At 71.0% G+C, this 95,688-nt stretch carries 95 protein-coding genes, 1 rRNA gene, 2 pseudogenes and 1 riboswitch (1 of these 99 running past the window's edge); of the genes and pseudogenes, 56 read left to right on the top strand and 42 right to left on the bottom strand.

The features are described from left to right. The first annotated feature begins 6 nt into the window (after positions 1-6). The 11 genes and pseudogenes from rrf (at position 7) to ABKA17_RS39435 (ending at position 10,413) form a co-directional block, all read left to right on the top strand. A 5S ribosomal RNA gene (gene rrf, locus ABKA17_RS39485) occupies positions 7-123 on the top strand. A 108-nt stretch (positions 124-231) separates the two neighbouring features. Next, a complete protein-coding gene (gene clsA, locus ABKA17_RS39480; protein ID WP_353697211.1) occupies positions 232-840 on the top strand; it encodes a cardiolipin synthase ClsA in 609 nt (202 codons plus the stop codon). 116 nt (positions 841-956) lie between these two features. Further along, entirely contained in the window at positions 957-3,452 is a 2,496-nt protein-coding gene (locus ABKA17_RS39475) for a sugar phosphate nucleotidyltransferase (RefSeq protein WP_353697210.1), read from the top strand. A 98-nt stretch (positions 3,453-3,550) separates the two neighbouring features. Next, the gene (locus tag ABKA17_RS39470) at positions 3,551-4,456 is read left to right on the top strand and encodes a DUF881 domain-containing protein (RefSeq protein WP_353697209.1); all 906 of its coding nucleotides are present in this window, start codon (positions 3,551-3,553) and stop codon (positions 4,454-4,456) included. Beyond that, positions 4,453-4,785: a small basic family protein gene (locus ABKA17_RS39465; RefSeq protein WP_003988855.1), complete on the top strand. Its 333-nt coding sequence runs from the start codon at positions 4,453-4,455 to the stop codon at positions 4,783-4,785. The genes ABKA17_RS39470 and ABKA17_RS39465 overlap by 4 nt, the downstream gene beginning before the upstream one ends. A gap of 5 nt (positions 4,786-4,790) precedes the next feature. Beyond that, positions 4,791-5,624 carry a DUF881 domain-containing protein gene (locus ABKA17_RS39460; RefSeq protein WP_353697208.1) on the top strand — a complete coding sequence of 278 codons (834 nt, stop codon included), beginning with the start codon at positions 4,791-4,793 and terminating at the stop codon, positions 5,622-5,624. A 61-nt stretch (positions 5,625-5,685) separates the two neighbouring features. Continuing rightward, positions 5,686-6,579 carry a zinc-ribbon and FHA domain-containing protein gene (locus ABKA17_RS39455; protein ID WP_353697207.1) on the top strand — a complete coding sequence of 298 codons (894 nt, stop codon included), beginning with the start codon at positions 5,686-5,688 and terminating at the stop codon, positions 6,577-6,579. Positions 6,580-6,624: 45 nt separating this feature from the next. Further along, the gene (gene ftsR, locus ABKA17_RS39450) at positions 6,625-7,362 is read left to right on the top strand and encodes a transcriptional regulator FtsR (RefSeq protein WP_353697206.1); all 738 of its coding nucleotides are present in this window, start codon (positions 6,625-6,627) and stop codon (positions 7,360-7,362) included. Between the two features lie 77 nt (positions 7,363-7,439). After that, the gene (locus ABKA17_RS39445) at positions 7,440-7,913 is read left to right on the top strand and encodes a bifunctional nuclease family protein (protein WP_004002801.1); all 474 of its coding nucleotides are present in this window, start codon (positions 7,440-7,442) and stop codon (positions 7,911-7,913) included. A gap of 259 nt (positions 7,914-8,172) precedes the next feature. Then, positions 8,173-8,817 (top strand): MerR family transcriptional regulator, encoded by a 645-nt coding sequence (locus tag ABKA17_RS39440; RefSeq protein ID WP_353697205.1) that lies wholly within the window; start codon positions 8,173-8,175, stop codon positions 8,815-8,817. A 58-nt stretch (positions 8,818-8,875) separates the two neighbouring features. Beyond that, a pseudogene (locus ABKA17_RS39435) lies at positions 8,876-10,413 on the top strand (DNA polymerase IV). Here ABKA17_RS39435 and ABKA17_RS39430 read toward each other — a convergent pair. Further along, a complete protein-coding gene (locus ABKA17_RS39430; RefSeq protein WP_353697204.1) occupies positions 10,335-10,706 on the bottom strand; it encodes a PRC-barrel domain-containing protein in 372 nt (123 codons plus the stop codon). The pseudogene ABKA17_RS39435 and the gene ABKA17_RS39430 sit on opposite strands and share 79 nt — an antisense overlap. A 131-nt stretch (positions 10,707-10,837) precedes the next feature. Beyond that, a riboswitch (glycine riboswitch) is annotated at positions 10,838-10,934 on the top strand. A gap of 174 nt (positions 10,935-11,108) precedes the next feature. Between ABKA17_RS39430 and gcvP the strand changes: the two genes are divergently transcribed. After that, positions 11,109-13,994, top strand: a complete 2,886-nt coding sequence (gene gcvP / locus ABKA17_RS39425) for an aminomethyl-transferring glycine dehydrogenase (protein ID WP_353697203.1) — start codon at positions 11,109-11,111, stop codon at positions 13,992-13,994. A 71-nt stretch (positions 13,995-14,065) separates the two neighbouring features. Here gcvP and ABKA17_RS39420 read toward each other — a convergent pair whose 3' ends face one another. From ABKA17_RS39420 to ABKA17_RS39390, 7 genes are all read right to left on the bottom strand, one after another. Beyond that, complete coding sequence (locus ABKA17_RS39420; RefSeq protein WP_353697202.1) at positions 14,066-14,485, bottom strand: TOBE domain-containing protein; 420 nt, start codon at positions 14,483-14,485, stop codon at positions 14,066-14,068. A 26-nt stretch (positions 14,486-14,511) separates the two neighbouring features. Then, a complete protein-coding gene (locus ABKA17_RS39415; RefSeq protein ID WP_353697201.1) occupies positions 14,512-15,756 on the bottom strand; it encodes an ABC transporter ATP-binding protein in 1,245 nt (414 codons plus the stop codon). Beyond that, entirely contained in the window at positions 15,753-16,607 is an 855-nt protein-coding gene (locus tag ABKA17_RS39410) for an ABC transporter permease (RefSeq protein ID WP_353697200.1), read from the bottom strand. The genes ABKA17_RS39415 and ABKA17_RS39410 overlap by 4 nt, the downstream gene beginning before the upstream one ends. Next, positions 16,604-17,431, bottom strand: coding sequence for a molybdate ABC transporter substrate-binding protein (modA, locus tag ABKA17_RS39405; RefSeq protein ID WP_353697199.1), 828 nt, complete (start codon positions 17,429-17,431; stop codon positions 16,604-16,606). Before modA ends, ABKA17_RS39410 begins: the two co-directional genes overlap by 4 nt. Before the next feature lie 191 nt (positions 17,432-17,622). Further along, positions 17,623-18,018 carry a TOBE domain-containing protein gene (locus tag ABKA17_RS39400; protein WP_353697198.1) on the bottom strand — a complete coding sequence of 132 codons (396 nt, stop codon included), beginning with the start codon at positions 18,016-18,018 and terminating at the stop codon, positions 17,623-17,625. A gap of 69 nt (positions 18,019-18,087) precedes the next feature. Continuing rightward, positions 18,088-18,615 carry a hypothetical protein gene (locus tag ABKA17_RS39395; RefSeq protein ID WP_353697197.1) on the bottom strand — a complete coding sequence of 176 codons (528 nt, stop codon included), beginning with the start codon at positions 18,613-18,615 and terminating at the stop codon, positions 18,088-18,090. A gap of 248 nt (positions 18,616-18,863) precedes the next feature. After that, complete coding sequence (locus ABKA17_RS39390) at positions 18,864-20,831, bottom strand: APC family permease (RefSeq protein WP_353697196.1); 1,968 nt, start codon at positions 20,829-20,831, stop codon at positions 18,864-18,866. Between the two features lie 412 nt (positions 20,832-21,243). On the opposite strand from ABKA17_RS39390, the gene ABKA17_RS39385 reads away from it, so the two are divergent. From ABKA17_RS39385 to ABKA17_RS39365, 5 genes are all read left to right on the top strand, one after another. Beyond that, positions 21,244-22,737, top strand: coding sequence for a glycoside hydrolase family 43 protein (locus ABKA17_RS39385; protein WP_353697195.1), 1,494 nt, complete (start codon positions 21,244-21,246; stop codon positions 22,735-22,737). 217 nt (positions 22,738-22,954) lie between these two features. After that, the gene (locus tag ABKA17_RS39380) at positions 22,955-24,250 is read left to right on the top strand and encodes an extracellular solute-binding protein (RefSeq protein WP_353697194.1); all 1,296 of its coding nucleotides are present in this window, start codon (positions 22,955-22,957) and stop codon (positions 24,248-24,250) included. A 6-nt stretch (positions 24,251-24,256) separates the two neighbouring features. Further along, positions 24,257-25,255 (top strand): carbohydrate ABC transporter permease, encoded by a 999-nt coding sequence (locus ABKA17_RS39375; protein WP_353697193.1) that lies wholly within the window; start codon positions 24,257-24,259, stop codon positions 25,253-25,255. A gap of 59 nt (positions 25,256-25,314) precedes the next feature. Further along, complete coding sequence (locus ABKA17_RS39370; protein WP_353697221.1) at positions 25,315-26,079, top strand: carbohydrate ABC transporter permease; 765 nt, start codon at positions 25,315-25,317, stop codon at positions 26,077-26,079. Between the two features lie 56 nt (positions 26,080-26,135). Next, positions 26,136-27,200: an endo-1,4-beta-xylanase gene (locus ABKA17_RS39365; RefSeq protein WP_353697192.1), complete on the top strand. Its 1,065-nt coding sequence runs from the start codon at positions 26,136-26,138 to the stop codon at positions 27,198-27,200. A 99-nt stretch (positions 27,201-27,299) separates the two neighbouring features. On the opposite strand, the gene ABKA17_RS39360 is transcribed toward ABKA17_RS39365, so the two are convergent. The 3 genes from ABKA17_RS39360 to ABKA17_RS39350 all read right to left on the bottom strand — a co-directional run bounded on the left by ABKA17_RS39360 (position 27,300) and on the right by ABKA17_RS39350 (position 29,623). Further along, the gene (locus tag ABKA17_RS39360; protein ID WP_353697191.1) at positions 27,300-28,346 is read right to left on the bottom strand and encodes a LacI family DNA-binding transcriptional regulator; all 1,047 of its coding nucleotides are present in this window, start codon (positions 28,344-28,346) and stop codon (positions 27,300-27,302) included. A gap of 208 nt (positions 28,347-28,554) precedes the next feature. After that, positions 28,555-28,761 carry a DUF5999 family protein gene (locus ABKA17_RS39355; RefSeq protein WP_353697190.1) on the bottom strand — a complete coding sequence of 69 codons (207 nt, stop codon included), beginning with the start codon at positions 28,759-28,761 and terminating at the stop codon, positions 28,555-28,557. Between the two features lie 277 nt (positions 28,762-29,038). After that, the gene (locus ABKA17_RS39350; RefSeq protein ID WP_353697189.1) at positions 29,039-29,623 is read right to left on the bottom strand and encodes a hypothetical protein; all 585 of its coding nucleotides are present in this window, start codon (positions 29,621-29,623) and stop codon (positions 29,039-29,041) included. A 552-nt stretch (positions 29,624-30,175) separates the two neighbouring features. On the opposite strand from ABKA17_RS39350, the gene ABKA17_RS39345 reads away from it, so the two are divergent. Continuing rightward, positions 30,176-31,693, top strand: coding sequence for a glutamate-cysteine ligase family protein (locus tag ABKA17_RS39345; protein ID WP_353697188.1), 1,518 nt, complete (start codon positions 30,176-30,178; stop codon positions 31,691-31,693). 364 nt (positions 31,694-32,057) lie between these two features. Here the strand turns inward: ABKA17_RS39345 and ABKA17_RS39340 are convergent, their stop codons facing one another. Then, the gene (locus ABKA17_RS39340) at positions 32,058-33,830 is read right to left on the bottom strand and encodes a substrate-binding and VWA domain-containing protein (RefSeq protein ID WP_353697187.1); all 1,773 of its coding nucleotides are present in this window, start codon (positions 33,828-33,830) and stop codon (positions 32,058-32,060) included. A 186-nt stretch (positions 33,831-34,016) separates the two neighbouring features. On the opposite strand from ABKA17_RS39340, the gene ABKA17_RS39335 reads away from it, so the two are divergent. After that, positions 34,017-34,817: a CPBP family intramembrane glutamic endopeptidase gene (locus ABKA17_RS39335; protein ID WP_353697186.1), complete on the top strand. Its 801-nt coding sequence runs from the start codon at positions 34,017-34,019 to the stop codon at positions 34,815-34,817. Between the two features lie 19 nt (positions 34,818-34,836). Here the strand turns inward: ABKA17_RS39335 and ABKA17_RS39330 are convergent, their stop codons facing one another. Next, positions 34,837-35,646, bottom strand: coding sequence for a PhzF family phenazine biosynthesis protein (locus ABKA17_RS39330; protein ID WP_353697185.1), 810 nt, complete (start codon positions 35,644-35,646; stop codon positions 34,837-34,839). A 200-nt stretch (positions 35,647-35,846) separates the two neighbouring features. Between ABKA17_RS39330 and ABKA17_RS39325 the strand changes: the two genes are divergently transcribed. Together ABKA17_RS39325 and ABKA17_RS39320 are read left to right on the top strand one after the other, a co-directional pair. Continuing rightward, positions 35,847-36,632, top strand: coding sequence for a cyclase family protein (locus ABKA17_RS39325; RefSeq protein WP_353697184.1), 786 nt, complete (start codon positions 35,847-35,849; stop codon positions 36,630-36,632). After that, positions 36,629-38,257, top strand: a complete 1,629-nt coding sequence (locus ABKA17_RS39320; RefSeq protein ID WP_353697183.1) for a thiamine pyrophosphate-binding protein — start codon at positions 36,629-36,631, stop codon at positions 38,255-38,257. The genes ABKA17_RS39325 and ABKA17_RS39320 overlap by 4 nt, the downstream gene beginning before the upstream one ends. Positions 38,258-38,275: 18 nt before the next feature. Here ABKA17_RS39320 and ABKA17_RS39315 read toward each other — a convergent pair whose 3' ends face one another. From ABKA17_RS39315 to ABKA17_RS39305, 3 genes are all read right to left on the bottom strand, one after another. Then, positions 38,276-38,908 (bottom strand): response regulator transcription factor, encoded by a 633-nt coding sequence (locus ABKA17_RS39315; RefSeq protein ID WP_353697182.1) that lies wholly within the window; start codon positions 38,906-38,908, stop codon positions 38,276-38,278. Then, positions 38,905-40,128: a sensor histidine kinase gene (locus ABKA17_RS39310; RefSeq protein WP_353697181.1), complete on the bottom strand. Its 1,224-nt coding sequence runs from the start codon at positions 40,126-40,128 to the stop codon at positions 38,905-38,907. The genes ABKA17_RS39315 and ABKA17_RS39310 overlap by 4 nt, the downstream gene beginning before the upstream one ends. 122 nt (positions 40,129-40,250) lie before the next feature. Next, on the bottom strand, positions 40,251-41,378 hold the full coding sequence (locus ABKA17_RS39305; RefSeq protein ID WP_353697180.1) for an ABC transporter substrate-binding protein: 1,128 nt from the start codon (positions 41,376-41,378) through the stop codon (positions 40,251-40,253). 215 nt (positions 41,379-41,593) lie between these two features. Between ABKA17_RS39305 and ABKA17_RS39300 the strand changes: the two genes are divergently transcribed. Then, positions 41,594-42,214 carry a PadR family transcriptional regulator gene (locus ABKA17_RS39300; RefSeq protein WP_353697179.1) on the top strand — a complete coding sequence of 207 codons (621 nt, stop codon included), beginning with the start codon at positions 41,594-41,596 and terminating at the stop codon, positions 42,212-42,214. A gap of 75 nt (positions 42,215-42,289) precedes the next feature. On the opposite strand, the gene ABKA17_RS39295 is transcribed toward ABKA17_RS39300, so the two are convergent. Both ABKA17_RS39295 and ABKA17_RS39290 read right to left on the bottom strand, forming a co-directional pair. Further along, the gene (locus tag ABKA17_RS39295; RefSeq protein WP_353697178.1) at positions 42,290-42,718 is read right to left on the bottom strand and encodes a type II toxin-antitoxin system Rv0910 family toxin; all 429 of its coding nucleotides are present in this window, start codon (positions 42,716-42,718) and stop codon (positions 42,290-42,292) included. 114 nt (positions 42,719-42,832) lie between these two features. Continuing rightward, positions 42,833-43,000 carry a hypothetical protein gene (locus ABKA17_RS39290; protein ID WP_353697177.1) on the bottom strand — a complete coding sequence of 56 codons (168 nt, stop codon included), beginning with the start codon at positions 42,998-43,000 and terminating at the stop codon, positions 42,833-42,835. A 219-nt stretch (positions 43,001-43,219) separates the two neighbouring features. Between ABKA17_RS39290 and ABKA17_RS39285 the strand changes: the two genes are divergently transcribed. From ABKA17_RS39285 to ABKA17_RS39275, 3 genes are all read left to right on the top strand, one after another. Then, on the top strand, positions 43,220-43,750 hold the full coding sequence (locus ABKA17_RS39285) for a Clp protease N-terminal domain-containing protein (RefSeq protein WP_353697176.1): 531 nt from the start codon (positions 43,220-43,222) through the stop codon (positions 43,748-43,750). 203 nt (positions 43,751-43,953) lie between these two features. Continuing rightward, the gene (locus ABKA17_RS39280; RefSeq protein WP_353697175.1) at positions 43,954-44,958 is read left to right on the top strand and encodes an EamA family transporter; all 1,005 of its coding nucleotides are present in this window, start codon (positions 43,954-43,956) and stop codon (positions 44,956-44,958) included. 169 nt (positions 44,959-45,127) lie between these two features. Beyond that, positions 45,128-46,063, top strand: coding sequence for a DMT family transporter (locus ABKA17_RS39275; RefSeq protein WP_353697174.1), 936 nt, complete (start codon positions 45,128-45,130; stop codon positions 46,061-46,063). Positions 46,064-46,071: 8 nt separating this feature from the next. Here the strand turns inward: ABKA17_RS39275 and ABKA17_RS39270 are convergent, their stop codons facing one another. After that, on the bottom strand, positions 46,072-46,704 hold the full coding sequence (locus ABKA17_RS39270) for an FMN-binding negative transcriptional regulator (RefSeq protein ID WP_353697173.1): 633 nt from the start codon (positions 46,702-46,704) through the stop codon (positions 46,072-46,074). Beyond that, positions 46,704-47,387 (bottom strand): pyridoxamine 5'-phosphate oxidase family protein, encoded by a 684-nt coding sequence (locus ABKA17_RS39265; protein WP_353697172.1) that lies wholly within the window; start codon positions 47,385-47,387, stop codon positions 46,704-46,706. Before ABKA17_RS39265 ends, ABKA17_RS39270 begins: the two co-directional genes overlap by 1 nt. Positions 47,388-47,435: 48 nt before the next feature. On the opposite strand from ABKA17_RS39265, the gene ABKA17_RS39260 reads away from it, so the two are divergent. Further along, positions 47,436-48,773 (top strand): aminotransferase class I/II-fold pyridoxal phosphate-dependent enzyme, encoded by a 1,338-nt coding sequence (locus ABKA17_RS39260; RefSeq protein ID WP_353697171.1) that lies wholly within the window; start codon positions 47,436-47,438, stop codon positions 48,771-48,773. A 146-nt stretch (positions 48,774-48,919) separates the two neighbouring features. On the opposite strand, the gene ABKA17_RS39255 is transcribed toward ABKA17_RS39260, so the two are convergent. Beyond that, positions 48,920-49,918 (bottom strand): DMT family transporter, encoded by a 999-nt coding sequence (locus ABKA17_RS39255; RefSeq protein WP_353697170.1) that lies wholly within the window; start codon positions 49,916-49,918, stop codon positions 48,920-48,922. Between the two features lie 74 nt (positions 49,919-49,992). Between ABKA17_RS39255 and ABKA17_RS39250 the strand changes: the two genes are divergently transcribed. Next, a complete protein-coding gene (locus ABKA17_RS39250; RefSeq protein ID WP_353697169.1) occupies positions 49,993-50,895 on the top strand; it encodes a LysR family transcriptional regulator in 903 nt (300 codons plus the stop codon). 21 nt (positions 50,896-50,916) lie between these two features. Here ABKA17_RS39250 and ABKA17_RS39245 read toward each other — a convergent pair whose 3' ends face one another. After that, positions 50,917-51,384, bottom strand: coding sequence for a pyridoxamine 5'-phosphate oxidase family protein (locus tag ABKA17_RS39245; protein ID WP_353697168.1), 468 nt, complete (start codon positions 51,382-51,384; stop codon positions 50,917-50,919). 140 nt (positions 51,385-51,524) lie between these two features. Here ABKA17_RS39245 and ABKA17_RS39240 point away from each other — a divergent pair, with 140 nt between their 5' ends. Next, complete coding sequence (locus tag ABKA17_RS39240; RefSeq protein ID WP_353697167.1) at positions 51,525-52,178, top strand: cysteine hydrolase family protein; 654 nt, start codon at positions 51,525-51,527, stop codon at positions 52,176-52,178. Here the strand turns inward: ABKA17_RS39240 and ABKA17_RS39235 are convergent. Next, positions 52,144-52,563, bottom strand: coding sequence for a Rieske (2Fe-2S) protein (locus tag ABKA17_RS39235; protein ID WP_353697166.1), 420 nt, complete (start codon positions 52,561-52,563; stop codon positions 52,144-52,146). The two genes, ABKA17_RS39240 and ABKA17_RS39235, sit on opposite strands and share 35 nt — an antisense overlap. Positions 52,564-52,656: 93 nt before the next feature. On the opposite strand from ABKA17_RS39235, the gene ABKA17_RS39230 reads away from it, so the two are divergent. The 7 genes from ABKA17_RS39230 to ABKA17_RS39200 all read left to right on the top strand — a co-directional run bounded on the left by ABKA17_RS39230 (position 52,657) and on the right by ABKA17_RS39200 (position 58,737). Next, entirely contained in the window at positions 52,657-53,412 is a 756-nt protein-coding gene (locus ABKA17_RS39230; protein ID WP_353697165.1) for a HipA family kinase, read from the top strand. Continuing rightward, positions 53,409-53,858, top strand: a complete 450-nt coding sequence (locus tag ABKA17_RS39225; protein WP_353697164.1) for a DUF3037 domain-containing protein — start codon at positions 53,409-53,411, stop codon at positions 53,856-53,858. Before ABKA17_RS39230 ends, ABKA17_RS39225 begins: the two co-directional genes overlap by 4 nt. 127 nt (positions 53,859-53,985) lie before the next feature. Further along, complete coding sequence (gene fabG, locus ABKA17_RS39220; protein WP_353697163.1) at positions 53,986-54,747, top strand: 3-oxoacyl-ACP reductase FabG; 762 nt, start codon at positions 53,986-53,988, stop codon at positions 54,745-54,747. Positions 54,748-54,791: 44 nt separating this feature from the next. After that, the gene (locus ABKA17_RS39215; RefSeq protein ID WP_353697162.1) at positions 54,792-55,553 is read left to right on the top strand and encodes an SDR family oxidoreductase; all 762 of its coding nucleotides are present in this window, start codon (positions 54,792-54,794) and stop codon (positions 55,551-55,553) included. A 213-nt stretch (positions 55,554-55,766) separates the two neighbouring features. Beyond that, positions 55,767-57,350 (top strand): ABC transporter substrate-binding protein, encoded by a 1,584-nt coding sequence (locus ABKA17_RS39210; protein WP_353697161.1) that lies wholly within the window; start codon positions 55,767-55,769, stop codon positions 57,348-57,350. Positions 57,351-57,419: 69 nt separating this feature from the next. After that, positions 57,420-58,103, top strand: a complete 684-nt coding sequence (ung, locus tag ABKA17_RS39205) for a uracil-DNA glycosylase (protein ID WP_353697160.1) — start codon at positions 57,420-57,422, stop codon at positions 58,101-58,103. Positions 58,104-58,215: 112 nt separating this feature from the next. Then, positions 58,216-58,737, top strand: coding sequence for a hypothetical protein (locus tag ABKA17_RS39200; RefSeq protein ID WP_353697159.1), 522 nt, complete (start codon positions 58,216-58,218; stop codon positions 58,735-58,737). A 33-nt stretch (positions 58,738-58,770) separates the two neighbouring features. Here the strand turns inward: ABKA17_RS39200 and ABKA17_RS39195 are convergent, their stop codons facing one another. The 3 genes from ABKA17_RS39195 to ABKA17_RS39185 form a co-directional block, all read right to left on the bottom strand. Continuing rightward, complete coding sequence (locus ABKA17_RS39195; protein ID WP_353697158.1) at positions 58,771-59,265, bottom strand: hypothetical protein; 495 nt, start codon at positions 59,263-59,265, stop codon at positions 58,771-58,773. Positions 59,266-59,377: 112 nt separating this feature from the next. Then, on the bottom strand, positions 59,378-59,890 hold the full coding sequence (locus ABKA17_RS39190; protein ID WP_353697157.1) for a DinB family protein: 513 nt from the start codon (positions 59,888-59,890) through the stop codon (positions 59,378-59,380). A gap of 42 nt (positions 59,891-59,932) precedes the next feature. Beyond that, a complete protein-coding gene (locus ABKA17_RS39185) occupies positions 59,933-60,523 on the bottom strand; it encodes a TetR/AcrR family transcriptional regulator (RefSeq protein ID WP_353697156.1) in 591 nt (196 codons plus the stop codon). A gap of 97 nt (positions 60,524-60,620) precedes the next feature. Between ABKA17_RS39185 and ABKA17_RS39180 the strand changes: the two genes are divergently transcribed. Then, positions 60,621-61,802 carry an FAD-dependent monooxygenase gene (locus tag ABKA17_RS39180; protein WP_353697155.1) on the top strand — a complete coding sequence of 394 codons (1,182 nt, stop codon included), beginning with the start codon at positions 60,621-60,623 and terminating at the stop codon, positions 61,800-61,802. A 9-nt stretch (positions 61,803-61,811) separates the two neighbouring features. After that, positions 61,812-62,717, top strand: coding sequence for a Gfo/Idh/MocA family protein (locus tag ABKA17_RS39175; protein ID WP_353697154.1), 906 nt, complete (start codon positions 61,812-61,814; stop codon positions 62,715-62,717). On the opposite strand, the gene lnt is transcribed toward ABKA17_RS39175, so the two are convergent. The 3 genes from lnt to ABKA17_RS39160 form a co-directional block, all read right to left on the bottom strand. Further along, entirely contained in the window at positions 62,641-64,206 is a 1,566-nt protein-coding gene (gene lnt / locus ABKA17_RS39170) for an apolipoprotein N-acyltransferase (RefSeq protein WP_353697153.1), read from the bottom strand. The genes ABKA17_RS39175 and lnt overlap by 77 nt on opposite strands. Positions 64,207-64,286: 80 nt before the next feature. Then, on the bottom strand, positions 64,287-64,760 hold the full coding sequence (locus ABKA17_RS39165; RefSeq protein ID WP_353697152.1) for a nuclear transport factor 2 family protein: 474 nt from the start codon (positions 64,758-64,760) through the stop codon (positions 64,287-64,289). A 64-nt stretch (positions 64,761-64,824) separates the two neighbouring features. Next, positions 64,825-66,003: an FAD-dependent monooxygenase gene (locus ABKA17_RS39160; RefSeq protein ID WP_353697151.1), complete on the bottom strand. Its 1,179-nt coding sequence runs from the start codon at positions 66,001-66,003 to the stop codon at positions 64,825-64,827. A gap of 191 nt (positions 66,004-66,194) precedes the next feature. Here ABKA17_RS39160 and ABKA17_RS39155 point away from each other — a divergent pair, with 191 nt between their 5' ends. Further along, positions 66,195-67,442 (top strand): hypothetical protein, encoded by a 1,248-nt coding sequence (locus ABKA17_RS39155; RefSeq protein ID WP_353697150.1) that lies wholly within the window; start codon positions 66,195-66,197, stop codon positions 67,440-67,442. A 9-nt stretch (positions 67,443-67,451) separates the two neighbouring features. Here ABKA17_RS39155 and ABKA17_RS39150 read toward each other — a convergent pair whose 3' ends face one another. Continuing rightward, positions 67,452-68,021 (bottom strand): chloramphenicol phosphotransferase CPT family protein, encoded by a 570-nt coding sequence (locus tag ABKA17_RS39150; RefSeq protein ID WP_353697149.1) that lies wholly within the window; start codon positions 68,019-68,021, stop codon positions 67,452-67,454. A gap of 43 nt (positions 68,022-68,064) precedes the next feature. Here ABKA17_RS39150 and ABKA17_RS39145 point away from each other — a divergent pair, with 43 nt between their 5' ends. Beyond that, positions 68,065-68,640, top strand: coding sequence for a hypothetical protein (locus tag ABKA17_RS39145; RefSeq protein ID WP_353697148.1), 576 nt, complete (start codon positions 68,065-68,067; stop codon positions 68,638-68,640). Positions 68,641-68,655: 15 nt separating this feature from the next. On the opposite strand, the gene ABKA17_RS39140 is transcribed toward ABKA17_RS39145, so the two are convergent. Next, entirely contained in the window at positions 68,656-68,835 is a 180-nt protein-coding gene (locus ABKA17_RS39140) for a hypothetical protein (protein WP_353697147.1), read from the bottom strand. 137 nt (positions 68,836-68,972) lie between these two features. Then, positions 68,973-69,848, bottom strand: a complete 876-nt coding sequence (locus tag ABKA17_RS39135) for an undecaprenyl-diphosphate phosphatase (protein WP_353697146.1) — start codon at positions 69,846-69,848, stop codon at positions 68,973-68,975. 283 nt (positions 69,849-70,131) lie between these two features. Between ABKA17_RS39135 and ABKA17_RS39130 the strand changes: the two genes are divergently transcribed. The 4 genes from ABKA17_RS39130 to ABKA17_RS39115 are packed head-to-tail and all read left to right on the top strand — an operon-like array spanning position 70,132 to position 73,740. Continuing rightward, positions 70,132-71,277 carry a Gfo/Idh/MocA family protein gene (locus ABKA17_RS39130; RefSeq protein WP_353697145.1) on the top strand — a complete coding sequence of 382 codons (1,146 nt, stop codon included), beginning with the start codon at positions 70,132-70,134 and terminating at the stop codon, positions 71,275-71,277. Beyond that, the gene (locus tag ABKA17_RS39125; RefSeq protein WP_353697144.1) at positions 71,274-72,200 is read left to right on the top strand and encodes a DUF6807 domain-containing protein; all 927 of its coding nucleotides are present in this window, start codon (positions 71,274-71,276) and stop codon (positions 72,198-72,200) included. Before ABKA17_RS39130 ends, ABKA17_RS39125 begins: the two co-directional genes overlap by 4 nt. Continuing rightward, positions 72,194-72,901 carry a cupin domain-containing protein gene (locus ABKA17_RS39120; protein ID WP_353697143.1) on the top strand — a complete coding sequence of 236 codons (708 nt, stop codon included), beginning with the start codon at positions 72,194-72,196 and terminating at the stop codon, positions 72,899-72,901. Before ABKA17_RS39125 ends, ABKA17_RS39120 begins: the two co-directional genes overlap by 7 nt. 50 nt (positions 72,902-72,951) lie before the next feature. Then, positions 72,952-73,740, top strand: coding sequence for an alpha/beta fold hydrolase (locus ABKA17_RS39115; protein WP_353697142.1), 789 nt, complete (start codon positions 72,952-72,954; stop codon positions 73,738-73,740). Between the two features lie 74 nt (positions 73,741-73,814). On the opposite strand, the gene ABKA17_RS39110 is transcribed toward ABKA17_RS39115, so the two are convergent. Further along, positions 73,815-74,285 carry a winged helix-turn-helix transcriptional regulator gene (locus ABKA17_RS39110; RefSeq protein WP_353697141.1) on the bottom strand — a complete coding sequence of 157 codons (471 nt, stop codon included), beginning with the start codon at positions 74,283-74,285 and terminating at the stop codon, positions 73,815-73,817. Between the two features lie 112 nt (positions 74,286-74,397). On the opposite strand from ABKA17_RS39110, the gene ABKA17_RS39105 reads away from it, so the two are divergent. Further along, positions 74,398-75,567: a thiolase family protein gene (locus tag ABKA17_RS39105; protein WP_353697140.1), complete on the top strand. Its 1,170-nt coding sequence runs from the start codon at positions 74,398-74,400 to the stop codon at positions 75,565-75,567. Positions 75,568-75,623: 56 nt separating this feature from the next. Here ABKA17_RS39105 and ABKA17_RS39100 read toward each other — a convergent pair whose 3' ends face one another. Next, a complete protein-coding gene (locus tag ABKA17_RS39100; RefSeq protein ID WP_353697139.1) occupies positions 75,624-76,394 on the bottom strand; it encodes a TVP38/TMEM64 family protein in 771 nt (256 codons plus the stop codon). A 49-nt stretch (positions 76,395-76,443) separates the two neighbouring features. On the opposite strand from ABKA17_RS39100, the gene ABKA17_RS39095 reads away from it, so the two are divergent. The 3 genes from ABKA17_RS39095 to ABKA17_RS39085 all read left to right on the top strand — a co-directional run bounded on the left by ABKA17_RS39095 (position 76,444) and on the right by ABKA17_RS39085 (position 79,564). Then, positions 76,444-77,166, top strand: coding sequence for a DNA alkylation repair protein (locus ABKA17_RS39095; protein ID WP_353697138.1), 723 nt, complete (start codon positions 76,444-76,446; stop codon positions 77,164-77,166). 273 nt (positions 77,167-77,439) lie between these two features. After that, positions 77,440-78,618, top strand: a complete 1,179-nt coding sequence (tuf, locus tag ABKA17_RS39090) for an elongation factor Tu (RefSeq protein WP_353697137.1) — start codon at positions 77,440-77,442, stop codon at positions 78,616-78,618. Between the two features lie 97 nt (positions 78,619-78,715). Next, a complete protein-coding gene (locus tag ABKA17_RS39085; RefSeq protein WP_353697136.1) occupies positions 78,716-79,564 on the top strand; it encodes a spermidine synthase in 849 nt (282 codons plus the stop codon). On the opposite strand, the pseudogene ABKA17_RS39080 reads toward ABKA17_RS39085, so the two are convergent. From ABKA17_RS39080 to ABKA17_RS39070, 3 genes and pseudogenes are all read right to left on the bottom strand, one after another. After that, positions 79,526-80,697, bottom strand: a pseudogene (locus ABKA17_RS39080) (MFS transporter). The gene ABKA17_RS39085 and the pseudogene ABKA17_RS39080 overlap by 39 nt on opposite strands. 174 nt (positions 80,698-80,871) lie before the next feature. After that, the gene (locus ABKA17_RS39075) at positions 80,872-81,897 is read right to left on the bottom strand and encodes a DUF8017 domain-containing protein (protein WP_353697135.1); all 1,026 of its coding nucleotides are present in this window, start codon (positions 81,895-81,897) and stop codon (positions 80,872-80,874) included. Positions 81,898-81,963: 66 nt separating this feature from the next. After that, positions 81,964-82,866 carry a DUF8017 domain-containing protein gene (locus ABKA17_RS39070; RefSeq protein WP_353697134.1) on the bottom strand — a complete coding sequence of 301 codons (903 nt, stop codon included), beginning with the start codon at positions 82,864-82,866 and terminating at the stop codon, positions 81,964-81,966. 85 nt (positions 82,867-82,951) lie between these two features. Here ABKA17_RS39070 and ABKA17_RS39065 point away from each other — a divergent pair, with 85 nt between their 5' ends. Then, entirely contained in the window at positions 82,952-83,389 is a 438-nt protein-coding gene (locus tag ABKA17_RS39065) for a DUF4442 domain-containing protein (RefSeq protein WP_353697220.1), read from the top strand. A gap of 60 nt (positions 83,390-83,449) precedes the next feature. Here ABKA17_RS39065 and galU read toward each other — a convergent pair whose 3' ends face one another. Further along, positions 83,450-84,406, bottom strand: a complete 957-nt coding sequence (gene galU / locus ABKA17_RS39060; protein ID WP_353697133.1) for a UTP--glucose-1-phosphate uridylyltransferase GalU — start codon at positions 84,404-84,406, stop codon at positions 83,450-83,452. A 372-nt stretch (positions 84,407-84,778) separates the two neighbouring features. On the opposite strand from galU, the gene ABKA17_RS39055 reads away from it, so the two are divergent. The 3 genes from ABKA17_RS39055 (at position 84,779) to ABKA17_RS39045 (ending at position 89,084) form a co-directional block, all read left to right on the top strand. Further along, positions 84,779-86,614: an RICIN domain-containing protein gene (locus ABKA17_RS39055; protein WP_502994516.1), complete on the top strand. Its 1,836-nt coding sequence runs from the start codon at positions 84,779-84,781 to the stop codon at positions 86,612-86,614. Between the two features lie 199 nt (positions 86,615-86,813). Then, a complete protein-coding gene (locus ABKA17_RS39050; protein WP_353697131.1) occupies positions 86,814-88,376 on the top strand; it encodes a carboxylesterase/lipase family protein in 1,563 nt (520 codons plus the stop codon). Positions 88,377-88,439: 63 nt separating this feature from the next. Beyond that, a complete protein-coding gene (locus ABKA17_RS39045; RefSeq protein WP_353697130.1) occupies positions 88,440-89,084 on the top strand; it encodes a DedA family protein in 645 nt (214 codons plus the stop codon). An 87-nt stretch (positions 89,085-89,171) separates the two neighbouring features. Here the strand turns inward: ABKA17_RS39045 and ABKA17_RS39040 are convergent, their stop codons facing one another. After that, positions 89,172-89,699, bottom strand: a complete 528-nt coding sequence (locus tag ABKA17_RS39040) for a gamma carbonic anhydrase family protein (RefSeq protein WP_353697219.1) — start codon at positions 89,697-89,699, stop codon at positions 89,172-89,174. 109 nt (positions 89,700-89,808) lie between these two features. Here ABKA17_RS39040 and ABKA17_RS39035 point away from each other — a divergent pair, with 109 nt between their 5' ends. Further along, entirely contained in the window at positions 89,809-90,561 is a 753-nt protein-coding gene (locus ABKA17_RS39035) for an acyltransferase (protein WP_353697129.1), read from the top strand. Position 90,562: 1 nt separating this feature from the next. Here the strand turns inward: ABKA17_RS39035 and ABKA17_RS39030 are convergent, their stop codons facing one another. Continuing rightward, positions 90,563-91,420: a DMT family transporter gene (locus ABKA17_RS39030; protein ID WP_353697128.1), complete on the bottom strand. Its 858-nt coding sequence runs from the start codon at positions 91,418-91,420 to the stop codon at positions 90,563-90,565. A 92-nt stretch (positions 91,421-91,512) separates the two neighbouring features. Here ABKA17_RS39030 and ABKA17_RS39025 point away from each other — a divergent pair, with 92 nt between their 5' ends. Beyond that, positions 91,513-92,085: a helix-turn-helix domain-containing protein gene (locus ABKA17_RS39025; protein WP_353697127.1), complete on the top strand. Its 573-nt coding sequence runs from the start codon at positions 91,513-91,515 to the stop codon at positions 92,083-92,085. Positions 92,086-92,128: 43 nt separating this feature from the next. After that, positions 92,129-92,686 (top strand): YbaK/EbsC family protein, encoded by a 558-nt coding sequence (locus ABKA17_RS39020; RefSeq protein ID WP_353697126.1) that lies wholly within the window; start codon positions 92,129-92,131, stop codon positions 92,684-92,686. 10 nt (positions 92,687-92,696) lie between these two features. Here ABKA17_RS39020 and ABKA17_RS39015 read toward each other — a convergent pair whose 3' ends face one another. Beyond that, positions 92,697-93,782, bottom strand: a complete 1,086-nt coding sequence (locus tag ABKA17_RS39015) for a cation diffusion facilitator family transporter (protein ID WP_353697125.1) — start codon at positions 93,780-93,782, stop codon at positions 92,697-92,699. Positions 93,783-93,843: 61 nt separating this feature from the next. Between ABKA17_RS39015 and ABKA17_RS39010 the strand changes: the two genes are divergently transcribed. Then, positions 93,844-94,203 (top strand): ArsR/SmtB family transcription factor, encoded by a 360-nt coding sequence (locus ABKA17_RS39010; RefSeq protein ID WP_353697124.1) that lies wholly within the window; start codon positions 93,844-93,846, stop codon positions 94,201-94,203. 21 nt (positions 94,204-94,224) lie between these two features. Here the strand turns inward: ABKA17_RS39010 and ABKA17_RS39005 are convergent, their stop codons facing one another. After that, positions 94,225-95,448: a 4-hydroxybenzoate 3-monooxygenase gene (locus ABKA17_RS39005; RefSeq protein ID WP_353697123.1), complete on the bottom strand. Its 1,224-nt coding sequence runs from the start codon at positions 95,446-95,448 to the stop codon at positions 94,225-94,227. A 91-nt stretch (positions 95,449-95,539) separates the two neighbouring features. Between ABKA17_RS39005 and amrS the strand changes: the two genes are divergently transcribed. After that, positions 95,540-95,688 carry the 5' end (the start) of an AmmeMemoRadiSam system radical SAM enzyme gene (gene amrS / locus ABKA17_RS39000; RefSeq protein ID WP_353697122.1) on the top strand. It continues 904 nt past the right edge of the window, so the window shows 149 of its 1,053 coding nt (coding positions 1-149); its start codon is at positions 95,540-95,542; its stop codon lies off the right edge, out of view.

The following is a 95,688-nucleotide window of genomic DNA, read 5'->3' as shown; positions in this document are numbered from 1 at the left end:
TAGTGTTTCGGTGGTCATAGCGTGAGGGAAACGCCCGGTTACATTCCGAACCCGGAAGCTAAGCCTTACAGCGCCGATGGTACTGCAGGGGGGACCCTGTGGGAGAGTAGGACACCGCCGAACTCCTTTTAGAGCTCTGACTCTTGGGCACCTGCCCAAGAGTCAGAGCTTTTTTGCGTTGAGGTAGGGTCAGGGGGCATCGTAGGCACGTTTCCCACAGGAGGCCCCCGGGTGGAGGTCCAGGAGACTCGCGTCCAGACGGATCGAGTCCTCACCATCCCCAACATCCTCAGCATGGCGCGCCTCGTCGGCGTGCCTGTTTTCCTGTGGCTGATCCTCAGGCCCGAGTTCGGAGGCCCTCAGAGTGACGGCTGGGCGCTCTTGGTGCTGGCCTTCAGCGGTATCAGTGACTACTTGGATGGCAAGCTCGCGCGCCGCTGGAACCAGGTCAGTAGCCTCGGCCGGCTCTTGGATCCCGCCGCGGACCGGCTCTACATTCTCTCGACTTTGGTAGGACTGACCTGGCGCGAGATTCTGCCAATCTGGTTGACCGCTGTACTTCTGGCGCGTGAGCTGGTTCTGCTGGTGATGGTGGGCATCCTCAGGCGCCATGGCTATCCGCCGCCGCAGGTGAACTTCCTGGGCAAGGCCGCCACGTTCAACTTGATGTACGCCTTCCCGTTGCTGCTGCTCAGTGACGGACATGGTTGGCTGCCGTCACTCGCTGCTATTTTCGGATGGGCGTTCGCCGGATGGGGTACAACCCTGTACTGGTGGGCAGGAGTCCTCTACGTGGTACAAGTCCGCCGCCTGGTTCGTGCGGACACCATGGCCGATTGAACTCGCCGATAGGCGCGGCCCACAGTGGCTCGATGGCCCGCGGCGAGAAAGTGCGGGACAATCAGGCGGGTGAAGTCGGCTAGACCGTCGTCTCTTTAGAGGAGGACGCTTCCGACATGAAGGCCGTCGTGATGGCCGGAGGTGAAGGCACACGCCTTCGCCCCATGACCTCAAGCATGCCCAAGCCGCTCCTGCCCGTGGCCAACCGCCCGATCATGGAGCACGTTCTTCGGCTGCTCAAAAGGCATGGGCTCAACGAGACCGTCGTAACTGTCCAGTTCTTGGCCTCTCTGGTCAAGAACTACTTCGGTGACGGCGAGGAGCTCGGAATGGAGCTCTCCTATGCCAATGAGGAGAAGCCACTCGGTACCGCCGGAAGCGTCAAGAACGCCGAAGAGGCGTTGAAGGACGATGCTTTCCTCGTCATCTCCGGCGATGCCCTGACCGACTTCGACCTCACCGAGCTGGTCAATTTCCACAAGGAGAAGGGCGCGCTGGTCACCGTCTGTCTGACGCGTGTGCCCAATCCGCTGGAATTCGGTATCACCATCGTCGATGAAGAGGGCAAGGTCGAGCGCTTCCTGGAGAAGCCGACCTGGGGCCAGGTCTTCTCCGACACGGTGAACACCGGAATCTATGTGATGGAGCCCGAGGTCTTCGACTATGTCGAGGCCGATGTGCCCGTCGACTGGTCCGGCGATGTCTTCCCGCAGCTGATGAAGGAAGGCAAGCCGATCTACGGCTATATCGCCGAGGGCTACTGGGAGGACGTCGGTACCCACGAGAGCTATGTGAAGGCGCAGGCCGACGTCCTGGAGGGCAAGGTCGACGTCGAGATCGACGGCTTCGAACTCTCGCCCGGGGTGTGGGTGGCAGAGGGTGCCGAGGTGCATCCCGACGCCGTTCTGCGCGGGCCGCTCTACATCGGGGACTACGCCAAGGTCGAGGCCGGCGCGGAGATCCGGGAACACACCGTCGTGGGTTCCAACGTGGTCGTGAAGAGCGGGGCCTTTCTGCACAAGGCCGTCGTGCACGACAACGTGTACGTCGGGCAGCAGAGCAATCTTCGAGGCTGTGTCGTCGGCAAGAACACCGACGTCATGCGGGCGGCCAGGATCGAGGACGGGGCCGTCATCGGCGACGAGTGCCTGATCGGTGAAGAATCGATCGTTCAGGGCAATGTCCGGGTCTACCCGTTCAAGACCATCGAGGCCGGCGCCTTCGTGAACACCTCGGTGATCTGGGAGTCCCGGGGGCAGGCGCACCTGTTCGGGGCGCGCGGGGTGTCGGGCATCCTGAACGTGGAGATCACTCCCGAGCTCGCGGTGCGTCTCGCCGGTGCCTATGCGACGACGTTGAAGAAGGGCTCCACCGTCACCACCGCTCGCGACCACTCCCGTGGTGCGCGTGCGCTGAAGCGGGCGGTGATCTCCGCGCTCCAGGCCAGCGCCATCGACGTACGGGATCTGGAGAACGTACCGCTGCCCGTGGCCCGGCAGCAGACCGCGCGGGGCAGTGCGGGCGGGATCATGATCCGGACCACTCCGGGGGTGCCGGACTCCGTCGACATCATGTTCTTCGACGGGCGGGGTGCCGACCTGTCGCAGGGCAGTCAGCGGAAGCTGGACCGGGTGTTCGCGCGGCAGGAGTACCGGCGCGCGTTCCCTGGTGAGATCGGGGATCTGCACTTCCCGGCCAGTGTCTTCGACTCGTACACCGGATCGCTGCTGCGGAACGTGGACACGACGGGGATCGCCGAGTCCGGGCTGAAGGTCGTCGTCGATGCGTCGAACGGTAGTGCCGGGCTTGTGCTGCCCAGTCTGCTCGGGAAGCTCGGGGTGGACTCGCTGACCGTCAATCCCGGTCTGGACGAGTCGCGGCCGACGGAGACGGCGGATGTGCGGCGCTCCGGGTTGGTGCGGCTCGGGGAGATCGTGGCGTCTTCGCGGGCCGCGTTCGGTGTGCGGTTCGACCCTGTCGGTGAGCGGCTGTCGTTGGTCGACGAGAAGGGGCGGATCGTCGAGGACGACCGGGCGCTGCTCGTCATGCTCGATCTGGTGGCCGCGGAGCGGCGCAGTGGGCGGGTGGCGCTGCCGGTGACCACTACGAGGATCGCCGAGCAGGTGGCGGCGTACCACGGGACGCAGGTGGAGTGGACGACCACGTCGCCCGACGACCTGACACGCGTCGGGCGGGATGATTCGACCATCTTCGGCGGTGACGGCAAGGGTGCCTTCATCGTGCCGGAGTTCAGCAGTGTGTTCGACGGTACTGCGGCCTTTGTGCGGCTCATCGGGCTGGTGGCGCGGACGCAGCTCACGCTCAGCCAGATCGATGCGCGAATTCCGCGGGCGCACGTGATCAGGCGAGACCTGGCGACTCCCTGGGCGGTCAAGGGCCTTGTGATGCGGCGGGTTGTGGAAGCGGCCGGAGATCGCTTTGTCGACACGACGGACGGTGTTCGGGTCGTGGAGACCGACGGGCGCTGGGTGATGGTGCTGCCGGACCCGGCCGAGGCCGTCACCCATCTGTGGGCGGAAGGGCCGGACGACGCCTCCGCGCAGGCCCTCCTCGACGAGTGGGCTGCGGTCGTGGACAGCGCCGGCCGCTGAGGAACGCTGCACGCGTGCGTGCCGGACAGGTGTCCCCAACGGGGCCTGTCCGGCGCGTCGGTGGGGCCATTCGGAGGTAGTGGTCGCGACGTGCGACGATGTGCGGCATGCCGCAGCAGCCCCCCGTTCGGAGCACCCCCACGCGCCCCTCGCGCCCGGACGCATCCATGTCGCTGCTCACCAACGTCATGGACCACAGCCTCGACGACGGGTACGCGGAAGCGGCCGAGCGTAAGAAGGCCGCGGGCGACGGCGGAATGCCGAAGACCCTCCGGGCGAAGCTGGGGCTCGCCGCGGGACTGGTGCTCGCCGCGCTGGTCGTGACCGTGGGAGCGGCCCAGGCGCGGGTCGCGGCCCCTGTGGTGGCCAAGGAGCGCGAGGAGCTCATCGACCGCATCGATCGGCAGACGGACTCGGCGGACCAGCTCGAGGACAGCGTCGACGAGTTGCGTGACGAGGTGAGCGCGCGGCAGCGCGAGGCGCTCAGGGACAGCGGCGGCAGTGGCCAGGCGGACCTGGTGGGCATTCTGTCGGGTGCCACGGCGGTGCACGGCCCGGGCGTGAAGCTGGTGGTGAACGACGCCAAGGAAGCCACCACCGGCGGCGACGGCGACCCGCGCGAGACCTCCGGGTTCTCCGACACCGGACGGGTACGGGACCGGGACATGCAGCGCGTGGTCAACGGGCTGTGGGAGTCGGGCGCCGAGGCCATCTCGATCAACGGGCAGCGGCTGACGGCGCTGTCGGCGATCAGGGCCGCGGGTGACGCGATACTGGTCGACAACAGGCCGCTGGTGCCGCCGTACACGGTGCTCGCGGTGGGGGACGGGCAGCGGTTGAGCACCAAGTTCCAGAACAGCGCGGACGGGTTGTATCTGCACGCCCTCCAGGAGAACTACGGCATCCGGACGAGCATCTCCGCGGAGGACGACCTCCGGCTGCCCGCAGCACCGAGTGTGATCGTTCGTACAGCACAGCCGAGAACTGAGAAGGGCACATCGTGATCGCCGTACTGGGCCTCGTCGTGGGAGTCGTGGCCGGACTGTTGGTCCGGCCCGAGGTTCCGGCGGTCGTCGAGCCTTATCTGCCGATCGCCGTCGTGGCGGCACTGGACGCCGTGTTCGGCGGTCTGCGGGCCATGCTCGACGGCATCTTCGACGACAAGGTCTTCGTGGTGTCGTTCCTGTCCAACGTGGTGGTCGCCGCGCTGATCGTGTTCCTGGGCGACAAGCTGGGCGTGGGCGCCCAGTTGTCGACGGGTGTCGTGGTCGTCCTCGGTATCCGCATCTTCTCCAACGCCGCGGCGATCCGCCGGCACGTGTTCCGGGCGTGAGACCTATGAGCAACCAGGACGAGACACCGGAGAACAGGCTGCGCAAGGAGCTGCCCGAAGAGCGTCCCTCGACTGCCCCCGAGGCCGTCGAGCCGGCGGCGGAGCGGAAGCCCGGGCTGACCGGTCGTGAGCGGCTGGTGCAGGGGCTGTGGCCGCCGCGGGTGACCCGGGCCCAACTCATCGTCGCCGTGCTGCTGTTCGGCCTCGGGTTCGGGCTGGCCGTGCAGGTCGCCTCGAACAGCGACGGGGACAGCGCCCTGCGCGGTGCGCGTCAGGAAGATCTTGTTCGCATTCTCGATGAACTGGATGACCGTACTCAGCGTCTTGAAGACGAGAAGGCGGGCCTCGAGAAGCAGCGTGACGAGCTGGAGAACAGTTCGGACCAGGCTGAGGAGGCCCGCAAGCAGACGCTGGAGAAGGAGAGGCAGCTCGGCATCCTGGCGGGCACGGTGGCCGCGCAGGGACCGGGCATCACGATGACGATCGACGACACCAAGGGGACGGTCGAGGCGGACATGCTGCTCGACGCGATCCAGGAGCTGCGCGCCGCCGGTGCGGAGGCGATCCAGGTGAACGGGGTGCGTGTCGTCGCGGGCACCTATCTGACCGACTCGGGCAAGAGCGTGAGTGTCGACGGGAACAAGATCAACGCCCCCTATCGTTTCCAGGTCATCGGCAAGCCGCAGGATCTCGAACCGGCGCTGAACATTCCTGGAGGCGTGGTGCAGACTCTCGAGAAGGAGCAGGCCACCGTGACCGTCGAGCGGTCGACCAAGATCGTCGTGGACGCCTTGCGAGCGGCGAAGCAGCCTGACTACGCTCGGTCGTCCTCCCAGTGAACCGCGGGTGCATGGGGGACGTCCGGCCAGGGCATGAGGTTGCGGGGGGTCGACGCACCGATTGGGTGGTGCGTGGTGGAAACTGTCAGGTGGACCCGGACGTTGTGAGGATGTCCGGGTCGGCCGGTGTATGCAATCAGGGTTCGTCCTGCCCCACGGGCGGGTCTGTTTCGGTCAAGGGGAATCGCCCGTGAAGTTGTTTGCGAAGTTGTTCGGCAAGAGCGCGCGAGAGGGCAGCGACAACGCCAACGCGACCGCTCGTCATCGCGCACAGCCAGACGCGGAAGGTCAGCGTCCGCTGTTCCGGGACCAGGTGGGCGGCGACGTTCCCGGAGGTCAGGGCGGTCAGTCTGTTGACCCTGGGCAGCCCGGCGGCATAGGTTTCGGGCAACCGTCAACCTCAAGTACGGGTGGAGAGTTTTCCATGTCGGCCCTGGTGTGTACGAGGTGCGGTAACCGCAACGCGGAGAACAGCCGCTTCTGCTCCAACTGCGGCGCGCCGCTGCGGGGTACGGCCGAGCGGCCGTCCGAGACGACCTCCACGATCTCGATCTCCGGTCTCGAGGCCTACGACGCCGAGGCGACCGGGCAGACGCAGATGCCCATGCTCTCCCCGGAGGCGCAGGCCGCCGTCGACGCGCTGCCGCTGGGCTCCGCGCTCCTGGTCGTACGCCGGGGGCCGAACTCGGGCAGCCGGTTCCTGCTGGACGGCGACCTGACCACCGCCGGACGTCATCCGCAGAGCGACATCTTCCTGGACGACGTGACGGTGTCGCGTCGGCACGTGGAGTTCCGTCGCCAGCAGGACGGCTCGTTCACGGTGGGCGATGTCGGCAGCCTCAACGGCACATACGTGAACCGTGAGCGCATCGACTCCGTGCCGCTGCACAACGGCGACGAGGTGCAGATCGGCAAGTACCGGCTGGTCTTCTACGCGAGCCAGCGGGGCTACTGACCCGCCCCCGGGCTCCGTCCGGGGGGAGACCCCCAGGGAAGGTCCATGCTTCAAACACCGAGCGGCGGTGCCAGGGACGGTGCCGCCGCAGCGGACAGTGGGCTGATGAGCATCGGCACGGTGCTGAACGCGCTGCGTGACGAGTTCCCCGAAGTGACCATCTCCAAGATTCGCTTCCTGGAGTCGGAAGGGCTCATCGAGCCACAGCGGACCCCTTCGGGGTATCGCAAGTTCAGTGCGGAGGACGTCGAGCGCCTCGGCCACGTCCTGCGGATGCAGCGGGACCACTATCTGCCGCTCAAGGTGATCCGCGAGCACCTGGACGCCATGGAGCGGGGCGAGGCCGTAGTGCTGCCCGTGGTGGGGCGGCAGCGGGACGGCGAGGCGGTGCCCGACTCCTTCAACGCGCCCACCGCGGCCCGGATCGGGCGCTCCGAGCTGCTTGCCGCCGCCGAGGTCGGTGAGCTTGAGCTCGAGGAGTGGGAGTCGTACGGGCTCATCGCTCCGCTGCCGGACGGCGCCTACGACGCGGAGGCGGCCACCGTGGCGGCGCTCGTCGCCGAGCTCGGGCGGTTCGGGATCGAGCCCCGGCATCTGCGCGTGATGAAGGCCGCGGCCGATCGTGAGGCAGGGCTCGTGGATCAGGTGGTGGCTCCGCTGAAACGACACCGCAATCCGCAGACCAGGGCGCACGCGGAAGCACGTACGAAGGAACTGGCGGGGCTCACGGTGAAGCTGCACGCTGCACTGGTGCAGACCGCCCTCGGTGTGCGTCTGCCCTGAGGGCCTCCCACGCCGGATCCGCCCCCCGTTTCCTGCCCGACTACCCAAACGTCCCGGGCACGGCCTAGGGTTGCTGTGTGAACGAGCTCGATGTCGTAGGTGTCCGGGTCGAAATGCCCTCCAACCAACCGATCGTGCTCCTGCGTGAAGTGGGAGGCGACCGCTACCTCCCCATCTGGATCGGGCCGGGGGAGGCGACGGCGATCGCCTTCGCCCAGCAGGGCATGGCCCCCGCGCGACCGCTGACCCACGACCTGTTCAAGGACGTGCTGGAGGCCGTCGGCCAGGAGCTCACCGAAGTACGCATCACGGACCTGCGTGAGGGCGTCTTCTACGCGGAGCTGGTCTTCGCCAGCGGTGTCGAGGTGAGCGCCCGCCCCTCCGACGCCATAGCGCTGGCGCTGCGCACGGGGACGCCGATCTACGGCAGCGACGGTGTGCTCGACGACGCGGGTATCGCGATCCCGGACGAGCAGGAGGACGAGGTGGAGAAGTTCCGCGAGTTCCTCGACCAGATCTCGCCCGAGGACTTCGGCACCAGCAGTCAGTGAGGCGCGGCCGGCTCCGAGGGCCCGTGGCCCGTGACGGGCTGGCTGTGTCCGGTGGCCCCTCAAATGCTGGCATTTGCCACCGGCGAGTGAGAGCGTCCTGCGGCCCGTCACGAGCGCATTCGGCTAGCCTTTCCCCGCGGTGGGGTACGGGAAACCACTCCTAGGGTGATTATCACTCGGCGTGCCGAGTGTGGCGATCGTTGACGCACCCCGGGTGACTGCCTACCGTCGAGAAGGCAGGTCAAGGACGGAGGTCGGCGTGAGAAGCAGCGGCGACGGTACGGCTGGGGGAGCTCCGGGGCGCAGTCTCGGGGCCGGTGGCCCGTACCCGCTTCACGGCAGCGCGGCCGATCACGCTCCGCAGCGACCGGCGGCCGTGCCGAGCAGCGGAGGGGCGACGTCCATGGCGTCCGAGGAGATCGGCTACCGCGGTCCGACGGCCTGTGCGGCCGCCGGGATCACCTACCGGCAACTGGACTACTGGGCCCGCACCGGGCTCGTCGAGCCGAGCGTGCGGCCCGCGTACGGGTCGGGGACGCAGCGCCTGTACAGCTTCCGGGACGTCGTCGTCCTGAAGATCGTCAAGCGGTTCCTCGACACCGGTGTGTCCCTGCAGAACATCCGCACCACCGTGCAGCACCTGCGGGAGCGCGGGTTCCGTGATCTGGAGCGCATGACGCTCATGAGCGACGGCGCCACGGTCTACGAGTGCACCTCGCCGGACGAGGTCCACGCGCTGCTCCAGGGCGGCCAGGGGATCTTCGGTATCGCCGTGGGTGTTGTGTGGCGGGACGTGGAGAGCGCGCTGTCGCAGTTGCACGGAGAGCGGATCGACACCGGGGAGACCCTGGTCGGACCCAACCCGGCGGACGAGCTGGCGCGGCGGCGCAACCGGGCGGTCTGAGGGCCGCTCCCACCCTGTGGCGGGGGCATTGTCAGTGGCGTAGGGCAGCATCGGAGATGTGAGAACCGCGCCCACCATCCTGCATCTCGACATGGATGCCTTCTTCGCCTCGGCGGAGCAGGCGTCCAAGCCGAGTCTGCGCGGGAAGGCCGTCGTGGTGGGCGGGCTCGGGCCGCGTGGGGTGGTGGCCACGGCGTCCTACGAAGCCCGGGTCTTCGGTGTGCACTCCGCGATGCCGATGGCTCAGGCGCGGCGCCTCGCGCCGAACGCCGCGTATCTGGTGCCGCGCTTCGGGTTCTACAAGTCGATCAGCGAGCAGGTGATGGGGCTGCTGCGGGCGTTGTCGCCGCTCGTGGAGCCGCTCAGCCTCGACGAGGCGTTCGTGGATCTGGAGGCCGGGGGGACGGCCTGGGACGAGGAGTCGGCGCGGCTTGCCGGGGCGAAGCTACGGGGCGACATACGGGCCGTCACAGGGCTCACGGGGTCGGTGGGGCTCGCCGCGTGCAAGATGCTCGCGAAGATCGCCTCCGAGCAGGCCAAGCCCGACGGGCTGGTGCTCATCGAACCGGGAACCGAGCGGGCCATGCTCGGGCCCATGTCCGTGCGGATCCTGCCGGGGGTGGGGCCGGCGACGGGGGACCATCTGCGGCGAGCCGGGATCCACACGGTCGAGGAGATCGTGGAGGCCGGGGAGGACGAGCTCGTACGGCTGCTGGGGAAGGCCCATGGGCACGGTCTGTACGCGATGGCGATGGCCTACGACGAGCGGCCTGTGGTGGCCGAGCGGGAGACCAAGTCGGTGTCGGTCGAGGACACGTACGACGTGGACATCCATGACCGGGTGCGGGTGGGGACGGAGGTGCAGCGGCTGGCGGACCGGTGTGTGCGGAGGCTGCGGGGGGCCGGGCTGTCGGGGCGGACCATCGTGCTGAAGGTGCGGCGGTACGACTTCTCCACGCTGACCCGGTCCGAGACCTTGCGGGGGCCGACCGATGATCCGGCTGTCGTGCGGGAGGCCGCGGCTCGGTTGCTGGATTCCGTGGACACGACGGGGGGTGTGCGGTTGCTGGGGGTCGGGGTGAGCGGGCTTGCCGACTACACGCAGGAGGATCTGTTCGCGCAGGCCGCGGGGGAGCGGGTGGAGCTTGCGGAGGAGGAGCTGCGGGAGGATGCGGCTGAGGGGGCGTCGTCGGTGCCTGGCGAGCGGCGGTGGCCGTCGGGGCACGATGTGCGGCATGCCGAGTTCGGGCACGGGTGGGTGCAGGGGAGTGGGCTGGGGCGGGTGACCGTGCGGTTCGAGACGCCGGATTCGTTGCCGGGGCGGGTTCGGACGTTTCGGGTTGATGATCCTTTGTTGTCGGTGGCTGAGCCGTTGCCCCTGGTGCCGGTGGTCTGTGGGGCAGCCGGCCTTCGGCCGGATTCGGGTTCCCACCCGCACCACCCGTGACGGTCTCGTTGTCGGGTGCGGGTGGCCCCTGTGGGGGTCAGCCGCCGTCGGCGGCTGCGCGTTCGTGCGCTCAGGTGTCCTCCGTGCCCGCCAGCTTGCCGAAGTCGTGGTCCGGGAACGGGGGTGGAGGAGCTACGTCCAGGCCGTAGTGGTGGTAGAGCTGGAGTTCCTGGTCGGGGGAGAGGTGGCGGCCCACGCCGAAGTCGGGGGCGTCCTTGATCAGGGCTCGTTCGAAGGGGACGCGCAGGGTGCCCTCGATCAGTTCGCTGGGCTCCAGGGGGACGAAGGCGTCCCTGCTGAACAGCCCGGTGCGTATGGCGGCCCACTCCGGCACTCCGGTCGCGTCGTCGAGGTAGATCTCGTCGATCGTGCCGATCTTGGTGCCGTTGCGGTCGAAGGCCTTGCGGCCGATCAGGTTCCGCGGATCGATGTCGGTCTGCACGGGCCCTCCACTAGGTCGTGACTCGCAACTCATCCGTAAGCACTACGAAAGAGCACATCGGGGGCGGCGGCCACTCGAGGGGATCTCCAGAGATCCGCGTTGACCTCGCTGCTAGGCTGACAAGCGGCTGCCGACCCTGTGCGGGAGAGTCCTCCGGACACCGTTCGGAGGCGCCGAAGGAGCAAATCCTCCCCGGAATCTCTCAGGCACACGTACCGCACGGACGAGGCCACTCTGGAAAGCAGGGCGGGTGTACGGCTTCCGCTCTCACCGACGGTGAAAACCGGGGGCCCTCGGGCGTCCGGTGAAGCTCTCAGGTTTGAGATGACAGAGGGGGAGGCCGTCGGGGTACCCGCACCGTGGTGCCCCTCGAAGGTCGCGTAAGACCAGGAGGCCTCCGTAATGACCGCCCATCGCACTCCGCTCACCGAGCTCGAACAGGGGATCCCCTTCGAGCAGCGCCACATCGGGCCCGACCAGGAGGCGCGGGCCAAGATGCTCGCGCAGGTCGGCTACGGCTCGCTGGACGAGCTCACCGCTGCCGCGGTGCCGGATGTGATCAAGAACGCCGACGCTCTCGATCTGCCCGGTGCCCGTACCGAGGCCGAGGTGCTGACCGAGCTTCGTTCGCTCGCCGATCAGAACCAGGTTCTCGGCTCCATGATCGGACTCGGGTACTACGGGACCTTCACGCCGCCCGTGATCCTACGGAACGTGATGGAGAACCCGGCCTGGTACACGGCCTACACGCCGTACCAGCCCGAGATCTCGCAGGGGCGGCTCGAAGCCCTGCTCAACTTCCAGACCATGGTCGCCGAACTGACCGGACTGCCCACCTCCGGTGCCTCCCTGCTCGACGAGGGCACGGCGGCGGCCGAGGCGATGTCCCTGTCCCGGCGCATGGGCAAGAACAAGAAGGGGCTGTTCCTGGTCGACGCGGACGCGCTGCCGCAGACCATCGCCGTGATCGAGACCCGTGCCGAGCCGACCGGTGTGGAGGTCGTGGTCGCAGACCTCGGCGACGGCATCCCGGCCGAGCTCGCCGGGCGGGAGATCAACGGTGTGCTCGTCCAGTACCCCGGCGCCTCCGGTGCCGTACGGGACATCAAGCCCCTGATCGAGCAGGCGCACGAGCGCGGTGCGCTGGTCACCGTGGCCGCGGATCTGCTGGCGCTGACGCTGCTGAAGTCGCCCGGGGAGCTCGGGGCCGACATCGCGGTCGGGACCACGCAGCGCTTCGGTGTGCCGATGGGCTTCGGTGGGCCGCACGCCGGCTATATGGCGGTGCGTGAGAAGTTCGCGCGGAGCCTGCCCGGGCGGCTCGTGGGCGTCTCCGTGGACGCGGACGGGCACAAGGCGTACCGGCTGGCCCTGCAGACCCGTGAGCAGCACATCCGCCGTGAGAAGGCGACCAGCAACATCTGTACGGCGCAGGTGCTGCTTGCCGTGATGGCCGGGATGTACGCCGTCTACCACGGGCCCGACGGCCTGAAGGACATCGCGCGGCGGACCCACCGCTACGCGAGCATCCTGGCCGCGGGGCTCGTCGCCGGTGGCGTCGAGGTCGTGCACGACGCCTACTTCGACACCGTGACCGCCCGGGTGCCGGGCAGGGCCGCCGAGGTCGTCGCCGCCGCGCGCGCGAACGGCGTCAACCTGCACCTCGTGGACGCCGACCTGGTCTCCGCCTCCTGCGACGAGACCACCACGCGGGACCAGCTGAACGCCGTATGGACGGCCTTCGGGGTGGAGGGTGACGTCGAGGCGCTCGACGTCACCGCCGAGGACACCCTGCCGGCCGGGCTGCTGCGCGCCGATGCCTTCCTGACGCACCCCGTCTTCCACCAGCACCGGTCCGAGACGGCGATGCTGCGCTACCTGCGCAGGCTGGCCGACCGGGACTACGCGCTCGACCGCGGCATGATCCCGCTGGGCTCCTGCACCATGAAGCTCAACGCGACCACCGAGATGGAGCCGGTCACCTGGCCGGAGTTCGGGCAGCTGCACCCCTTCGCGCCCGCCGAGCAGGCGCAGGGCTACCTCACGCTCATCCGCGAGCTGGAGGAACGTCTCGCCGAGGTCACCGGGTACGACAAGGTCAGCCTCCAGCCCAACGCCGGGTCGCAGGGTGAGCTGGCCGGGCTGCTCGCCGTACGCGGATACCACCGAGCCAACGGGGACGAGCAGCGGACCGTGTGTCTGATTCCGTCCTCGGCCCATGGGACCAATGCCGCCAGCGCGGTCATGGCCGGGATGAAGGTCGTCGTCGTGAAGACCGCCGAGGACGGCGAGATCGACGTCGAGGACCTGCGGGCGAAGATCGAGCAGCACCGTGACGAGCTGGCGGTGCTGATGATCACGTACCCCTCGACGCACGGGGTGTTCGAGGAGCATGTCGCCGACATCTGCGCGCAGGTGCACGAGGCCGGTGGGCAGGTGTACGTCGACGGCGCCAACCTCAACGCGCTGGTGGGGCTGGCCAAGCCGGGCCACTTCGGTGGTGACGTCTCGCACCTGAACCTGCACAAGACCTTCTGCATCCCGCACGGCGGCGGCGGTCCCGGTGTCGGGCCGGTCGGTGTGCGGGCGCACCTGGCGCCGTATCTGCCGAACCACCCGCTGCAGCCCGCCGCCGGGCCGGAGACGGGTGTCGGGCCGATCTCGGCCGCGCCCTGGGGTTCCGCGGGGATCCTGCCGATCTCGTGGACCTATGTCCGGCTCATGGGCGGCGAGGGGCTCAAGCGCGCCACGCAGGTGGCGGTGCTGAGCGCCAACTACATCGCCAAGCGACTGGAGCCGCACTACCCCGTGCTCTACACCGGCCCCGGTGGGCTGGTCGCGCACGAGTGCATCATCGATCTGCGGCCGCTGACCAAGGCGACCGGAGTGAGCGTGGACGATGTCGCCAAGCGGCTCATCGACTACGGGTTCCACGCGCCGACGATGTCGTTCCCGGTGGCCGGGACGCTGATGATCGAGCCGACCGAGTCCGAGGACCTGATAGAGCTGGATCGGTTCTGCGAGGCGATGATCGCCATTCGCGGGGAGATCGAGAAGGTCGGGGCCGGGGACTGGCCCGCCGAGGACAACCCGCTGCGCAACGCGCCACACACCGCCCGCGCGCTCGGCGGGGAGTGGGAGCACGCGTACACGCGCGAGGAGGCCGTGTTCCCGGCCGGGGTGTCGGTGGCGGACAAGTACTGGCCGCCGGTGCGCCGGATCGACCAGGCCTTCGGCGACAGGAACCTCGTGTGCTCCTGCCCGCCGATGGACGCCTACGAGGACTGAGCCGGTACTGAGCCGGTATTGAGAAGGGCCCCGCTTTCGGCGGGGCCCTTCGTCTTTGTGTCGGGAGTGGCTCAGTCGGTCGCGAGCGAGACTTCTGTCGACTTGATCAGGGCCACGATCGGGGTGCCGGCGGCGAGGGACAGGTCCGCGGCGGCGTCCGTGGTGATGACGGCGGTCAGTTGGGTGCCGTCGACCGCCACCTTGACGGCCGCCATGGCGGGGCCGGTGGTGATGGCGGTGACCGTGCCGGGGAGCTGGTTGCGGATCGAGAGGCCTTTGACGCGGCTTGTGGCGAGCGAGATCTCCGTCGACTTGACCAGGGCGCGGACGGCGGTGCCGGTCTGGAGGCCGAGGTCCTCGGCCGCTTCCTTGGTGATCGCGGCGGTGAGGTTCTGGCCGCCGGACAAGTGGACCTTGACCGTGGCCATCACCTCGCCGGGGGTGACCTCGGTGACGGTGCCGGGGAGTTGGTTGCGGATGCTCAGAGTCATGGCATCAACTTAGGACCGGGCGCAGCTTATGCCGGGTATGCGTGTGTTTGCGTCGCCTTCACCGTTGCCCAGACCTCCGCGCCCGGGTGCAGGTCGAGTTCGGCGGCGGCGACCGTGGTCAGGTCGGCGGCGAGGGGGAGTTCGCCGGTGAGGTCGGCGCGGATCTGGTCGCCGTGCGTCTCCAGTCCGGCGACCTCGCAGCGCCAGAGGTTGCGGGCGCTGGAGCCGGTGGGGCGGTCGCGGTAAAGGGTGACGGCGGACGGGGGGAAGGCGACGAACGCCGGTCCGGCGAGGTCTTCGGTGGTGGTGATGTCCGGGCCGGACTCCAGGCGGACCGTGTGGCCTTCCGCCCGGCCCTTGTAGAGGTTCAGGCCTACGAGTTGGGCGATGTAGTCCGTACGGGGATGGCGGGCGATGTCGGAGGGGGTGCCCTCTTGGACGACCTGTCCGTGCTCGATCACGACCAGGCGGTCGGCGAGGACCATCGCGTCCAGGGGGTCGTGGGTGACCAGGACGGCCACCGCCTCGAAGTCGGCGAGGTGACGGCGGAGTTGGGCGCGGACCTCCAGGCGGGTACGGGCGTCCAGGGCGGCCAGGGGTTCGTCCAGGAGGAGCAGGCGGGGGTGGGTGGCCAGGGCGCGGGCCAGGGCGACGCGTTGGGCCTGGCCGCCGGAGAGGCTACGGGGCTTGGCGGTGGCGTGGTCGGCGAGGCCCATGCGGGTCAGCCACGCGGTGGCCTGCCGGCGGGCCTCTGTCTTGGTGGCGCCCTGGCATCTGGGACCGAACGCGACGTTGTCCAGGGCCGTGAGGTGGGGGAAGAGGAGGTAGTCCTGGAACACGACGCCGACGGGGCGGGACTCGGGGGGTGTGCGGTCGAGTTCCGTGCCGTCCAGGCGGAGGTGGCCGGCGGTGAGGGGGGTGAGGCCGGCGAGGGCGCGCAGTGCGGTGGTCTTGCCGGCGCCGTTGGGGCCGAGGAGGGCCAGTACTTCGCCGGGGGCGGCGGTGAGGGTGATGTCCAGGCGGAAGGTGGGGGCGTGGTCGATGACGAGGTGGGTGTGGAGGCCTTCGGGCGGGTGGGGGTGGCTGTGCGGGTGCGGGTGGGTGGTGGGTGTCCGGCCTTCGGCCGGATTGGGGTTCCCACCCGCACCGCCCGTGCGGCTTTCGTCGTCGGGTGCGGGTGGCCCCTGTGGGGGTTCGGCGGCGTCGGCGGCTGCGGGCTGGGTGTGTGGGGGTTCGGCGGCGTCGGCGGCTGTGGGGTGGGTGTTCGTCATGATGTCGTCATCCATCGGTCTCGCAAGCCGGCCAGTACCGCGATCGACACCGCCAGCAGGACCAGGCTGAGGGCGATCGCCGCTGCCGGGTCGCTCTGGAGGGCCAGGTAGACCGCCAGGGGCATCGTCTGGGTGCGGCCGGGGAAGTTGCCGGCGAAGGTGATCGTGGCGCCGAACTCGCCCAGGGCCCGGGCCCAGGCGAGGACCGCGCCCGCCGCGATGCCGGGGGCGATCAGGGGGAGGGTCACGCGGCGGAACGCTGTGAAACGGGAGGCGCCGAGGGTGGTGGCCGCCTCCTCGTAGCGGGGGTCGGCCGCGCGGAGGGTGCCCTCGACGCTGATGACCAGGAAAGGCATCGCCACGAAGGTCTCCGCGACGATGACGCCCGTCGTCGTGAACGGGAGCGTGATGCCGAACCAGGAGTCCAGCCACTGGCCCACGATGCCGTTGCGGCCGAGGGCCATCAGGAGGGCCACGCCGCCCACCACGGGGGGCAGGACCAGCGGGAGGGTGACCAGGGCCCGGACCAGGCCACGGCCGGGGAACTCGGTGCGGGCCAGCAGCCAGGCCAGGGGGACGCCGATCAGCAGGCTGAGGGCGGTCGCGGCCGTCGCGCAGACCAGGGACAGGCGTAGGGCCTGCCACACCTCGGCGCTCGTCAGCTGTTCCGGCAGCGTGCTCCAGGGGGCCCGGACCAGGAGAGCCACCAGAGGGAGGATCAGGAAGGCCAGGCCCAGGAGCGCGGGGAGCAGGAGGGGGAGCGGGACGCCCCTGACCGGTCGCCGGGCGCGGCGGCGCCGCGGACCGCCCTGGAGGGTGTCCGCGGCACCGGTCTTGTGGAGGGACGTCACGGGGTCAGGAACCCGGCCGCGGTCAGGACCTTCTGGCCCTCGGCGGACCGGACCAGCTCGATGAACGCCTGGGCCGTGGCGGCGTTCGGGGCGTCCTTGAGGAGGGCGATCGGGTAGTCGTTCACGGCATCGGCGGACTCGGGGAACTCCACGCCCGCCACCTTGTCACCCGCGGCCTTCACATCGGTCTTGTAGACCACCGCCGCGTCGGCCTCCTTGAGCTCGACCTTGGTCAGGGCGCTCTTGACGTCCTGCTCGTAGGAGACCGGCGTGAGCTTGAGGCTGCTCGCGTCGAGGGCCTTCTGCGCGGCGGCGCCGCACGGGACCTCCTTGTCGCACAGGACGACCTTCAGGCCGGACTTGGTGAGGTCCTTCAGCGAGGCGATCTTGTCGGGGTTGCCCGGCAGGGTGGCGATCTCCAGTTGGTTGCGGACGAAGGTGGCGGGCGCGCCCGAGGCGTCCCCCGCGGCCGTGACGATCTTCATCGTCTTGGGGCTGGCCGCGGCGAAGACGTCGGCGCCGGCACCGCTGGTGATGCTGGCGGCGAGGGTGTCGCTGCCGCCGAAGTTGAAGGTCACCTTGGTGCCGGGGTGGGCCTTCTCGAACTCCTTGCCCAGGGTCGTGAAGCTCTCCTTGAGGGAGGCGGCGGCGAAGACGTTGACCGTGCCGGACAGCTTCGACGACGAGAGGGCCGAAGCGTCCGAGCCCGCGGCGCCGGAGTCCGAGTCGGAGGAGGAACAGGCGGTCAGGGCCAGCAGCGCGGCGGCTCCCGCACCGGCCAGTCGCAGGGTGCGGGGGGTCCGGCGCGCGGAACGGGGCGTCACGGTCTACTCCTTCACGTTCTTCGAGCGTGGGCCGCTGGGGCCCGGCAGCGGCCTGTCGAAGACCCTGCGGCGATGATACTGCCGCATATGCAAGGCATCAGTCTCCTGTTACATCGCATGATCTAGGGAGATGGTGTGATGGGGTGCGCATGTGCGTTTGTACGAGCGTGTCGTGCGGGTGCGGGTGCGGATCAGGTTCGGTCGATGTGTACGTTTGTCGACTTCACTCGGGCCGTGGCTTCCATGCCTACCTCCAGACCGAGTTCCTCGACGGCCTCGCGGGTCAGCAGGGAGACCAGACGGTGCGGGCCGGCCTGGATCTCGACCTGGGCGGCTACGTCGCCGAGTTTGATCGCGGTGACGATGCCGGGGAAGGCGTTGCGGACCGAGGTGTACGACGGTTCCTCGTCGCCGGCGTCGCCCCTGGCCAGCTCGACCGAGAACGCGGCCAGGTCCCGGCCGTCGATGAGCCGGCGCCCACCCTCGTCGCGGTGGGTGGCCATCCGGCCCGCGTCCGCCCAGCGACGCGCGGTGTCGGGGCTCACGCCCAGGAGTCGGGCCGCCTGGCCGATCGTGTACGACTGCATGCGGATCACGATAGGGCCGGGGGCGTGGGGCTGGGGACGTGGGATCGGGGGCAGGGCTGCGCGTCGGGGTCAGGTCATGCCGGACGCCCTGAGGACCGAGAGGGCCGTCTCGTCGTCGATCTCGTGGCCGAGGTGGCGTAGGGCGTTCGTGCCCTGGCACAGGGTGCCGCGTGCGAGGGAGTGGCGTACGCCGGTGTCCAGCTCGTGCCAGAGGAGGGGGTTGGTGACGAGGGTGCGGGGGTCCAGTTCCAGGCGGTTGCCGTGGGTGTCGCGGAGGATCAGGTGTGCGGAGACGCGGCCGTAGAGGCGTACGGACACCAGGGCGTCCGTGTCGACCCGGTGGCGGACCGCCAGTCCCTGGACCTCCAGCCAGCCCGGGCCCGCGGTGATGCGTTGGGGGAAGAGGACGGCGAAGACCGCGGTGGTCAGGGCGAGCCAGAGGAGGGCGCGGGCGAGGGTCAGGGTGCCCGCGTCGTAGTCGATGAGGAGGGTCAGGGCGCCGAAGGCGAGGGCGTAGCCTGCCGCGAGCCGGACGGTGCCGTGCCAGTGGCGGTCGCCGGTCGGGCCTGAGGGGTCGCTCCGTCCGCTCGGTCTCATGGGGTGACGGTAGGGCGTGTTGCGGGGGGAGGGCGCTGTCGCTGACGGTGCTCTGACGCCGTAGCGCCGAAGATTGACGCGAATCTGACGCGGGCGGCTTGGGTGCCGGGTGCGGGTGCGTGGTGGGCATCCGGCCTTCGGCCGGATCTGGGGTTCTCACCCGCAACCGCCCGTGCGGCTTTCGTTGTCGGGTGCGGGTGGCCCCCGTGGGGCGTCCCGCCGTCGGCGGCCGCGGGTCAGGTATGTCGTCAGCCTGTGTGGACCCGTGGGCGTCGGGCTCGGTCCGGTTCTGCCTCGCGGAGGACCTCTCGGGTGACCGGGGCGACCTCGCCCTGGCCGAAGAGGAAGAAGCGGAGGAAGTTGGCGAAGGGGTTGCCCTCGGTCCACTCGAAGTAGATGTGCGGGGTGCGGCCTGTCGTGTCGCGGACGTGGAGGAGGAGGGCGGCGAGGGCGTTGGGGATGGAGGAGGACTCCAGCGTCAGGACGCGGTAGCGGTCGTGCAGGACCTCGCCGCGTACCGTCAGGCCCGCTTCGAATTCGGAGGGGTCCAGGACCGTGACCTCTACGAAGACGAAGTCCTCCTGGCCGGGTATGTCGTTGTCCTCGCGGATCTGCTCGATCTTCTCGCGGTACTCGGCCTTGTCCCGCTGGTCGGGCTCGTTGGCGATGAACCGCAGCTTGCGGCTGGCCATGTCCCGGATGAAACGTTCCGCCATGGGGTCGAGCGTCACGCTGGTCACGCGGAGCTCGAAGGCTCGGGCCAGGCGGGAGAGGAGCGAGACCGCGATGATGCCGGCGATGAAGCAGGCGCCGATCTTCACGCCGTCCGGGCGTTCGATGACGTTGACGACGGTCGTGTAGAGGAAGACGACCGAGATGATCGCGAAGCCGATGGTCCAGTTGCGCTGCCCGGCCTTGCGGGCGGCGATGGTCACCGCGATCGCCGCCGAGCTGATCAGGACCAGTACGCCGGTGGCGTACGCGCCGCCCTGGGCGTCGACGTCGGCGTCGAAGATCCAGGTGACCAGGAAGGCGATCAGGGTGAAGACGATGACCATCGGTCGGACGGCCCTGGCCCAGTGCGGGGCCATGCCGTAGCGGGGCAGATAGCGCGGCATCAGGTTCAGCAGGCCGGCCATCGCGGAGGCGCCGGCGAACCACAGGATGGCGATGGTCGAGACGTCGTAGACCGTGCCGAAGGCGCCACCGAGGTACTCGTGCGCGAGGAAGGCGAGGGCGCGGCCGTTGGCCTGGCCGCCGGACTCGAACTCCTTCTCAGGGATCAGGAGGGTGGTGATGAAGCTGGTGGCGATCAGGAAGCAGCTCATGATCACGGCGGCGGTGGTGAGCAGCTTCTTGGTGTCGCGGATCCGGCCGACCGGGTTGTCGTCCGTCTCACCCGGGTCGCCCTTCACGTGCGGCATGACGGCGACGCCCGTCTCGAAGCCGGAGAGGCCGAGGGCGAGCTTCGGGAAGACGATCAGGGCCACGCCGATCATCACGAAGACGTTGCCGTGCTCGTTGGTCAGCGCGGTCGACCAGTCGGTGACCACGTGGCCCGCGGTGACGACGTGCCACAGACCGACGATCACCACGACGACGTTCAGGGCGAGATAGAGGCCCACCAGGACGACCGCGACGCCGATCGCCTCCAGGAAGCCCTTGAGGAACACCGCACCGAGCAGGGCCACCAGGACGAGGGTGATCAGCATCTGCTGGTCGTGCAGGGCGCTGTTCAGGTGCGGGTTCTCGACCAGGTGGGTCGAGGCGTCCGCGGCCGACAGCGTGATGGTGATCAGGAAGTCGGTGGCGGCGAAGCCGAGCAGCGTCAGGACGAAGAGCTTGCCCTTCCAGAAGGTGAGCAGGCGCTCCAGCATCGCGATCGAGCCCTGGCCGTGGGGGCTCTCCTCGGCCACGCGGCGGTACACGGGCAGCGCGCCCGCGAGGGTCACGATCACCAGGACGATGGTCGCGATCGGGGAGAGCAGGCCCGCGGCGAGGGCCGCGATGCCGGGTTGGTAGCCGAGGGTCGAGAAGTAGTCGACGCCGGTGAGGCACATGACCCGCCACCAGGCCTGGCCCTCGGGCTGCGACTCGGGCTGGGGCTCGGCCTCCGCCGGTCGGGCCGGCTGTGGGTGGCCCTTGCCCATGTCCGCCAGGCCTTCCAGCATCCATGCGCGCAGACGGCTCGGCTGCGCGTGTTCGGTGGTGGCCATCCGGGGGCTCCTGGTGTGCGGCTCTGGGTGCGGTTCCGGCCATCACTCGGACGGTGGGATCAGCGTAAGCGGAGAGTGATGTCAGGGCCCACGGATGAGCGGGGTGAGCGCGTCAAGCTTCCGTTAAGACTCGCCAGTGGGTGGCTGGGGAGGGTGGATAAGGGGGTGTTGGCGACAACCTGTGGTGGATTGCGCCAGGTGGGGGTGTGTGAGGACCTCGGTCGATGGCGGACACCCAGAGTCATGTCGTACGCCGTCGGGATGCAGGCCGTAGGCCGTCGGGCCGGGTGAGTCCGGGTGAGTCCGGGTGTCTTGTCCGTGGCCCCCTGGCCACCTACAGTGCGACTCCGTAACGTTCGCCAGATCATCCGAAAGTTTCGCCTCGGTGCGACGCTCGAAGGGACTGACGCACATGCGGACGTACGACAACCCCGTGATCGGCGGGTTCCATCCCGACCCGAGCGTGTGTCGGGTGGGCGAGGACTACTACCTGGTGTGTTCCAGCTTCGAGTACTTCCCCGGCGTGCCGCTCTTCCACAGCCGTGACCTGGTGCACTGGCGGCAGATCGGCAACGTCCTCGACCGGCCCGGGCAGTTGGAGCTGCCGGACGAGCTGCCTGCCTCGGCCGGCATCTACGCCCCCACCCTGCGCCGCCACGACGGCCGCTTCCACCTGATCACCACCAATGTCGGGGCGCGCGGCAACTTCATCGTCACCAGCGAACGTCCCGAGGGGCCGTGGTCGGACCCGGTGTGGATCGATGTGGAGGGCATCGACCCCGATCTGGCCTGGGACGAGGACGGTTCCTGCTGGTGTGCCGTTGCGGGCGGGAACGTCGCGCGGATCGACCCGGAGACCGGCAAGGTGCTGGAAGGGCCCCTTCCGGTGTGGTCCGGGACGGGGCTGCGGGACCCCGAGGCGCCGCATCTGTACCGCATCGGCGAGTGGTGGTATCTGATGCTCGCCGAGGGCGGTACGGGTGAGGGGCACGGTGTCTCGATCGCCCGGGCGCGGTCGCCGCGAGGCCCCTATGAACCGGCCCCGGACAACCCGGTGTTGAGCCACCGTGGCGTCGGCCTGCCCATCCAGAGCACCGGTCACGCCGACCTGGTGGAGGCGGCCGACGGCACCTGGTGGATGGTGTTGCTCGGCACCCGTCCGCGAGGGTACTTCCCGTCCTTCCATGTGCTGGGCCGCGAGACGTTCCTGGCCCCGGTGGAGTGGGCCGACGGCTGGCCGCGGGTGGGGCGGGTGGGGGAACGTCACCCGGCGCCCGCCGCTTGGCATCCCGTTCAACTCCCGCCCGCACGGGACGACTTCGACGCCGCAGGCCTGGCGCCGTACTGGATCTCCCCGCGCCGCAGGCCGGACGGTTCCTGGTCGCTGGCGGAGCGGTTCGGATGGCTCACCCTGCACGCGACCGGCGACAGTCTCGACCGGCCGGGCCACACCTTCGTCGGGCGCCGGCAACAGCACCCCGACTGCCGGTTCGCGGCCCGACTGGACCCCGGGACGGGCCGCGCCGGCCTCTCCGTCCGCCTCGACGAGGCCCATCACTACGACATCGAGGTCGCCGGCGGAGAGGCGGCCGTGTTCGCCCGGATCGGCCCGGTGCGGCAGTGCCTGGCGCGGCGGGCGGTGGCGGCGGGGCCGGTCACGCTCACCGTGGAGGTCCGTACCGACGACCTCGTCTCCCCGACCGGTCAGGACGCGCCCGCACTCCGTGCCGGTGGGCCCGATGTCGTCGCACTCGGGATCGACGGGGTGCGACTGGCCGAGCTCGACGGACGCTATCTGTCGACCCAGGTCGCCGGGGGCTTCACCGGGCGGGTGGTCGGGATGTACGTCCTCGAGGGCAGCGCGGCCTTCGACTGGTTCGAGTACCTGCCCGAGCCGCGGCCCTGATTCCGGAAAGCGTCGGAAACTCTCGGTCGGGGCCGATCGGTGCCAACCGGCCCCGACACCGGGGAAGTCGGCCGCAGATTCACCTCGTACAAGGGGTTGCCACCGTTTGGCAGCTGTCTCTAGGGTGCGGCAACAACGAACCTTTCTGGATCAACTCCGAAACTTTCGGTCCAGCGGACGGGCTTGAAGGCGCCGTCCCGTACCCAAGGAGCACACCATGGGCGACCCGGCACTGTCCCGCCGCGGCTTCCTGGCGGCGTCCGCCGCGGCCGGTCTGGGCATGACCGCACTGAGTGGCTGCGGTGACTCGGATGATGGAGGGTCGTCCGACGGGACGACCACGGTCGAGTGGTGGAACATCTCCACCACCGAGCCCACGAAGACGGTGTGGGCGGGCCTGGCCAAGAAGTTCGAGGCCCAGAACCCCAAGGTGAAGATAAAGATCGTCCAGTTGGAGAACGACGCCTACAAATCGAAGATGACGGCGCTGATCGCCTCCGGCAAGCTCCCCGACATCTTCCACACCTGGGGCGGCGGCGTCCTCAAGCAGCAGGTCGACGCGGGGCTGGTGGAGGACCTCACCGACAAGACCAAGCCGTGGGCCGACGGACTGCTGAAGGTCGCCAAGGAGCCGTACCTGATCGACGACAAGCTGTACGGCGTCCCGTTCGACATCGGCATGATCGGCTTCTGGTACAACAAGGCGCTCTTCAAGCAGGCCGGCATCAGCGAACCCCCCACCACCTGGGGCGGGTTCATGGAGGCCGTGAGCAAGCTGAAGTCCAAGAACATCACGCCCATCGCCCTCGCCGGCAAGGAGAAGTGGCCCGGCATGTACTACTGGGCCTACCTCGCGATGCGCACCGCGGGTGCCGAGGCCCTGTCGAAGGCCAACGACGACAAGGACTTCACCGGCGACGACTTCGTCCAGGCCGGACAGCACCTCCAGGACCTCGTCGACCTCCAGCCCTTCCAGAAGGGCTTCCTCGGCGCCGCGTACTCCACCCCCACCGGTCAGGCCGCCGCCGTCGGCAACGGCAAGGCCGCGATGGAGCTCATGGGGCAGTGGGCGCCGGTGGTGGAGGCCGACTCCGGCAAGGGGCTCGGCGACGACCTCGGCTTCTTCCCGTTCCCCGCGGTCGAGGGCGGCAAGGGCGCCATCACCGAGGTGTTCGGCGGGGGCGGTGGACACGCCCTGCGCAAGGGGGCACCGCAGGCGGCCGTCGACTTCCTGAAGTTCTTCGCCTCCGAGGCCACCGACCTCGAACTCGTCAAGAAGACCGGCGTCCTGCCCGTCGTCCCGAGCGCCGAGAGCGCCATCGCCGACCCCAACATCAAGGCCGTACAGGCCCAGTTGAAGAGCGCCACCGGCTTCCAGCTCTATCTCGACCAGGCGTACGCGCCCGCGGTCGGCCAGGAGGTCAACGACAGTGTCGCGGCCCTCATCGCGGGCTCCAAGTCGCCCCAGCAGGTCGCCCAGTCGATCACCAAGGTCGCGAAGGAAGAGCAGTAACAGCCGATGACCTCCACGTTCCTCCCGGACAAGCGGAGCGGCTCCGAAGTCGACCTCCCGCCCCCGGCCGCCGGCGCGGCCGACGGGCGGGGGCGGCGACGCGTGCTCCACTGGCTCACCGCCGTCGGCTTCCAGGTGCCCGCCCTGGTGCTGTTCATCGGGCTCGTGCTGCTGCCGATGCTGTTCGCGCTGTACGCCGCGTTCTTCCGCTGGGGCGGCTTCGGCATGCCCTCCGACTACATCGGCACGGAGAACTTCACCCAGCTCCTCGACAACCCCGTCTTCATCGGCGACCTGTGGCGCTGCCTCGTCCTGGTCGTCCTCTCGCTCGCCATCCAGCTGCCGTTCGCGCTCGCCATGGCCGTGCTCCTGAACCAGCGGCTGCGCGGCCGGGCGGTCTACCGGATGCTGTTCTTCGCGCCGTACGTCCTGTCCGAGGCGATCACCGGTGTTCTCTTCGGCATGATCTTCGCGCCGGACGACGGGCTCGCCGACCACTTCCTCGGCGGCATCGGCCTGGACGGGCTGGGCGGGGAGTGGTTCGCCGACCCTTCCAACGTCATGGCGACCCTGTTCCTGGTCATGACGTGGAAGTACTTCGGCTTCCACATGATGCTCTACCTGGCCGCACTCCAGTCCGTGCCACGGGAGTTGACCGAGGCGGCGCTGATCGACGGCGCCAACGCCTGGCAGCGCTTCCGCAGTGTCACCCTGCCGCTGCTCGCCCCCACCCTGCGCATCAGTGTCTTCCTGTCGGTCATCGGGGCGATCCAGCTCTTCGACCTGGTCTGGGTGACCACCCAGGGCGGCCCGGACCACCACTCCGAGACCATGGCCGTGACGATGTTCCAGTACGGCTTCAAGCGCTACCAGGTCGGCTACGCCAGCGCGATCAGCGTGGTCATGTTCGGCATCTGCCTCGTGTTCGCCCTCGCCTACCAGCGGTTCGTGCTCCGACGTGACCTCGAAGGGGCCACGACGACGATGAGGGGAGGCGGCAAGTGAGCCGCAAGAACACCCGGACGCTGCCCTTCCACGCGATCCTCGTCGCCGTCGGCGCGGTGATGGTCACCCCGCTGCTGTACGCGATCATCTCCGGCTTCAAGTCCACCGACGAGCTCTCCCGCAACCCCTTCGGACTGCCCGAGAAGTGGCTGACCGGCAACTACACCGACATCCTCGGGGCGAGTGAGTTCTGGCGGCTGCTCGGCAGCAGCACGCTGATCGCGGTGGCCACGACCGTGATCGTGGTCGCGGTGTCCGCGCTCGCCGCGTTCTCCTTCGCCCGGTTCGCCTTCCGGGGGCGCGAGGCGCTGTTCACCCTGTTCACGATGGGGCTGATGTTCCCCTTCGCGGTGGCGGCGCTGCCCCTGTTCCTGCTGCTGCGCTACCTCGGCCTGCTGGACAACCCGCTCGGTGTGATCCTTCCGCAGGCGGCCTTCGGGCTGCCGATGACGATCATCATCCTGCGGGCCTTCTTCCGGGAGATCCCCGGCGAGCTGGAGGAGGCGGCCACCCTCGACGGGTGCAGCTCGCTGGGATTCCTGTGGCGGGTCCTGCTGCCGATGGCACGGCCCGCGCTCGGCACGGTCTCCGTGCTCGCCGTCGTCACCAGCTGGAACAACTTCATGCTGCCGCTGCTGGTGTTCACCGACAACACCTGGTGGACCCTGCCCATCGGCGTCCAGCAGTTCCAGGGGCAGTACTCCGCCGAGTACGCCCGTGTCTTCGCCTACCTCGTCCTGGCGATGGTCCCGGCCCTCGCCTTCTACTCGGTCGCCGAGCGCCAGCTCGTCGGCGGCCTCACCGCCGGCGCCACGAAGGGATGACCCGCGCCGGAACCCCGTACGGCTCGCCCACACACCCGCACGTGAGGAGTCGCACCATGCGCAAGAACCGTCTCAGACTCGCCGGCGCCCTCGCCGCCCTCCTGGTCGCCGCAGGCGTGGCCACCGGCCCCGGCGCCCAGGCCCACGAGGGCGCCGAGGCCCACGGCAAGAAGGTCACCCTCGCCGACCTCGCCCAGCGCCACGGCCGCTACTTCGGCAGCGCCACCGACAACCCCGAACTCGTCGACGAGCCCTACAAGGCCATCCTCGGCAGCGAGTTCGACCAGATCACGCCGGGCAACGGCATGAAGTGGTACGCCACCGAACCCCAGCAGGGCGTCTTCGACTTCACCCAGGGCGACGAGATCGTGAACCTCGCCCGGGCCAACCACCAGAAGGTGCGCGGCCACACCCTCGTCTGGCACAGCCAGCTGCCCGGCTGGCTGACGAGCAAGGAGTGGACGGCGCCCGAGCTGCGGGCCGTGCTGAAGAAGCACATCCAGACCGAGGTACGGCACTACCGGGGCAAGGTGTTCGCCTGGGACGTCGTCAACGAGGCGTTCAACGAGGACGGGACGTACCGCGAGACGGTCTTCTACAAGACCCTCGGCCCCGGGTACATCGCCGACGCCCTGCGCTGGGCCCGGCAGGCCGACCCGAAGGTCAAGCTCTACCTCAACGACTACAACATCGAGGCGGTCGGCCCGAAGAGCGACGCCTACTACAACCTGGCCAAGGAGCTGAAGGCACAGGGCGTGCCGCTCGACGGCATCGGTCTCCAGGCCCACCTGGCACTCCAGTACGGCTATCCGACCACGCTGGAGGACAACCTCCGCAGGTTCGCGAAGCTCGGCCTCGACACCTCGCTCACCGAGGTCGACATCCGGATGATCCTGCCCGCGACCGAGGAGAAGCTGGCCCAGCAGGCCGACTGGTACGCCGACCTGACCGACGCCTGTCTCGCGGTGCGGCGCTGTGTCGGCATCACCGTCTGGGACTACACCGACAAGTACAGCTGGATACCGGCGTTCTTCGAGGGCCAGGGCGCGGCGCTGCCGTGGGACGAGCAACTCCAGCCCAAGCCTGCCTACTTCGCCATCAGGGAGGCACTCAAGAAGTAGTGGTGGCTCGCTGAGACGCCCGGCGGCTGGGCACGGAGGGGAGTCCGCCGGGATGCGGCCCGGCCCGGCGGTGTGGCCCACCGCCGGGCCGGAGCCGTGTCAGCGTGCGGGGGGCGCGGTGCTCGCCCTGACGACGAGTTCCGTGCCGAGCTCCACCCGCGGCGAGTCCGGCCGTTCGTCGCGGGCCAGCTTGAGCACCGTACGGACGGCGAGCTTGCCCATGTCGGCCAGGGGCTGGCGGACCGTGGTGAGGGGCGGGGCGGACCAGCGGACTTCCGGAAGGTCGTCGAAACCGACCAGGCTCATGTCCTCCGGCACCCGCAGCCCGCGCCGGCGCAGCGCCTCGATCGCGCCGAGCGCCATCTGGTCGCTGGCCGCGAAGATCGCCGTCGGCGGTTCGGGCAGGTCCAGGAGGGCGTTGCAGCCCTCGAAGCCGGACTCGGGGTGGAAGTCGCCCAGTACGACGAGAGCGTCGTCGACCGTGAGGCCGGCGCCCTCCAGCGCGGCGCGGTAGCCGTCGAAGCGGGCCCGGGAGCACAGCAGCCGGGGCGGGCCCGCGATCAGGCCGATCCTGCGGTGGCCCAGCGACAGCAGATGCTCGGTGGCCGCCATGCCGCCCGACCAGTTCGCGGCGCCGATGGTGGGGGCGTCCAGCGCGGGCGAGCCCGCCGGGTCGACGACGACCAGCGGGACGCCGAGGATGCGCAACTCCTCGTGCAGCACCGGCTCCAGGACCGAGGTGACCAGGATGACGCCGTCGGAGGCGCGGGCCCGCAGGTTGCGCATCCACTCACGCGCGTCCCCGGAACGGCCGTGCAGCGCGGAGACCACGGTGCCGACGCCGACCGAGTGCGCCACCTCCTCGACCCCGCGGATGATCTCCACGGCCCAGGGGCTGTCGAGGTCGTTGAAGACCAGGTCGAGCAGGGCGGCTCCGCTGCCGGAGGAGTGCGGGCGCTTGCGGTAGCCGTGCAGGCGCAGGAGTTCCTCGACGCGGGCCCGGGTCCTGGGCGACACGTCGGTGCGGCCGTTGACGACCCGGGAGACGGTCGGCACGGAGACGCCGGCCTGCCGGGCGATCTCCGTGATCGTGACCCTGCCCCCCGGCTCGGGCACCCCCTCGGTGTCGACCTCGTGCACTGCCAACTCCCCACCTCCGTCGACGGATCGAAACTTCCAGGAGTCTTCCGGAAAACGGGCACCGATGGGAAGGGAGTAACGGAGATGACCGCGTGCCGTCCGATGAACTACACGGAGTGATCGCCCCCGGACATGCGTCGGGGCCGGTGCGCAGCGTGGCTGCGGCCGGCCCCTCGAGTCACCGGGCGGGCGGTCCCCCCGCCCGGCGTTCGCCTCAGGCGGCGGTCATCACCTGTTCGGTGCCCAGCGGGCGGTGCGGGGCGATGATCTTGCCGTCGGGCAGGAGCTCACCGGTGTCCTCGAAGAGCAGAACGCCGTTGCACAGCAGGCTCCATCCCTGCTCCGGGTGGTGCGCCACGAGTCGGGCGCCCTCCCGGTCGGCGGATTCTGCGGTCGGACACGGTGGCTGGTGCTGGCACATTGGTGGGATCTTTCGCTTTGTCGTGGTTTTCATGGCCGCCCCCGTTGTGATAAGTCGGTCGGAACCAGTGTTGCCCCACGGGCGTCAATCCGCAGGCATTTCGCGGCACAGCTACTCACAAGTTCATGACGCATCACCCGCGCGGACGGTTCATCCCAACTGCACTGTCTCTTCGGGTGGTTCGAGATGGTCGGATGGGGCTAGTCCGGGTGGGGTGCGGACATGGAAAAGGCTCGTACGAGCTTTATTCCGCTCGTACGAGCCAAATTCCGGGATGTCAGGCGAGTTGTCCCAGAAGCGGGGCCGGAGTCGCGCGATGGGTCAGCACCGGGAGCAGTTCCGCGACGCGGTGCGGCCGGTGGGCGGCGATACCGGGCGGCGCGGGTGCCAGCGGTACGAGGAGGTCGGTGGCGGCGGGGTGGCCGCCGGCGCCGTCCGCGGTGCAGTCGCCGTGCAGCCAGAGGGTGAGCATGTAGAGGCCCGGAACCGACAGCAGGCGGGGCTGGTAGGGCTGCTGCATGGTCTCCGCCTGGCGCAGCGCGCGCTCGGTGGAGGCGATGTAGGGGCCCTCGAAGAAGTGCGAGAAGGCCCAGCCGTCCGGGGTCAGCCGGGTCTCGGCGGCGGCCACCGCGCGGTCCTGGCAGCGGATCAGGAAACGCCACCCGGCCAGCCGGGTGGCGGACGCGCCCGCGGTGGTGATCTCGTCCAGTACGTGGACCGGCAGGGGGAGTTCGGGTGTCACGGGTCCCTGGGCGGTGCGCAGGGAGGGAGTTCGGGCCTCGCGGACCGCGGTGGGCGAACCGAGCGCAGTGAGGACGGAGCGAAGTGCGGGCGCGGGAGCCGGGGGGACATGCAGCGGCATGGTGGGTCGCCTCTCATTCGACAGGCACAGTGGCGCGAGGGCGTGGGCGGACGGCGCTGTCAGCTCGCGGGGTCAGACAGGCGGGGGCCGGGTCCGGGTGCGTGGGAGGTGCGTGAGGCCTGCCGCACGTCACCTCGACGGCAGGCTCGAACAGACCGTGGGCGCCAACCTTCTGCCTCGTTCGCGGAGTTTATACGACACGTGTTCAGACGGTGTTTCATCTAGCCGTATCCGACGTGAAGAGCAAGGGTCTATTCGGTCGGCGATACGTGGGAATCATCCCGATTTTCGATGACGGCACCGCGATGACCTCGATGAATACCGACGAAGGGGTCGGCCAATTGTCGTCGGCGTTTTTCACGAGGCGGGTGGGGAACTCGAAACTTCACAGTGCCGCATGCCCGGTGAATGTGCCGCAGGTCACCTGTGACAGGTTAGCGGGCGCCGGGCCCGCGTGGGGACGTTATCGATCGTCTCCACTGGGCATCATCCCACGTGACCCGAGACCGGCGGCCGGATCTTCGGCCAGCTCATGCGAGGAGGGACGCTTCCATGGGGGAGAAGGTCGCGGCAGGCCGTTTCGACCTGTCCGATCGGCAGCTGTACCGCGGCAAGCTCCGCAAGTGCCTGACGGGACTGGAGCGCTTGCTGGCGGAGAAGCGGTTCGATCGCCCGAAGAACCTCATGGGGCTGGAGATCGAATTGAATCTCGCCGGCGCCGACGGCATGCCGAAAATGCTGAATGCGCAGGTTCTCGAACGGATCGCGAGCCGAGATTTCCAAACAGAACTCGCCATGTTCAACCTGGAAGTCAACATAGCCCCACACCACTTGGGCGGCCGGGTATTCGACCGGCTCGCGGAGGAAATCCGCACCTCGCTGGCATATGCCCACCGAAAAGCGGGGGAGCTCGACGCGGGAATCGTGATGATCGGCATTCTGCCGACGCTGGACCGGGACGACCTGGTCTCCTCGAACCTCTCCGACGTCGACCGCTACGCGCTGCTCAACGAACAGATCGTGGCGGCCCGGGGTGAGGACTTCGTGCTGGACATCGACGGGGTCGAACATCTCGTCTGCACGTCGAAGTCCATAGCGCCGGAAGCCGCCTGTACGTCCGTGCAGTTGCATCTCCAGGTCACCCCGGGCCGTTTCGCCGACGTGTGGAACGCGGCGCAGGCCGTCACCGCCGCGCAGATCGCCGTAGGGGCCAACTCGCCCTTCCTGTTCGGGCGTGAGCTGTGGCGCGAGTCGCGGCCGCCGTTGTTCACGCAGTCCACCGACACCCGCCCGCCCGAACTCCAGGCGCAGGGCGTCAGGCCGCGGACCTGGTTCGGGGAGCGGTGGATCTCCTCGGCGTACGACCTGTTCGAGGAGAACCTGCGCTACTACCCGGCCCTGCTGCCGATCTGCGACGACGAGGACCCGCTCGAGGTGCTGGACGCGGGCGGCGTCCCGTCCCTCGCCGAACTCGTCCTGCACAACGGCACCGTGTACCGCTGGAACCGCCCGGTCTACGGCATCGCCGACGGAGTCCCGCACCTGCGCGTCGAGAACCGCGTCCTGCCCGCCGGCCCCACCGTCACCGACGTCATCGCCAACGCGGCCTTCTACTACGGCGTCGTCCGCGCCCTCGCCGAGGAGTCCCGGCCGGTGTGGACCCGGATGCCCTTCGAGGCGGCCGCCGCCAACTTCGACGCGGCCTGCGAGCACGGCATCGAGGCCCGCTTCGACTGGCCGAGGCGCGGGCGGTACGGCGGCATGGCACAGGTCGACGCCGTCACCCTCGTACGCGACGAACTGCTGCCGCTCGCCGCGTCCGGCCTCGACGCGTGGGGTGTCGAACCCGCGGACCGGGACTTCTATCTGGGCGTGATCGACGAGCGCTGCCGGCGGCGGGCCAACGGGGCGACCTGGCAGGCAGCGACGTTCCACCGGGCGCTGGAGGCGGGCCTCGACCGGGACGCCGCCCTCGCCGCGACGACCCGGCGGTACGCCGAGCTGATGCACCTCGGAGAGCCGGTGCACACCTGGCCGGTGGGGCTGCCGGAACCGGCACCGCTGGGCTGAGCCGGGAGCGCCGGCTGCCGTGGGCTGGGGCTTGCGTGGGGTGAGGCTTCCGTGGGGTGAAGCTGGCGGAGGCTTCTCTGGGGTGAGGCGCTGAGGGGCGAGGTCGCCGTGGGGCTGGGGCTGGGGCGTGGGCTGCGGCTCGGCTCCACCATTCCCGTGGCTCCGTGGCTCCGTGGCTCTGTGGCTCTGTGGCTCTGTGGCTCTGTGGCTCCGCTCGGCCCGCTGCCGCTGCTGCGACTGGGCCCGCTTGCCTGCCTCGCCGTCCGCCTCAGCTCGGCTCGCTGCCCCTCGCCGTCCGCCTCAGCTCGGCTCGCTGCCCCTCGCCGTCCGCCTCAGCCCAGCCCGCTTCCCCTCGGCCGCCCTCTCAGCCCAGTCCGCTTCCCTCCGCACCCGCCGCCACGATTGCCTCCAGGATCACCTCGTGGATCTGGGCGGGGTCGGTTACCTCCTGGCCGGTGCCGCCCGTGGCTCTTGCGATCTGCTGGGCCTCCTCGCGGTCGGCGTCGGGGCCGACGGCGATCATGATGAGGGGGACCGGGCGGTCGGGGTCGACCAGTTGCTGGAGGCGGCTGATGAGGGTGCCGCGGGAGATGCTGCCGGGGTCCTGGTTGACGCCGTCGGTCAGGACGACCAGGGCGTTGAACTTGCCCTCGGCGTAGGAGGACATCGCCTGCTGGTACGCGGCGAGTGTGGTGTCGTACAGGCCTGTCGCGCCGTTGGGTACCGGCGTCAGGTCGCTGAAGGCCGCCGACAGTCTGTCCCGCTGGGTCGCGCCGTCCGTGCTGTCGCCCAGGCGGCCGGTCGGTACGAGGACGCGGTAGTCCTTGTCGCCGTCCAGCTTCGTGGAGAACTGCCACAGCCCGATCTCGTCCTCGGGCGTGAACGTGGCGAGTGCCTGGAGCAGGGAGGCCTTGGTGACGTCCATACGGGACCGGCCCGTGCCCGGGACCAGCTCGGACATCGAGGACGAGGCGTCGACGACCGTGGTGATCCGCGCGCTCTGCACCGTGATCGTCCAGGTGCCCAGCGCCTCCTGGAGGGCGGCCTCCGAGGCGGGCTTGAGGGCGTACCGCGCGTACGGCTGCGGTTTGCTGCCGCCGGCCCGCGTCACCAGGGACTGCGGTACCTCGTCGGCGGAGGTCCGGAAGCCGTACTTCTCCATGAGCCGGCGCTGCTCGGGCTTGTGCAGATAGTTCATGAACCGCAGCGCCGCCCGGCTCTCGTCGGTGCTGAGCTCCGTCTGGTCGACCAGCAGATACGGGTAGTCGAGGCGGGGCGAGCCGTCCTTGGGGTAGAAGAGGTCGAGGCCGTCGCCGTCCGCGGCGGAGTTGTACGCGAACGCCGCCTGCTCGCTGAGGATCAGCGCCTGGTTCCGCTTGGGGTTGCCGCTCTCGGTGCCCGAGGCGTCGCGCGGCAGGGTGTCGAGGACCTGGGTGTCGCTGTCCGAGGTGCGCTGTGACAGGGCCTTCATCATGGCCGCGGCCTGGGTGTCGCCGCCCTTCACCTTGGCGGCGCCGGTGCTCAGCTGGGTCAGGGCGAGCAGTCCCGTCGCGCTGCGCGAGGGATCGGCCGCGCCCAGCTTGAGGGAGTCGTCCCGCATGGTGGCGCCGACCAGCTCGATCCAGTCGTACGACTTCTTGGGCCACCCCAGCAACTTCGCGGCCTCCGGGACCATGGCCACGCCGACCGGGCTGGAGGCGAGGCTGCCGGCCGGGGTGACCTCCGTGGCCTTGGTGTTCGCCGCGATCCGCTTGACCCACAGGTCCGAGTCCGGCACCCACACCTGGATGTCGGTCCTGCGGCCCGCCAGCAGGGTGTCGGTGAGCTTGTACGAGTCGCGCGCGGTCACCTCGACGTCGACGCACCGGCCGTCGGAGGTGAGGCTGTTGTCGCGGGCCCGCTTCGCGGCGGCGCGCAGGGCGGGGGCCATGTCGGGGGAGGCGGCGAGCTTGAGGTCCACCGCGTCGTCCTGGCAGGAGGAACCGAAGGAGAGCAGTCCGCTCTGGACGGCGGCCGCGGTGCCGCCCGCGGCGGTCAGGACGAGCACCGTCACCATGGCGACCGTACGGCGGCGGGCTCGTGGACGGGGGTCGCTGCCGCCCGCCCCATACTGATCGGGCAAGCTGTGACGTCCCATGACGGTGGTGCCCCTCCCTGTCGTACCTTCTGCCGGTTTCGCGGCCGTATGGCATGCAAAGGGGAGGTCAGCCCCGTACGGTGTCCGTCCCCCAACGGCCTGTCGCGCACGATCTTCGCAACTTCTTTCGAGACCCTAGCGGGGCGGCGATGGGGATGGGACGGGATTACTGAATTGGAGTCAGGTGTGCAGGGAGAGGCGGGCCTCGTGGCCGATTCTTTTCCGGAGAACGGGCCTTCGCGGCGGATCTTCCGTGACGAGACACTGCTCGTTCTGGGGCTTTCGCTCGGTGCGAGCGGTGTGTCCGCCCTGATCAGCTTTGTCGGATCGGTCACGAAACCGGGCGGCCTCAAGGACCAGGCGGCCACCCTCAACGCCTCGGCCGCGCCCGGCCGCCCCTGGCTCGATCTGGCCTGGCAGCTCTTCGGGATCGCCTCGTCCCTCGTACCGGTCCTGCTCGTCGCGCACTTCCTGCTGCGCGAGGGCGGAAGCCTGCGCACGCTCGGCTTCGACCGCACCAAGCCGTGGCCCGACCTCGGTCGCGGGGCGGCGATCGCGGCGGTGATCGGCAGTACCGGAATCGCCTTCTACCTGGCCGCACGCGGCCTGGGCTTCAACCTCACGGTGGTGCCGGAGGCACTGCCCGAGGTGTGGTGGAAGTACCCGGTGCTGATCATGTCCGCGATGCAGAACGCGATCCTCGAAGAGGTCATCGTCGTCGGCTATCTGCTGCGCCGGCTGGGCCAGTTGGGCTGGACGCCGGGGACCGCGCTGGTGGCCAGTTCCGTACTGCGCGGGTCCTACCACCTGTACCAGGGCATCGGCGGCTTCATCGGCAACATGGTGATGGGCGTGGTGTTCGTCTACCTCTACCGCCGATGGGGGCGGGTGGGTCCCCTGGTGGTGGCGCATTCGCTGCTCGACATCGGGGCGTTCGTCGGCTACGCGCTGCTGGCCGGGAAGGTGGGCTGGCTGCCGACGGCGTGAGCCGCCGGCAGCCCTCTGCTCAGACCAGCAGGTCGCCCTCGACGGTGGTGACCGCGCGGCCGGTGAGGAGCGTGCGGTCGCCCGCCAGCCGGGTGCGGACGCGGCCCGAGCGGGGTGAGGCCTGGAGACCGGTCAGGTCGGTGCTGCCCAGGCGCTCGGACCAGAAGGGTGCGAGGGCGGTGTGGGCGCTGCCGGTGACCGGGTCCTCGTCGATCCCGACGTTCGGGAAGAAGCAGCGGGAGACGAAGTCGTAGCCGAGGTCGGGGTTCTCGGCGCGGGCGGTGGCGATGACGCCGCGCTCGGAGTAGGCGCCGAGGGCCTTGTGGTCCGGGGTGAGGGAGTGGACGGTCTTCTCGTCGGCGAGCTCGACGAGCAGGTCGCCCACGTTGGGCCCGGTGTCGAAGGCGGCCAGCGGCTCGGTCCCGAGGGCCGCCTCGACTCCGTCCGGGAGTTCGACCGGGGTGAGCGGGGCGGTCGGGAAGTCCAGGGTGATGGAGCCGTCCTCGCCCGGCGTCGCGATGAGCACACCGCTGCGCGTGGCGAACCGCACCGGCCCCTCGTGGGCACCGGTGGTGTGCAGCACATGGGCCGTGGCCAGCGTCGCGTGCCCGCACATGTTGACCTCGGCCTTCGGGGTGAACCAGCGCAGCGCCCAGTCGGCCTCGCCGCCCTCGGGCAGGCGGTGCGCGAAGGCCGTCTCCGCGTGGTTGACCTCCAGCGCGATGTTCTGCATCCGCCCGTCGTCCGGGAAGGCGTCCAGGAGCAGCACTCCGGCGGGGTTTCCGGCGAAGGGGCGGTCGGTGAAGGCGTCGACGATTCGGATACGCATGCCGACGACGCTAAGGCGTCCGGGAAACCCCGGACCAAGGCCAATTCCGGGTCACTGGACCGATTTGGCGCGTGCGGGAGCCGTAGCGGTGTCTCCACGGTCCTCGCGGCGTCCCTCGTGAACCGACTCTGGACGCGCCCCCACAGGTGGTGCCACCGTCGTCAACGCGTCCCGCGTTCATGACCGTTCAGGAGGCAGCCATGTCCCAGCCGTCCGTTCTCGCCGCGCTGCTGTCGGGGTTGCGGAGTGGGTCCATCGAGGTCGTGGATCTCACGGCGCCGTTGTCGTCCCAGACTCCGGTGATCCGGTTGCCGGAGGGGTTCGGGCAGACGCAGGTGTTCGAGTTGGAGGAGATCAGCCGGTACGACGACCGGGGGCCGGCCTGGTACTGGAACAACTTCCGCACCGGTGAGCACACGGGAACGCACTTCGACGCGCCGAACCACTGGGTCACCGGCAAGGACCTCGCCGACGTGGCCTCCGTGCCGGCGGGGCGGCTCATCGCGCCGGCGGTCAAGCTGGACTTCTCCGCCCAGAGCGCCAAGGACCCCGACTTCCTGGTCGAGGTGGACCACATCAAGGCCTGGGAGGCGGAGAACGGGCCGTTGCCGGAGGGCGGCTGGCTGCTGCTGCGCACCGGCTGGGACGCGCGCTCCGACTCGCAGGAGGAGTTCCTCAACGCCGACGAGAACGGCCCGCACACCCCGGGCCTGTCACCGGAGTGCGCCCGCTGGATCGCCGAGGAGTCCCCGGTCATCGGCCTCGGCACCGAGACCGTGGGCACCGACGCCGGAGCGGCCCACTCCTTCGACCCTGCCTTCCCCTGCCACTCGTACCTGATGGGCAACGACAAGTACGGCCTGACCCAGCTCCAGAACCTGGCCGAGCTGCCCGCCACCGGCGCGGTCGTCATCGCGGGCCCGCTGCCGATCCTGAACGGCTCCGGCTCGCCCGCCCGGGTGCTCGCCCTCGTGGAGCGGTCATGAAGGTCGCCGAAGCCGTCGGCCGTGCCCTGACCGCGGCCGGCGTGGACCTGGTGTTCGGCGTGGTCGGTTCGGGCAACTTCCACCTCACCAACGCCATGGTGGCCGCCGGTTCCCGCTATGTCGCCGCCCGCCACGAGGGCGGAGCCGCCACCATGGCCGACGCCTACGCCCGGACGAGCGGGACCGTCGCCGCGCTGAGCGTGCACCAGGGGCCCGGTCTGACCAACGCCCTGACCGGCATCGCCGAAGCCGCCAAGAGCCGCACCCCGCTCCTCGTCCTCGCGGCCGAGGCCACCCAGCGCACCTCCAACTTCCATGTCGACCAAGAGGCGTTGGCGCAGGCGGTCGGCGCGGTCACCGAGCGCGTGACGTCCCCGCACTCCGCGGTCGAGCAGGCCTGCGGCGCCGTACGACGCGCCCTGCACGAGCGCCGTACCGTGCTGCTGAACCTCCCCCTGGACGTACAGGCCCAGGACGTCCCCGACACCGCCGCGATCGCCGCCGCCCCGCCGCCCGCGCGGGTCGCAGTCGAGCCGTCGGAAGCCGATGTGGCGGCCCTGGTGGCGGCCCTCGAACGATCCGATCGACCCGTGTTCGTGGCCGGCCGCGGCGCCCGCTCGCCCGGCGGGCGGGAGGCACTCGTCGCCCTCGCCGACCGGTACGGCGCTCTGCTCGCCACCTCGGCCGTGTCCCACGGCCTGTTCCACGGCGACCCGTGGTCGCTCGGCGTCTCCGGCGGCTTCGCCGCACCCCGCACGGCCGAACTGATCCAGGGCGCCGACCTGATCGTCGGCTGGGGCTGTGCCCTCAACATGTGGACCATGCGGCACGGCCGGCTCATCGGCCCGGACGCCACCGTCGTACAGGTCGACGACGACGCGTCCGCGCTCGGCGCGCACCGGGCGGTCCACCTCGGCGTCGTCGGCGACGTGGCACTCACCGCCCGGCGCGCACTCGACGCGGGCGGCGAGCGGCGCGAGGGGTACCGCGGCACGGTCCTCGGCGCCCATGTGCGATGGAGGGAGGTGCCGTACGAGGACGAGAGCACCCGGGACCGTATCGACCCGCGGACGCTGAGCATCGCGCTCGACGACATCCTCCCGCCCGAGCGGGTCGTCGGCGTGGACTCCGGGAACTTCATGGGCTACCCGAGCGCCTATCTGTCGGTGCCCGACCAGGACGGGTTCTGCTTCACCCAGGCCTTCCAGTCGATCGGCCTGGGGCTGGCGACCACGATCGGAGCGGCGCTCGCCCGGCCCGACCGGCTGCCGGTCGCCGCGCTCGGCGACGGGGGCGCGCTGATGGGCGCGGCCGAGCTGGACACCGTACGCAGACTGGGGCTGCCGATGGTGGTCGTCGTCTACAACGACGAGGGGTACGGCGCGGAGGTGCACCACTTCGGACCCGACGGCTTCCCGCTCGACACGGTCACCTTCCCGCCCACCGACATCGCCGCGATCGCGCGTGGCTACGGCTTCGAGGCGGTGACCGTCCGCGCCCGGGCCGACCTGAAGGCGGTGGCGGACTGGGTGGCCGGACCACGGTCGACGCCGTTGCTGGTCGACGCCAAAGTGGCGGGGGAGCACGGCTCCTGGTGGCTGGAGGAGGCCTTCCGGGGACACTGAGGGGGCCAGGGCGCCGGCTCAGTCGAGTTGGATGAGCCCCCGGCGAGCGGCCTCCGTCACGGCGGCCGCGCGGTTCTCCACCCGCAGCTTGCGGTAGATGCGCACGAGGTGGGTCTTGACGGTCGCCTCGCTGAGGAACAGGGCCTGGGCGATGGCCCGGTTGCCGAGCCCTTCCGCCGCGAGCCGGACGACCTCGACCTCACGTCCGGTCAGATCCGCGTCCGTGCCGACCACCTGGCCGACGAGCTCCCCGACGACCTCGGGCGCGAGGGCCAGCGCGCCGGCGGCGGCCCCGCGGACGGCCCGGAAGAGCTCCTCGGGCGGTCCGGCCTTCAGTACGTATCCCCGTGCGCCGGCCTCCAGCGCCCGCACGACGTCGGTCCGCCCCGAGAAGCTGGTGAGCATCAGCACGGGCACCGCCGGGGCCGCGACGGACAGCCGGCGCACCGCCTCGACGCCGTCGACGTCGGAACCGGCGAACCGCAGGTCCATCAGCACGACGTCCGGCTTCAGCTCGGCGGCGAGCCGTACGGCCTCGTCGCCGGCGCCCGCCTCCGCGATCACCGTAAGATCCGGCTCTCCCTCCAGCAGGGCCCGCAGTCCGGCCCGTACGACGGCGTGGTCGTCCGCGATCACCAGCCGTACGGTCATCCGGCGGTGGCCCTGGTCAGGTGGGGCGCCGCCGCCGGGAGCACGGCGCGGATCCGGGTGCCGCGGCCGGGTGCGCTGGTGACCCGCAGGTCGCCGCCGCACTCGCGGAGCCGGGCGCGGGCGGCGGGCAGACCGAAGCCACGGCTCGGGCGGACGGCGGCGCCGGCACCGGCCGGGTCGAAGCCCACTCCGTCGTCCTGTACGTCGAGTTCGATCCGGTCCGCCTCGTGGTGGAGGGTGACCAGCACGTTCACCGCGCGCGCGTGCTCGCGCACGTTCGCCAGCGTGCCCTGTGCCACGCGGAACAGTGTGGCGGCGGCCTGCTCGTCCAGGACCGGGCGGGACTCGCCCGCGGACCGGAAGCGCACCTGGGCCGCGGGCCCCGCCTTCTCCGCTTGGGCGCACAGCAGTCGCAGCGAGCCTTCGAGGCCCTCTTCGGCGACGGCGGACGGGGTGAGGTCGTGGATGATCCGGCGGGTCTCGGCGAGATTGCCGTCGAGGCCGTCGGCCACCGCGCGGACCCGGGTGCGGGCCGCCTCCGGCCGCCGCTCCCAGTCCCGCTCGGCGGCCTGGAGCAGCATCAGGGAGCCCGCGAGTTCCTGGGCCAGCGTGTCGTGCAGATCGCGGGCGATCCGGGTGCGCTCGGCGAGCACCCCCGCCCGGCGCTGCTCCTCGGCCAGGATGTCGCGCGTGCTCCGCAACTCGTCGAGGAGGCGCTGGCGTTCGGCGGCGTCCCGCTGCTGGGCGCGGTACAGCGCCACGGTGCCCCACACGGCGGCGACCGGGACCAGGGCCATCTCCAGGTCGAGCCGGCCGGTCGAACCGACCAGTCGCGAGCCCAGCACGACGGAGATCGCGGCCACCGCCACGAGCGCCGCCCGGTGACCGAGAGCGCGCAGGGCCGCGCACGCCAGCGGCACCCCGCACCAGGCGTACGCCCAGGTCAGTGGTACCGGAGCGAGGAAGATCAGGACGCTCCAGAGAGCGACGAGGGCCGTGATCCAGGCGAGCCGCAGGGCCGGACCGAGCCGCTTCCACAGGCCCAGACCGAGCCCGTACACCACGGCCAACATCCCGCTGACGGCGACCATGTGCCAGCACAGCGGGATGTTGAGATCGACGAGCCGTACGGCGGCGGCTCCGACGACCAGGAAGAACACGAGGTGCGGGGCGTGTTCGAGAGCGCGTCTGGAGCCGTGGGCGGGAGCGCGGACGGGCACGGCAGATCCCCTTGGACGGACTGGTCCCTATGGATGGGCTGATCCACTTGGACGGGCGTCCGAGTCTATCCGGGGGCTGTATGACCGATGTGAAGAACTCCGGCCCGGGCTCTCGCCCTTCGCTACGCCCCCGGGTGCAGCCCCGGCCAGCCCGGCGTGGGGTCGCCCTTCACCTCACCGAAGTACAGGGCGAAGGTCTGCTTCCAGCGCTCGACCGCGGCCCGGTCGGCCATGAAGCGGGGGAAGCCGTCGAGGTGCGCGTCGGGGTACTCCCAGACCGGCTTCAGGCCCGCCGGGGGAGTGACGTCGGTCCGTACGGACCAGCCGTTGAAGGAGGACTGCTGGGTGGCGAGGGACAGCTGCCAGTTGAGGTAGAGCTTGGCGGCGGTCGGATGCGCGGCCTGCTTCAGGATCGCCGCGCGCTGGCCCCAGGCCATGAACGGGGCGCCGTCCGGGGCCACCCACTTCACGGGCCCGGTGCCGAGCACGGCGCCCGAGCCGCCGATGCCGATCGCGTGGGTGCCCGCGCGGACCGCTTCGCCGGGGGAGTTGCTGCCCCGCGCGAAGCGCACGTTCTGGGCGGCGAGCTTGGCCACCCACTCCCAGCCGTACTTCTGGGCGTAGAGGGAGTAGAGGTAGAGGACCGCGTCGTCGTCGTGCGGGTAGGAGGAGGCGATCCGGCCCTTCCACTTCGGGTCGACCAGGTCCAGCGGGGTGCGCGGGGCGTCCGAGCCGACCGCGGCGGTGTCGTACATGAAGCTGAAGCCGATCGCGCCGACCGCGACCCAGGCGCCCTGCGGGTCCTTGAACTTGTCGTAGACCTTGGAGAACCCGGCCGGCTTGTAGCGCAGGAGCCTGCCCTGCTCCTTCCAGCGGGTGAAGTCCTGGAGGGTCTGGAGCTGGACGACGTCGGGGACCAGGGTGTCGGTGGCGAGCTGGTTGTCGACGCGGACGTCGTGGTACTTGCTGTAGTCCACCACCACGGTCAGGTCGATGTCCGGGAAGCGCTTGAGGAACGCCGCCTTGGTGAAGTCCTGCTGGGTCGGGGTGTCCCCGCCGGCGTAGATGACGAGCTTCCCGCCCTCGGCGAGAGCGGCCTTGTAGAGCTCGTCGAGGTTCCTGGTCTCCTCGGATCCGGTGCTGCGCGTGCCGGGGGCACCGTGGGCGGAGGTGGCGCCGAGCGCGCCGACACCGATGGCCGCACCGGCGCCGGTGGCGAGGACACGTCGTCTGCTGAGGAAGCTGGACATGCTGCGGAGGCCTCTCTGCTGGGGGGTGACGTACGCATCGTGCTCGGCCTCGGCGGGCCTTCGCGTCCTCCGGGCGGAGCGAGGGACGTGCTGGAGGTGTAAGCGCGGTTCAACCGAACGGTTGACCAGGGCTTTCGGCCGGGGCTTGCTATGCGAAGTATTCCGATATATCGTTGACGCATCGCGACAGATCAACGATGGATGGAGTGATTGCGATGCGTTCCCATGGATTCGAACGTGGACACGGTGGACCCGGCCCCCGCGGCCGTGGCGGTTTCGACGGACGGCGTGGTGCCTTCGGCCCCTTCGGGCCGGGCGGCGGCCCCGGTGGTTTCGGTGGACCGGGCTTCGGTCCGGGCCCCTGGGGGCCACGAGGGCGCGGCGGACCGAGGGGGAGGGCGCGGCGCGGCGACGTACGCGCGTCGATCCTGGCCCTGCTCAGGGACCGGCCCATGCACGGGTACGAGATGATCCAGGAGATCGCCGAACGCAGCGGCGGGGCGTGGAAGCCCAGCCCCGGTTCGGTGTACCCCACCCTCCAGCTGCTGGAGGACGAGGGTCTGATCGCCAGTGAGAGCGAGGGCGGCAAGAAGCTGTTCGCGCTCACCGAGGCGGGCCGCGCCGCGGCCGAGGAGGGTCCCGACGCGCCCTGGGAGGAAGCCTCCCGCGGCGTCGACTTCGAGGCGCTGAACGAGATCCGCCAGGCCGGCTTCGGCCTGATGGAGGCCTTCGGTCAGGTCTGGAAGACCGGCAGCAAGGAGCAGCGCGAGAAGGCCCTCGCCGTCATCACCGAGGCACGCAAGAAGCTGTACCTGATCCTCGCCGACGAGGACTGACGGCGGTGCGGCAGTCGTATGGCTGTGCGAGGCGCCCCGTGGAGTGATCCGCGGGGCGCCTTCGTGTGCCCGGCCTCAGGCCACCAGTCCGGCCAGCTTGCGCAGCGACTCGTTGAGGGCGGCGGTCGCCGAGTCCTTGAGCTTGCCCGCCATCAGCGCCACCGCGGCGCCCGCGAACTCGCCGTCGATGCGCACCACCGTCGCGCCGCCGTCCGGGGTGAGCGTGTAGCGGTTGGCGACGGTCACCGCCATCGGTCCCTTGCCCCGGATGGCCAGCACCCGTGCCGTCTCCAGCTCCTCGATGGTCCACTCGACCTCGGCCGGGAACCCCATCAGCTTCATGTTCTCCTGGAAGGTCCCGCCCACCTCGAGAGCGGCGGGGCCGCCCTGCGGGAAGCCGGTGTGGGTGGCGTTCCACTCCCCGTACGCGGACCAGTCCGTGAGCTGCGCCCACACCTTCTCGGCCGGCGCCTCGATGCGTGCCTCCGCGCTGACTTCGGCCATGCGACCACCCCTTCGACTCGGGCTACGGTGTCGCGGAACGTAGCCGCAGGGCCTGGAACATTCAATGCTGATGAACCGTCAGAAAATGTGGAGGCCGCCGACGAGCGGGCGCGCTCAGCTCACCAGCCGTATCACCGCCGCGTCGAACAGGTCCCAGGCCCGCGGGAAGGCGGACTCGTCGTGGCAGTGCCACGCCTCCCAGAACAGGTCGGCGAGCAGCGCGTCCTCCGGGGCGTACACCCGGTACACGTACTGTCTGCCGTCGACGGCCGGCAGAGCCACCAGCCAGCACCTGCTCTCCATGCCCGTGTTGGACGAACGACGGCACACGGTGGTTGCGTGCCGGGCGCGGGACGAGGCGGCGCGCGCCCACGCGGGGTGACTGGCCTGATCTCATCCGTAAGGAGGAGATTCCGGCCATCGGAGTCCACTCTGTGTGGGACGCGAAGATGGTTCCCTCCGGGGATGACCCCGGTCCGCGTGGCTGATGGGGTGGGGGATGTGCCACCCCGTATCCCCCGGCAGTCCGTGAACGAGCCGGGCAGCAACCGCACTGACATCGATGCCACGCTCGGCGAGGAGCTGGCGGCGGTGGTCTCCGGGGCGCGTCGGCGGGCGGTCCGGGACGGCGACCGGCAGATCGACAGCGCCCATCTGCTGCACTCGCTTCTGGAGTACGACCCCGAGGTGCGCGCCGTCTTCGAGGACGGGCCCCAGCTCGCCCGGCTGCTCGGCTATCTCGTGCAGCGCAGCATCGGCTACGGCCTGCGCTGGCAGGGCAGCGTCGAGGACTCCGGCGCCGTCCCCGTGGTCACCGAGGCGGAGGGCTACTCACCGCTGGCCGCGGGCGCGGTGCGGTACGCCGGTGCGCGCGCCGCCCGCCGCGGCGACGACCGGGCGAACGGGACCGACCTGCTGGCGGCCCTGGTCGTCGACCCGCAGTCCCGCGCCGCCGAGGTGCTCGGGCGGGCGGGGATCGACGCGGGTGCGGTGCTCGGACGGATCGAGGGCCGGGCGGAGAGGGCGTTCTGACGTCGCTCGCGGCCGGTCGGAGGGGCTTTCCGCGTCGCTCGCGGCCGGTCGGAGGGGGCGTTCCGGCGTCACTCGCGGCACGTCGCGGCCGGGCGGCGGGGGTCTTTCGAGGATGATCGCGGATCGGTCGTGACGGGCTGCCCCGTCCAGCCGCTGAGACAGGTGTCATCGGGGGTGACGCTCATGTCATCCCCTGTCATCATGTGTCGGTGCAGACGACTGACAGCAGGAGCGGCCACCCGGGAAAGGGCGTCGGGCTCAGCCTCGCGCTTGTTTCCGCGGTCGCCTTCGGAGGATCCGGTGTCGCGGCCAAACCGCTGATCGAAGCGGGCCTCGACCCGCTCCACGTGGTGTGGCTACGGGTGGCCGGCGCCGCCCTCGTGATGCTGCCGCTCGCCGTCCGCCACCGTGACCTGCTGCGCCGTCGCCCCGCGCTGCTCGCCGGGTTCGGGCTGCTCGGCGTGGCCGGAGTGCAGGCGTTCTACTTCGCCTCGATCTCCCGGATACCCGTCGGGGTCGCGCTGCTCGTCGAGTACCTCGCCCCGGCCCTCGTCCTCGGCTGGGTGCGGTTCGTGCAGCGACGGCCGGTCACGCGCGCCGCCGCGGTCGGTGTGGTCCTCGCGGTCGGCGGCCTCGCCTGTGTCGTCGAGGTCTGGTCGGGGCTCAGCTTCGACGCCGTCGGCCTGCTCCTCGCGCTCGGCGCCGCCTGCTGCCAGGTCGGCTACTTCCTCCTGTCCGACCAGGGCAGCGACTCCGGCGCCGAGGCCCCCGACCCGCTCGGTGTCATCGCCTACGGCCTTCTCGTCGGCGTGGTCGTGCTCACCGCCGTGGCCCGCCCCTGGACGATGGACTGGGCCGTGCTCGGCGGCACCGCGAAGATGGACGGCACCTCGGTCGCCGCCGCCCTGCTGCTGTCCTGGATCGTCCTCGTCGCCACGGTCCTCGCCTACGTCACCGGCGTGGTCTCCGTGCGCCGGCTCTCACCGCAGGTCGCCGGTGTCCTGGCCTGTCTGGAAGCGGTCATCGCGACCGTCCTGGCCTGGGTGTTGCTCGGCGAGCACCTGTCCGCCCCGCAGATCATCGGCGGCGCGGTCGTGCTGGCCGGCGCCTTCATCGCACAGTCCTCGACCCCGGCCAGAAGCACCGGGGAACCGGTGGCGAGCGGCGCCCCGGAAACGAAGTTGTCCGCCCGCTCCGGCGCTGCCTAGGCTGCCGATCATGCATTCCCACCGCGTCATCGCACCGCCCGCCGCCTGAGGCGGGCCCTCCGGAAACGCGCCCGGCCCGCTGCCGGGCGTCACGGTGCTGCCCGCAGACGAAGTCCACGGACCCCGCTGAGCCGGGGCCCTCACTTCTGTCTGTCTGCGGAGACGACAAGTGTCGAATGCTGCTTCCGGCCTGCCCATCGGGCGAGGCCTCATCTGTCTGATCGTCGCCGGTGTCGCCTGGGGCACCGCGGGCGCGGTCGCCGCGCTGGCCTACGGGGTCAGTGACCTGGGACCGGTCGCCCTGTCCTTCTGGCGCTGCGCGTCCGGACTGGTCCTGCTGGCCGCCGTACGCCTGGCGCGTCCCCGGACCCGCACCGCCGTACGGGAGCCACTCGCCCGCAAGGCGTTGCGGGCGGGTGCCACGGGGCTCGGGCTCGCCGTGTTCCAGACCGGCTACTTCGCGGCCGTGGCGGCCACCGGACTAGCCGTGGCCACGGTCGTCACGCTCGGCGCGGGCCCCGTCCTCGTCGCGCTCGGCGCGCGGCTGACCCTCGGGGAACGGCTCGGACGAGCCGGGGCCGTCGCCGTCGGCGGGGCGCTCGCCGGACTCGGGGTCCTCACGCTCGGCGGCGAGGGCACGACCGTACGGCCGTGGGGCGTGCTGCTCGGGCTGGTGTCGGCGGCCGGGGGTTCCGCGATGACCCTGCTCACCCGCCACTGGGGCCGCGACGGCAGGGTCGACGCCGCCGGTACGTCCGTCGGGGTGTTCGCCGTGGCCGGCGTGCTGCTGCTGCCGTTCGCCCTGGCCGAGGGCCTGGTGCCGCACACCGCCCGGCCCGCTCTGCTGCTCTGCCTGCTGGCCTACCTCGCGGCCGTCCCCACGGCCCTCGCCTACGCCCTCTATTTCGCCGGCGCGGCCGCCGTCCGTTCGGCCACCGTGTCCGTGATCATGCTGCTCGAACCGGTCAGCGCGGCGGGCCTCGCCGTCGTGCTGCTCGGTGAACACCTGACGGCACCGACCCTCGCCGGCACCCTGCTGATGCTCGGGTCCGTCACGGGGCTCGCGGTGGCGGAAGCGCGCGGGGCGAGGCGAGCCCTCGGGTAGGAGGGAACTCAGGCTCGGCGGCGCCCCAGCAGATGCTCGCGCGCCGCCGAGTCACCCGGCCCGGACCGCTCCGCGAGCTTCGCCGCGATCCGGTCCTGAACCTGTGCCGTCCGGTGGGCGGCGTACTTGAACTTCGCGCGTACGTCGACGACTTCGAGCCGCACCCCGCGAATCCCGGACAGCATCCGGCCGTACGGCACCGCGCCGACCGCTACCTCGGCCGAGCCGCCCTCCGGCTGGAAGTGGGCGACCTGGCGGTTGAGCAGCGCGGCCTTCTCCGCCGGATCGTCCACGACCTGGGCGCGGCAGCGGAGTTGGACCGCCGTGTAGAAGCTGGTCGGAGTGCCGTGCTCGGGCGGGCCGTCCGGGGCCGCCTGCCAGGGGCCGGGGACGTACGCGTAGTCGTCGACCACGCTCAGCACGACCTCCGGGTTCGCCTCCAGCGCCGCCCACATCGGGTTGGGCCGGGCGAGGTGGGTGAGGACCTCGCCGCGCTCGCCGTCGTACACGAAGTGCAGCGGCTGGGCGTACGGCGGTTCGCCGTCCAGGCCGTTGACGACCAGCGTGCCGAAGTCGTGCACGGCCAGCCACTGTTGCCACTCGGCGTCGTCGCGGGGCTCGTCCCAGGGGTGGATCAGCATCACAGGGCGCCGAGGTAGTCGGGGAGTTCGGTCCCGGGGGACAGGAGGGCGTCGGCGACCGGCGTCTCGTAGCCCTTGCGCAGCGGGACCACTCCGGCCCAGTGGGGGAGGTCCAGGTCCTCGGGCTCGTCGTTGACGCCGCCCGTGCGGAGCTTGGCGGAGACCTGGTCCAGGTCGAGCCGGATCACGGCCGTCGCGGCGAACTCCTTCTTGTTGGCGGGCCGGGAGTCCTTGGACCGGCCCGCCACGACGTGGTCGACGAGCGCGTCCAGGGCGAGGCGCTTCTCCTCCGGGTCGGTCACGTCGTACGCGGTGCCGTGCACCATCACGGAGCGGTAGTTGATCGAGTGGTGGAAGGCGGAGCGGGCCAGGATCAGCGCGTCGACATGCGTCACCGTCAGACACACCGGCAGACCCGGGTCGGCCTGGCCGGTCATCCGCAGCGGGCGCGAGCCCGTCGAGCCGTGCACATAGAGCCGCTCGCCGACCCGGGCGTACAGCGTGGGCAGCACGACCGGCGCGCCGTCACGGACGAAGCCGAGGTGGCAGACGTAGGCCTCGTCGAGTATCGCGTGCACGACCTCCTTGTCGTACGAGGCCCGGTCGGGGGAGCGGGTGGGGACCGTGCGGTCGGTCGCCGGGTAGGCGGTCGGCTGAGGCGTCGGCTGCTGGGTCCCCTGCATGGCGGTCTCTCCTTGCGAAGTCTTTTGCACTAGTGCATAATCTGCTTTGTGCTAGGAGGATACAAGATCGAAGGGCGACGCGCAGCGGAGATTGCGGCGAGCGTCGAGCGCGCGGTGGGTGCCGGTGAGCTGGAGCCGGGGCAACTTCTGCCGCCCATGCGGGAGTTGGCCGTCGAGCTGGGCGTGAATCCGAACACGGTCGCGGCCGCGTACCGGACGCTGCGGGAGCGCGGGGTCATCGAGACGGATGGGCGCCGGGGCAGCCGGGTGCGGTCCAAGCCGGCCACCACCGGGCGCGAGGCGATCCGGGTGGACGTACCCGCGGGGGTGCGGGACGTGGCGAACGGCAATCCGAATGTGGGGCTGCTGCCCTCGCTGGCCAAGGCCTTCGCGGCGGCCGCCGAGCACCACGACCGGGAGCCCGTGCTGTACGGGGACGCCGCCGTCGAGCCGGAGCTGGCCCGCCTCGCGCGTGCCGCGCTGGACGCCGACGGGGTCCCGGACGGGCCGGTGCAGGTCGCCTGTGGCTCCCTCGACGTGATCGAGCGGGTCCTCGCGGTCCACCTCAAACCGGGCGACACCGTCGCCGTCGAGGACCCCGGCTGGGGCAGCCTGCTCGACCTCGTCCCGGCGGTCGGACTGCGCACGGTCCCCGTCGGCGTCGACGACGAGGGACCGCTCCCGGACGATGTGCGCCGGGCGCTGGTGGCGGGGGCGCGTGCTCTCGTCGTCACCGACCGGGCGCAGAACCCGACGGGCGCCGCGGTGAGCGCGGCACGCGCGCGTGCGCTGCGGTCCGTGCTGAAGGAGCACCCCGACGTGCTGCTCATCGAGGACGACCACGGGCACGGCATCGTCGATCTGCCTCTGCACCCCCTGGCCGGCACCACCCGCAGCTGGGCCTTCGTGCGCTCGGCCGCCAAGGCCTACGGCCCCGACCTGCGGCTCGCGGTGTTCACCGGGGACGCCGTCACCGTCGACCGGGTGCGCGGACGGCAGCGGCTCGGGCCCGGCTGGGTCAGCCGCGTCGGCCAGCGGGCCCTGGCCCGGTTGTGGGCCGACGGCGCGGTCGACCCGAAGGTGGTCGCGGGGGCCTATGGCGTACGCCGGAACGCGCTGATCGCCGCGCTCGCGGAGCGGGGCGTCGCCGCACACGGCCGCAGCGGCATGAACGTGTGGATCCCGGTACCCGACGAGACCGGCGCCGTGGCCCGACTGCTGCACGCCGGGTGGGCGGTGGCCCCGGGCGCCCGCTTCCGGATGGGAGCGGCACCCGGGATCCGGGTCACGGTCTCGACGCTGACGGAGCAGGAGACGGTACGGCTGGCGGAGGCGGTCGCCGCGGCGGTGGGGACGGGGGCGGGGCCGGTCCGGGGGTTCGTCTAGCGAGGGGTCGGCCGCGGGGGCCCAGCGGGTCGGGTGAAGTCATCCACGGTTGGGCAGCGCCCCGAAGGGGCGCGGGGAAATGCGCGACCAGCCACAACGGCCCCGCGGACGGCCGACGGCACATCGCGGCACTTCCCGCGGAGCGCTCAGCGGCGGGTCAGGTCGCGGTGCGGCTCCTGCGCGGTGGGGGTCGGTCGTGTTCCGCGGCGCAGTCGTGTGGTGATGCGGCCCCGGGTTGCCGCCGGGGTGCGCTGCGGCACCTGTGTCAGCGCCGCGCCCGCCAGTACGATCACCGCTCCGACCGGCGTCGACCAGGTCAGCGTCTCGCCGAGCAGGACGACACCCGCGGCGGTCGCGACGACCGGGATGAGGTAGGTGACCAACTGGGCGGTCGTGGGGCCGACTTCGGCGACCAGGCCGTACTGGAGGAGGAGTGCGAGGCCCGTGCCCAGGGCGCCCAGCGCCGCGATCGCCAGCAGCGGCGTCACGGCGAAACGACTGGGGAAGTCGGTGAAGAGCGGTGTGACGACCGCCAGTTGCAGCGCCGCCAGCAGCAACTGCGCGCCCGTCATGGACAGGTGGGAGTGGCCGACGCCCGCGAGCGTGCGGCGGATGTAGATCCAGCCGACCGGGTAGCTCAGCGAGGCCAGCAGAGCCATCGCGGTGCCCCGGGCGTCCACGCCGTGGAAACCCTGCCAGGCGCCCAGGACCGTCAGCACGCCGAGGAAGCCGACGCCGAGACCGGCCACCCGCAGCCGCGTCGGCCGGTCCTCCGACAGGGCGACCAGCGACAGGGCCATGCCCCACAGCGGCGAGGTCGCGTTGCAGATGCCCGCGAGCGTGGACGGGATGGTCAGTTCCGCGTAGGCGAAGAGGGAGAAGGGCAGGGCGTTCACCAGGAACGCGGCGACCGCCAGATGCCCCCAGGTGCGCGCCCCGCGCGGCAGCCGCTCCCGCTTCACGGCCATCGCCGCCGCCAGTACCGCCGTCCCGAACAGCAGCCGCCCCAGGGCGACCTGGAAGGGGGCGTAGCCGTCGGTGCCCACCTTGATGAGCAGGAAGCTGAAACCCCAGATCAGCGAGAGGGCGGCGAAGCGCAGACGCCAGTCGAGGGCCGGGGGGCGTGGCATGGGGGCGGTGGTCATGAGGACCACCCTGGCGGCGAAGACCTCGTAGCACAATCGAGATTTTCGACCCGATATCTCGTAGCATCACTTACATGTTGAATCTGGAGCGCCTGCGTACCCTGGACGCCCTCGCCCGGCACGGATCGGTGAGCGGCGCCGCCGAGGGGCTGCACATCACGACGTCCGCCGTCTCGCAGCAGATGTCCAAGCTGGAGCGCGAGGTCGGTCAGCAGATCCTCGCCAAGAACGGCCGGGGTGTACGGCTCACGGACGCAGGCCGGCTGCTCGCCCAGCACGCGGCCCGCATCCTGTCGCAGGTCGAGCTCGCCCAGTCCGACCTGGAGGCCCAACGCGGCCAGGTGGTCGGCGAGTTGCGGCTCTCGGCGTTCCCGACCGCCGCGCGCGGACTGTTCCCGGCGGCGCTCTCGGCGCTGGTCGCCGAGCACCCCGCGCTACGGGTCCGCTCGTGCGAGCAGGAACCGGAGCACGGCATCGCGGGCGTGGTCCGCGGTGACCTGGACCTCGCCGTGGTCCTCGACTGGTACAACAAGCCCATGCCGCTCCCGGAGGGCCTGGTGAAGGCGTCCGTGCTGGACGATCCGGCGGATGTGGCGATGCCGGTCGGGCATCGGCTCGCGGGGCGTGACGAGGTGGACCTGGCCGAGTTCGCCGAGGACGAGTGGATCACCTGGGCGGAGGGCGAGTTCTGCCACGAGTGGCTGATGTTCACCCTGCGCTCCAAGGGCATCGAGCCCATCGTCGGCCACCGCGCCGCCGAGACCCACACCCAACTCGGGCTCGTCGCCGCCGGGTTGGGCGTCTGTATCGCCCCGCTGCTGGGGCGGCACCCGATGCCCGAGGGGGTCGTGACCGTCCCGCTCAAGCAGCGCGTGCGCCGGCATGTGTACGTCGTCTGGCGTGCGGACGCCGACCGCCGCCCGTCGATCAGGGCGGCGGTCGAGGCACTGCGGGCGGCGGCCGCGAAGCTCGGCTGAATCCTCGCGGCGACAACCGCCTTACGGGGAGGGCAACTTGCGGAAGTCCCAGGACACGATCTTGTCCGGCGTCAGCCGCATCCACGCGTGCCGCCCGTCGTGCGGCATCTCGTCGAGGCGGAAGTTCTTGCGCGCGAACAGTGTCTCCGGGACGTCGAGTTCGGCGTACAGCTCGCCGACGCGTGGCGCCTCGCCCACGAACTCCACGGCCCCGGACAGCTCGACGCCGCGCAGTTCGTCGTACTCCTCGCCGGTGTCGACCACGATCGCGACCCGCGGATCGCGGCGCAGATCGGTCCAGCGCTTGCTCTTCACCACCGAGTACAGCCAGAGCGAGGTGCCGTCCCAGGCGAACCAGAGCGTGCTCACGTGCGGGGCGCCGCCCGTCGAGACGGTGGCGACCCGACAGGTGCGCTGGCTGGTGAGGAACTCGTCCAGCTCGCCCGGCGTCATCATGATCTTCCGGCCCCGGCGCTGAGTGACGGTCATACGGCCCCCTCTTCCTTCTCCCACGTCGTGCCAGAGGAGAGATCCTCTGACATCACGTCAGAAAAGGATGCGGCGTCTTCCGTCGGCACGCAATGGTGGTTACGCTCGCCCGCTCCAGCGTCGGCGACCAGGGGGCGACCGTGCCGTCGAAAGAACAGCTCAGCGAGCTTCTCGACCCGCGCTCCACGGTGCTGCTCACCGTCGAGTGCCAGCAGGGTGTCGTCGGCCCGGACAGCGCGCTGCCCGAACTGGCCAAGGAGGCACGGCAGTCGGGCGCCCTCGCCAACGTGGCCCGGCTGGTGGCCGGCGCCCACGAGAGCGGGATCCAGGTGATCCACGCCCTCGCCGAACGCCGCCCCGACGGCCGCGGCGCCAACCGCAACGCCCGGCTGTTCCGCGCCGCCGAACGGCTCCCCGTCCAGCAGCTGTCCGGCACCACGGCGGTCCGCGTCGCGGCCCCGATCGAGGTCCTGGAGGAGGACCTCGTCGTTCGGCGGCTGCACGGGCTGTCGCCGATCCAGGGCACCGACGTCGACCCGCTGCTGCGCAACCTGGGCTGCCGCACGCTCGTCGTCACCGGCGTCTCGGCCAACGTGGCGATCCCCGACGCGGTGTTCGACGCGGTCAACCGCGGCTACACCGTGGTCGTCCCGACGGACGCCGTGGCCGGCGTGCCCGCCGACTACACGTCCGCGATGCTCCGCAACACCCTCGCCCTGGTGGCGACCCTGGCGACCACGGCCGAGGTGCTGGCCTGCCTCACGCGAGCGAGATCGACTCCCCGCTCACCGTGATCTTCTCCTCCGGCAGCGGCTGGGTGGCGGGTCCCTTCTGCACGCTGCCGTCGCTCACCGAGAACTCGCTCTTGTGGCACGGGCAGGTGATGACCCCGTCGCTGATCCCGGTCACCGCGCATCCCTGGTGCGTGCACTTCGACGAGAAGGCCTTGAACTGGCCCGCCGTGGGCTGGGTGACCACCACGCCCGCGTCCTTGAAGATCTTGCCGCCGCCCTCGGGTATGTCCGAGGTCTTCGCCAGCGCGGTTCCGGAGGAGGCGGAGGAGGACCCGTCGTCCGACCCGCACGCGTTCAGCGTGATGGCGAGCCCCGCCGCCCCCACCGCCGCCACGACGGTGCGGCGGCTCGGTGTCGAGGTGGGATGAAGCGATTCGCTGGACATGGTCACGTCCCCTTCCACGGATATCTCGTGAACTGCCCAGGGGTACGGACCCGACGTGCCCGTTGTTCAGCCACCCCTCGGTAACCTGGGCCGATGCTCAAGGAAGCCATCGCGACCCGCTACATCACGCCCCTGCGGGAAGGCGGCTCGCTGCCGGGGCTCGTCGAGGCCGACGATCTCGGGACCTACGTCATCAAGTTCACCGGCGCCGGACAGGGCCGCAAGACGCTGGTCGCCGAGGTGGTCGTCGGCGAGCTCGCCCGCCGCCTCGGTTTCCGGGTGCCCCGGCTGGTGACGCTGGACCTCGACCCGGTGCTCGGCCTCGGCGAGCCCGAGCAGCAGGTGCAGGACCTGCTCCGGGCCAGCGGCGGCACCAACCTCGGTATGGACTTCCTCTCCGGCGCCCTCGGCTTCGACCCGCTCGCCTTCACGGTGAGCCCCGAGGAGGCCGGGCGGATCGTCTGGTTCGACGCGCTGGTCAACAACGTCGACCGGTCCTGGCGCAACCCCAACCTGCTGATGTGGCACGGCGACCTGTGGCTCATCGACCACGGCGCGACCATGATCTGGCACCACAACTGGCCGGGCGCGGAGGCCTCCGCCGCCCGCCCGTACGACGCCTCGGACCACACCCTCGCGCGCTTCGCCCCGGACGTCCGGGCGGCCGCCGCGGAGCTGGCCCCCCTCGTCACCGAGGACCTCCTCACCGAGGTCACCGCCGAGATCCCGGACGTCTGGCTCGCGGGCGAACCCGGCTTCGACACCCCGGACGAGCTGAGAAGGGCCTACGCGCGGCCCCTGCTGGCCCGCGCCACCGTCATCCACGACCGCATCCAGGGGATCAAGTGAGCGAGCGCCATATCCACATGGCCGGCAGTGTCGTCGAGCGGCACATCATCAAGGGCGGCGAGGCGGGCGACCGGGACGTCTTCGAGTACGCCCTGCTGCGCCTCGTCCCCCGCGTCGAGCGCGGCGAGTGCATCAACGCCGGCGTCCTCGTCTACTGCCGAGCGAAGGCCTACGTCGGCGCCCGCACCCACCTCGACGAGGCCCGGCTGCTCGCCCTCGACCCGGCGGCGGACGTGGCCGGGGTGCGGGCGGCGCTGCGGGCGGTGGAGAGCGTGTGCGCGGGCGGCGACGGGGCCGGGCAGGCGGCCGCCGACGACGCCGGACGGCGGTTCCGCTGGCTCGTCGCGCCCCGCTCGACGGTCGTCCAGCCGGGACCCGTGCACACCGGGCTCACCACCGATCCGGCAGCCGAGACGGAACGCTTGCTGGACCTCCTGGTCAGGTAATGGATCACACCGGGGCCGAGTGGCGTTGACACCGGGTGCCAGGCCTTCTAGCGTCACGTCTGCCGAAGGTACTAAGCGGTCGCTCACCGATCGGGCCGCACTTCTTCAAGGGCGAGGAGAACGAGCAATGTCCACCACTGAGCAGCGGGTAGCCATCGTCACGGGCGCCGCACGCGGCATCGGTGCCGCCACCGCCGTACGACTGGCCGCCGAGGGCCGCGCGGTCGCCGTGATCGACCTCGACGAGGCCGCCTGCAAGGACACCGTGGAGAAGATCACCGCGGCGGGCGGCAAGGCGATCGCGGTCGGCGCGGACGTCTCCGACGAGGCCCAGGTCGAGGCCGCCGTCGCGCGCGTCGCCGCCGAGCTCGGCGCCCCGACGATCCTCGTCAACAACGCGGGCGTGCTCCGCGACAACCTGCTGTTCAAGATGAGCGTCTCCGACTGGGACACCGTCCTGAACGTGCATCTGCGCGGCTCCTTCCTGATGACGAAGGCCGTCCAGAAGCACATGGTCGACGCCGGCTTCGGCCGCGTGGTCAACCTGTCCTCGTCCTCGGCGCTCGGCAACCGCGGTCAGGCCAACTACTCCGCCGCCAAGGCCGGTCTCCAGGGCTTCACCAAGACCCTCGCCATCGAGCTCGGCAAGTTCGGCATCACCGCCAACGCCGTCGCCCCCGGCTTCATCGCCACCGACATGACCGCCGCCACCGCCGCCCGCGTCGGCATGGGCTTCGAGGAGTTCAAGGCCGCGGCCGCCACCCAGATCCCCGTCGCCCGCGTCGGCGAGCCCGAGGACATCGCCAACGCGATCGCCTTCTTCACGAACGAGGCCGCCGGCTTCGTCTCCGGCCAGGTGCTGTACGTGGCCGGCGGACCGCTCGACTAAGGCATCAAGGGACACAGGGACCAAGGGACTTAGGGATCACCGACATGACTGAACTGCCTGAGCTCTCCGGCAAGGTCGCCCTCGTCACGGGCGCCAGCCGCGGCATCGGCTACGGCGTCGCCGAGGCGCTCGTCGCCCGCGGCGACCGCGTGGTCATCACCGGCCGCAACGAGGACGCCCTGAAGGAGGCAGTCGAGCAGCTCGGCGCCGACCGGGTCATCGGCGTCGCCGGCAAGGCCCACGACGAGGCCCACCAGGCCGTCGCCGTCGAGCGCGCCATGGAGGCCTTCGGCCGCGTCGACTACCTCGTCAACAACGCCGGTACCAACCCGGTGTTCGGGCCGATCGCCGACCTCGACCTGAACGTGGCCCGCAAGGTGTTCGAGACCAACGTGATCTCGGCGCTCGGCTTCGCCCAGAAGACCTGGCACGCCTGGCAGAAGGAGAACGGCGGCGCGATCGTCAACATCGCCTCCGTCGCGGGCGTCGCGCCCTCGCCCTTCATCGCCGCGTACGGCGTCAGCAAGGCCGCCATGATCAACCTGACCGCGCAGCTCGCCCACGAGTTCGCGCCCAAGGTGCGGGTCAACGCGATCGCCCCGGCGGTCGTGAAGACCAAGTTCGCCCAGGCCCTGTACGAGGGCCGGGAGGCCGAGGCCGCCGCGTCCTACCCGCTGGGCCGGCTCGGTGTGCCGTCCGACATCGGCGGCGCCGCCGCGTTCCTCACCTCCACGCAGTCCGACTGGATCACCGGTCAGACGCTCGTCATCGACGGCGGCATCTTCCTCAACGCCGGCGTGGGCTGACCCGACCCGCACAGGGACAGGGACAGGGGCGCCGCTGGACATCAGTGGCGCCCCTGTCCCTGTGCGGGAGCCGCAGTACAGGACCCGCACAGGGCACCGACAACGCCGCCACAGCGGCACCGACCAGGAACGGGCCGGAGGGCCCGGTTCAGGCCGGGTAAAGCTGCGGTATGGTCTGCCAACCCTTGGTATGGCAGCTCGAGGAGCGTGCGCGTGTTCAACCGGAACAGAAGCCTTCGGCGGATGGCGGCCGCCGCGTCCATATCGTCGCTGGTGGCCGGATGTGGCGTCCTGTCGTCCGACTCCTCGGACGAGGGGGGCCCGATCGTCGTCGGCACGACCAGCGCCCCGAGCACCCTGGACCCCGCCGCGTCCTGGGACAGTTCCTGGGAGCTGTTCCGGAACGTTTACCAGACGCTCCTGAACTACTCGCCCGGTGGCACCGCGCCCGAGCCGGACGCCGCCGAGAGCTGCGAGTTCACGGACACGACGAGCACCGAGTACAGCTGCACGCTGCGCGAGGGCCTGAAGTTCTCCAACGGGCACACCCTGGACGCCCAGGCCGTCAAGTACTCGATCGACCGGATCAAGAAGATCAACGTCAACGGCGGTCCCGCGGGCCTGTTGGGCACTCTCTCCCGGGTGCAGGTGAGGGGCGATCGCGAGGTCGTCTTCCATCTCAGCCAGCCCGACGCCACCTTCCCCCTGGTGCTCACCACGCCCGCCATGTCGATCGTGGACCCTGAGGAGTACTCCGCGACCGAGATCCGCAAGGACGGCGGGATCGACGGCTCGGGGCCCTACACCCTGGACGCCTGGGACGAGGGCAAGAAGGCCGAACTCGCCAGCAACGACCACTACAAGGGCATAGCGGATCGCAAGAACAGCGCCGTCACCATCCGCTACTTCCAGCAGTCGGACGACATGGTCAAGGCCCTCAGGAAGAAGGAGATCTCGGTCGTCTACCGCGGGCTCCCCGCCGCCGACACCGTGGACATCGAGGAGAACCAGCGTGAGGAGGGGCTCCAGCTGGTCGAGAACGCCACCTCCGAGATCAGCTACCTGGTGTTCAACCCCAAGGACCCCTGGGCCGCGAAGCCCGCGGTCCGCAAGGCCGTCGCCCAGATCGTCGACCGCTCCGCGCTCGTGCACAAGATCTACAAGGACACCGTCGAGCCGCTGTACTCGATGGTCCCGGCCGGACTCATCGGCCACACCACGGGCTTCTTCGACGACTTCGGAGACCCCAGCGTGGCCAAGGCCAAGCGGTTCCTCACAGAAGCGGGGATCACCGAGCAGGTCCCACTGACCCTCTGGTACACCACCGACCGCTACGGCTCGACGACCAAGCCCGCCTTCGAGGAGCTGAAGCGGCAGCTGGAGGCCTCCGGCCTCTTCACGATCACCCTCAAGAGCCGCCCGTGGAAGACCTACGTCGAGGGCTACCAGAACGGCGAGTACCCGGTCTTCGGGCGCGGCTGGTTCCCGGACTTCAACGACGCCGACAACTTCATCGCACCCTTCGTGGGTGAGCAGAACGCGCTCGGCACCCCGTACGAAGCCCCCGAGATCACCGGCAAGCTGCTGCCGGAGTCGCGCGCGGAGAGCGACCGCGGGGCGGTGGGCCAGCAGATCGAGGACGCGCTGCAGATCTTCGTGGACGACGCACGGCTGTTGCCCCTGTGGCAGGGCAAGCAGTACGTGGCCGCGGACGAGGAGATCGGCGGTCTGGAGAACGTCATCGACCCGGCGACCATGATGACCATGTGGGATCTGTACCGGAAGACCAGCTGGTAGCGGCGCACTGTCAGTGGTCGCCTGTAGGTTCTCAGACCTGAAGTGACCGCACGACATAAGGACGTTGACGTGACCGACATCGCCATGCTGCCCGAGTCCTGGCGCGGGGTCCTGGGCGACGAGCTCCAGCAGCCCTACTTCAAGGAGCTGACCGAGTTCGTCGAGGAGGAGCGGGCGAAGGGTCCCGTCTATCCGCCGCGCGAGGAGGTCTTCGCCGCCCTGGACGCGACCCCCTACGACCAGGTCAAGGTCCTGGTCCTCGGCCAGGACCCGTACCACGGCGAGGGCCAGGGCCACGGCCTGTGCTTCTCGGTGCGCCCCGGTGTGAAGACCCCGCCCTCCCTGAGGAACGTCTACAAGGAGATGAAGGAGGAGCTCGGCACGCCGATCCCGGACAACGGCTATCTGCTGCCGTGGGCCCAGCAGGGTGTCCTGCTGCTCAACGCGGTGCTCACCGTCCGCTCCGGCGAGGCGAACTCGCACAAGGGCAAGGGCTGGGAGAAGTTCACCGACGCCGTCATCCGCGCGGTCGCCGACCGGCCCGACCCGGCGGTCTTCGTGCTGTGGGGCAACTACGCCCAGAAGAAGCTCCCCCTGATCGACGAGACGCGGCACATCGTGGTCAAGGGCGCGCACCCCTCGCCCCTGTCGGCGAAGAAGTTCTTCGGCTCCCGCCCGTTCACGCAGATCAACGAGGCGGTCGCGCAGCAGGGCCACGAGGCGATCGACTGGACGATCCCGAGCCTGGGCTGACCGCCGCCGGGCCGGTTCCCCGCCGGACCGGCCCGGTGCCGCCTGACCGGGATTGTCGGTGGGGGCCGTTAGCGTCGGGTCGTATCGACCGACGAGTGGCCCGGAGGACGCGGTGGCGGAGCGACAGGAGCAGACGGCGCCGGATGCCGTGATGACGCGGATCGGGCAGGTCGTCATGCTGCACCACGCGGGGGACCGCGAGGAGGCCCGGCACCGCTTCCTGGACCTGTGGGCGGAGATCGGCGAGGACGGCGACCCGCTGCACCGCTGCACCCTCGCCCACTACATGGCCGACACCCACGACGACCCCTGTGACGAACTCGCCTGGGACCTGCGGGCGTTGACGGCCGCCGAGGAACTCACGGACGACCGTCTCGCCGAGCACGAGGGAGCGCTCGCGGTGCGGGCGCTCTACCCCTCGCTGCATCTGAACCTCGCGGCCGACTATGTGAAGCTCGGCCGCTCCGACGCCGCCCGCACCCATCTGCGCCGGGCCCGAGGGGCGGCGGAGTCGCTCGGCGAGGACAGCTACGGAGACGGGGTCCGGGCCGCCATCAGCCGACTGGAGCTACGGCTCGGTGAGGGCGGCGCCCCCGGCGCCGACGGGTGGGGGCCGCCGCGGCAGCGGCTGTGACCGGTCGCCCCCGTGCCCGTGAAGGGCGCTCGGCTAACGCCCGTACGTCTGCTCGCAGATCGCCGCCTCCGGGCTGTCCTTGCGCCACGCGCCGTACTGCTTGCCGAGCTTGCACACGTCCGGGTTCTTCGGCACCTGGGTGGCCACGTCGGGGATCTCGACGTGCGGCCGCTGCGGCCGCCGGACCTCTGGGTGCCCGGCCCCGGGATGCTCCGGCCGGGCGTGCGGCTGTGAGCGCGGCGCCGGCTGCTCGGGCGCCGGTGCGGCGACGGAGGACGGCGGTGCGTCCCTCGGCTCGGGCGCGCTCGGTCTCGACTTCCGGGACGACTCGATGAGTTGCAGGGCCTCCTGGGCCGGTGCCTGTACGACCTGCGGCTCGGCCCGTCCGTCGGGCCGCGGCGCCGACGGCTGGGTCGGCGCCACCGGCGGGCCCGGCGCGACGGAGGGGTGCTGGACCGTCACACAGCCGGAGAGGGCCGAGACAGCCACGGTGACCAGGAGCGCTGCGGTCGTCGTCGTTCGCTGCATCTGCGCAACTCTGCTGGGTCGCGCCGGATTCGGGACAGCGGACAAGCGGAGGTTGGCCCGCACGGGTGATCTCCGCCCCCGTACGGAGGGTGCCCCGTCCGCGAGGGTGACGTCAGTCGCCGGTCGCGCCGTCGACCCGCTCGCGGATCAGGTCGGCGTGGCCGTTGTGGCGGGCGTACTCCTCGATCATGTGGGTGTAGATCCACCGGAGGTTGAAGCGCTCACCGGTGCGCCGGTGCTTGCCCGCGGACAGCTCGTCCAGGCCGAATCGGGCCGCGTTGCGCCGCGCCACGTCGATCTCCGCCTGCCAGGTGGCGTAGGCCTCCGCCCAGGTGTCCGCCTCGGTGAGATGGAACTCGCCGTCCGGGTCCGCCTCGCTGTAGTAGATCGGCCCCGGGTCGTCGTCGGCCAGCACCTTGCGGAACCAGCCGCGCTCGCACTCGGCCAGGTGTCGCACCAGCCCCATCAGGGACAGCTCGGAGGGCTCCACGGCGGCGGTCCTGAGCTGGGCGTCGGTCAGGCCCTCGCACTTCCAGGCCAGGGTCTGACGGTGGTAGTCGAGCCAGCCCTCCAGCATCGTGCGTTCGTCGGCGTTCGTCGCGGGTTCGGTGCGCTCAGTGGTCATGCCCGCATCGTGTCCCAACTCGCCGGGTCCCACCAGGCGTTTTCATGACCCCAGCATCCCGTCGAGCAGCTCCCGCAGCCCCGCCCGCACCTCCTCGGGGCCCGGCACCCGGGCGCTGAACGAGCCGGCCACGCAGGAGAACATCAGCCCGTCCGCCCACGCGACCAACGACAGCACATGCCGGTCCGGGGCCGTCGAGCCCAGCGCGGTGACGAGGACCGAGAGCTGGTCGCGGAAGCGGGCCCCCGTCGCGTCGAAGTAAGCCCGCAGCTCGGGGCGGCGGGTGGCCTCCAGGGCCAGTTCGTAGCGGGCGAGGGTGAGTTCGCGGTGGTGGGTGAGGGCGCGGTGGGTCGCCAGCGCGAGCGCGTCCGCCATGGCATCGAGGCCGGCCGCCGGATCCGGCATCTCGTGCAGCGCCAGCACCTTCGCCTCGCGGTCCGCGAGACGGCGTACCGCCAACTCCAGAAGTGCCTGCCGGGTGCGCGCCAGATTCGACGTGGACCCCTGCGGCAGCCCCGCCGCCTCGTCGACCGCCCGGTGTGTGAGCCCCCGCATCCCGCGCTCCGCGAGCAGCGCGAGGGAGGTGTCGGCGACGAGGTCGGCCCGGGAGGCGGGTGCGGTGCGTACGGACATGAGGGTCAACCTACCCGGCGCACTACGCCTGTAGTACAGTCGAGTCATCGGGACACTACACCTGTAGTCCCCAGGTCCACCGACCGGAGGAGCACCCATGGCACAGCCCCGGCGCGTGATCGTCATCGGCGGCGGCATAGGCGGCCTCGCCGCGGCCGCCGCCCTGCACCTGCGCGGCAGCCAGGTCACCGTCCTGGAACGGTCGCGCTCTCTGGCACCGGTCGGCGCCGCCATCTCCCTGGCCCCCAACGCCCTGCGCGCCCTGGACGTCCTCGGCATCGGCGACGAGATCCGCGACCTCGCCGCCTGGTCCGGCGACGGAGGACTGCGCACCCCGCGCGGACGCTGGCTCTCCCGCTCCAGCGCCGCCGCGGCCGCCGAGCGCTTCGGAGGCCCGCTCGTCCTGCTGCACCGGGCCACCCTCGTCAACAGCCTCGCCGCCCTGCTCCCACCCGGCACCGTCCGCACCGCCGCCGAGACCGCCCTCGTCGACCCCGGCGACGCCCACCGCCCGGCCCGCGTGCGGACACCCGACGGCGAGCTGGAGGCCGACCTGGTCGTGGCCGCCGACGGCATCCACTCCGCCGTACGGCGTGCGCTGTTCCCGGACCACCCCGGCGCCGCCTACTCCGGATTCACCACCTGGCGCCTGGTGATCCCGCTGCCCGGGACGCAGTTCGCCTCGCACGAGACCTGGGGCCGGGGCCGGATCTGGGGCACCCACCCGCTCAAGGACGGCCGGGTCTACGCGTACGCCGCCGCCCTGGCACCCGCGGGGGAGCGCGCCCCGGACGAGCGGGCCGAACTCGTCCGCCGCTACGGCGACTGGCACGACCCGATCCCCGCCGTACTCGCCGCCGCCCGGCCCGAGGACGTCCTGCGCCACGACGTCCACCACATCGCCGAGCCACTGCCCGCCTTCCACCGGGGCCGGGTCGCGCTCCTCGGCGACGCCGCGCACGCCATGCCCCCGACCCTCGGCCAGGGCGGCAACCAGGCGATCGAGGACGCGGTCGTCCTCGCGCACCACCACACCGACCTCGCCGCCTACTCGGCGGCCCGCCTGCCCCGTACCACCGCCATCGCCCGTCAGGCCGTCAGGATCGGACGCCTGAACCTGACCGCGAACCGCGGTCTCATGGTCGTACGCGACACCGCGATCGCCGCGCTCTCACTGGCCGGCCCCGCCCTCTTCCTGCGCGGATTCGACGGCATCGCCGACTGGCGGCCCCCGCTGCCGCCGTATGCTTCGGTCGTGTCAGGCGCGGGCAAGCGGTAGGGAGATCCAGTGAAGGTCGGCTGCATCGGACTCGGCGACATCGCCCAGAAGGCCTATCTGCCGGTGCTCGGCGGTCTGCCAGGGGTCGAACTGCATCTCCAGACCCGTACGCCCGCCACCCTCGCCCGCGTCGCCGACGGCCTGCGCCTGCCCGAGGGACAGCGCCACCTCGATCTCGACTCGCTCCTCGCCGAGGGGCTCGACGCGGCCTTCGTGCACGCGCCCACCGCCGTGCACCCGGAGATCGTGACGCGGCTGCTGGAGGCGGGCGTGGCGACGTACGTCGACAAGCCGCTGGCGTACGAACTCGCCGACTCGGAGCGGCTGGTGGCGCTCGCCGAGGAGCGCGAGGTGTCCCTCGCGGTCGGCTTCAACCGGCGCTACGCGCCCGGGTACGCGCAGTGCGCCGACCATCCGCGCGAGCTGATCCTCATGCAGAAGAACCGGATCGGGCTGCCGGAGGAGCCCCGGTCGATGATCCTCGACGACTTCATCCATGTCGTCGACACCCTGCGCTTCCTCGCGCCGGGCCCGGTCGACGACGTGACCGTGCGGGCCCGCGTCGAGGACGGGCTGCTGCACCACGTGGTGCTCCAGCTCTCCGGCGCCGGCTTCACCGCGCTCGGGGTCATGAACCGGCTCAGCGGCTCCGCCGAGGAGATCCTGGAGGTGTCCGGACAGGACACCAAGCGTCAGGTGGTCAACCTCGCCGAGGTCATCGACCACAAGGGGCAGCCGACCGTGCGACGGCGCGGGGACTGGGTGCCGGTGGCCCGGCAGCGCGGCATCGAGCAGGTCGTGACGGCCTTCCTCGACGCCGTGCGCGCGGGCAAGGTGCTCAGCGCCCGGGACGCGCTGGCGACCCATGAGCTGTGCGAGCGGGTGGTACACGCGGTTCAGGAGCGGCCCGCCTGAGCCGTACGGCCTTCAGGCCCAGGCCCACGCACCAGCCGGCGACGACGAGCAGTGCCGCCCGGGTCAGCCAGTCGCCGAAGCGGACGTACGGCGTGACACTCGTGGCCAGCGGCACGTCGTAGACCGCCGTGGTGCTCGCGTCGGTGCCCAGCCACGAGCCGATCCGCTGTCCTTCCGGGCCGTAGACGGCCGAGACTCCCGTCAGGGTGGCGTGCACCATCGGGCGGCCGGTCTCGGCGGCGCGCAGCGCGGCCAGCGACGCGTGCTGCTCCGGGGCCCAGCTCCACTGGAACGTGGAGGTCGACGACTGGGCGATCAGCACCTGGGCGCCGTCCTCGGCGAGGTGCCGGCTCATGTCGGGGAACGCGGACTCGAAGCAGACCATCGGGCCGACCCGCAGCCCGTTCCCGACGTCCATCACGACCTGCTCGTCGCCGCTGCGCCGGTTCTCGCCCGCGGCCTTGCCGACAGAGGTCGCCCAGCCGAACAGCGAGCGGAACGGGATGTACTCGCCGAACGGCACCAGCCGCATCTTGTCGTAACGGTCGCCCGTGAGCCCTTCGGGCCCGACCAGTACCGAACTCTTGTAGATACCGGGCCTGTCGGAGCGCCGGGCGTCCACGTTGACGAGGATGTCGGCCCCGGTCGCGGCGGAGAGCGCGGCGAGCCGGCGGGCGAGGTCCGGGCGGTCGCCGAGGTCGTAGCCGACACTGCTCTCGCCCCACACGATCAGGTCGACGTCCTGTCCGGCGAGTTGCCGGGTGAGGGCCTCCTCGCGGGCGAAACGCCGGTCGGGACCGTCGACGACACCCGGCTGTACGACGGCGATCCGCACGCCGCCGTCGGCCTGAGGGCGCGGCGACCACATCCAGGCCGCCGAGGTCGCGGCGGCCGTGGCCACGAGTCCGGCGACGGCGGGCACGCGCGCCTGCCGCACCGTGACCAGCACGGCGACCGCGACGTTCACGGTCACCACCAGGAAGCTGATCAGCCACACCCCGCCCACCGAGGCCAGCCGCAGCGCCGGCTCCACCTCCCACTGACTGGCGCCGAGCACCCCCCACGGCCCGCCGAGCCCCTGCCAGGAACGGACGAGCTCGACCAGCAGCCAGCCCGAGGGCAGCACGAGGAGGGCACCGGCGATCCGGCCGCGCGAGGGCGTACCGGCGAGGAAGTGACGGACCATCACGCCCCACGGCGCCCAGAGCGCGCCCAGGAGGGCCCCGATGACCAGGGTGAACACATGCAGGCTCGGCAGCAGCCAGTGGTGCATGGCCAGCATGAAGCCGAACCCGCCGCACCAGCCGTCGTACGCCGCCCGTTTGCCGGTCGGAGCGGAGCGGACGAGCGCGATCCAGGGGACCAGGGCGACGTAGGCGAACCCCCACAGGGAGGGTTCCGGGAAGGCGAGCACGGGCAGAGCGCCGGCCAGGGCGGCGAGGACGGACCGCCGCCACGGGGAGGCGAGCCAGTGGCTGAGCGTCTTCATGCGGCGCCTCCCTACCCCGTGCGTCCCTCCAGTGTGCGTGGTGCGGACGCCCCGGGGACAGAGGGCGTCGACTCAGTTGATCATGGGCGTGGTTCGGCGGCCGGGAGGCGCCGCCACTTCTCCTGCACGACGACCTCGCGCAGCCGCCAGCCCTCGTCCGTGCGCAGCAGCCCGAAGGCGTAGCGGCCGCCGCAGACGAAGTCGGGGGCGGAGGCCTCGCCGTCCGGGGCCATCCGCATCGGGTTGACGTAGTCGGCCTGGACGCGGGCCGTGTCGCCCGTGTCGTGGTCCCACTGGCCGAAGGTGATACGCCGGTTGACGATCAGATGCTGCCGCATCGAGAACACCCGCAGGTTCTCGGCGAGCCACGCGGAGATCTGCCCGGCGTCCCCCTCGACCCCGCCGGCCGAGCGGTAGTCCGCGCGTCCGTCCGCGGTGAACAGTCCTCGGTACGCCTCCCAGTCGCCGTCGTCGACCGCGACGGCGTAGTCGGTGATCAGCCCGTCGACGGCCAGCCGGTCCATCACGGTGGCGAGCTCCACACGCTGCGTCATCGGCTCAGTGTTGGGCATGGGACGGGCGGGGCCAAGAGGCGTGCGGTGACATTCGGACGGCCGCTCAAGGCGCCCCCGGCTCGTCGACTACGTCGGCTGCCCACGCGGCCGCCACCGGGAGGAACCGTTGCTCGGCCGCGTGCGCCGCCATCCGGGCGTCGCGGGCCTCGGCCTCGGGACCGTCCGCGAGGTGGAACTCGTCGCCGGCCCGCGCCGAACGGGCCTGCATCTCCGTGGCGCCGGCCAGCCGTCGGCGCGCGTACCGGTCGAGCGCCTCGGGTACGTCGGCGGGGCCCGCGCCCCTGAGGCAGTCGCCGAGTACGGCCGCGTCGAGGAGCGCCTGTGCCGCGCCCTGCGCCTGGAACGGCACCATCGCGTGCGCGCTGTCGCCCAGCAGGGTCACCCGTCCACAACCCCAACGGGCGAGCGGGGCACGGGTGTGGATGCCCCAGCGGTACATCCGCCCCGCGCGTTCGAGCACCCGGACCACCCGGGGCTCCCACCCCTCGAAGGCGCGCAGCGCTTCGTCCGGTTCCGCGAGCTCGGTCCACGACTCCCGGGCCGTGTCCGTCCCGAACACGGCCACGACGTTGAGGAGTTCGCCGCGGCGCACCCGGTAGTGGACGAAGTGCCGGCCCGGCCCGAGCCAGATCCCGGTGTCCGGGAGGTCCAGATCGGCGACCTGCTCGGCCGGGAGGAGCGCGCGGTAGGCGGCGGTCCTCGAGAACACCGCCGCGTCCGCGCCGAAGAGCCACTGCCGGGCCGCGGAGCGGATGCCGTCAGCGGCCACGACGAGATCCGCGGTCAGGCGCTCACCGCCCGCCGTCGTCACGTGGGCGGACCTGTCGTCCTGCTCGATGCGCACGACCCGGGTGCCCAGACGCACCGACCCGGGCGGCACGGCGGCGGCCAGGGCCTGCTGGAGATCGGCCCGGTGCAGTTGCAGATAGGGCGCCCCGAACTCGGCGTCGACCTCGCGCCCCAGCGTGTACCGGCAGATCTCCGCCCCGTCGGACCAGCGGCGGAAGCTCAGTTCGCCGGGTGGTGCGGCCTGCGCGGCGACCGCGTCCAGCCGGCCGAGGCCGCGCAGCACCCGGGTGGCGTTGGGCGCTAGCTGGATTCCGGCACCGGCCTCGGTGAACCGCGGCGACTGCTCCACCAGCACGACCTCGTGCCCGGCGCGACGCAGACTCAGGGTCGCGGCCAGCCCTCCGATACCGGCGCCGATGACGATCGCTCGCATGGCTCGACGGTAGCGAAGCGGACCTCGTTGCCGCGCGTGGTGTTTCGGGCGTACCCGAACGGTTCGTGAAGAGGAGCCGCCGAGGGGTGAATACGTGTCCATCATGACAGGTCGGAGGCCGTTTTCGTAGGACGAACGGCACTGCTCGACAGCCTTGTTCGAGGCCCTGTTCGACTCTCAGAATCGCGGTCATGGATGACGCGCAGAAGGTCGATCAGGATGCGGTGCAACGGGCCCGGACAATGCTGCTCGGATCGGACGGGCTGAGCGTCGCGGAGCAGGTGGAGGCGTACCGGGTGCTGTCCGTGGTGAGCCCGCTGACCTACGTTCCCAAGCTGGCCGACGCGCTGGTGGCGTACGGCTACGAGCCGGAGCTGCGGGACCTGCCGGACGTACGGCTGGTCTGGCACGCGGAGGCGGTGGCCACGGCACGGCGGATCGACGAAGGGGACCCGAACCGGACCGAGTTGCTGGTCCGCGTCCTGGATTCCTACCAGCGTGGTCTGTACGCCGCGGGCCGCCGGGAGGAGGGTTTCGCCATCCTTGAGGAGATGGCCGAGGCCGGGCGGTGGGGGTATGAGAACGGGCAGGTGAAGATCCCCGGGTACGGGCAGCGACAGCTGGCGGTGGTACTGGCCGAGGAGGGGCGGTACGAGGAGGCGGCGGAGGTCTGCGCGAAGGGGGTCGCGGACGAGCGCAACCAGCCACGGTGGAGGGGCTATCCCTCGGCCGCGGTCGAGTGGGTGTCCGTTCTCGAGGCGGCCGGACGCCAGGAGGAGGCCTTGGAGGCGTTCGCCGAACTGGTGGACTACTCCCGCGACGAGGTCGCCGCGGGAGACACGTTCCCGTCGATCCTGGTCTGGCGACTGGTTTACCGATCCGGGATGCTGGACGCCGCCGGATGTCCCACGCAGGCCGGAACGGACAGGCAGGAGGCCCTTGTCCTGCTCGCCGAGCTGGACCGCGCCGGGGAGGACAGGCGCTGGAGCGGCGTCTCGTCGTGGGTCACGCTCTTGGCCCTGTCGGGCCGATCGGCGGAGCCCGTGCCGACGCCCGAGGCGCCGGCGCCCCCTTTCGGATGGGACCCCGCGCACTGGTCGCGCGAGGTCAGGAAGGCGTACCTCGACGGGCTGGGCCCCCTCGAAGAGCAGCTGACCGCGCTGCGGGAGGACCCGTCCGCGTCTCTGCCCGAACTGCTCGCCCTGCACCGCAGACTGGCCATCCGCACCGCTGTGTTCCAGGAGCAGCGTCATGGCTCCCCGGACCTGAAGCCGCTGCACCCTCTCTTCGACGAGGGTGTGGCGCTCGCCCGGCGCCTCGGTGAACGTCAGGCGCTGGGCCGGGCCCTGACCGACCGCTCCATGTTCCTGCTCGCGGCCAAACAGTACGGCGAGGCCTACGGCGACTTCCGCGAGGCCTGCGAGCTGCTGGACCGGTGATGCGCAGCGTCACAGTGCCGCGCCCAACCGCTCGAAGGCCGTCGGCGTCGGACGGTTCGCCAGGAACTCCTTGATCAGCAGGGCGCATTCCCGCGGGGTGGCGCGACTCGTGTCGCACTCGACGTCGTACACCCCGTGGGAGTGCACCTGCTCCAGCTGGCGTGCCGCGAGGCCCGGCGGCCGGTCGCCCCGCTCGCGCTCCCGGCGCGCCAGTTCCTCCGGCGGGCAGTGCACGCCGACGAGCACCACGTGCCGGGGGTCGAAGAGCGAGAGGCAGTCGCGCAGCCGCCACTCGGCGCTGAGCACATGGTCGACGACGACGTCGTTGCCGGCGGCGGCCATCCCCGCCACGGCACGGTGGAAACCACGCCAGGTCCGGTGCAGCACGGTGCCCAGCCGGTCCGGCGGCACGGTCGCGTTCGACCGCATCGCGTGGAACGCGTCCACGGGGAGGTGGAAACAGGGCTCGTCGAGGATCGCCGACAGCTCCGCCGCGATGCTCGACTTGCCCGAACTGGAGGTGCCGTTCAGGAAGATGACGAGACCCTGGCGCTCGGGGACGCTGTCGAGGTGCTCCATGGGGTGGATCCTAGGAAACTCCTCGATGCGGGATGATCGGTTCATGACGTACGCCGCTTCGTTCCGCCACCAGTCCTGGGGCGAGGGCACCTACGAGCTGGCCGTCGAGGTCGGTTCGACGGACGACGCCGCTGTCCAGGCCGTGCTGAGCGCGGTGTGGGCCGCGGCGGGCGTGCAGGGGTGCTACGGGCACGGGGACCGGGAGCCGGAGGAGCAGGAGCCCGTGCCGTGCACGGTCGCCTCGCTGAAGGAGTTCGGGTGGCTCTTCGGCCGGGTGCGGCTGCCTTCGGGGCAGCTCGTCGCGTGCGCGGTCATGGCGGTGCGTGACGATGACGACAGCGACTGGGTGGACTTCGGGGTGCCGCCGAGGGCGTTGGAGCAGGCGGGCGTCGTGTTCCAGGAGGGGGCGTTCATCCGGTCGGCCGCCGCGGACGACTGGCTGGCCGGTGTCGGAATGGAGGCGTTCCGCGAGGCGCCGTTCAGCCTCGGAGTGATCGGATGGAACGTCTCCGGTCTCACCGACGCCGCGTATCTGGGTGGCGTCATGCCCGAGAAGCGGGGCATGGGCCATCTGCTGCCGCGCGATGGCGTCGTGCACTACGGCGCCGTCAACGACTGAGCGGGGAGCGCGATTTCAGGCCGCTTCGATGATGCTGCTGCGGATCGCGGCCGCCCACTCGACCACCAACAGCTCGTACTCCTCGCGCTCCTGGGTGGACAGCGAACCACCCGCCCGCAGCCACAACGCACGGATCTGCTCGTTCACTTCGGCAGCAGACCGCACGGAACCAGAGGCCACGGATTCGGGGGACATGCGGACAAGCCTAAGGGCAGGAACTGACACTGCGCTACCGAACGGCTACACGCAACGTATGTGATGGGTCACGGAGTTCACTGTGCGAACGTGTCGGATTCGCCGTCGTGCGCATGCCGCAGGGGCGACAAAAGGCGTCAGCCCGCCGACTCCGCCGCGTGCGGGCTCAGTCCGCCGAACGTCACCAGCAGGATGATCACGATGCCGAGCGCGATGCGGTACCAGACGAAGGGCATGAAGCTCTTCGTCGAGATGAACTTCATGAACCACGCGATGACCGCGTACCCGACGACGAACGCGATGATCGTCGCGAAGATCGTCGGAGGCCAGTCCACGTGCCCGCCCTCCATCGCGTCCTTGGTCTCGAAGAGGCCGGACGCGAGGACCGCGGGGATGGCGAGGAGGAACGAGTAGCGGGCCGCGGACTCGCGCTTGTAGCCCATGAAGAGGCCGCCGCTGATGGTGGCGCCGGAGCGGGAGACGCCCGGGATGAGGGCACAGGCCTGGCAGAGGCCGAAGATCAGACCGTCCCGGACGCCCAGGTCCTCCAGGCCCTTGCGCTGCTTGGCGGCCCGGTGCTTGCCGCCGCTCTCGTCGCGGGCCGCCATCCGGTCGGCGATGCCGATGATGATGCCGACCACGATCAGCATGGTCGCGGTGATCCGCAGATCGCGGAACGGCCCCTCGATCTGGTCCTTGAGCGTCACGCCGAGCACGCCGATCGGGATCGAGCCGACGATCACCAGCCAGCCCATCTGGGCGTCGTGGTCGCGGCGCATCTCCTTGTTCACCAGCGACCGGCACCACGCCGAGATGATCCGGCCGATGTCCTTGCGGAAGTAGATCAGCACGGCCGCCTCGGTGCCGATCTGGGTGATCGCGGTGAAGGCGGCGCCCGGGTCGTCCCACTTGGCGAAGGCCGCCGTCAGGCGCAGATGCGCGCTGGAGGACACGGGGAGGAACTCGGTCAGCCCCTGGACGAGTCCGAGGATGAAGGATTCAAACCAAGACATGGAGGTAGGGAGTCCAAGCGCTGATCGTGGGAGGAGCGACGGGCACACCGAGCCGTCCGGGCCGCGGTGATCACAGGTGTGGAGGGCAGCCTAGCGGCCCCGGGTGACAGCCTTGGCACAGGGTGTCCGTGGGGCATCGGTGAGCAGTCGGTGAGCAGGGGGTACGCGCTGTTGACCGGCCAGGGTGCGGCCGCTTAGGTTGCTGCGGAGAGAAAGCGCTTGCTGCTCATATGGCAGGTGTCGGCGCTGTCTGCCGTTCGTCCGAGGAGTGCTGATCCCGCCCATGTCACCCACCACTCCCTACGACGGCCGTCGTATCCGGGCCGCCGTGATCGGTACCGGTGCCATCGCCCGGGGCTCCCACCTGACCGCCCTCGCCGCGCTCGCCGCCGAAGGTGAGGTCGAGGTGGTCGCGGCGGTTGACATCGATGCCAGGGCCGTCGAGGAGTTCTGCGCGGCGGGCGGTGTCCCGCACCCCTACACCGACCTGGACCGGATGCTGCGCGAGCAGCGGCCCGACCTCGTCAGCATCTGCACCCCGCCCACCCTGCACCGCGACCAGACCGTCGCCGCGCTGCGCGCCGGGGCCTGGGTGTGGTGCGAGAAGCCCCCGGTGCCGACGCTGGCCGACTTCGACGCCGTGGAGGCGGAGGAGGGCAAGGAGAGCGGCCCGTACGCCTCGATCGTCTTCCAGCACCGCTTCGGCTCCGGCACCCGGCATGTGCGCCGACTGCTCGACGCTCAGGCCCTGGGCCGCCCGCTCGTCGCGCACTGCCAGACCACCTGGTACCGCGACACCGCGTACTACGCCGTGCCCTGGCGCGGCCGCTGGGCGACCGAGGGCGGCGGCCCCGCGATGGGCCACGGCATCCACCAGATGGACCTCCTGCTGGACCTGCTCGGCCCGTGGAGCGAGGTGCGCGCCATGGCCGGACGGCTGGTGCACGACGTGGAGACCGAGGACGTCTCCACCGCCCTGCTCCGCTTCCCGAACGGCGCGATGGCGACGGTCGTCAACAGCGTGCTGAGCCCCGACGAGGTCAGCCGCATCCGTATCGACTGCGAGCGCGCGACCGTCGAACTCACCCATCTGTACGGTCACGGCAACGCGAACTGGACCATCACCCCGGCCCCCGGCGTCCCGGACGAGGAGGCCGCCGCCTGGCGGGACTTCGGCGCGGACGTGCCCAGCTCGCACCTGGAGCAGCTGCGTGAGCTGGTCGCGAGCATGCGTGCCGGGGAGCGGCCGCGCAGCAGCGGTGCCGACGGTCGTGGCAGCCTGGAGCTGGTCGCCGCGCTCTACAAGTCGGCCTTCACCGACGTCACGGTCAGAGCGGGCGAGATCGGTCCGGGCGACCCGTTCTACACGGCCATGCACGGGAACGCGCCCGGCTGGGCCCCCGTCGTCAGCGAGGAGGTGCCCGTATGACCGGGCTGCGCATCGTCCACGCGCACGGCGACCGGATCACGGTGACCGACCCGGCCACCGGCGTCGAGCTGCTCTCCTACGTCTACGCTCCGGAGGCCGCCTGGGAGGCCCCCAAGCCGTATCTCCACCCGCTGCGGACCCTGGCCGGCGACATCGTCACCGACTACCGGCCCAACGACCACCGCTGGCACAAGGGCCTGTCCCTGACCGCCTCGCACCTGTCGGGCGCCAACCTGTGGGGCGGCAACTCCTACGTGCACGGCGAGGGCTACCTCGAGATCCCCGAGCGCGTCGGCTCGATGGCGCACGTCGGCTTCGACGAGGTCGCCGCCGAGGGCGACCGGGTCGTCATCGCCGAGCGGCTCACCTGGCACCCGTACGGCGGCGAGCTGTGGGCCGACGAGGAGCGCCGGATCGAGATCCACGACGTCGACCAGGAGTCCGGCTCCTGGGCGCTGACCTGGACCAGCGCCGTCACCAACCGGCGCGACGAGCCGCTGGTCTTCGGCAGCCCCACCACCGCCGGCCGCGAACTGGCCGGCTACACGGGCCTGTTCTGGCGCGGCCCGCGCGCCTTCCGCGGCGGACGGATCATCGCGCCGGACGCCGAGGGCCCCGGCCTGCTCGGCGAACAGGCCCCCTGGCTGGCCCTCTCGGGCGAGCACGACGGCACGGACGGCCACGCCACCCTCGTCTTCGAGCACGCCCCCGAGAACGACCACCTCGGCGAGGAAGGCGCCCACCCGGCCCACTGGTTCGTCCGCAACGAACCCTTCGCCGGCGTGGCCCCCTCCTGGGCCTTCTACGACGAGTTCGCACTCGCCCCCGGCGACACCCTCACCCGCCGCTACCGCGTCGTCGTCGCCGACGGCGCCTGGGAGCGGGAGGAGATCGCCAAGTACCTGGCGGCGCATCCGTGGTGACCGCCTTCGAGGGGCTGCCCGGCGGCGTCGCCGTCTCGCACCTGTGCGTCTACGACTGGCCCGCCGCCGACGGTGTCTCCGGCGGAACTCCCCATATGCACCTGACCTGTTCGGAGGCGTACGTCGTCACCGGCGGCCGGGGTTCGGTGCAGACCCTCACGACGGCCGGGTACGAGGTCACGCCCCTCGTACCCGGTACGGTCGCCCGGTTCACGCCGGGCACCATCCACCGGCTGGTCAACGAGGACGACCTGCGCATCACCGTCCTCATGCAGAACAGCGGACTGCCGGAGGCGGGCGACGCGGTGCTCACGCTGCCGCCGGAGTACCTGGCCGACCCGCAGCGGTACGCCGCCGCGACCGCCGTCCCCGCGGACGCGCCGGAGGCGGAGCGGGCCCGGATCGCGCGGGCCCGCCGCGACCTCGCCATGGAGGGCTACCGGGCGCTGCGGGAGGCTCCCGAGGGGCTGGCCGCCTTCCATCGCGCGGCCGCGGCCCTCGTACGGCCCCGGCTCGCCGAGTGGCGCGAGCGCTGGCGGGCCGGTGCGGCGGCGGCCGCGGCGGCGACGGGGGAGCAGCTGGACCGTCTGGAGGCCGGCGATCCGTCGCACCTCGCGCAGGCCGTCGTACGGGCCGAGCAGCCGTCGGAGCACGGCAGGTTCGGGATGTGCGGGCGGCTGGACGTCTACAAGGGCGCCTGAACCGTCCGATTCGTCGCGACACCGCCGGTGGGGGCGCCTAGCCTGAAGGCATGGCCATGGTGCAGGTCGGTGGCCTCCAGGTCGCCTACGACCGTGCGGGACAGGGGCCGCCCCTGGTTCTCGTCCACGGTGCGGGCGTCAACGCCCGCATGTGGCAGCCCCAGTTCTACGCGCTGGCCGACGAGTTCACGGTCGTGGCGTGGGACGAACCGGGCGCCGGCCGGTCCTCGGAGCTGCCTGAGGGCTTCGCCCTCGCGGACTACGCGCACTGTCTCGCCGCCGTGATCGAGGACGTGGGCCTCGGCCCGGCCCAGGTCGCCGGGCTCTCCTGGGGCGGGACGGTCGTGCTGGAGCTGTACCGGCACCGTCCCGAGCTGGTCCGGACGCTGCTCATGGTCGACGCCTACGCCGGCTGGAAGGGCTCCCTGCCGCCGGAGGAGGTGGCGGCGCGGGTCGAGGGCGTGCGGCGGATGCTCTCGGTGCCACCGGAGGAGTTCGATCCGACGGTGCCGGGGCTGTTCGCGGGGGAGCCGCCCGCCGAGTTCGTGCCGCTGCTCGACTCGATGGCCCGCGATGTGCGCCCGGCGAGCATGGGTGCGCAGCTCCTGCTGATGGCCGAGGCGGACCAGCGCGACCTGCTGCCCCGGATCGAGGTGCCGACGCTGCTCCTGTGGGGCGAGCTCGACGCGCGGTCGCCCCTGAGCGTGGCCCGCGCCTTCGAGGAGGCCGTTCCGGGCGCCGAGCTGGTGGTGCTGCCGGGTGCGGGGCACGTCAGCAACCTGGAGACGCCGGAGCTCTTCAACCAGGCCGTACGGGCGTTCTGCCGGGCACACGGCTAGTCACACACGGCTAGTCGCACACGTCTAGTCGCCCACGCCTGGTCGGGCGCAGGCATGGTCATGCCCGTGCGCGGTCAGGCCGCCGACGGTCCCGCCACCGTCCAGCCCGGTGTCTGCGGATGCGCGGTGAGGTCCTCGTGGCGGATCGGGTCGCCGCATCCGGCGCAGGTGACGACCGGGGTCAGTTCGTTGCCGCAGACGTGCTCGACCACCATGGGGCGGTCGTCGTCCTGGCGGAGGTGGCGGTCGCCCCAGGCCATCAGGGTGACCAGGACCGGTTCCAGTTCGAGCCCCGCCGGTGTGGGCCGGTACTCGAAGCGCTGCGGCCGCTCGCTGTAGGCCCGCTTGGTGAGGATCCCGGCGTCCACGAGCCGGCGCAGCCGCGTGGCCAGGATGTCGCGCGGGGCGCCGATGTTGCGCACCAGCTGGTCGAAGCGCCCGTTGCCCAGGAACACCTCGCGCAGCACGAGCAGGGAGTACTTCTCGCCGACGAGCGCCAGGGCGTCGGCGATGGAACAGGGGCGCGGGTCTTTGGGGACGGCCATGATGCCGATTCTAGGGGAGGGTTTGATTTTCCAACTCCCAGAGCTATGGTGAGTTTGGATTTCCTACTGACTGGTAGCCCTGATGGTCCCGACCGTTCTGGAGGCCCGCACCATGCGTGACGCAGTGATCGTCGAAGCCGTACGCACCCCGATAGGCAAGGGCAAGCCGAACGGCTCCCTCGCGCACGTCCACCCCGTCGAGCTCCTCGCCCACACCCTGCGCACCCTCGTCGAGCGCTCCGGCGTCGACCCGGCGCTCATCGACGACGTCATCGGCGGGACCGTCGACCAGGTCGGCGAGCAGGCCATGAACACCACCCGCTACGCCGTGCTGTCGGCGGGCTTCCCGGACACGGTCCCGGCGACCACCGTGGACCGCCAGTGCGGCTCCTCCCAGCAGGCCGTGCACTTCGCCGCCCAGGGCGTCATCTCCGGCGCCTACGACCTCGTCGTGGCCTGCGGAGTCGAGTCGATGAGCCGGGTGCCCATGTGGTCCAACGTGCCGCCCGGCAAGGACCCCTTCGGCCCCGGGGTCGCCGAGCGCTACCCGGAGGGGCTGGTCCCGCAGGGCATCAGCGCGGAACTCATCGCGGCCAAGTGGTCGATCACGCGCGAGCAGATGGACGCCTTCGCCGTCTCCTCCCACCACAAGGCCGCCGAGGCCTGGCAGAAGGGGCTCTTCGACGCCGAGGTCGCGCCGCTGGACGGCGTCGCGCGGGACGAGTGCGTACGGCCGTCCAGCACGCCCGAGACCCTCGCCGGGCTCAAGCCCGCCTACCACGACCCGGCCTTCGCCGAGCGCTTCCCGCAGATCGAGTGGAACGTCACCGCGGGCAACGCGAGCCCGATCAACGACGGTGCCTCGGCCGTGCTGATCACGTCCAGCGAGACCGCGGCCCGACTCGGCCTGCGGCCGATCGCCCGGCTGCACAGCTTCGCCGTGACCGGCTCGGACCCGCTGCTGATGCTGACCGGCGTCATCCCGGCCACGGAGAAGGTGCTGCGCAGGGCTTCACTGTCGCTCGACGACATCGACCTGTTCGAGGTCAACGAGGCGTTCTCGAGCGTGGTGCTGGCGTGGCAGCAGGAGACGGGGGCGGATCTGGCGAAGGTCAATGTGCACGGGGGTGCCATCGCGCTCGGGCATCCGCTCGGGGCGAGCGGGACGCGGCTCACGACGACGTTGGTGCATGCGATGCGGGAGCGGGGCGCGCGTTACGCGTTGCAGACCATGTGTGAGGCCGGTGGGCTCGCCAACGCCATGGTGCTCGAGGCGGTTTGAGCGGCTGCGGGTGCGCGGGGGCTTGTCGCGCCCCGCGCACCTTGAGGGACGCTCACTTACCGGCGCTTCAAATGGTGCCGTTTGCGCCATGCCACCACCGCGCCCACCAACGCGGGTACGGCGATCGCTGCCATCGCGATCAAGAAGGCCGGGGACGTCGGTGTCGAGGCACGGGCGCCTGCCACCACGTATGCCGCCGTGTTCGGTATCGAGCCGAGCGCCGTCGCCAGCAGGAACGGGACGTAGCCCATGCGGGAGACCGCGGCGCAGTAGTTGGCGGCGGCGAACGGCACCCCGGGGAACAGCCGTACCGCCAGCATCGAGCGGAAGCCGTGGCGGCTCAGCTGGCCGTCGGCCGCCTTCAGCCAGCGGCCCCGCAGCAGCGGACGCAGGGCGTCCTGGCCGAGCATCCGGCCCAGGGTGAAGGAGATGCCCGCGCCCAACACGGTGCCCGCCAGAGCGGCGCCGAGCCCGATCTGCGAGCCGAAGAGCGCGCCCGCCGCGAGGTTCAGCAGCGGGCGCGGCACGAACGCCACCGTGCACAGGCCGTACGCCACCGCGAACACCAGCGCCGCCGCGGCGCCGCCCAGCTGTGGTGGCCAGCCGTCCGCCAACAGCCGCTGCGGCTCCAGGAGCAGCACGGTCGTCCCGGCCGCGACGAGCAGCGCGACCAGCAGGGACAGCCGTGACCAGGGCGAGAGCAGCACTCTGGAGCAACGGGCGGCGAGGCCGGTCGGGACGGTGGCGGCGGTGAGGGCGAGCTCCGTGGCGGCGGCCGTGGGAGCGACCGTGGCGGTGCCCCCAGAGCGGGTGGTGGCATCGAGCATCCGGTGACACTAACCGACCAATGTGTGTGATCGCCGTATGGTTCGTCTCATGAGCGTCACAGGTGTGGGATCTCCCTCACTGCCGGGCAGCACCCTTGCGGACACCGTGCTGGAGCGACTCACGGCCGTCTACGGCGCCGCGGCCGACCCCGCGCGGGCCGAGCCGATGCGCGCGTACATGAAGGACGTGGCCCCCTTCCTCGGCCTCACCACGCCCGTGCGCCGTGCCCTGTCCCGCACCGTCCTGGAGGGCACGCCCCGCCCCGCCGAGGCCGACTGCACGGCGATCGCGCTGCGCTGCTGGGAGCTGCCCGAGCGCGAGTACCAGTACTTCGCCGTCGACTATCTGCGCCGCCACGCGCGCGTGCTCTCGTCCGGCTTCCTCCCGGTGACCCGGCATCTCGTCTCCACCGTCCCCTGGTGGGACACCGTGGACCTGCTCGCCGCGCACGTCGTCGGCGCCCTGGTCACCGCCGACCCGAAGCTCACCCGGGACATGGACGCCTGGATCGTGGACGACGACCTGTGGATCGCCCGCACCGCACTCCTCCACCAGCTCCGCTACAAGGAACACACCGACGCCGAACGCCTCTTCGGCTACTGCCTGAGCCAGTCCGGGCACTCCGACTTCTTCATCCGCAAGGCGATCGGCTGGGCGCTGCGCGAGTACGCCAAGACCGACCCGGAGGCCGTACGGACCTTCCTCGCCCGGGAGAAGGGCCGCTTCGCGCCGCTGTCGGTGCGGGAAGCGCTCAGGAACATCGGCGCCTGAAGTCCCGTACGGCGAAAAACCATTCGACGCCCGCCGCGGCGTCGGCAATGATCGGCGTCATGTTCCGGTACGCCTTCCACCTCGCAGCATCCGCAGTCGCGGATGCGCCGAAGGCTGCCGTCGAAATCCTCCTGGCAGCCGTCGACGGCGCCCGAAGCTGACCCTCTCCGGATTGTCCGGCGGACCCCGCAGGGGGAGGGTCGGTGAGTACCCGGGGTCCCCGTCTCCCACCTGGAGACTCTTACGCTCTCACCGAGACTTCGAGGTACAGCCATGCCCAAGACGGCATACGTGCGCACCAAGCCGCACCTGAACATCGGCACCATGGGTCACGTCGACCACGGCAAGACCACCCTGACCGCCGCCATCACCAAGGTCCTCGCCGAGCGCGGGTCCGGCAGCAGCACCCGATACGTACCGTTCGACCGCATCGACCGGGCCCCGGAGGAGGCGGCGCGCGGCATCACCATCAACATCGCGCACGTCGAGTACGAGACCGACACCCGGCACTACGCGCACGTGGACATGCCCGGCCACGCCGACTACGTCAAGAACATGGTCACCGGGGCCGCGCAGCTCGACGGGGCGATCCTCGTCGTCTCCGCGCTCGACGGGATCATGCCGCAGACCGCCGAACACGTGCTGCTCGCCCGGCAGGTGGGCGTCGACCACATCGTCGTCGCCCTCAACAAGGCCGACGCGGGCGACGAGGAGCTCATCGACCTCGTCGAGCTGGAGGTCCGCGACCTGCTCACGTGGCACGGCTACGGCGGTGACGCGGTGCCCGTCGTGCGGGTCTCCGGGCTCAAAGCGCTGGAGGGCGACCCGCGGTGGACGGCGTCCGTCGAGGCGCTGCTCGACGCGGTGGACACGTATGTGCCCATGCCGGAGCGGTACTTGGACGCGCCCTTCCTGTTGTCGGTCGAGAACGTGCTCACCATCACCGGCCGGGGGACGGTCGTGACGGGGGCCGTCGAGCGCGGCACCGTGCGGGTGGGCGACCGCGTGGAAGTGCTCGGCGCCGCCGTGGACACGGTGGTGACCGGGGTGGAGACGTTCGGCAAGCCCATGGAGGAGGCGCAGGCCGGGGACAACGTGGCGCTGCTGCTGCGGGGCGTTCCGCGGGACGCCGTCCGGCGTGGGCATGTGGTCGCCGCGCCGGGGTCCGTGGAGCCGCGGCGGCGGTTCTCGGCGCAGGTGTACGTGCTGTCCTCGCGTGAGGGCGGGCGTACGACGCCGGTCGCCACCGGGTATCGGCCGCAGTTCTACATCCGGACCGCGGATGTGGTGGGGGACGTCGACCTCGGTGAGGTGGCTGTCGCTCGGCCCGGGGAGACGGTGACGATGACCGTCGAGCTGGGGCGGGAGGTGCCGCTGGAGCCGGGGCTCGGGTTCGCCATCCGTGAGGGCGGTCGGACCGTCGGGGCGGGGACCGTGACCGCCGTCGTGTGAGGGTGGTTGCGGTGCGTGGGGGGCTGCGGGGCCGTTGTGGCTGGTCGCGCAGTTCCCCGCGCCCGTTGGCGGCATCCGCCACAGGCACAATGAGGAGGTGACCGAAGCCATCCCCGTCGCCCGTGCCGTCGATCATGGGTTCGCCAAGCTCATGCCCGATGTCGATCGGAAGCGGGCGTGGCTGCTCACCGTCGACGGTGCGCCTCAGTCGTACGTCGATCTGGACGAGCCGGCGCATCTCGAATTCGAGTACGCGCGTCGGCTCGGTCATGTGCTGGACACCGTGGCGGAGCCCGGGCGGGCGCTGGACGTGCTGCATCTCGGGGGAGGGGCGCTCACCCTGCCCCGGTACGTCGCCGCGATGCGGCCCGGTTCCCGGCAGGACGTCGTGGAGTTCGACCGGGGGCTGCTGGAGCTGGTCGTGGAGCATCTGCCGCTGGCGGACGGCGGTGCCGGGATCGGACTGCACACCGCCGACGCCCGGACGTGGCTGGAGGGGGCCCCGAGCGACTCCGTGGACGCCCTGGTCGCCGATGTCTTCGGTGGGTCGCGCGTGCCCGCGCAGCTGACGTCCGTGGAGTACGCGCGGGAGGCCGCGCGGGTCCTGCGGGACGGCGGGGTCTATCTGGCGAACCTCGCCGACGCCGCGCCGTTCGCGTTCCTGCGTTCCCAGCTCGCAAATTTCGCGGCGGTGTTCGAGGAACTGGTGCTGATCGCCGAACCCGGCGTGCTGCGGGGGCGGCGGTTCGGCAACGCCGTGCTCGTGGCCGCCCACCGTCCCCTCGACACGGCCGCGCTGGCCCGGCGGACCGCCTCCGACGCCTTTCCGGCCCGGGTCGAACACGGCGTCGGGCTGCGGGACTTCATCCGGGGCGCCCGGCCCGTGCGGGACGCGGAGGCGGTGCCGTCACCCGAGCCCCCCGACGGGACGTTCGGCATCGGCTGAGTCGTTCGCGGCCGACCCGGTGACGTGCTTGCCGGTGCGGCGCAGGTTGCGCACGTCCGGTACGCACAGCACGGCCGCGGTCACCACCACGACCAGCGCCGCACAGCCCCACAGCGCGTTGGACCGCCCGAACGCCGACTCCGCGGGACCGGCCGGCGCGGTCATCCAGCTCACCCCGAAGACCTCCAGCGTGACGCCGGTCAGGAACATCGCCGCGCACAGGACCCCGACCGAGGTGGGTACCGCCAGGGCCGCCGAGGGGAGGGCCAGGGGGAAGACGCAGACGGTGCCCCACAGGAGCAGGTGGCGCGGCCGCCAGCGGGTCATCAGCAGCGCGCCGGCGACCGTGCCCGCGCCGAAGAAGCCGAGGGCCAGACCCCAGGGGCCCGCCCCGCCCAGCTGGTCACGGGCGACGAGCGGGCCGTAGACCGCGTCGGCGGCGCCCATGACGGCGTTCGCGATCGAGAACTGTACGACGATGCCCCACAGCCACAGACGGCTGCTGAACTCCTGCCAGCCCTCCCTGAGGTCGGCGAGCATGCCGCCCCCGGGAGCGCGGGGCGGGATGTGGCTCACGTCCAGGAAGGAGCGCAACGCTCCGGCCACCGCGAACGCCGCCGCGTCCGCCGCGAGGACCCAGCCCGGGCCGATCACGGCGACCATCGCACCGCCCAGCGCGGCGCCGCCGAGAGCCGCGCCCTGCATCGCCATCCGGCTGCATCTGATCAGCGGCTCCGCCGCGGGCCGCGAACGCCCGGCTCGCCCGCTCGCCCCGGACCGAGGACATCAGCATGCCCTCGGCGGCCGGGCTGAAGAACGCCTGGCCGGTGCCGCCCAGCGCGGTCAGCAGCATCATCTGCCACAGCCGCGGCTCACCGGTGAGGACCAGCACCGCGAAGGCGCCCTGCGAGACACAGTTCAGGGCGTTCGCCGCGACCATCACCCGGTGCCGGGGGAGCCGGTCCGCGAGCGCGCCGCCGATCGGGAGGAACACCCCCAGCGGCAGCGTCCGCGCGGCGGCCACGAGCCCCCACGTCACCGCCGTCGCCGCCCGCCTCCAGGACGGCGAACGCGGCGGCGATCAGCGCGCCGTGGCTGCCGAGGCTGGTGACGAAGGCGGCGGCGGTCAGCAGGCTGTAGTTGCAGCCGGCCCAGTCGGGTCTGCGCGGCGTATCGGGGTGTCGGCGGAGGTCACCGGCCGACTGTCCCCGTACCGTCCCCGACTTGCCAAACGGATTCAGGCCGACATCGAACGACCCGCCGGCCCGTCAGCCGTCAGCCCGTCAGCCCGTCAGCCCGTCAGCCCGTCAGCCCGTCGGCTCGCCGTGCAGGCGGACCGTGCTCAGGATCTTCGTGATCGTCGCGTCCGGGAGCTCGTCGTCGACACCGGTGGCGCCGTAGAGGCTGAACGCCACGAAGTCGCCGGCCGAGTTCTTGAACCCGAACGTGACCGCCTTGCCGTCGGTGGCGCACTTGCCTTTCTGCGGCGTGTTCTTCGAACGGGCCCAGGCGATGCTGCCCTCGACGCCCGACGTCGTGGTGAACGGCTTCGCCTTCTCGTCGAACGTGATGCTCTTCTTGTCCGGCTGCGTGTAGCCGCCGAACACCCACCACGGGACCTGGTTGACGGCGACCTCGTCGGTGTTCTTGGCGCCGTTCGCGCCCTTGGTGCCGGCGGTGGCGAGGGCGGTGTCCTCGGTGTCACCGTCCTTGTCGTCGTCCGACGTGCACCACTTCTCCTTGAGGTACGCCGGCGCGGACATGGTGATGATGGGCTTGTCGCCGGCCTTGGCGTTGTGCTTCTCGAAGCCGATGAGCATGCCCGGCGACTCGACCTGCCAGTCCGCCGGGACGTCGAAGGCGGTACCCCACTTCGGGTTGACGACGACCTTCCAGCCGTCGATCGTCGCCTTCTCCGCCTCACCGCCCCGAGGGTTGTCGTCCGAGCCGGAGGCAGACGCGGACGGGTCCGTCGAGGCGGACTTCGACGGCGGCGCCGTCTGCCCAGCCTGCTTGTCCGAGCCCCCGTCCGCCTCGTCGTCCTTGTCACCGCCCAGCACCAGGAAGCCGGTCACACCGGCGGCCACCACGACGGCCAGCGCGGCCACGATCGCGGTGATCTTCGTACGGTTGCCACCGCCAACGCCACCACCGCCGCCACCGGGCTGCGGCGACTGCGGCGTGTCCCACTGGGTCGGCTGCCCGTAAGGGCTCGGCTGCTGATAGCCGGGCTGCTGGTACGGGTTGGGTTGCTGGTACCCCGGCTGCTGGTACGGGTTGTTCTGGTCCTGCGGGTTCTGCTCGCCCCCGGGCGGCTGCTGTCCTGGCCACATGGGCAGTCACCTTAGTGGCGTCCGTGCATCGATTGGGTCACCACCCCTTGTCAGGGCCGTAGCAACTCAGGACTCCGCGGGCGTGAACAGCCGTACCGTGGCCAGGATCTTCTCGACCGTGGCCTGCGGAACCTCGTCCGTGACGCCCTGGGCGCCGACGAACGACCATGAGGCGAAATCGCCCTCGGAGTTCTCGAAGGCGAACGTGGTCGCCCTGCCGTCCGTGTCGCACTTGTCCCGCCGCTCGACGCCGGAGGACCGCGACGTGGCGACGCTGCCGGTCAGTCCCGAGGCCGTCGTGAACGAGGTGACCGGGTCCGTGGCGACCTTCTTCCGGTCCGGCTGGGTGTACAGGCCGTAGACCCAGGCCGCGGAGTCCGCGCGGGCGATCTCCTCGGTGCTCCGCGCCCCGTTGTTGCCCCGGGACCCCGCGCTCGCCAACGGCGTGTCCTCGGTGCTGCCGTCCTTGTCGTCGTCCGAACTGCACCACTTCTCCTGGAGGACCGCGGGTGCCTTCATGGCGACGAGCGGGGTGTCGTCGGGATCGTCGTCCTCCGCGACGTACGACACCCAGTCCTTCGACTCCAGCGCCCACTGCGGCGGAACGTCGAAGGCCACGCCGAGGCTCGGGTTCACCACGACCTTCCAGCCGGCCACGGTCGGCCGCAGCCCGTCGGCGGCGCGCGGGTCCGCGGAGGCGGACGGCGACACCGGGGACGGCGTCGGGTCCGGCGCCGCCTCGTCGTCGGTACCGCCTCCGAGGAGCACGGCGCCGGTCACCAGGGCGGCGACCACGACGACGGCGGTCGCCGCGAGGACGACGGTTCTCGTACGTCGGCCGCCGGCGCCCGGCGGGGGCGGCTGCGGGGCGGTGTACGGGTTGGGCTGCTGATATCCCGGCTGCCGGTAGGGGTTGGCGTCCTGCTGCGGATCCGTTCCGCCCCCCGGCGGGCGCTCTCCTGGCCACATGGGCCGTAAGGATACGACGATCATCACACGACCTGGCCATTCGAGGCTACTCGTGGGTAACATGCCGACTATGAGCGCAGACCAGATGTCGATCGGCGAGATGCTGTCCGCCACCGTGCCCATGGCCCGGACCCTGAACCTCGAGTTCCTGGAGACCACGTCCGAGAAGGCCGTGGTCGCCCTGCCCGACCAGGGCGAGTACCACAACCACGTGGGCGGACCGCACGCCGGTGCGATGTTCACGCTCGGTGAGTCCGCCAGCGGCGCGATCGTCCTCGCCGCGTTCGGGGAGCAGCTCGCGCGTGCCGTGCCGCTCGCGGTCAGCGCCGAGATCGCCTACAAGAAGCTCGCGATGGGCGCCGTCACCGCCACCGCGACCCTGGGCCGGCCGGCCGCCGAGGTCGTGGCCTCGCTGGACGCGGGGGAGCGCCCCGAGTTCCCGGTGACGATCGAGATCCGGCGCGCCGACGGCGCGGTGACCGGTGAGATGACCGTCGTCTGGACGCTGCGTCCCAACAGCTGAGCGGTAGCCGTTCAGGGAAGGCCCCCCGCACTGGCGGATTCAAGGGGCCTTCGCGCACGGTCAGGCCGCGAGCCCTTGCCGGCCGGTTTCGCCGCTCTCGGCCGCCGCCACGAACTCCCTGAGCCAGGCGAGGAATTCGGGACCCAGGTCCGGGCGGTCGCAGGCCAGCCGGACCACCGTGCGCAGATAGTCCGCCTTGTCGCCGGTGTCGTAGCGCAGCCCGTCGAAGACGACTCCGTGCACCGTGCCGCCGACGGCGAGTTCCTGGAGGGCGTCGGTCAGCTGGATCTCGCCGCCGCGGCCGGGCGGGGTGCGCTCCAGGGTGTCGAAGACCGCCGGGTCGAGGACATAGCGGCCGATCACGGCGTAGGTGCTGGGCGGATTCTGGGGTGAGGGCTTCTCGACGAGCCCGGTCACGCGGACGACGTCGTCCTGCCCGGTCCGTTCCACAGCGGCGCAGCCGTACAGGTGGATCTGCTCGCGCGGGACCTCCATCAGGGCGACGACGCTTCCCCTGTGCTCGTCGCGGACGTCGAGCATCCGGCTGAGCAGTGTCTCGCGCGGGTCGACGAGGTCGTCGCCGAGCAGTACGGCGAACGGCTCGGCGCCGACGTGTCGGCGGGCGCACAGCACCGCGTGGCCGAGGCCGAGGGGCTCGCCCTGCCTGATGTGGTGGATGGCGGCGAGGCGGGCCGGGTCGCGTACGGCGTCGAGGCGGAGCGTGTCGCCCTTGGCCGCGAGGGCCTGCTCCAGTTCGAAGGCGTGGTCGAAGTGGTCCTCGATCGCCCGCTTGTGGCGACCGGTGATCATCAGTACGTCATCGAGACCGGCCGCGGCGGCCTCCTCGACGACGTACTGGATGGCCGGCTTGTCGACGACCGGGAGCATCTCCTTCGGCGTGGCCTTCGTCGCGGGCAGGAAGCGGGTGCCGAGCCCGGCGGCCGGGACCACGGCCTTGCGTACGGGGCGGGCGTGGGCCGGGGCCGCAGGGGCGGCGGGAGTGTGGGGGACGGTCATGCGGCCCATGCTGGCCGACGGGAATGAGAGCGTCCCGGGAGCGGCGTGAGAGCCCGCTGTGCGTCCGCCACGGGGCCGCGAAAGTTGAAGATTTCGTGTGCCAACTGTCTCCGAGCGTCCACAAGTCGGCAACCTGCGCGTCGCGTTATCGAATGCGGGTGCGGATACCGCCGGTAACTTATTTGAATTGGCTGCGTTTTGAACTTCGGTCACTCGAACTTCTTGTTTCCTGTCAATCGCGTGTGCGAAGGTGACCGCCCCGAATGACCGCACCGTACCTGACGCGGCATAGGTATGCACCAATCACGCACCTGCTTTCCGACGGACGCGCATTGACCGTGCCGTCCTGCGGCTTGGAAGGAAATTGGTTCCGTGCAATCCCCATACCCCCCAAGACCCCCCTATCCGCCGCGACCCGGAGCGACTCCTGGGGAGTCCGACCGTAATCTCGTCGCCCAATTGGGCGGCGCCGAAGGCGGCGACCGCGCGGTCGCCCTGCTGCTGGCCCGGCATTGGCGGGCCACGCACGAATACGCGGTCATCTGTCTGGCCTCCTCGTCGAGTTCGGCCGAGCTCGTGGCCGCCGCGGCGTTCCACCACGTGCTGGGCCGGGCGGGCGGCGGCGCCGTACGGCCCCAACTGCTCGCCGCCGTACGGGACACGGTGAAGGAGTGGTCCGGGCAGGACCGTATTTCCGCCGTACTGCCGGAGTTGGACAAACCGACCGGCGGCCGGGGACTGCGTGCGGCGCGAGGTGCCACGCCCGAAAGGCGGAAGCTCGCCGAGCGCGCATTCAAGGCCCTTCCGGGAGCCTCACAATGCCTGTTGTGGCATGTTGAGGTCGAGGCCGAGCCCATATCCGTACCGGCCGGTCTGTTGGGGGTCGACGTCGCCCGTGCGGCGGGCGCGCTGGAACAGGCCCGCGACCAATTCCGGGCCGGTTGCGTACGGGCCCACCGGGAACTCGCACCCTCGAAGGATTGCCGCTTCTACAACCGACTCCTCGATGTCCCGATTCGCCGCGGCGGCGCTCTGCTGCCCGATGTCCAGCAGCATCTGACGGAGTGCCGCTACTGCCGGCACGCCGCCGAGCAGCTGAGCCATTTCGAGGGCGGCCTGGAGGTGTTGCTCGCCGAGACCGTGCTCGGGTGGGGCGCCCGCCGCTACCTCGACTCACGGCCCGGCCGGGGCGGCTCGAGCCAGTCGCCGGCCACGCGTCCGCGCGGTGGTGGCCGGCACCGGCCCGCACGTCTCGCCGTGCCGAGACGGCACACCAAGGCGGCGATGGTCGTCGGCCTGACCTCCCTCGCCCTCCTCGCGACCGTCCTCGTCACCAAGGGCTGGTCCGATGACAACGGTGTCCCCGACCCCCGCGTCACCTGGGGCGCGGTCAGCGGCAACGACGTCGTGCCCAGCCCCGACTCGGTGCCCTCGTCCGCGGGCTCCCCGTCGGCCGCCTCCGCAAGTGACCCCGTGGAGATCGGACAGGGCCGGCTCCGCAGCCGTGACGCCGGGCTCTGCCTCGACATCCGCGGGAAGAAGGTCGAGGTCGGCGCCGCGACCGTGCTCGCGGCTTGCTCCTCCGCCCTGTCCCAGCAGTGGTCGTACCAGGACGACGGCCTGCTGCGCAGCCTCGCCGATCCCGCCCTGTGCCTCGGCTCCGAGACCGACGCGGGTTCGGTCGTCCTCGACGGGTGCCTGGTGCACGCCGGGGAGGTCCAGTACGACCTCACGGTCCGCGGCGAGCTGCTGCTGCGCTGGCACAAGGGGCTGGTCGTCGCGCCGGGCAAGGACCGGGACGTCGTGGTCGTCGAGCGGGACGGTTCCGGCGACCAGGGATGGCTGTTCGAGACGGCGGGCGGCGGCACGGCGGAGACGCGCAAGAAGGCAGGGACGGAAGAGAAGCAGAAGGAGAAGAAGGCAGGGGAGGAAAAGGAGGAAGAGAATCAGGGAGAGTCGGAGAAGGCGGGGGGCGGCGAGAGCCCGGAGGACGACGGCCGCCGACTCCCGGACACCGCCTCGCAGTCACCCGGCGCCGAGCTCGCGCCTCCCGTGGAGTCGGACGGTGAGGTGGCGCAGGAGCCGGAGGGGAACGAGCCCCGGATGGCCCAGGTCGACCATCGGGACGAGCCCGAGGATCCGGGCCGCGGCCGGGGTGAACGGGCCGTGGGAGCCGTCGCCGTCGCTCTCCGGAGCGTCCTTCACTGAGCTGGCTGAGCTGGGGGCTGCCTCGCCGAGGCGGCCCCCTCTTCGGTGCCTGTCGGCATCCGGCCGTTTCCTGTTCGGTTCATTGACACGAGTCACCGACGGTCGTAGTTTTCCGCCGCGCCCGCCCAGGACAGACCCGACCGGAGCGTGGGCGCGTCGAAGGACTCATCGCCGAGCTCGCAACTGTGGAGGTGACCAAGTGATACGTCGTATCGCCGTCGCACTGACGGCACTCGCGGCCGCGGTCGTGGTGCCCGCGCCCGCTCAGGCGCAGACGTCGTCCGACCCCGTGGTCCGCACCGGAGCGGGCCTGGTACGGGGTGAAGTCACCACCGAGGGACGGCAGTTCCTCGGCGTTCCCTACGCCCAGCCGCCGGTCGGCGCGCTGCGCTGGAAGGCGCCGAGAGCGGTCGAACCGTGGCACGGGGTGCGGGACGCACAGGACTTCGGCGACAAGTGCGTCCAGACGGAGAGTTGGGACCCCGGCTACGAGCGGCCCTCGCACACCGAGGACTGCCTCGACCTCAATGTGTACGTCCCCGAGGGCGCCGGCCGACGCGCGGTCATGGTCTGGTTCCACGGGGGCGGGCTCACCGCCGGGGCCGGTCAGGACATCGTGCCGGACGCCTTCGCCCGGCAGACCGGCACCGTCGTCGTCACGATCAACTACCGCCTGGGAGCCATGGGTTTCCTCGCCACCGCCGGTCTCGACGACGAGGCCCGCGACGGGGTCTCCGGCAACTTCGGCATGCTCGACCAGCAGGCGGCGCTGCGCTGGGTGCGCGCCAACATCGGCCGCTTCGGCGGCGACCCGGGCCGCGTCACCATCGCCGGCGAGTCCGCGGGCGGCCGCTCGGTCTGCACCCAGCTCGCCTCGCCCACGGCGAAGGGGCTGTTCCGGGCGGGCATCGTGCAGAGCGGGGCGTACGACGACTGCGGCGCCCGGACGCACGAGGCGGCTGTGAGTCAGGGCGCCGACTTCGCGCGGCGGCTCGGGTGCGAGACCGTGACGTGTCTGCGCGGCAAGTCCCCCGCCGAAGTCCTCGCCGCCCAGGGCGAGTTCGACTGGGGGCCGGTGACCGGCGGGCGCTTCCTGCCGGTGCAGCCGTCGAAGGCTCTCGCCCGAGGGGCCGCCGCCGGGGTGCCGGTGATGAACGGGGCGAACCATGATGAGGGGCGGCTCTTCGCCTTCGCCCGATTCGACCTGAACGGGACCCCGCTGACCGCCGAGCAGTACCCGGCCGTCATACGGGAGGAATTCGGCGAGGAGGCGCTACGGCGCTACCCGGTCTCGGCGTACCCGTCCCCGACGATCGGCTACGCCACGGCCCTCGGCGACGCGCTCTTCGCGTGCAGCGCACTGCGTCTCGACGGTGTGCTCGCTGCACGCGGTCCCGTCTACGCGTACGAGTTCGCCGACCTCACCTCGCCGCCGTTCGCCTCGCTGCGGAACCTGAACACGGACTTCGACTTCGGCGCGACCCACGTCAACGAGTTGCAGTACCTCTTCAGGCACTTCGGCCTGGAGTCCCCGCTCAACGCCGAGCAGCGGGTGCTGGCCCGGCAGATGGTCCAGTACTGGGGCTCCTTCGTCCGCGGGGGAGTGCCACGGGCGGACGGACAGCCCGCGATGCCCGCAGGCGCGGGCAAGGTGCTCTCGCTGCGCACGGCGGCCGCGGGGGGTAACGCCCCGAGTGCGACTGTTCACCGTGAGCATCGGTGCAACCTCTGGGACTCCGCCACCGTCACTCTCAACGGGTAGGCTGCCCCGGCGCACGCTCGTGTGGAGCGTGCGCCTGAACACGGAGCACGGGAGGAACCGGCGGTGCACGTCCAGGAATGGCTCGAGACCGTACCCGCGGTCAGCATCTATCTGCTGGTGGGGCTGGTCATCGGCCTGGAGAGCCTGGGCATCCCGCTGCCGGGCGAGATCATCCTCGTGTCGTCCGCGCTGCTCGCCTCGCAGCACGGCGAGATCGACCCGTTCATCCTCGGTGCCTGCGCCAGCGCCGGCGCGATCATCGGTGACTCCATCGGCTACGCGATCGGCCGCAAGGGCGGGCGCCCGCTGCTGGCCTGGCTGGGGCGGAAGTTCCCCAGGCACTTCAGCGAGGGGCACATCGCGACGGCGGAGCGGTCCTTCGAGAAGTGGGGCATGTGGGCCGTCTTCTTCGGCCGCTTCGTCGCCCTGCTGCGGATCTTCGCCGGCCCGCTCGCGGGTGTGCTGCGGATGCCGTACTGGAAGTTCCTGATCGCCAACGTGCTCGGCGGGATCCTCTGGGCGGGCGGCACGACGGCCGTCATCTACTACGTGGGCGTCGTCGCCGAGTCCTGGCTGAAGCGGTTCTCGTGGCTGGGTCTGGTGCTGGCCGTGCTGATCGGTCTCACGTCGATGCTGGTGCTGAAGCGCAAGGCTGCGAAGGCTCAGGGTGCGGTGCGTGAGGCTGAGACCGTAGGGGCTGCCGAGTAGTTTCGGGCGCGGGTCGGCTGTGGCTGGTCGCGCCCACGCGGCGGTAGCCGCAAATCGACACAGCCCCGCGCCCCTAGGTCCGCTGCGCTAACCGTGGATCTCGTCGTGCGCCTTCGCCAGGTCCGCGTAAAGCGTGCCGTTCAGCGTGACGCCCTGGCGCTCCTCCTCCGACAGTTCGCGCCGGACCTTCGCCGGTACGCCGGCGACCAGTGACCCCGGGGGGATCTGCATCCCCTGCGTGACCAGGGCCTGGGCCGCTACCAGTGAGCCCGCGCCGATCACCGCGCCGTTCAGGACCGTGGCGCCCATCCCGATCAGGCAGTCGTCCTCGACCGTCGCCCCGTGCACCACCGCGTTGTGGCCGACCGACACCCGCTCGCCGATGGTCACGGGGAACCCGGGGTCGGCGTGCAGCGTGCAGTTGTCCTGGATGTTGCTGCGGGCACCGACGGAGATCCGCTCGACGTCACCGCGGACCACGGCCCCGTACCAGACGCTCGCGCCCGCCTGAAGCGTCACGTCGCCGATCACCGACGCCGTGGGTGCCACGAAGGCCTCCTGGTCGATCTTCGGTTCCCGGCCGCCGATGCCCGTGATCAACGCCTTGTGCGTCATCGCCTTCTCCTCGTCGTCGTCAACACCGGCACCGTACGCCACCCGCGTGGGGCGAAGATCACAGGTCCGCGCGCTCATCGCCGCACCGCACCCTGAGTACGGTGACCACGTGCCGAAGAAGAACACGTTCTCATCCTGGCGTCGCAGCCTCACGCAGCGTGCCGTCCACGCGGGCTGGGCCTGGGTGCAGCGCACGGGGTCGGTGACCGCCGAGCACCCTGGACGGTTCCGCTTCGGCGCGCTGGGAGAGCACACCCGGCTCGCCTTCCCGCTCGGCACGGTCTTCGGGGAGCCGTGGATCCACCTGGGCTCGCACTGCATCGTCGGAGAACAGGTCACCCTGACCGCGGGTCTGATGCCCGACCTGGACCTCGGTCCGGAGCCGATCCTGCGCATCGGGGACGGTGTCGTCCTCGGCCGCGGCAGCCATGTCATCGCGGACACGACGGTCACCATCGGCAGCGACTGCTACTTCGGGCCCTACGTGTACGTCACCTCCACCAATCACTCCTACGACGATCCGCACGAGCCCATCGGCAAGCAGTGGCCGCGGATGGAGCCGGTGGAGATCGGCCCGGGCTGCTGGATCGGCACCGGCGCCGTGATCCTGCCGGGGGCGCGGATCGGACGGAACGTGGTCGTGGCGGCCGGCGCGGTGGTGCGCGGCGCGGTGCCGGACCATGCCGTGGTCGCGGGGGCGCCCGCCAGGGTCGTACGGCGGTGGACCGCCGAGGCCGGCTGGCAGCCGCCGCTGCGGACCCCGGCGCCGGTGCCGATCCCGGACGGGGTCACGCCGGAGCAGCTCAACGCGCTGGCCGGGCTGGACGAGGAGACCGCGGCGAAGCTCGCCGAGCTGGACTGAGTCAGCCCGTCGCCAGCAGCAGGGTGCCGACCAGGGCGAGACCCGCGCCGGCCGCCTGGACCGCCCGGAGCCGTTCGCTGAGGAAGCCGCGCGCGGCGAGGGCGGTGACCACCGGGTAGAGCGAGGCGAGCACCGCCGCGACCGTGACCGGGCCGAGCCGGGCGGCGATGGCGTAGCTGCCGTTGGCGGCGACGTCGGCGAGACCGACGAAGGCCAGGGCGGGCAGCGAGGCCCAGGGGAAGCCGACAGCCGGGAGGATCGCGGCGCCCTTGCGGGCGGCGGCGTACAGGGTGGCGCCGCCGACCACGACGTTCGTCACGCGCTGTACGAAGAGCGCGAGGAACAGTCCGGTGGCGGTGGTCGAGGCCGCCGCGATCAGTGCGAGCACGGTGCCGAAGCACAGGGCCGCGACCAGGGTGAGCAGGATGGCCTGGCGCTGCACGGGGGCGCCCCGCAGCTGCGGGCCGCCGGCGAGGACGACACCTAGGATGGCGACCGCGATGCCCGCGATCTGCGTCAGGCCCGGGCGTTCGCCGAGGAAGAGCCCGACCCCGATCGGGACGGCCACGGCGAGCGTGCCGAGCGGGGAGACGACGCCCATCGGGCCCAGGGCGAGCGCCTTGTAGAAGCAGATGAGGCCGAGGGGGCCGATCAGACCGGCGCCGACCGCGAACCACAGCCTGGGGTCCGCCTCGCTCCAGCCGCCGGTGGCGAGCACGACCACCGCGAGCGCGATCGCCGCGATCGTCTGTGAGACGACCACCACCGTGAGCGCCGGGACGCGTCGGGTCAGCAGTCCGCCGCCGAAGTCGGCCAACCCCCACAGGAGGCTGGTGGCCAGGGCGAAGAGTGCTGTCACGGGGTGCCTCGCAGTACAGTTCGGTGGATGATCGGGTGCACCCGACAATAGTTCACTCAGTTGGACTTCGGATACAGAATATTGGACTTAGAGTGTCGGATCTCGACCTGTTGACCCAGTCTCTGGCGCGCAACGTCAAGCGCTGGCGCACCGAGCGCGGCTTCACCCTGGACACACTCGCCACCCGTGCCGGGGTCAGCCGCGGCATGCTGATCCAGATCGAGCAGTCCCGCACCAATCCGAGCCTCGGCACGGTCGTGAAGATCGGTGACGCCCTCGGGGTCAGCATCACCACCCTGCTCGACTACGAACAGGGCCCGCGGGTGCGGGTCGTCCCGCCCGAACAGGTGGTGCGGCTGTGGCACACCGACGCGGGCAGCTACAGCCGGCTCCTCGCCGGTGCCGAGGCGCCGGGCCCGCTGGAGATGTGGGACTGGCGGCTGATGCCGGGCGAGAGCAGCAGCTCCGATCCGCACCCGGTCGGCACGGTCGAGATCGCCCACGTCACGGCCGGCGAACTGACCCTCACCGTCGAGAGTGTCGAACACCGGGTCCCGGCCGGTTCGAGCGTCACCTTCGAGGCGGGCGCCGCGCACACATACGCCAATCAGGGCGAGATCCCCATGGAGATGGTGCTGGCCGTCTCGGTCCCGCCCGTGCCCTGAGACCCCGGGCCGGCCGTGGCCGCACGGCTGTTAGCGTGCGGCCATGGACGCACCCATCGGACACTTCGACAACGCCCGGCCCGCCCCCGACTGCCTCGACGAACTGACCGCCCCGGTCGCGGACGCCGTACGCCGCTGGAGCGGCAGCGTCCCCGCCGAACAGATCATCTACGTCGAGACCGACCCGCAGTGGGCCGACACCGCCGTCTTCGTGCAGCACTACGGCGAGGAACTGCTGGAGCAGTCCGCGAACTGTGTCGTCGTCGCGGGCAAGCGCGGCGGCGAGACCCAACTGGCCGCGTGTGTCGTGCTGTCCACCACCCGCGTCGACGTCAACGGTGTCGTGCGCCGTCAACTCGGCGCCCGCAAGGCCTCGTTCGCTTCGATGGACACGGCCACGGGTGAGAGCGGCATGGAGTACGGCGGCATCACCCCCGTCGGGCTCCCCGCCGACTGGCCCGTGTTGGTGGACTCGGCCGTCGTCGACCTGTCGTACGTCCTGGTCGGCAGCGGGCGGCGGCAGGGCAAGCTGCTGGTGCCGGGGAAGGCGTTCGCGGAACTGCCGGGCGCGGTGGTGCTGGACGGGCTGGGCGTGGCCTGAGCGGCCGGACTCAGGCCGCCGTGTGATGGGCGAGGGTGAGGTGCGGGTCGTCCTCGCCGGGCAGCGGCGCGGGGTCGGTGTGCACCAGGGCGGCGGTGAGCCGCGGTACGGCGTGCAGCAGGGCGTGTTCCGCGTCCACGGAGATGGCGTGGGCCTGGCGTACCGTCGCGTCGCCGTCCACGACCACCGCGACCTCGGCGCGCAGCCGGTGCCCGATCCAGCGCAGCCGCAACTCGCCCACCCCGCGCACCCCTTCGACCTCCCGCAGGGCGTGCTCGGCGCGGTCGACGAGAGCGGGGTCCACGGCGTCCATCACCCGCCGGAACACCTCGCGAGCCGCGTCCCGCAGCACGAGAACGATGGCCGCTGTGATCGCCAACCCGACGACGGGGTCCGCGAGTTGCCAGCCCAGGGCGGAACCACCGGCGCCGATCAGCACGGCCAGTGACGTGAATCCGTCGGTACGGGCGTGCAGTCCGTCGGCGACCAGCGCGGCCGAGCCGATGTCCCGGCCGACCCGGATCCGGTACCGCGCCACCCACTCGTTGCCCGCGAAGCCGACGAGCGCGGCGACCGCGACCGCCGGGACGTACTGGACGGGCCGCGGGTCGAGGAGCCGCTCGATCGCGGTCCATCCGGCGAAGGCCGCCGACGCGGCGATCGTCAGCACGATCGCGATGCCCGCGAGATCCTCGGCCCGCCCGTACCCGTAGGTGAAGCGCCGCGTCGCCGCACGCCGGCCGAGCACGAACGCGATGCCCAGCGGTACGGCGGTCAGCGCGTCCGCGGTGTTGTGCACGGTGTCCCCGAGCAACGCCACCGACCCGGAGACCGCCACCACGACCGCCTGTGCGAGCGCCGTCACGCCGAGCACCGCGAGCGAGACCCACAGGGCGCGCATCCCGCGGGCCGAGGACTCCAGGGCGGAGTCGAGCTTGTCGGCGCTCTCGTGGGAGTGGGGCGTCAGGAGGTGGCCGAGGCGGTGGCGCAGGCCCGCACGCCGACCGTGCTCGTGATGGCCCTCGTGGCCCTCATGGCCGTGGTGCCCCTCATGGCTGTGGTGCTCGTGGTGCTCGTGGTGGTGCCGGTCGCTCACGTCGGGCCCCTTCCGGTGGGCGGTGGTGGACGTGGGGAGTCCACGAGGCCATTATGTGCGTATGAGCGCACGCATGCACCTATCACCTGCGCAGGATGCGCACCCGCGCACCCCGGGCGAGGAACAGCTCGCCCTCGCCGCCGAACTCCTGGCCCTGCTCGGCGACCGCACCCGGCTGACCCTCCTGCACGCCCTCACAGCCGGGGAGGCCGACGTCACGACCCTCACGGAGTCGTGCGGGGCGGCCCGGCCAGCGGTCAGCCAGCATCTGGCGAGGCTGCGGCTGGCGGGACTGGTCACCACACGGAAGGAGGGGCGGCGGGTCGTCTACGCGCTGCGGGACGGCCATCTGCGCCGCCTGGTGGACGAGGCGCTCAACGTGGCCGACCACCGGCTCAGCGACCGGCCCGTGCACGACTGAGCCCGTGTACGACTGAGGCCGTCAGTAGTTCGCGCCCTTGCCCAGATACTGCTCGGCGAAGGTCGACGCCGCGGCCGGGGAGCCGAAGAGACGGCGCAGCCGGGCCAGGGTGGTGCCCGCGCGGTAGGGGTCGCCGGACGACGCGCCGTGGTAGATGCCGGAGAGCCACTGGGAGAACTCCTGGTAGTCCCAGACCCGGCCCAGACACGCGGCCGAGTAGCCGCTCAGGCCGGACGAGTCGCCCTTGCCGAGATGGGCGAGGAACGCGTCGGCGAGCAGGAACGCGTCGTGCAGGGCGAGGTTCATGCCCTTCGCCGCGATGGGCGCCGTCAGATGGGCGGCGTCGCCCGCGAGGAAGAGACGGCCGAAGACCATCGGCTCGACGACATAGCTGTGCATGTCGAGGACGCGCTTCTCGATCAGCCGGCCCTCGGCGAGCGGCGGTGCGCCCGCCGCGCCCAGCCGTTCCCGCAGCTCCGCCCACACCCGCTCGTGCGACCAGTTCTCCGGGTCGTCGCCCGGCGGGCACTCCAGGTAGTAGCGGGTCACCTCGGGGCTGCGGGCCATGTGCCCGGCGAAACCGTTCGGGTGGATGCCGAAGACCACGCAGTCGTTGGAGGGCGGCGCCTCGGCGAGCAGGGCCAGCCAGCCGATCCCGTAGTCGTAGCGCGAGATGTGCGCCCGGTCCGGCGTCAGCACGCTGCGGGTGACACCGCGGCCGCCGTCGCAGCCCGCCACGAACTCGCAGCGGATCAGCACGCGTTCACCCGTCTCCGGGTCCGTGTACGACACCGACGGTCGGTCCGTGTCCAGATCGTGCAGCTCGACGTCGCGCACGCCGAACCGTATGTCGCCGCCGCGCACGTCAGCGTACTCGCGCACCAGGTCGGTCACCAGCAACTGCTGTGGGTAGATCCAGTGGTGATGGCCCGTCAACTCGCCGTACTCGAACCGGTAGCGCTGCCCGCCGAACCGGAACTCGCACTCGGTGTGCCGCTGCGCCCGCTCCAGCAGGTTCCCCGCGAGGCCGCGCTCCTCCAGGCCGCGGACGGCCCACTCCTCCAACACCCCGGCGCGTGGCCGCTGTTCGATGAACTCGCGGGTCTCGATCTCCAGGACGACGCAGTCGACGGAGGCGGCCCGCAGGATGTTCCCGACGGTGAGTCCGGCGGGCCCGGCGCCGATGATGACGACGGGACTGTGCCGTACGTCCGACGCGCCGTTGTGGGGGGAGGCGAAAGTCATCCGAGCATTATGTCCGCGCCCTGTCGCACCCGGGAACGGAGTACCGTGGAAATCCGGGTGACCGTGCGATGCGCGCGAACGGGGTGATGGGGTGGACGGGGGCGTCGTCACCTGGGTACCGGCCGACTTCTACCGCCCCGTCGACGGCGGCCTCCAGTGCACCCTCTGCCCGTTCCGCTGCCGGCTGCGCGACGGTGACACCGGCGCCTGCAAAGTGCGCCGGAGGGAAGGCGATCGGGT

Origin of the sequence: Streptomyces sp. RG80, from assembly GCF_040446465.1 — a bacterium.
Taxonomy (GTDB): Bacteria; Actinomycetota; Actinomycetes; order Streptomycetales; family Streptomycetaceae; genus Streptomyces.
This window is presented reverse-complemented; position numbering and strand designations above follow the sequence as displayed.

Coding starts and splice junctions, on each gene's coding strand:
- ABKA17_RS39165 (WP_353697152.1), bottom strand. CDS start 64,760: ATGACGCAGCGTGTGGAGCTCGCCACCGTGATGGACCGGCTGGCCGTC.
- galU (WP_353697133.1), bottom strand. CDS start 84,406: ATGACCGTCCCCCACACTCCCGCCGCCCCTGCGGCCCCGGCCCACGCC.
- ABKA17_RS39190 (WP_353697157.1), bottom strand. CDS start 59,890: ATGACCACTGAGCGCACCGAACCCGCGACGAACGCCGACGAACGCACG.
- ABKA17_RS39005 (WP_353697123.1), bottom strand. CDS start 95,448: ATGACTTTCGCCTCCCCCCACAACGGCGCGTCGGACGTACGGCACAGT.
- ABKA17_RS39470 (WP_353697209.1), top strand. CDS start 3,551: ATGTGCGGCATGCCGCAGCAGCCCCCCGTTCGGAGCACCCCCACGCGC.
- ABKA17_RS39315 (WP_353697182.1), bottom strand. CDS start 38,908: ATGACCGTACGGCTGGTGATCGCGGACGACCACGCCGTCGTACGGGCC.
- ABKA17_RS39395 (WP_353697197.1), bottom strand. CDS start 18,615: ATGAGACCGAGCGGACGGAGCGACCCCTCAGGCCCGACCGGCGACCGC.
- ABKA17_RS39300 (WP_353697179.1), top strand. CDS start 41,594: ATGCGTTCCCATGGATTCGAACGTGGACACGGTGGACCCGGCCCCCGC.
- ABKA17_RS39245 (WP_353697168.1), bottom strand. CDS start 51,384: ATGACCGTCACTCAGCGCCGGGGCCGGAAGATCATGATGACGCCGGGC.
- ABKA17_RS39250 (WP_353697169.1), top strand. CDS start 49,993: ATGTTGAATCTGGAGCGCCTGCGTACCCTGGACGCCCTCGCCCGGCAC.
- ABKA17_RS39270 (WP_353697173.1), bottom strand. CDS start 46,704: ATGCTGATCCACCCCTGGGACGAGCCCCGCGACGACGCCGAGTGGCAA.
- ABKA17_RS39185 (WP_353697156.1), bottom strand. CDS start 60,523: ATGTCCGTACGCACCGCACCCGCCTCCCGGGCCGACCTCGTCGCCGAC.
- ABKA17_RS39100 (WP_353697139.1), bottom strand. CDS start 76,394: ATGCTCGATGCCACCACCCGCTCTGGGGGCACCGCCACGGTCGCTCCC.
- ABKA17_RS39155 (WP_353697150.1), top strand. CDS start 66,195: ATGGATGACGCGCAGAAGGTCGATCAGGATGCGGTGCAACGGGCCCGG.
- ABKA17_RS39400 (WP_353697198.1), bottom strand. CDS start 18,018: ATGCAGTCGTACACGATCGGCCAGGCGGCCCGACTCCTGGGCGTGAGC.
- ABKA17_RS39460 (WP_353697208.1), top strand. CDS start 4,791: ATGAGCAACCAGGACGAGACACCGGAGAACAGGCTGCGCAAGGAGCTG.
- fabG (WP_353697163.1), top strand. CDS start 53,986: ATGTCCACCACTGAGCAGCGGGTAGCCATCGTCACGGGCGCCGCACGC.
- ABKA17_RS39375 (WP_353697193.1), top strand. CDS start 24,257: ATGACCTCCACGTTCCTCCCGGACAAGCGGAGCGGCTCCGAAGTCGAC.
- ABKA17_RS39235 (WP_353697166.1), bottom strand. CDS start 52,563: ATGTCCAGCGAATCGCTTCATCCCACCTCGACACCGAGCCGCCGCACC.
- ABKA17_RS39320 (WP_353697183.1), top strand. CDS start 36,629: ATGAAGGTCGCCGAAGCCGTCGGCCGTGCCCTGACCGCGGCCGGCGTG.
- ABKA17_RS39385 (WP_353697195.1), top strand. CDS start 21,244: ATGCGGACGTACGACAACCCCGTGATCGGCGGGTTCCATCCCGACCCG.
- ABKA17_RS39145 (WP_353697148.1), top strand. CDS start 68,065: ATGACGTACGCCGCTTCGTTCCGCCACCAGTCCTGGGGCGAGGGCACC.
- ABKA17_RS39130 (WP_353697145.1), top strand. CDS start 70,132: ATGTCACCCACCACTCCCTACGACGGCCGTCGTATCCGGGCCGCCGTG.
- ABKA17_RS39070 (WP_353697134.1), bottom strand. CDS start 82,866: ATGTGGCCAGGAGAGCGCCCGCCGGGGGGCGGAACGGATCCGCAGCAG.
- ABKA17_RS39350 (WP_353697189.1), bottom strand. CDS start 29,623: ATGCCGCTGCATGTCCCCCCGGCTCCCGCGCCCGCACTTCGCTCCGTC.
- ABKA17_RS39255 (WP_353697170.1), bottom strand. CDS start 49,918: ATGACCACCGCCCCCATGCCACGCCCCCCGGCCCTCGACTGGCGTCTG.
- ABKA17_RS39140 (WP_353697147.1), bottom strand. CDS start 68,835: ATGTCCCCCGAATCCGTGGCCTCTGGTTCCGTGCGGTCTGCTGCCGAA.
- ABKA17_RS39325 (WP_353697184.1), top strand. CDS start 35,847: ATGTCCCAGCCGTCCGTTCTCGCCGCGCTGCTGTCGGGGTTGCGGAGT.
- ABKA17_RS39095 (WP_353697138.1), top strand. CDS start 76,444: ATGAGCGTCACAGGTGTGGGATCTCCCTCACTGCCGGGCAGCACCCTT.
- ABKA17_RS39125 (WP_353697144.1), top strand. CDS start 71,274: ATGACCGGGCTGCGCATCGTCCACGCGCACGGCGACCGGATCACGGTG.
- ABKA17_RS39135 (WP_353697146.1), bottom strand. CDS start 69,848: ATGTCTTGGTTTGAATCCTTCATCCTCGGACTCGTCCAGGGGCTGACC.
- ABKA17_RS39415 (WP_353697201.1), bottom strand. CDS start 15,756: ATGACGAACACCCACCCCACAGCCGCCGACGCCGCCGAACCCCCACAC.
- lnt (WP_353697153.1), bottom strand. CDS start 64,206: ATGAAGACGCTCAGCCACTGGCTCGCCTCCCCGTGGCGGCGGTCCGTC.
- ABKA17_RS39380 (WP_353697194.1), top strand. CDS start 22,955: ATGGGCGACCCGGCACTGTCCCGCCGCGGCTTCCTGGCGGCGTCCGCC.
- ABKA17_RS39265 (WP_353697172.1), bottom strand. CDS start 47,387: ATGCAGGGGACCCAGCAGCCGACGCCTCAGCCGACCGCCTACCCGGCG.
- ABKA17_RS39475 (WP_353697210.1), top strand. CDS start 957: ATGAAGGCCGTCGTGATGGCCGGAGGTGAAGGCACACGCCTTCGCCCC.
- tuf (WP_353697137.1), top strand. CDS start 77,440: ATGCCCAAGACGGCATACGTGCGCACCAAGCCGCACCTGAACATCGGC.
- ABKA17_RS39230 (WP_353697165.1), top strand. CDS start 52,657: ATGCTCAAGGAAGCCATCGCGACCCGCTACATCACGCCCCTGCGGGAA.
- ABKA17_RS39390 (WP_353697196.1), bottom strand. CDS start 20,831: ATGGCCACCACCGAACACGCGCAGCCGAGCCGTCTGCGCGCATGGATG.
- ABKA17_RS39180 (WP_353697155.1), top strand. CDS start 60,621: ATGGCACAGCCCCGGCGCGTGATCGTCATCGGCGGCGGCATAGGCGGC.
- ABKA17_RS39195 (WP_353697158.1), bottom strand. CDS start 59,265: ATGCAGCGAACGACGACGACCGCAGCGCTCCTGGTCACCGTGGCTGTC.
- ABKA17_RS39160 (WP_353697151.1), bottom strand. CDS start 66,003: ATGCGAGCGATCGTCATCGGCGCCGGTATCGGAGGGCTGGCCGCGACC.
- ftsR (WP_353697206.1), top strand. CDS start 6,625: ATGCTTCAAACACCGAGCGGCGGTGCCAGGGACGGTGCCGCCGCAGCG.
- ABKA17_RS39355 (WP_353697190.1), bottom strand. CDS start 28,761: ATGTGCCAGCACCAGCCACCGTGTCCGACCGCAGAATCCGCCGACCGG.
- ABKA17_RS39110 (WP_353697141.1), bottom strand. CDS start 74,285: ATGGCCGTCCCCAAAGACCCGCGCCCCTGTTCCATCGCCGACGCCCTG.
- ABKA17_RS39075 (WP_353697135.1), bottom strand. CDS start 81,897: ATGTGGCCAGGACAGCAGCCGCCCGGGGGCGAGCAGAACCCGCAGGAC.
- ABKA17_RS39420 (WP_353697202.1), bottom strand. CDS start 14,485: ATGACTCTGAGCATCCGCAACCAACTCCCCGGCACCGTCACCGAGGTC.
- ABKA17_RS39010 (WP_353697124.1), top strand. CDS start 93,844: ATGAGCGCACGCATGCACCTATCACCTGCGCAGGATGCGCACCCGCGC.
- ABKA17_RS39115 (WP_353697142.1), top strand. CDS start 72,952: ATGGCCATGGTGCAGGTCGGTGGCCTCCAGGTCGCCTACGACCGTGCG.
- gcvP (WP_353697203.1), top strand. CDS start 11,109: ATGACCGCCCATCGCACTCCGCTCACCGAGCTCGAACAGGGGATCCCC.
- ABKA17_RS39330 (WP_353697185.1), bottom strand. CDS start 35,646: ATGCGTATCCGAATCGTCGACGCCTTCACCGACCGCCCCTTCGCCGGA.
- ABKA17_RS39345 (WP_353697188.1), top strand. CDS start 30,176: ATGGGGGAGAAGGTCGCGGCAGGCCGTTTCGACCTGTCCGATCGGCAG.
- ABKA17_RS39370 (WP_353697221.1), top strand. CDS start 25,315: ATGGTCACCCCGCTGCTGTACGCGATCATCTCCGGCTTCAAGTCCACC.
- ABKA17_RS39365 (WP_353697192.1), top strand. CDS start 26,136: ATGCGCAAGAACCGTCTCAGACTCGCCGGCGCCCTCGCCGCCCTCCTG.
- ABKA17_RS39305 (WP_353697180.1), bottom strand. CDS start 41,378: ATGTCCAGCTTCCTCAGCAGACGACGTGTCCTCGCCACCGGCGCCGGT.
- ABKA17_RS39065 (WP_353697220.1), top strand. CDS start 82,952: ATGTCGATCGGCGAGATGCTGTCCGCCACCGTGCCCATGGCCCGGACC.
- ABKA17_RS39040 (WP_353697219.1), bottom strand. CDS start 89,699: ATGACGCACAAGGCGTTGATCACGGGCATCGGCGGCCGGGAACCGAAG.
- ABKA17_RS39105 (WP_353697140.1), top strand. CDS start 74,398: ATGCGTGACGCAGTGATCGTCGAAGCCGTACGCACCCCGATAGGCAAG.
- ABKA17_RS39020 (WP_353697126.1), top strand. CDS start 92,129: ATGGACGCACCCATCGGACACTTCGACAACGCCCGGCCCGCCCCCGAC.
- ABKA17_RS39150 (WP_353697149.1), bottom strand. CDS start 68,021: ATGGAGCACCTCGACAGCGTCCCCGAGCGCCAGGGTCTCGTCATCTTC.
- ABKA17_RS39340 (WP_353697187.1), bottom strand. CDS start 33,830: ATGGGACGTCACAGCTTGCCCGATCAGTATGGGGCGGGCGGCAGCGAC.
- ABKA17_RS39295 (WP_353697178.1), bottom strand. CDS start 42,718: ATGGCCGAAGTCAGCGCGGAGGCACGCATCGAGGCGCCGGCCGAGAAG.
- ABKA17_RS39215 (WP_353697162.1), top strand. CDS start 54,792: ATGACTGAACTGCCTGAGCTCTCCGGCAAGGTCGCCCTCGTCACGGGC.